The organism is Arsenicicoccus piscis (genome assembly GCF_022568835.1).
Lineage (GTDB): Bacteria > Actinomycetota > Actinomycetes > Actinomycetales > Dermatophilaceae > Arsenicicoccus > Arsenicicoccus piscis.
In genome coordinates this window covers 224,047-339,389 of sequence record NZ_JAKZHV010000001.1, presented here as the reverse complement: position 1 = coordinate 339,389, position 115,343 = coordinate 224,047, and the positions used below count along the sequence as shown (strand labels likewise).

Here is a 115,343-nt window from a genome sequence, read left to right as displayed (position 1 = left end):
GACCGCCGCACTAGGCCACTATGCGAGCCCTCCAGGTGCCGTCCAGCCTACCGGCGACGACCGGTGGCCGGGACGGGCGTCCCAGCAGGTCCCGGCCCACCTGCTGGTCAGCTCCGGCACGGTTGGTTCACCTGACGGCATAGGCTCGGGGGCCGATCGGTGATAACGTCGTGCGTGGTTGCAGTCAGCAGTTCCTCGCAAGACGATGAAGTGCCCGCGGCGCGGGCACTTTTTCTACTTCCGGGCATGTCCCGGAGCAGTGTGGGCTTCCGGCAGGCAATCGGGAGCCCACGATGGGTGGGCTCTCCCACGGCCAGCAAGGAAATGAGTTACACCCATGGCACAGGGCACCGTTAAGTGGTTCAACGCTGAGAAGGGCTTCGGATTCATCGCCCAGGACGGCGGCGGTCCGGACGTCTTCGTTCACTACTCCGCCATCCAGTCGAACGGCTACCGTTCGCTCGACGAGGCGCAGCGGGTCGAGTTCGAGGTCACCCAGGGCCCCAAGGGCCCGCAGGCTGACCAGGTCCGCCCCCTCTGATCTGATCCCGTCCCGATCACTGCATCAGGACTTTGCCAAGGGGCCGCGGCCCCAGGCAGGCAAGACCCCCGGCACCCACGGTGCCGGGGGTCTTGCGCATCCGCTCGCTACACTGCGTGGACACGCTGCGACCTGCACGATCGCGGGTGACGACGAGAGGGGACCGGCGCGGTGTCGGACAGTGAAGGCGCTACGGCGCCAGCGCAGGGGTCCGGCCCACGGCACCGCAGGGTCCGCACGCACCGGCACCCGCTGCTGCGGCGCACCACCTACGTCGTCGCCCTCCTGCTGGTCCTCGCGCTCGGCGCCACCTGGGGCGTCCTGCGCCGGCTCGACGGCAACATCACCGCCATCAGCTTCGACCAGGGCCTCGGCTCGCGGCCGACCAGCTCGGCGACCACCGACGCCGCGACCAACCTCGCGCCGATGAACCTGCTGGTCCTCGGCATCGACGACCGCTCCAAGCTCGGCACCGACAAGTACGGCAGCGCGGCCGACAGCGCCGGCGCCCGCTCCGACACCACGTTGCTGGTGCACCTGGCCGCCGACCGCAAGTCCGCCGTCATCGTCTCGATCCCGCGCGACACGATGATCCAGGCGCCGCGCAGCTGCAAGGACCTCACGGCCAGCCCCTCGACCTGGCACACGGTGCAGTTCAACTCGATCTTCGAGGCCGGTGGGGTCCCGTGCGTCGTCAAGGTGGTCGAGTCCGAGACCGGCATCCGCGTAGACCACGTGCTGACGCTGGACTTCAACGGCTTCAAGACGATGGTCAACGCCCTCGGGAGCGTGCCCGTCTGCGTCACCAAGGCCGTCGACGACAAGCTGAGCGGGCTCAAGCTCCCCGCCGGCACGACCCGGCTGAACGGCGAGCAGGCGCTGGCCTTCGTCCGCCTGCGGCACGTCGGTGACGGCAGCGACACCCAGCGGATGTCGCGTCAGCAGGCGTTCCTCGCCGCGATGATGCGCGAGGTCACCTCGACCAGTCTGCTGCTCAACCCCGCCAAGCTCTACAGCTTCCTCGACGCCGCGACGAAGTCGCTCTCGACTGATCGCGACCTGGCCAGCGTGACCGCCCTCGGTGGCCTCGCGAACGAGCTGCGCGGCCTGCAGCCGGGCTCGGTGCACATGCTGACCGCACCGTCGGGCCCGTGGCCGCAGGACCCCAACCGGACCGAGCTGCTGCCGGCGGCCGAGAAGGTGTGGTCGCTCATCGCGGCCGACCGCCCGTGGGGCAGCGGAGCGACGAGCAGCCCCACCCCGAGCCCGACGCCCACGACGGCCGCCCCGCTCACCGTCTCGCCCGCCACCATCGGCGTCGCCGTCGAGAACGCGGCCGGCCTCACGGGCTACGGCGGGCAGGTCGCGCAGGCGCTGCGGGTGCAGGGCTTCCAGGTCGGTGCGGTGACCAGCACGACGACCCACATCACCGGCGTCGTCGTCCACCACACCGCGGCGCAGCTGGAGGCGGCCCGGACGGTGGCGGCGGCGTTCCCGGGGGCGACGCTCAAGGCCGACGGGGCTGCGGGCAGCCCGATCCGCGTCACCGTCGGGCAGGGTGCGAAGGCGGTCGTGGCGGTGCCCAACCGCACCGGCACCGCGCCGCTGCCCGCCCAGCCGCTCACGGCACCGACACCGACGTCGAGCGCGACGATCTCCGCCAGCTCGGCGGACGAGGCCGTGTGCTCCGACACCGGCACGGGCTGAGGCTGCTTCGTTTGGTGACTCGTGACGCAGCCCGGTAGCCTTGCGCAGGTTGGTCTGCGCCGCCCTGCGCGCGCGACCGAGCACTGGAGGTGTCGCATAGTGGCCTAGTGCGCCCGCCTGCTAAGCGGGTTGAGGTTGAAAACCTCTCGCGGGTTCAAATCCCGCCACCTCCGCCGCCAGATGTCCTCGACATCACGAGGCCCGCACCGATCCGTCGGTGCGGGCCTCGGCTGTGTCCGCTGCGGTCCGTGTCGGGGCCGGTGTCAGGTCGGTGTCGGGGTCGGTGCTCACGCGGTGGCGGCTGTCACATACCCTCGGGGGGTGGATCTTGCGTACTCACCGACCCAGGCCCGACTGATCGAGGCGGCCCTCACCTTCGTCGAGGACGAGGTCATCCCCGCCGAGCCGGTCGCCCGCGACGAGGCGGCCGCGCGGCCGCCGGAGCATCAGTGGGACCGCCTGCCCGTCGTGGACCGGCTGCGCGACACCGCGCGCGAGCTGGGCCTCTGGGACCTGTGGGTGCCCGAGCCGTGGGGCCAGGGCCTCGGCGCCCTCGACGCGGCACCGGTCGCCGAGGCGTCGGGCCGGTCGCCCCACCTCGCGCCCACCGCGATGAACTCGATCGGCGCCGACGTCGGCACCATGCGCCTGCTCGCCGCGCACGGCACCCCGGAGCAGCAGGAGCAGTGGCTGCGGCCGCTCGCCGACGGCACGATCCGCTCGGCCATCGCGATGACCGAGCCGGGCGTCGCCTCGTCGGACGCCCACAACATCGCCACCCAGGTGCGCGAGGAGGGCGACGAGCTCGTCCTCACCGGTCACAAGTGGTGGACGACCGGGGCGATGGCCCCCGACTGCGCGTTCCTGCTCGTCATGGCGCAGAGCGCACCCCAGGCGATGCGGCACCGCCAGCACTCGCTCGTCATCGTGCCGCGGGACGCGCCCGGGCTGCGGATCAGCCGCAACCTCACCCTGCTCGGCCAGGCCGACCCGATCATCGGCGGGCACGCCGACATCGTGCTCGACGAGGTCCGGGTGCCCCGGGCCAACCTGGTCGGCGACTGGCACGGCGGCTACAGCCTCGCCCAGGAGCGGATGAACCCCTCTCGGCTGCTGCACGGTCTACGACTCGTGGGGGTGGCGGAGCGGGCGTTCGACCTGATGGCGGAGCGGGTCCAGCACCGCGTGTCCGGCGGCCGGGTCCTTGGCCAGCACGGCCTGGTGCAGGAGTGGATCGGCCGCTCCCGCATCGAGATCGACCAGGCCCGGATGCTCGCGCTGCGCGCCGCGTGGTTCATGGACCGCGACGACGAGCGCACCGCCACCGCCGTCTCCCAGCTCAAGGTCGTCGCACCGGCGATGGCCGGCGCGGTGGTCGACCGGTCGATGCAGGCCCTCGGCGCGCTCGGGGTGGGGCCGGACACGATGCTGCCCGAGCTCTACAGCTATGCGCGGATGCTGCGGCTGCAGGACGGGCCGGACGAGGTGCACCTGCTCGCCGTCGCTCGCCGCGAGCTGCGCCGCTACTCCTGAACCAGCGCGAGCCGCGTCGTCGGCTCGGAGACCGGGCCGGGCTCGGTCCGAGGCTGGTCGGCGGCGTCGATCACGAAGTAGCCGGCGTCGGTCTGCTCCCCGCCCATCCAGGCGCGGAGCGCGACGAACCGCACCAGGGTCGACACGACATTCATCACGGCGACGACCGCGGTCTCGACGGCGACCGGTGCGGTCGGAGCGAGCGCGTGCAGGGCGAGCAGCCCGAGAGACGTTGCGGCCCAAGTGATCCCGAAGATCGTCAGCCCTTGGAGCTGGTGCTTGAGGCGGTCCTGCGCGCCGCGCACCTCGAAGGTCCAGGCGCGGTTGGCCGCCGTGTTGGCGATCGTCGCGACGAGCAGGGCGACCAGGTTCGCGAGCATGGCGGAGCCGAGCGGCAGCCGCAGGGCGGCGAACAGGCCGAGGTGCAGGACGGTGGACCCGACCCCGATGGTGGCGAACCGGGCGAGCTGGGTGCCCAGGCGCGCACCGGGTCGCCGGCGGCCCATCGCGCGGTTGATGCGGGTGAGCTCGTCGCGAGTTGTGCTCTGCCGCAAGGACCGTCGCACGCGGCGGATCCCCGCGAGGTCGTCGGCCGCCGTGCGGACGATGTCGACGCGGCTGTCGGGGTCGTCGTACCAGTCGACGGGCACCTCGTGGATGCGCAGCCCGCACCGCTCGGCGAGGACGAGCAGCTCGGTGTCGAAGAACCAGCTGGTGTCCTCGACCAGGGGGAGCAGCTCGCGCGCCACGTCGGCCCGGATCGCCTTGAATCCGCACTGGGCGTCGGAGAACTCGGCGCCGAGACCCGCTCGCAGCAGCAGGTTGTAGGACCGGGAGATGAGCTCGCGCTTGGCCCCACGCTCTACCCGTGACTGGCGGGCGAGCCGGGTGCCGATCGCGACGTCGCTGTGCCCACTCATGAGCGCAGCGACGAGCGGCAGCAGGGCGTCGAGGTCGGTGGACAGGTCGACGTCCATGTAGGCGAGGACGGTGGCGGGGGAGGCCAGCCAGACGGACTTCAGCGCCCGGCCGCGACCCTTGGCGTCCAGGTGGACGGCGCGCACCGTCGGCAGCGTGGCCTCGAGCTCGCGCGCCACCGCCCAGGTCTCGTCGGTGGAGGCGTTGTCCGCGATGGTCACCTGGAACGGGTAGGCGAAGTGCACCTGCAGGTGGTCGACGAGTCGGCGCACGCAGGCCCGCAGCGTCACCTGCTCGTTGTAGACCGGGATCACGACGTCCAGGACGACGGGCGAAGGGGTCGGGGTGGTCATGGTGGGGCCTTCCGTGACGGGGTGTGCGGTGTGTCGTGGGCGTGAGGTCGGCGTGGTGCGTGGGGTGTCGTGGGGTCTGCGTGGTGCGTGGTGCGTGGTGCGTGGTGGAGGTGCTGGGCCGCCGGCCCGCGCCGAGAGTGCAGATGTCGGACACGACACGCCGTGAACGTGTCCGACATCTGCCGGTTCGGTGGCGCGGGCCGGGGCGCAGGCCGGTGGCGACCGCCGGTGAGCGGTGCCCGCCGGTCAGGAGGTGGCGGTCGAGCTCGCGGTCCCCGACGTCAACGGCTGCGTGAAGTCGTAGAACGTCTGGCTGCCGATGGTGACCTGCGTGTAGTTGGCCTTCGCCCAGGCGAGGATCTGGCTGGCCGTGCCCGAGCCGGACTGACCACCCGCGCCGGAGGAGGCCAGCAGGTAGTGGATCTGCCCGCTGGTCACGTAGGCCTGGAACTGCGCCAGCGTCGGGCTTGGGTCGGTGCCGTTGAACCCACCGATCGCCATGACGGCCTCGCCGGAGGACAGCTGCAGGCCCGCGGCGTTCTGCGAGCCGACCGCGGCGGCCGCCCAGGTGTAGCTCGAGGCGTTGGCCTGTAGGGCGGCGACGACGGCCGGGCTGGCCTCGGAGGCGTCGAGGAGGCCGCCCATGCCACCACCCGTCCCGCGGCCGGTGCCATCGGTCGTGCCGGTGCCAGTGGTGCCCGTGCCGCCGGTCGTGCCGGTGTTCCCGGTCGTGCCGGTGCCGGTGCCCGTGGTGCCGGTGCCCTGCTGGGGCGGGGTGCCCATCTGGCCACCCTGGCCGCCAGGACCACCCTGGCCACCCGGACCGCCCTGACCGCCAGGACCGCCGTTGGCGCCGGCGACGGTGGGGCCGGCGGTGACGATCGAGCCGGTGTGGCCGGTCGACACGGTCTGCAGCGAGTAGGCCGCGGGTCCGGCGAGCGAGGCCGCGAGGGCGGCGGCGACGACCGCGGGGACGGCCTTCGCGTGGATCTTGTCGATGACGAGGAGCAGCACGGCGGCGGTGAGGCCGACGACGATGACGAGCCACTTCAGCCACGGCACGAAATCGGCGCTGCGAGAAAGGAGCACGAAGGACCAGCACGCCGCGAGCCCGGTCGCTGCGGCGAGGGTTACCGAGCCGAGGAGACGGCTGCGGGCGTCCCAGGCCTCCTTGGCACCGATGGCGACGACGGCCGCGACGGCCGGGGCGAGGGCTACGGTGTAGTAGGCGTGGAAGATGCCGGCCATGAACGAGAAGGTCACCATGGTGACGAGCAGCCAGCCGCCCCAGATGATGTAGGCCGCGCGCCGACCGTCGGTGCGGGGGGCCTTGCCGCGCAACAGGACTCCCACCACGAGGAGCACGAGCGCGGACGGGATGAGCCACGAGATCTGACCGCCGATCTCGGCGTCGAACAGGCGGGTGATGCCGGTGCTGCCCCAGTTGCCGCCGGTGCCACCGCCACCACCGACCGACCCGGTCTCGTTGCCGGTGAGGCGTCCGAAACCGTTGTAGCCGAAGGTCAGCTCGAGGAACGAGTTCGTCTGCGAGCCACCGATGTAGGGCCGCATGGAGGCGGGCACCAGCTCAACGATCGCGACCCACCAGCCGGCCGAGACTACCATCGCGAGACCGGCGAGCAACAGGTGCTTGATGCGCTTCCCGAGCGTCGTGTCGGCCGCGTAGAGGTAGGCCGCGGCGAACGCCGGGAGCACGAGGAAGACCTGGAGGGTCTTGGTGAGGAAGCCGAAGCCGAGGAAGATGCCGGTCCAGACCAGCATGCGGGCGCGGCCCTCGGAGATCGCCTTGCCGGTGGCCCACGCGCCGAGCGTCATCAGCAGGGTGAGCAGCGCGTCCGGGTTGTTGAAGCGGAACATCAGCACCGCGACGGGCGTCAGGGCGAGCACGGCGCCCGCGAGGAGTCCGGCAGCGGCGCCGAACCAGCGCTTCACGGCTGCGTAGAGCACCCCGACCGACGCGATGCCCATGAGCACCTCGGGCAGCAGGATCGCGAACGAGTTGAGCCCGAGCAGCCGCACCGAGAGCGCCATCAGCCACAGCGAGGCGGGGGGCTTGTCGACGGTGATGGAGCTGCCCGCGTCGGAGGAGCCGTAGAAGAACGCCTCCCAGGACTGGCTGCCCGCCTGCACGGCCGCCGAGTAGAACGCGTTGGCGTAACCGCTCGCGGTGAGGTTGTAGAGGTAGAGCAGGGCGGTGGTGAACAGCAGCCCCAGCAGGGCCGGGCGGGCCCACGAGGGGTCCTGCTCCGGTCCGCGCCACAGCCGTTGGAGTCGTCCACGGGCGGGCGAGGAGCTCGCCCTGGTGTCGGGTGCCGGAGCGACGGGCGCAGGGCCGCTGGCCGTCCGGTCGAGGGTGATGGTGTCCATGGTGCAACCCTCGCCGCGGCGGCTATGCCGTTGCTGTGGAGGCGCTTTGGCGTGGCTTCGGGATCTGCCGGGGTGGGCAAGCGGTCACGCCCGGAAGGCGTCGCGGGTCACGCCCGGAAGGCGTGCCGGCTCACGCCGAGACGTCGTCGCGCGGCTCGGCCCAGGTCGGCCGCAGCGGCAGGGTGACGGTGAAGACCGTGGAGCCGGGTTCGCTCGCGACCGAGACCGTGCCGTGGTGCGCCTTGACGACGGCGTCGACGATCGACAGGCCGAGACCGGTCGAGCCGGCGGCGCGGTTGCGGGCGGTGTCGCCACGCGTGAAGCGGTGAAAAAGTTTGGGTAGCAAGTCGGCCGAGATGCCGGGACCGGTGTCGGCGACCGTGATGACGGCCTTGCCGCCGGCTGCCCGCAGCGACGTCGTGACGCTGGTGCCGGCGGGCGTGTAGTTGCGCGCGTTGGCCAGCAGGTTGACCAGGACCTGCTGCAGGCGGCCCCGGTCACCCACCGTCTCGACCGCCTCGTCGGGCAGCTCGAGCCGCCAGACGTGGTCGGGCCCGGCGGCCTGGATGTCGCCGACGGTCTCGAGGACCAGCAGGGACAGGTCGACCGGCTGGTGCTCGAGCGGGCGGCCGGCGTCGAGGCGCGCGAGCAGCAGCAGGTCCTCGACGAGCGTGGTCATCCGCTTGGCCTCGGACTCGATGCGGTCCAGGGCGTGTCGGACGGCCTGCGGCACGGGTGCCGGCTCGCGGCGGGACAGCTCGGCGTAGCCGCGGATGCTCGCGAGCGGGGTGCGCAGCTCGTGCGACGCGTCCGCGACGAACTGGCGCACCCGCATCTCTGACTGGTGGCGGGCGTTCAGCGCCTCACCGACGTTGTCGAGCAACGAGTTCAGGGCGTAGCCGACCTGCCCCACCTCGGTGCGGGTGTTGGTGTCTGCCTCCGGGACGCGCTCGGCGAGGGCGACCTCGCCCTCGGCCAGGTCCATGGCGGACACCTTGTTGGCTGTGGCGGCAACTCGCTTGAGCGGCAAAAGGTTTCGCCGGACCAGCCAGGTGCCGCCGAGACCGACGAGAAACAGGCCGCACAGGGAGGCCATGGTGATCGTCTTGAGCAGCTGGTCGGTCGCCTCGCGGGCCTGGGCCAGCGGCAGACCGGTGTAGATCGTCACGGTCTTGACCGTGCTCGAGCCGGTGGACGTGTCGGTCGCCAGCAGGCGAACGGTGTTGGCCTGCACCAGATATCGGCCGAGGTCGCCCCCGAGGTCGATGGCGCGGGGTTGGCCCGTGACGCCCGCACCGGTCAGCGTGGCGACCTGGTCGGCGTCGAGGCTGCTGACCGTGCGCTCCTTCAGGCTGTAGGCGGTGAGGATCTGGTCGCCGGTGACGCACAGCCGGACCACGCCGTCACCGGAGTTGGGCGGCAACGAGTTCGAGGTCGGCGCGCTGCACTCGTCGAAGCCGCGGCCGCCCCGACCGCTCCCGATGCCGTTGGCCTCGTCGCTGATACGCCGGGTCTGGCCCTGGAGCTGCTGGGCCACCTGGCCCTCGAGGACATGGTTCATCGTCACGACCGTCGCCCCGGCGATCGCCACGGTCACGGCGATGAACAGGGCGACGACCGAGGCGATGAGCTTGGTCGTGAGGGACCAGCTGCTTGGACTCATGGGCGCTCGCGAACGTATGGAGGGGTCTACCGAATGTCCTTGGGCGTCATCTCGACTCAGGCGCCGGCCGCGGGCTTGAGGACGTAGCCGACGCCGCGCATGGTGTGGATCATCGAATCGCGGCCGACGTCGATCTTCTTGCGGAGGTAGGAGATGTAGAGCTCGACGACGTTGGCCTGGCCACCGAAGTCGTAGTTCCACACGCGGTCCAGGATCTGGGCCTTGGAGAGCACCCGCTTGGGGTTGCGCATGAGGTAGCGCAGCAGCTCGAACTCCGTTGCGGTGAGGTTGATCTGGTCGCCGGCGCGAGTCACCTCGTGGCTGTCCTCGTCCATCGTGAGGTCACCGACGACGAGGAGGGAGTCGGACTCCTCGGTGGAGACGACGGTGCGGCGCATCAGCGCCCGCAGCCGCGCCACGACCTCCTCGAGCGAGAAGGGCTTGGTGACGTAGTCGTCCCCGCCGGCGGTGAGGCCGGCGACCCGGTCCTCGACGGCGTCCTTGGCGGTGAGGAACAGGACCGGGACGTTGGGGTTGTCGGCGCGCATGCGACGCAGCACCTCCATCCCGTCGAAGTCGGGGAGCATCATGTCGAGCGCGACGGCGTCGGGCTCGAACTCGCGGGCCGCCCGGACGGCGCCCATGCCGGTGCCGGCGGTCCTGACCTCCCAGCCCTCGTAGCGCAGCGCCATGCTGAGGAGCTCGGCGAGGTTGGCCTCGTCGTCGACGACGAGGACCCGGACGGGCGAGCCGTCGAGGCGGGTCAGGGCGGGAGCGGTGCCCGGGCGAGTAGTCATGTCCATTCCTCCACTCTTGGTGCACCGACTGTACGACTCGTAGGCCTTCCCTATGGGGAGCCTGTGAGCCGTCTCGGAGTGTGGTCGGCGCACCAGGCCTCAGCGGGCCGACACGTCCGGCACAGTCTCGCCACAGGCGCGGCCCGCAGCGTGGCAGCAACGATCCCTCGGCTCGAGGGAGCACCCGCACGCTGAAGGAGACGCGATGAACGACGACCGCCCGAGGTCGGACCAGACCACCCAGGGGCACACACCGGGGCAGTGGTACGAGAGCCCCGACCAGACCCAGCCGGTGCCGCAGAGCCCCGTCACGAAGCCGGTGGAGCACGTAGCCCCGGCCGGCTCGGTGGCCCCCGCCGTCGCCCCGCCGCGCTGGTCCGGCAAGAAGACCGCGGTCGTCGCGGCCATGGCGCTCGGCATCGGCGGCATCGGTGCGGGTGCCGTGGCGGCAGCTACCCCCGCCCTCAACGCCCAGTCCCAGCAGGACGGCCGGGGTCCTGGTGGTTTCGGTCATGGCGGTCGCGGCGGCCCGGGCGGCTTCGGCCCCGGCGGCCAGGGCGGTCCGGGTCAGCAGGGTCAGCTGCCGGGCGGTGTGCCGCAGCAGGGCCAGCAGGGCCAGCAGGGCCAGGACCCCAGCCTGGCAGTTCGCTGAACGCCGGAACCGGGCACGGCGGGCTACCCGTTCGACAGGTGTAGCAGCGGTGGACGCACCGCGGACCGAGATCCGACGACCAGCAGGAGGCGCCTCACGAACCCTGGCGGGAGGGCCGGTCCACGCCGGCCGCGAACGCAGATGCGAAGTCAGACACCAGCGGGCCCGTCCTCGAGCGATCGAGCGGCGGGCCCGCTGCCGTCACGAAACGGTCGGCCAACGTTCATCGCCGCCACACCCGGCGGCACCGGCCGAGGATCAGAGTGTCCAGCATGACGCACACCTCCCCCCGCCCCCGCACGTCCACCACCGGCAGCACCACCACCGGCAGCACCACCACGAGCCGCCGCGCCGGCTCGGCCTGGCCGCACTCGCCCTCACCGGAGCGGTCGCCGGCGCGACCGCCGTCGTCGGCCCGGTCGCCTCGGCCGCGGCGGACACCCCGCCCGGCCAGCAGAAGCCCGGCCACTACTCGTTCGCCGTGATCGGCGACGTGCCCTACGGCGCGGCCCAGATCGCGGCCTTCCCGACCTGGGTCGACGAGATCAACGCCGCCAAGCCGGCGGTGACCTTCCACGTCGGCGACATCAAGAACGGGTCGACCCGCTGCGACGACCCGTACTACGCCATGATCAAGACCCAGTTCAACCGCTTCACCAGCCCGTTCATCTACACCCCGGGCGACAACGAGTGGACCGACTGCCACCGGGCCAACAACGGCTCCTACAACCCGCTGGAGCGCCTCGCCTACGACCGCTCCGTGTTCTTCAGCAACCCGGGCACCACGCTGGGGGCGCCGATGAAGGTCGCCTCGCAGGCGAACGCCGGCTTCCCCGAGAACGTCAACCTGCGCAAGCAGGGCATCGACTTCGCGGTGATCCACGTGGTCGGGAGCAACGACGACCTGCAGCCGTGGACCGGCATCGGGCAGACGACCGCCACGCCCCAGCAGGCCGCCGAGGAGAAGGCCCGCATGGCGAACGCGATCCCGGTGGTGCACAATGCTTTTGCCGACGCCCGGCGGAAGAACGACCGCGCGGTGATGGTGCTGCTGCAGGCCGACATGTTCGACCCGAGCTACACGCCGACGTGGAACGACATCTCGGCGTTCAAGCCGCTCGTGCAGGCGCTGATCGACGAGTCCGCGACGTTCGACGGTCCGGTCTACCTCGTCAACGGCGACAGCCACGTCTACAACACCGACAAGCCGCTCGCCACCGGCTCGAGCTGGCTGACGACCTACGGGGTCTCGGGGTCGGCCGACAACCTGCAGCGGATCACCGTCGACGGCTCCAGCAACAACAAGGACTGGCTGAAGTTCACCGTCAACCGCCCCGGTGCGGCCGAGCCGCTCTCGTGGGAGCGGGTGCCCTACCAGCACCAGGCCGGCTGACCCATCGGCAGCGACTCGTCCTGATCACAGCAGCAGGCCCGCCCCGAGGGGGCGGGCCTGCTGCTCTGTGCCGTGCTGGTGCGCTGTCAAGCGCTGTGCGGGAAGGGGATCAGGCCTTGGCGCCGATCCGCTCGCGCAGGGTGTCCAGCTCGAGGTTGAGCTCGTTGGGGAGGCTGTCGCCGAACTTGGCGAACCACTCCTCGATCATCGGGAGCTCCTTCTCCCAGCCGGCCTCGTCGTACTCGACGGCGACGGCGACCTGCTCGGGGGTGAGGTCCAGGCCGTCGGTGTCGATGTCCTCTGGCTTGGGCAGGATGCCGATGGGGGAGTCGACGCCGTCGACCTTGCCCTCGAGGCGCTCGACGACCCACTTCAGCACGCGCGAGTTGTCGCCGAAGCCGGGCCACACGAACGCGCCGTTCTCGTCCTTGCGGAACCAGTTGACCTGGAAGATCTTCGGCAGCTTGTCGGCGTCCGCGGACTTGCCGATCTCGATCCAGTGGTTGACGTAGTCGCCGGCGTTGTAGCCGATGAACGGCAGCATCGCCATCGGGTCGCGGCGCACGACGCCCACGGCGCCGGCGGCGGCCGCGGTGGTCTCCGAGGAGAGGGTCGCGCCGAGGAAGGTGCCGTGGTTCCAGTCGCGGGACTGGTAGACCAGGGGGACCGTCGTCGCGCGCCGGCCACCGAAGAGGATCACGTCGATCGGGACGCCGTTGGGGCTGTCGTACTCCGGAGCCATCATCGGGCACTGCTTGGCCGGGGTGGTGAACCGGGCGTTGGGGTGGGCCGCCTTCTTGCCGTTGTCGGGGGTCCACTCCTCGCCGAGCCAGTCGATGAGCTCGGCGGGCTTCTCGACGGTCATGCCCTCCCACCACACGTCGCCGTCCTTGGTGCGGGCGACGTTGGTGAAGATCGAGTTGCCCTTGTCGATGGTCGCCATCGCGCTGGGGTTGGTCGACTCACCGGTGCCGGGGGCGACACCGAACAGACCGAACTCGGGGTTGACGGCGTAGAGCCGACCGTCCTCGCCGAAGCGCATCCAGGAGATGTCGTCACCGACCATCTCGGCCTTCCAGCCGGGGATGGTGGGCTCGAGCATCGCGAGGTTGGTCTTGCCGCAGGCCGACGGGAAGGCGCCGGCGACGTAGTAGGTCTTCCCCTCGGGGGAGGTGAGCTTGAGGATGAGCATGTGCTCGGCCATCCAGCCCTCGTCGCGGGCGATCGCCGAGGCGATGCGCAGGGCGTAGCACTTCTTGCCGAGCAGGGCGTTGCCGCCGTAGCCGGAGCCGTAGGACCAGATCGCTCGGGTCTCGGGGAAGTGCGAGATGTACTTGGTGTCGCTGCACGGCCACGGCACGTCCTGCTGGCCGGGCTCGAGCGGAGCGCCGACGGAGTGCAGGCACTGAACGAAGTCGGCGTCGGTCTCCTCCATCTTGCGCAGGACCTCGTCACCGATGCGGGCCATGATCTTCATGTTGACCACGACGTAGGGCGAGTCGGTGAGCTCTACGCCGAACATCGGCTGGTCCGCCTCGAGGTGACCCATGACGAAGGGGATGACGTACATGGTGCGGCCCTTCATGGAGCCGCGGTAGAGCTCGGTCATGGTCGCGCGCATCTCGTCCGGCGCCATCCAGTTGTTGGTAAAGCCGGCGTCCTCCTCCTTCTCGGAGCAGATGTAGGTGCGGTCCTCGACCCGGGCCACGTCGGTGGGGTCGGACGCGCACCAGTAGGAGTTCGGCTTCTTGGACTCGTCGAGCTTGATGAAGGTGCCCGCGTCGACCAGCTCCTGGTTGATCCGGTCGATCTCCTCGGTCGTGCCGGTGACCCAGTAGACCTCGTCGGGCTGGGTGAGTGCGGCGACCTCGTCGACCCAGGCGGCCAGCTTCGGGTGGGACGTGCGAGCGGTGTCGGACTGCGTGGTGGTCATGGTAGAGCCATCCCTTCGTTGCCGCTTCGCTGCGGCCATCGGCGGTGTGCAAGTCGCAACGGGCCCCTGGGGGCTGGGCGGCCCCGCGGCAGAAGCCCTAATCCATACCAATGACGGTAGCCGACCTCTACCACGGCGCGCCCGACAGGGTGCGCAGTTTAGGGCCAGGATCACAGCCGGTGTGACCTGGATCGCGTCGTGGTCCGTGGGCGAGAGCCGGGTGAGGGGATCCTGTGCGGGCTATTGAAACGAATCACTAGGATCGGCTCGGATCGCAGCAAGCGCAGATTGAACGTTTCATTTTGGTTGCTTGCAGCCAGGGCGTGCTCTACGCGCCGATCGAGGGGGTCACCCCCCGGGCCGAGGACCTGCAGCGGCGCGGCATCCCGGTGGTGCTGGTCGATCGGGCGGGCAAGTACACCAACTTCTGCTCGGTGTCCGTCGACGACGTGGAGGGCGGCCGGCTCGCCGCGAGCCACCTGCTCGACCTGGGGCACGAGCGGATCGCCGTCGTCGGCGGACCGAGCAGCCTGCAGCAGGTGCAGGACCGCCGCCTCGGCGCTGAGCTGGCGCTCGGGGCCCGCCGATCCGACGCCCTGCTGCTCCACGTCTCTACGGCCGCCCTCGACATCGCGTCCGGGGTAGCCGCCGCCGGCGAGCTCGCCGGGCTGCCCGACGCCGAACGGCCGACCGCCGTCTTCGCTCTCAACGACCTGCTCGCCATCGGTGTGCTGCAGGGGTGCGTGACACACGGTCTACGGGTGCCGGACGATGTCGCGATCGTCGGGTACGACGACATCCTGTTCGCCGCGGTCGCCGCCGTGCCGCTGTCGTCCGTGCGACAGCCCCGGGCGCGGCTGGGCCGGCGGGCGGCCGAGCTGCTCTTCGACGAGGTCGCCGCCCTGGACGAGGGCCGGCCGCACACCCACGAGCACGTGCAGTTCGCCCCCGAGCTGGTCGTCCGGCGCAGCTCGCAGCCAGACCACCCGGTGTAGTCCGTGCCGGTCCCGTCCCTGCCCAGCCGGGTCACCAGGTGAGGAGAGAGCCGAGAACCCTGCAGGTCCGCACCGGCGACGTCCTGGCGGTCCTGTGGATCGACTCCCACCCCGACATGGGCACCGGTGACTCGCCGTACCCGGGCTACCACGCCATGGTGGTGTCGGCGTTGACCGGGCACGGCGACCCCGAGCTGCTCGACCTGCTCCCCGCCACCATCCCCGCCGACCGGGTGGCCCTGGTCGGGATGCACGACTGGACCGACCCGGCCCTCCCGGCGATCGCGGACGAGTGGGGTCTGACGGTGATCGAGCCGGACGCGCTACGGTCCGACAGCACGGCGTTGCTCGACTGGCTCGCCTCGACCGGCGCGACGAAGGTGGCGATCCACTTCGACGTCGACACCATCGACGCCGACGAGGTCCGGTTGGGTCTGGGCGCCGATCTCGGGGGCCTCACCCGCGCCGAGGCGCGCCGCGTGGTCGCCGACGTCGACGCCGCGGTGGACGTGGTCGGCCTGACCATCGCCGAGTACATCCCTCGCCAGGTGATGCAGCTGCAGAAGCTCCTGGCCGGTTTCCCGTTGCTGGGCGCCCACCCCAGGCAGTGAGGGCATCGACCGATGCCGCTCGCTGAGCCGCACGTGCCGTGTCGGCGGTCAGCACCCCCTCGACCCCGGCGAGGCGTGCCGCATGTGCCGGGTCGGTCATGACGTCCGGACGCGACAGGGCTGGGGTGCCATCGAGACGGTAGATGTCGGACAGCTCTACGGCGTGTCGTGTCCGACATCTGCTGTCTCGATGCGCCACCGGGTCCGATAGGCCAGTTGGGGCCTGCCGCGCGTCGCCGAGACGGCGGTTGGGCACCGAGACGGCGGTTGGTCACGCCGGCACTGCCGTGACGACGCGTGGGGCTCAGCGTTGCTGCACGCGGGGCTGTCAGTGTCGCTGCGGGCGCACCGGCCGGGGCATGCGAAAGGCCCCGGCGAGCGTCTCCGCTGGCCAGGGCCTTTGCTTCTGTCTCAACACAGAGCGCACCCGAAGGGATTCGAACCCCTAACCTTCTGATCCGTAGTCAGATGCTCTATCCGTTGAGCTACGGGTGCTGGCGTGGCACCGCCGGAGCAGTGCGCAACGACTAGGAACTATACCGGGTGCGAGCACCGCAGCGGAAATCGGTGACGGGGCGGGAGGGCGGCCCTGCGGTGCGCCCCACGGGGTGAGCCCACCGTGAGAGGGTGTGCCCATGCGTCGTGCCGTGCTGGTCAGCCTGCCGTTGAGCGTCCTGCTGCTCGCCGCGTGCTCGGGCGGGGTCGGTGACCCGTCGCCCTCGACGAGCGAGGACCCGACGGTGGCGCTGGGCAAGACCCGCGACGCCTTCGTGGCGGCGAAGTCGGTGCACCTGGCCCTGACGAGCGAGGGGATCCCGACGACGGCCAACGGGGTGAGTGGCGCGACCGGCACGGGCGTGATCGACAAGGTCACGCCGAAGTTCGCCGGCACGGTGACCGGGCGGGTGCAGGGCACGAGCGCCACCATCGACGTCATCGCCATCGGCAGGGACACCTGGCTCAAGCTGTTCACCCCGACCTTCGAGAAGGCCGACCTGGCGAAGCTGGGCGCGCCCAACCCCGCGACCTTCTTCAACCCCGACACCGGGATCGCCTACCTGTTTGCCGGGACGACCGGCGTCAAGCAGGGTGAGCAGGTGCGCGACGGGCAGGACGTGCTCGATGTCTACACCGCGACGGTCCCGGGTGGGCAGGTGCGCAACCTGCTGCGGGTCGGGGACGCGACCAAGACCTACCAGGCGACCTTCGGGGTCGCCCCCGAGCACGAGCTGCGGACCGTGAGCCTCACCGGTGAGCTCTACCCCGGGACGACGTCGACCTACACCTTGCGCCTCGCCGACTATGGCCAGCCGGCGTCGATCACCGCGCCCTAGGCTGCTGCTCGCGCTCGCCTGCCTCGGTGTAGCCCTCGCGGCGGCCGACACCTACGTCGTCGTCCTCGCGCTGCCGGACATGATGGCCGGCGTCGGTCTCGGGATCGACCAGCTGCAGCGGGCCGCGCCGATCATCTCGGGATTCCTGCTCGGCTACGTCGCCACGCTGCCGCTCATCGGGCGGCTGGCCGACCTGGTGGATCGCGGCCGCGTCCTGCGCGCCTGCCTGCTGCTCTTCGTCCTCGGTCGTCACCGCCCTCGCCGTAGACCTCCCGGTCCTGGTCGCGGGTCGGGTCCTGCAAGGGGTCGGCGGGGGAGGTCTGGTGCCGGCCACGCTGGCCCTCGTGGCCGACCTGTGGCCGCCGCGTCGGCGCGGCCTGCCGCTCGGGGTGGTCGGTGCCGTGCAGGAGATGGGCAGCGTGCTCGGCCCGGTCCTCGGCGCGGCGGTGCTCGCCGTGGCGGACTGGCGGGCGATCTTCTGGTTCGGCGCCGTGGTCGGCCTGGCCCTCGCGGCGGCGCTCGCACTCGCGGCGGCGAGGTCGGGGGCGAAGCCGTCCAGGCCGGCGCCGAGACCAGGGTCGGCGCACCAGAGGACACCGGACCAGAGCACACCGGACCAGCGCCCGCCGCACCCGGGAGCCGGACCGCTGCACCAGGTCGGTTGGGCGGTCGCCCTGTTCGGCATCGGATGCGGGCTGCTGGCGCTCTGGGCACCCCGACGACTGGTCATGGACCTGACGCTCGGGACGCCGTTCGTCCCGTTGGGGTCCTCGCCGTCGCGCCTGGCGACGCCCCTCGGGGTGGCCGCCGCGGCCCTGCTGGTCGGCGGCCTGGCGCTCCTCGCGGTGACCGGCGGTCGGTGGTGGTGGGCGACGGTCCGGCGGGTCGATCTCCCCGGGGCGCTGCTGCTCGGGGGCGCGCTCGGCGCCCTGGTGCTGACCTTCGCGGCCTCCGATCCCGCGCGCGAGGTGGTGGGACCACCGGGGTGGGCCCTGCTGCCGGTGGCGGTGGTGAGCGCCGCGGGCTACGGATGGCGGCACCGCCGCGCGGCCGATCCGCTGGTGCCCCGGGGGACGCTCGGGCGCGGCGGCTGGCGGACCCTGGGGGCGAGCTGGTGCGTCGGCGCGGCGCTGGTCGCCGTGGTGGTCGACGTGCCGGTGCTCGCCCGGCTGACGCTGGGTGGGGACGAGGTGCGGGCCGCCGGCACGCGGCTGCGCTTCCTCGTCGCCGTCCCCGTCGGGGCGCTGCTCGGCGGACTCGCGCTGCGTCGCCTCGCGGCCGGCCGGGTCACGGCGGTCGGCCTGGTCCTGGCCGCGGCCGCTCTCGCCGTCATGGGGACCTGGGGGAGCGGGTCGCTGGAGCAGGGCGTCGCCACGCTGGTGCTGGCCGCCGCCGGGCTGGGGCTCGGGCTGACCCTCGCCCCGCTCAACGAGGCCGCGCTCGACGCAGCCCCCGAGCACGCGCACGGCACCGCGTCGTCCCTGGTCGTGGTCGCCCGGATGACCGGCATGGTCGTCGGCCTCGGGCTGCTCACCGCCGTCGGGCTGCACGCCTACTACGCCGCGGTGGCCGCGCTGCCCGACCGCACGGACACCCGCGCCCTGGTCACGGCCGGCATCGTCCAGGTGCAGTGGGTCCTGCGCGGTGGCGCGATCGCGGCACTGATCGGCGCCGGGCTGGGTCTCACGATGCCGGCCCGGGTGCCTAGGCTGGACGGGTGAACGCACCCCGCCCTGCTGCCTGCCCCCGTCCCGACGACCGGCTGGTCCCGCGGGCTCCCTCGCCGGGGCACGACCGGACCGCTCCGGTAGAGCTCGTGGCCGGCGTGTGGCACGTGCGCTCGGCGGCGGTGGCGCGCGAGCTGCTGCGCAGCCGGGGCACCCTGCAGGCGGGCTTCCAGGCCGACGCCGTGCGGACGGGCGTGACCGGGATGCGCTACCCCGTGCTCTACCTGGACGGTGACGAGCACCGCGCGGCCCGCACCTCGATCGGGCGCTACTTCGCCCCCACCACGGTGACCCGGCGCTATCGCGACCTGATGGAGCAGCGGGCGGACGAGCTGGTCGCCGAGATCGAGGCGGCGGGGGAGGCCGACCTCGCGGACGTCGCGCTGCGATACTCGGTCGACATCGCGGCGCAGGTCGTGGGGCTGACCGACTCGGACCGCGAGGGCATGACCCGGCGGCTCGAGGTCTTCTTCAGCGGGTCGCTCGGCGTGCTCTCGCCCACGTCCGGCTCGGGCGAGAAGCCGGAGGCGGCGGGACGGCTCGCCCGGCTGACGGCGGGGCTGACGGCGCTGCGCTCGCTGCTGCCGATGGGCCGGTTCTACCTGTCCGACGTGCGTCCTGCTGTCCGGGCCCGCAGGGCCAGGCGGCGCGACGACGTCATCTCGCACCTGATCGACCAGGGCCGCTCCGCCACCGAGATCCTCAGCGAGTGCCTGACCTACGCCGCGGCCGGGATGGTCACCACGCGGGAGTTCCTGTCGCTCGCCGCCTGGCACCTGCTGCGCGACGACGCCCTGCGGGAGCGCTACCTCGGCGGCGGCGACGACGAGCGGATGGCGATCCTGCTGGAGATCCTGCGGCTGGAGCCGATCATCGGCACGCTCTACCGCCGGCTCGCGGCACCCCTCGAGGTGGGCAGCGGCGAGCAGACCGTCGTCCTCCCGGCCGGGGCGCTGGTCGCGGTGCCCGTCCACGAGGTCGACCTCGACGAGCGCGTGGTGGGCGCGGGCCCGGCCGGCGAGGGGCCGGCGCAGCTGTGCCCGGGGCGCGAGCTGCCCCCCGGCTACAAGCCCGAGATGCTCGGCTTCGGTGACGGCGCGCACCGCTGCCCCGGGAACGCGCTAGCGCTGCAGGAGAGCGACGTCTTTCTGCAGCGGCTGCTGCGGCTGCCGCTCGTGATCGAGCGCGACCCCGAGATCGGCTGGGACGCCGTCGTCGAGGGGTTCGAGCTGCGCGACGTGCGGCTGCGCGTGCGTGCCGTCGCCCCGGAGCCGGCCCGGCGTTGACCCGGCGTCACCGCCGGGCGCCGACCCCGCTCTGACGCGGTCGTCCCGCGCAGCGACCGCACTCACTGCTGCCGGCTTGGGCGGATCTGTCCGATCCGAGGTGCGCCGTGATGCCGGACTTCTCCTGATCCTGGCAGGGCCGAACGGGTGAACTCACCCGTTCGGCGTGCTCAGCGTCCTCAGTTTATTCTCACTCAACGTGGCGGCCAGTATGCAGAGCGTTATATTGGCCGCGAAAGTGATCACACTGTGTGGTTGCTCGGGAACTGTCGGCGGGGGCCTGTGGGGCGAGTGTCCCCGCGGACGGCGGTCTGAGGGAGCGGGATGGGACGTACGGCTGGAGGCCCGAGCCTGCGCGGTCTCGCGCGCAGCCGGACGCTGCTCCCGACGTCCGTGGTCACGGTCCTCGCCGTCGTCTTCGCGTTCTTCGTCTCGATGCCCACCGCGTCCGGTGTGGTCGTCGACGGCATGGACTACTCGTTCAACCAGGTCGTCAACGGTGACTTCATCACCACCGGCAACGGCGTGCTCGGGTGCTCGGGGCAGACCAACTGCACGAACTTGAACAGCGCCAACCCGGGCGCCGTCTACAACGACGACCTCATCATGCGGTCCGTGGACATGGACTCGGTCGCCAGCACCTACAACTCCACCTCGGCATCGGTGACCGTGCCCAACGGCGCCAAGGTCGTCAAGGCGATGCTCTACTGGATGGGCAACACCGGCGCCACGACCGATGCCAACGGCGTCAACTGGGTCACCGGGACCTACGCCTTCTCCTGCAGCACGCGCTTCACCACCGGCACCCAGGCGTCCTTGGCGGCGAACCAGCCGTCCAGCCCGATCGGCCAGCCGGTCAAGCTCAGCGTCGGTGGTGCCGGTTACGTCGACGTGAACTACGAGTCGCTGGCCGCCGAGTCCCAGTCGCAGCTGGGTCCGAGACAGAGCCAGTACTACTCCGCCCAGGCCGACGTCACGAACGCCTTCTCGAGCCTCGCCACCGGCACCCCGCAGACCATCACGGTGGGCAACGTCTGGGCCCCGCAGGGCAACAACTGCGCGGGCGGCTGGGGCCTCACCCTCGTCTACGACTTCGGCAAGTCGACCTACGGCGCCACCAACACCTACGCCCGTCAGGTCGCCATCTACGACGGGCATCTGCGTCAGTTCCAGGGCGACGCGCCGGTCTACGCGCAGCTGCAGGCGACCGCCGTCTCGACCGGCGCCAAGGCGTCCTACATCCTGATGGAGGGTGACGGCGGCATCACCGGTGACGGCGCGATCTACCAGAGCGTCAGCACCACCGGTGCCTACGGGGCGGCACAGGGGATCACGGGCGCCTCGGGTGTGGCTGCGACATCCACCGGCACCGGGGCCGGCGCCGCCCCGAGCGGCGGCAACGTGGGCGTGTCCTTCGCCGACGGGGCGGCCCCCCTGACCAATATGACCAACGGGCAGTTCAGCAGCTCGAGCTCCGGAGCGGTGAGCGGCGCCCTCCCCACCACCCAGACGAGCGTCGCCGGCTCCTACAACGCCAGCATCGACGCCCACACGGTCGCGCTGCCGGCGGTGACGACCGGATCGACGGCCGTGCGGCTCGGGTTCAACTCGACCCAGGACAGCTATCTGTTCAAGGCGGCCGCCATCTCGGTGCCGGTGGCCAGCTTCACGATCACCAAGTCGGCCGCGAGCGGCAATGACGCCCAGACCGTCAACCAGGGTGACGCACCCTCGTTCACCATCACGGTCCGCAACGACAGCTCCGCCGACATGACCGGCGTGACCGTCGCCGACCAGCTGGCCCCCGCGTGCGCGCGGACCACCGCGTTCACCGTGCAACCGGGCAACCCGGTCACGTGGACGTGCTCGGGACCGAACGCGACCGACAGCTACACGAACTCCGCGACGGCGACCGGCAAGGACGGCGCCGGCAACACCCAGACGGTCACGGACACGACCCAGGTCACGGTCCTCACGCCCAAGCTGGACGCGTCCAAGTCCGGTGGCACGATCACCGGCCCGGACGCGAGCGGTAACTACACGGTCACCTACAACGTCACCCTGGCCAACACCGGCCAGGGCTACGCCGTCGTCGGCCCCCTCGTGGACACCCCCACGTTCGCCGGCAACCTGGCGATCCAGAGCACGGCCTGGACGGGCACCGGCGGTGGCGCGACGGGTGGCTCGGTCAGCGGCGCCGGCACGGCCAACCTGGTGCCGGCCGGCACCAAGATCAACGCCGGCACCACCATGACCTGGACGGTCACCTCGACGTTCAGGTTCACCGACCAGAACGCGGCGACGACCTGTAACGGACCCGGCACCGGGCTCTACAACAGCGTGAGCCTGCAGGGTGGCTCGGACACCGTGAGCACCAACAACGCGGCCTGCGTCAACCCGCCCGTGCGGACCCCGCAGATCGACGCCGTCAAGCGTGCCGGCACCGTGACCGGGCCGGCCGCCGACGGCTCCTACACGGCGACCTACACCGTGACCGTCACCAACTCCGGTCTCGTGGACGGTACGTACGGACCGCTCACCGACACCCCGGCCTTCTCCTCGAACCTGCAGGTCGACTCCGCGACCTGGACGGGGTCGGGTCCCGGAGCACCGGCCGGCTCCAACGCGGTCGGCGCAGGGCCTTACACCCTGGCGCCCGCCAGCACCTACCTGGCCGCCGGTGCGACGCACACCTACGCCATCACCGAGAAGTTCCACTTCAAGGACAACAACGTCGCGACCGCCTGCGATCTGGCGCTGCCGGGCACCGGTCTCTACAACTCGGTGTCGGTGACCGGTGACATCAAGACCAGCAACAACATGGCCTGCATCGAGCCGCCCACGCCGCCGACGGTGACGATCGCGCTCGACAAGCAGGCCGGCCCGATCCAGGACCTCAACGGCAGCGGCAAGCAGGACGCGGGCGACACCATCGCCTACAGCTTCGTCGTCACCAACACCTCCGCGGTCAACCTCGACACGGTCACGTTGTCGGACGCCAAGCTCGGCCTGACCAACGTGGCGTGCGGCACGGGCATCCTCGCCCCGGGCGCGTCCCGGACCTGCAGCACCGTCACCTACACCCTGACCCAGGCGGACGTCACCGCCGGTGGGGTGACCAACACCGCGACCGCCAGCGGCAAGTCACCGAACGGCACCGCCACCGCGACCGGCCAGGACTCCACGACCAGCTCGATCGTCGCCGGCCCGGGCATCTCGCTCAACAAGAGCGCCAGCGTCATCAACGACCTGGACGGCAACGGGCCGGACGCCGGCGACCAGGTGACCTACACGTTCAAGGTCACCAACACCGGAAACCTCAACATGACCGGTGTCCTGATCAACGACAGCAAGCTCGGGATCAGCAACCTCAACTGTGGGGCGGTCAACGTCGGCCAGTCGGTCACCTGCACGGCCCCGGCGCCCTACACCCTGACCCAGGTCGACGTGGACGCGGGCACGGTCGCCAACACCGCGAACGCGCAGGGCACCGACACCGCGGGCGGCAAGAGCTCGGCCACGAACACGGCGACGGTGACCATCCCGCCGAGCCCGTCGGTGCTGCTGGACAAGCAGGCCGGCGCCATCAGCGACGTCAACGGCAACGGCCGCATCGACGTGGGCGACACCATCGCCTTCTCGTTCCTGGTCAAGAACACCGGCACGGTGACGCTCAACCCGGTCACCGTGAGCGACCCCAGCCTCGGCATCTCCAACGCGACCTGTGGCACCGGCGGCCTCGCTCCCGGCGCGACGGTCAGCTGCCCGACCGCGTCGCACTCGATCACCCAGACCGACCTGGACTCCGGCTCGTACAACAACAACGCCACCGCCCAGGGCCGTAGCCCGTCCGGCACGGTCGTGCAGTCCACGGACGCCTCGTCCAACGTCGTGAGCGGCACCTCGCACATCACGCTGAAGAAGACCGCGGGCGCGGTCGTCGACGCGAACAACAACGGCCAGACGGACGCGGGCGACGCGATCACCTACAGCTTCCTGGTGACCAACGACGGCTCGGTCTCGGTGACCAACGTCCTGCTCAGCGACTCCACCCTCGGCCTCAACCGGGTCGCCTGCGGCACCGGATCGCTCGCGCCCAACACCAGCCGGTCGTGCGCCCAGGCGACCTATCGGCTCACCCAGTTCGACATCGACTCCGGCGCCGTCGCCAACACGGCCAACGCCTACGCCCAGCCCCCGACCGGCAACGAGGTCGGTGCGACCAGCAGCGCCTCGTCCTCGGTCGGCGCCACGTCCGCGCTGCAGCTCACCAAGACCGCCGGTGCCGTCACCGACACCAACGGCAACGGCGTGACCGACCCGGGCGACACGGTCGCCTACACCTTCGCCGTCAAGAACACCGGCGCGGTCACCTTGACCAACGTCTCGATCACCGACACGAAGCTGAGCGGCTCGGACATCGCCTGCGGGACCGGGCCACTCACCCCCGGCGCGACGCGCGACTGCGGGACCACCGTGAGCTACCGGCTCACCCAGGCCGACATCGACGCGGGCAAGGTCGACAACACGGCGCGCGCCCACGCCTACAACGCCTCCGGGGCGCTCATCGAAGGCGTGGCCACGGCGAGCAAGCCGGTGACCACCAGCCCGAAGGTGCTGCTGGACAAGCAGGTCGTCGCCTCCGGCAACGCCGGCACCACGCCCGTCACCGACGTGAACGGCAACGGCCGGGTCGACGTCGGCGACAAGATCACCTACCGCTTCGTCATCACGAACACGGGCAACGTCACGCTCAACCCGGTGCAGCTGGTCGACGCCAAGCTGAGCCAGAACTACTCGACCTGCCTGTCCTCGCCCCTCGCACCCGGTGCGACGGCGAACTGCCCGGACTACACCTACACGCTGACCCAGGCGGACGTGGACGCCGGGACGCTGGACAACACGGCGACCATCCACGCGCGCTCCCCGCAGAACGTCGACGTCGTCTCCACCGACTCGACCTCGACCACCCTGCCGCCGAAGGTGTCGCTCACGCTGGCCAAGACCGCGTCCTACACCGACACCAACGGCAACGGCACGCGCGACGCGGGTGACACCGCGACCTACAACTTCACCGTCGTCAACACCGGCAACGTGTCGCTGAAGTCGGTGCAGCTCACCGACGCCACGCTGGGCCTCGCGGGCGTCGCCTGCGACGCCACCGCCACCACCGTGCTCGAGCCGGGGCAGTCGCGACAGTGCACGCCGCGCGACCACACCCTGACCCAGGCCGACGTCGACGCGGGCAACGTCCACAACGACGCGTCCGTCCTCGGCACGGCCAACGACCCGGCCGGCACCGCCGCTGCCGCGACCGCGATGGCCGACGTGCCGATCACCCCGATCCCGAGCCTGACGGTCGACAAGGTGGACAGCGCGCCCGTCGACACCAACAACAGCGGCCGGGTCGACGCCGGTGACACGGTGACCTACACGTTCTCGATCACCAACACCGGCAACGTGTCGCTGTCCAACCTCACCCTGACCGACGGCAAGCTGGGGCTCGCGGGCGCCGCCTGCCTGAGCAGTGACACCACGCCGCTCGCGCCGAAGGCCACCCGGACCTGCACGGCCAAGGCGTACGTGATCACGACGACCGACATGGACGCCGGTGCGCTCAACAACACGGCCACGGCGTCCGGCCGCTCGCCCAAGGGCGTCACCGTGACCGGCAGCGACTCCACCTCGCGCCAGCTGGCCGCGGCCACCGGGCTCACCCTCGACAAGCAGCGCTCGGCGCTCTCCGACCCCGACAACAACGGCCCCGACGCCGGTGACACGATCACCTACACCTTCGTCGTCACCAACACCGGCACGGTCTCGCTCAACCCCGTGACCATCACCGACGCCAAGCTCGGCCTCAACGCCGTCGACTGTGGAGTCGGCGCGGTCCCGGCCGGTGCGACCCGGACCTGCACGGTGAGCCGCACCTACACCCTCACCCAGGCCGACAGCAACGCCGGCAAGGTGGTCAACACCGCCACCGCGATCGGCACCCCGCCGTCCGGCGCCCAGGTGTCCGGCACCGACACCGAGACGGCCGACTTCAGCACGACGATCGCCCCGCCGTCGGTCGGCGTCGACAAGACCGCGTCGCCGATCGCGGACGCCAACGCCAACGGCCGCCGCGATGCCGGTGACACCATCACGTTCACCTACACGATCATCAACACCGGCACCGTGACGCTGACCAACCCGAAGGTCACCGACGCCCAGCTCGGCCTCAACGGCGTCGCGTGCACCCCGGCGACCCCGCTCGACCCGGGCGTCTCGCGCGAGTGCTACCAGAAGGTCTACACGCTCACCCAGGCCGACGTGGACGCGGGCAGCTACGACAACTCGGCGACCGCGACCGCGGCCGGTCCGACCGGCACGGTGGCCACCTCCCCGGTGGACACGACGTCGACGTCGATCACCCAGACTCGTGGCCTGGCCCTCGACAAGACCGCCAACGCGGTGGTCGACGCCAACGGCAACGGCCGGACCGATGCGGGCGACACCATCACCTACCGGTTCTACGTGACCAACACCGGCACGGTGACGCTCACGAACCTGCAGCTCACCGACGCGAAGCTGGGCCTGAACCAGGTGACCTGTGGCACCGGCACGCTGGCGCCGGGCGCCTCGACCTACTGCTTCACCGGTGGGCACGTCTACACCGTCACCCAGGCCGACCTGAACGCCGCCCAGGTCGTCAACAATGCGTCCGTCTCGGGCACGCCGCCCACCGGCGCGGCGCTGATCGCGTCCGACTCGGTGACGACCCCGCTCATCACGCGGCCGTCCTACACCTTCAACAAGTCGGCCAACCCGGTCGTCGACGCCAACGCCTCGGGCAAGCAGGATGCCGGCGACACCGTCACCTACACCTTCACCGTCGTGAACACCGGCACCGTGTCGCTCTACCCGGTCACCATCACGGACAACATGCTCGGCATGGCCGCCGCGCCGTGCGGCACCGGGCCGCTGGCGCCGGGTGAGTCGCGCACCTGCACGTCGCCCGTCTACACCCTGACCCAGGCGGACATGAACGCCGGCTCGGTCAACAACACGGCGACCGCGAGCGCGACGACGCCCGACAACACGGTCGTCCCCGCCACCGACTCGGCGTCGGTGACGCTCACCCCGGCGACGACGATCACCCTGGACAAGCAGTCGGTCGTCAACCCGCAGACCGGCTCGGACATCAACGACGCGAACACCAGCGGCGTGCAGGACGCCGGCGACACGATCCAGTACCGCTTCCTCGTCAAGAACACCGGCACCGTCACGCTGAACGACGTGCGACTGACCGACCCCAAGGCCGGTCTCGCCAACGTGACCTGCGGCACCGGTGAGCTCCTGCCCGGCCAGACGCGCGAGTGCACCGCCGTGCTCTACGCGCTCACCACCGTCGACGTCGACGCGGGGAAGGCCGTCAACGTCGCCACCGTCTCGGCGAAGAACCAGTCCGGCACGGTCTACACCGCCACGGACGACGTGACCTCGCCGATCGAGGACAAGCCGGCGCTGCTGTTCGACAAGACCAACTCGCCGATCCGGGACACCAACGGGTCCGGTCGCCAGGACCCCGGCGACCAGCTGACCTACAGCTTCCGGGTGACCAACGTCGGCAACACGACCGTCGTCGACCCGCAGATCACCGACCCCACCTCTGGCTACTCCTACTCCTGCACGGGCGACCCGACCACCACGATCGCGCCCGGGGCCTACGTCAACTGCACGAGCTTCGTGTGGACGCTGACCCAGGCGAACTTCGACGCCGGCACGATGACGAACACCGCGTCCGTCTCGGCCACCTCGGTCCGCGGGACCAAGACCCCGCCGGCGACCGACGTCACGTCGATCCAGCTCAACGCCAACGGCGGGCTGGAGCTCACCAAGACCGCCTCGTCGCTCACCGACACCAACAACGACGGCAGGATCGGCGCCGGCGACACGATCACCTACACGTTCTTGGTCAAGAACACCGGCACGCTCACGCTGAGTGGCGTCACGGTGACCGACCCCAAGATCGGGGTCAACGACCCCTGTGGCACGGGCGACCTCGCCCCCGGTGACACGCGCTCGTGCGGCATCACCAAGGCCTATGTCGTGACCCAGGCGGACGCCAACGACGGCCGGGTGGCCAACAGCGCGACCGTGTCGGCGAAGACCCCGTCCGGGGACACCCAGACCAACGGCGCCACGACGACCACCCCCATCGCGGCCAAGCCCGACCTGACGTTCGACAAGAGCGTGTCCCCGGCGACCGTCACCGCCGTCGGCCAGACCGCGACCTACGCGTTCACGGTCACCAACACCGGCAACGTCACCCTCACCCCGGTCACCATCAGCGACGGCCGCCTCGGGCTGAACGCCCAGGCGTGCGGCGGTGCGCTCGCCCCGGGGGAGACGCGCAGCTGCAACCCGGTGACCTACCAGGCCACCCAGGCCGACGTCGACGCCGGCACCATCGACAACACCGCCTCGGCGACGGCGCAGCCGCCCACCGGCACGGCGCTCACCCGCAACGACACCGCCACGGTCACCGTCGTCGCGCCGACCAGCCTGGCCCTGGCCAAGACCGCGGCCAGCGTCGTCGACGCCAACTCGACCGGCCGCAACGACCTCGGCGACACCGTCGAGTACACCTTCAAGGTCACCAACACCGGCACGAAGACCCTCTCGAGCGTCGTCCTCAACGACGCCAAGCTCGGTCTCACCAACGTCGCCTGTGGGACCGGACCGCTCGCCCCCGGGGCGACGCGCACCTGCGACATCGGCACGCGGTCGGTCTACACCGTGACCGTGGCGGACGTGAACGCCGGCAGCGTCGTGAACAGCGCGACCTCCTCGGCGAAGGACCCGAGCGGTGCCACCGTCACCAGCCCGGCCTCGTCGGCGACCGTGACGGTCGCGCAGGCCCCGGCGCTCACGCTCGACAAGACCGCCGGCACGATCATGGACATCGACGGCAACGGCACGGATGTCGGCGACACGGTGACCTACCGGTTCACGATCACCAACAGCGGCAACGTCACCATCAGCGCGCCGACCCTCACCGATGCCACCGCCGGGCTGGCGGGCACCGCGTGCGGCGCGAACCCGCTGGCGCCGGGGGAGTCGCGGATCTGCTCCGCCGTCTCGCACACCCTCACCCAGGCCGAGGTCGACGCGGGCACCCTCGACAACAGCGCCACGGCGTCCGGCAAGGACCCGTCGGGTGCCACGGTGACCAGCCCGCCCGACACGACGTCGACCGACACCAGTGGCCAGTCGCGGATCACCCTCGCCAAGGCCGCGGGCACGGTCAACGACGCCAACGGCAACGGTCGCCAGGACGCGGGTGACACCATCGCCTACACGTTCACCGTGACCAACGCCGGCACCACCACCGTGCACGACGTCCTGGTGAGCGACCCCAAGCTCGGGATCACCAACCTGGCCTGTGCCACGACCCTCGCGCCGGGTGGTGTCGCGACCTGCCAGGCGACCGCGCCCTACGTCGTCACCCAGGCGGACATGAACGTCGGCACGGTCGTCAACACCGCCTCCGCCACCGCGCTCGACCCCACGAACGCGCTCATCAGCGCCACCGCCCGAGCCACCGTGCCGCTCGCCACCACGTCCGCCCTGGCGCTGGACAAGGTCGCCGGGGTGCCCACCGACGCGAACAACGACGGCGTGCCCGCCGCCGGGGACTCGATCACCTACACCTTCACGGTCACCAACACCGGCACCTCGACCCTGACCAACGTCACGGTGACCGACCCCAGCCTGAACGTCACCGGTGCGCCCTGTGCCGCCACCCTGCAGCCCGGCGAGTCGGCCAGCTGCCCGGCGCGCACCTACGTGATCACCCAGACGGACGCCAACGCGGGCACCAAGGACAACTCGGCGACCAGCACGGGCACCAACCCGTCCGGCGCCACGATCGTGGGCACGGACACGGCCTCGACGCCCATCGCCGCGCGCACGTCCATCGCGCTGACCAAGACGGCCGCGCCGGTCCAGGACACCAACGCCAACGGGCTGAACGCCGGTGACCCCATGGTCTACTCGTTCCGGGTGACGAACACCGGCACGGTGTCGATCAAGACCGTCACCCTGACCGACAACAAGCTCGGCCTGTCGAACGTCACCTGTGGCGCGGGCCAGCTCGACCCGGGCACGTTCGTGGACTGCACCGCCGTCAGCTACACGACGACCCAGGCCGACTGGGACGCCGGCAAGGTCGTCAACTCGGCCACCGCCACCGGTACGCCGATCAACGGTGCGGCGGTCACCTCGATCGCCAACGTCACGACGAACCTGCCGGTCTCGACCTCGGCCACCCTCAACAAGGTCGACGGCCCGGTGTCGGACATCGACGGCAACGGCGTCGACGTGGGCGACCAGATCGCCTACTCGTTCACGGTGACCAACACCGGCAGCGTCTCGCTCGACCCGGTGACCATCACCGACACCAAGCTGGCCCTCTCGGGGGCGGCCTGCGGCACCACACCGCTCGCCCCGGGTGAGGTCCGGCGCTGCCCGGCCAAGGTCTACACGCTGACGCAGGCCGACATCGACTCGGGCACCATCGACAACTCGGCGACGGCCACCTTGACCCGCCCCGACGGCACGACGTTCGCCTCCACCGACACGACGTCCAAGGTGCTCGTCCGCGCCAACTCGCTCGACCTGGTCAAGACGGCCTCGGCCATCCAGGACGGCAACGGCAACGGGGTCACCGACGCCGGTGACTGGGTGCCCTACACGTTCGCGGTCACCAACACCGGCACGACGACCCTCACCAACGTCAGCATCGCCGACCCCACGGTCTTTGCGGGCGACCTCGCCTGCGCGAAGACCACGCTGGCCCCCGGCGAGCGGGTGGTGTGTGCCACCAAGGCCTATGTGCTGACCCAGGCCGACGTGGACGCCGGCACGCACACCAACAACGCCTCCGCCGCGGGCACCGCGCCCGACGGCTCCCTGGCCACGGACACCGCCTCGGTGACCACCCCCATCGACCGCACCTCGACCCTGTTCTTCGACAAGACGGTCGTCGCCCTCGGGGACACGAACTCCAACGACGCGGACGACCCCGGTGACACGATCACCTACAGCTTCACGGTGACCAACACCGGCAACACCACGATGACCAACCTGCGCATCAGCGACTCCAAGCTGGGTCCGACGCCGGTGGTCTGCGGCACCGGCGACTTCCTCCCCGGCGAGACGCGGACCTGCCAGGTCACGACGACGAACCGCTACACGATCACCCAGGCCGACATCGACGCCGGCGCGGTCAACAACACGGCCACGGCGAGCGCGACCATCATCGGTGGTGCCACCCGCTCGGTGACCGACTCGACGTCGACGCCGATGCGCCAGAACGTCGGTCTGACGCTGAAGAAGACCGGTGTGTGGGTGGACGTCAACAACGACGGCGTGATGAACGTCGGCGACCGGATCGACTACACGCTGGTCGGCAAGAACACCGGCAACGTCACGTTGACGGACGTGCGCAAGAACGACCCGGCGATCAACATCAACAACGCGTTGTGCGGCAACGGGATCCTGGCTCCGGGTGAGGAGCGCACCTGCTACCCGTCGGACTACAGCACGACGGGCCGGCTGCGCTACCACGACCTGACTCAGGCGGACATCGACGCCGGCTCCTACCGCAACGACGCGACGCTGACCGGCACCAAGCCGGACGGCACCAAGATCGTCGCGCCGTCGACCTTCATCGAGCCGATCACGCGCTCGAGCAGCTTCACCTTCGACAAGGTCGCCGGCTCGGTCATCGACGTGGACGGCAACGGTCCCGACGCGGGTGACACCATCACCTACACCTTCTCGGTGACCAACACCGGCAACACCTCGCTCAACCCCGTCACCTTCACCGACACCAAGCTCGGGATCAACGCCCAGGCATGCGGTGGCACCGCCCTGCTGCCCAAGGAGGTCAGGGCCTGCCCGGCCAAGACCTACACGCTCACCCAGGCCGACATCGACGCCGGCTCGGTCAACAACCTGGCCACGGTCGTCGCCACCGACCCCACCGGGCAGGTCCTCAGCCAGACCGACAACACCTCGACCACCACGTCCGGCCAGACAGCGATGTCGGTGGTCAAGACCGCCGGCGCCGTCACCGACCTCGACGGCAACGGCACCGACGCCGGTGACACCGTGAGCTACACCATCGTGGTCACCAACATCGGCACCGAGTCGCTGAGCGCGGTCACCATCACCGACGCCAAGCTGGGCGTGACGGCCGAGGCGTGCGGCTCGGGCACCCTCGCGCCGCAGCAGTCGGTGACCTGCCAGACGCACGTCTACACCCTCACCCAGGCCGACATCGACGCGGGCCGGGTCGACAACACCGCGAGCGCGACCGCTTCCGGGCCCCAACCCGGGTCCACCGTCACGGCCCCGTCCGGCCTGGTCTCCAAGCCGCTCACCCAGACCGCCACGGTCACCGTCGACAAGCAGGCCGGTGCGCTCGTCGACACCGACGGCAACGGCCCGGACGCGGGCGACACGGTGACCTACACCTTCGTGGTGAAGAACACCGGCAACGTCACCTTGAACCCGGTCGGCGTGACCGACGCCCGCATCGGCCTGTCGGCCGACTGCGGAACCCTGCTGCCCGGTGAGGTGAAGACCTGCTCCACCACGGTCTATGCCCTGACCCAGGCCGACGTGAACAGCGGCGTCATCGACAACGTCGCGACCGTCTCCGGGCAGCCGCCGCTCGGCAACCCGGTCACCTCCACTGACACCACCTCCACCGCCATCACCTCGGCCCCGAAGCTGTCGATGACCAAGGCAGCCGGCACCCCCAACGACGTCAACGGCAACGGCATGATCGACGCCGGCGACACGGTGACCTACACCTTCTCGGTCACCAACACGGGCAACGTCTCGCTGACCAATGTCAACGTCTCCGACGCCAAGGTGGGGCTCGTGGGGCAGGCCTGCGGCTCGGCCACCGTGGCCCTGAACCCCGGCGACACCCGCACCGGGTGCATCAGCAAGACCTATGTGCTCAAGCAGGCCGACATCGACGCCCGCCAGGTGCTCAACACCGCCACCGCGTCCGGCACCCCGCCGAGCGGCGCGGACGTCAACGCGCCCGCCTCCGCGACCGTCACCCTCGCCGAGAAGCCGCTGCTCGAGCTGGACAAGCGCGCCGGCACGGTGGTCGACGCCAACAGCAGCGGCGTCGTCGACGCAGGCGACACCGTGCTCTACACCTTCGTCGTCACCAACACCGGCAACGTGACCCTCGGGTCGGTCACCTACGACGACCCGGTCGCCGGCATCAGCAACCTCGCCTGCGGCTCCGGACCGCTCGCCCCCGGCGAGTCGCGCTCGTGCGCCTCGCGCACCGTGACGCTCACCCAGGCCATGCTCGACAAGGGCTCCCTGGACAACGCCGCGACGGCCCGCGCCACCGCCCCCAGCGGTGCGACGACGACCGGCTCGGACACCACGTCCACCACCCTGGTCGCGGCGCCCGGCATCACGCTCACCAAGCGGGCCGGCTCGATCGCCGACTCCAACGGCACCGGGCGGACCGACGCCGGTGACCGGGTGGTCTACACCTTCACGGTGCGCAACTCCGGCAACGTGACCCTCGCCCCGGTGACCTACGACGACCCGATCCTCGGGATCACCGGCGCGGCCTGCGTCGCATCCCTGGCGCCCGGCGCCACCGCGACCTGCCCGGCCAAGACCTACACGCTGACCCAGGCCGACCTGGACGCCAACCAGGTCAGCAACACGGCGTCGGTGACCGGCACCGCTCCCGACGGGACCAAGCCGGCCAACACCTCGACCCAGCTGCTGACCGTGCCCGAGGCCCGCAGCGTGGCCCTGGACAAGGTCGCGGGCACCGTCGTCGACGTCAACAACAACGGGCGGCGCGACGTGGGTGACACCATCACCTACACCCTGAGCGCCACCAACTCCGGCACCGTCACGCTCGCCTCGGTGACGGTCAGCGACCCGCGCCTCGGGCTCAGCAACGTGGCCTGCGGCGGCACCGCCCTCGCCCCCGGCGAGACCCGGCTGTGCTCGACCCGGACCTACGCCCTGACCCAGGCCGACGTGGACGCCGGCACCGTCGACAACCTCGCCACCGCGGTCGGCACCGACACCCAGGGCGACACCACCACGCCGGCGACCGACACCACGTCGACGACCCTGGCCCAGGTGCCGCAGGTGACGCTGACCAAGACGGCCGGCACCCCCAACGACGTCAACGGCAACGGCCTGGTCGACGCCGGTGACACCGTCACCTACTCCTTCCAGGTGGTCAACACGGGCTCGGTCACGATGACGAACGTCGTCGTCTCCGACGCCAAGCTCGGCCTCACCACCGTCGCCTGCGGCAGCGGGCCGCTGGCGCCGGGTGGCACCCGCGCCTGCCCGGACGCGTCCTACACGATCACCCAGGCCGACGTGGACGCCGGCAAGGTCGTCAACAACGCGGTCGCCTCGGCCACGCCGCCCAACGGGATCGCCGTGACCTCGCCGTCCTCGGTGACCATCACGCCGAACGTCGTCAAGACGATGAGCTTCGTCAAGACCGCGTCGACCGTCAACGACACCGACGGCAACGGACCCGACGCCGGTGACTCCGTGGTCTACACCTTCACCGTGCGCAACACCGGCTCGGTGACCCTGGACCCGATCACCCTCAGCGACCCCTTGCTGCGGTTCGTCAACCAGCCGTGCGGCACCACCCCGCTGGCGCCCGGTGACAGCCGGGTGTGCGCGACGCCGACCTATCAGCTGACCCAGGCCGACGTCGACAAGGGGTCGGTCGTCAACACCGCGTCCACCACGGCGAGGACCCCCGACGGCTCGACGATCACCCAGACCTCCGGTGTCACCGTCTCGACCCCGGGCAGCGCCTCGATCGCCCTGGACAAGGCGGCCAGCCAGATCGCCGACAGCAACACCAACCAGCGCGTCGACGTCGGCGACACGATCACCTACACCTTCCAGGTCACCAACACGGGGACCGAGACGCTGAACCTGCTCACGCTGAGCGACGCCAAGCTCGGCCTCGACGCGACCAGCTGCGGCACCGGGACCCTCGCCCCGGGCGCCAGCCGGTCCTGCACGTCCTCGGCCTACCGGTTGACGCAGGCCGATCTGAACGCCGGCACCGTCAACAACGCCGCCACGATCCACGCGACCGACCCGCACGGCGGCGACGTGTCGAGCCCCGACTCGACGTCGACGCCGGTCCCCGAGGCCCCGGCGCTGGTCCTCACCAAGACCGCCGGGTCGATCAAGGACGTCAACGGCAACGGCGTGCAGGACGTCGGCGACACCATCGACTACACCTTCTCGGTGCGCAACAGCGGCACGGTGAGCCTGTCGCCGGTGACCTACGTCGACCCGCTGTTCTCCTCGACGCCGGTGGCCTGCGGCACCACGCCGCTCGACCCCGGTGGGGTCCGCAGCTGCGGCACGCGGACCTATGCCCTGACGCTGGCCGACCTCAACGCCAATGGCGTCACCAACACGGCGACCGCGAGCGGCACCTCGCCCGCGGGCACCACGGTCACCTCGCCGTCGCAGACCTACACGCCGATCAGCGCGGTGCGCACCATCGCCATGGACAAGACCTCGGGCGCCATCCAGGACACCAGCGGGGACGGCGTCGTCGGCAACGCGGGCGACACCATCACCTATCGCTTCGTGGTGACCAACACCGGCAACCTGACCCTGCACGACGTGCGCTACAGCGACGCGCGGCTCGGCATCATCGACGCCCTGTGCGGCACCGACGTGCTGGACCCGGGCCAGACCCGCGAGTGCGACCCGCTCACCTACACCCTCACCCAGTCCGACCTGGACACCGTGGTGACCCGGGGTGACGGCAGCAAGGGCGCGGCGGTCATCAACACCGCCGTGGCCAGCGGCCTGACGCCGCGCGACATCAAGGTCACCGGCTCGGACACGGTCGAGAACAAGCTCACCGAGCGGCCCCTCATGTCCTTCGACAAGGTCGCGGGTGCGGTCTTCGACACCGACAGCTCGGGCGGCCCGAGCGTCGGGGACACCATCCGGTACACCTTCTCGGTGACCAACACCGGCAACGTGACGATCAACAACCTCACGCTCACCGACACCAAGCTCTCACTGGTCAACGTCGCCTGCTCGGCCGCCCCGCTGGCGCCCGGCGCCACCGTCGCCTGCCAGCCGGTCACCTACACGCTCAAGCAGACCGACATCGACGCGGGCGTGGTCAACAACTCCGCCACGGTCGCCGGCACGAGCGCCCTCGGCACGGCCATGACCGCCGGCGACGGCACCTCCACCCCGATCGTGCAGAAGCCGGGCGTGGACCTGACCAAGGCCATCGGCTCGGTCGCCGACAACGGGGACGGCATCGTCGGCGCCGGTGACGTGGTGACCTACACCTTCCACGTGGTCAACACGGGCAACGTCACGCTGAACCCCCTGACCTACACCGACGCACGGCTCGGCCTCACCAACGTCGCGTGCGGGGGCGCCCTGGCGCCCGGCGAGGCGCGGGACTGCACGTCCAAGAGCTACGTCCGCACCCAGGCCGACGTGGACGCCGGCACCATCGTCAACACGGCCACCGCGACGGGCACCTACGGCTCGGGCCAGACCGTGACCGACAGCTCCACCGTCACCCTCAACGCCCGCGCCACGATCGTCCTGGACAAGGTCGCCGGCACCCTGCAGGACGTCGACGGCAACGGTCCGGACGCCGGTGACCAGGTGCTCTACAGCTTCACCGTGCGCAACACCGGCACCGTGACGCTGACCTCGGTCAGCATGAACGACGCCAAGCTCGGCCTCGCGGGCGTGCCCTGCTCGCCGATGCCGCTCGCACCGGGCGCGACCGCCTCGTGCCCCGACAAGCTCTACACGCTGACCCAGGCCGACGCGAACGCCGGCGCCGTCAACAACACCGCCTCGGCGCAGGGCATCGCGAACCTCAACGGCGCCCGCACGCCGATCGTCTACGACTCGACGACCACCGACGTGCCGCGGACCCCGTCGATCGCGCTGGACAAGGTCGCCTCGGTCGTCTCGGACACCAACGCCAGCAACCGCAAGGACGCCGGCGACCGCGTGACCTACAGCTTCGTGGTCACCAACACCGGCAACACCAGCCTCACCACGGTCACCCTCACCGACCCGACGCTCGGCCTCACCGTGGCCTGCGGCACGAGCGCGCTCGAGCCGGGCCAGACCCGGTCGTGCACGCCGGTGACCCACGTCATCACGCAGGCCGAGATGGACGCCGGTGCGCTGGACAACCTCGCGACCATCACCGGCACCGACCCGACGGGCGCCAAGGTCACCGGCACCGACGGCACCAGCACGCTGCTGGAGGAGGGCCCGGCCCTCACCCTGGACAAGAAGGCCTCGACCATCGCCGACACCAACGGCAACGGGCTGCAGGACGTTGGCGACACGATCACCTACACCTTCACCATCACCAACCCCGGGTCGGTGACGATGTCCGGCGTCGCCCTCACCGACGCCAAGGTCGGCATCGACCACGTCACCTGCCAGACCGCCACGCTCGCGCCCGGCGCGACCGCGACCTGCACCCGGACCTACCGGCTGACCCTCGCGGACCTCAACGCCAACGCGGTGCGCAACACCGCCACGGTCGCGGGCTCCTCCCCGGCGGGCACCGTGCTGACCTCGACCGCCTCGACCGTCTCGACCATCACCCCCGTGCGGGCCATGACGCTCACCAAGACGGCCGGCCCGGTGCGCGACACCGGTGGTGACGGCATCGTGGGCAACGCGGGCGACACCATCGACTACGGCTTCGTCGTCAAGAACACCGGCAACCTGTCGCTCAGCAGCGTGACCCTCACCGACGCCCGGCTCGGCCTGTCGGCGGTCGCCTGCGACGACGCCAACGACTCCAACGCCACGCTGGACCCGGGCGCGAGCCGGACCTGCGCCTCGCACACCTACACGCTCACCCAGGCCGACGTGGACCAGCAGGTCACCCGCGGCGACAGCACCGTGGGCCCGGCCGTGCTCAACACGGCCCGCGCCACCGCGGTGACCCCGGGCGGTGCCGCCGTCAACGCCACCAGCTCGACCGAGACCAAGCTGGCACCGACCAGCAGCCTGGTGCTCGACAAGAGCAGCGGCGGCGTGGTCGACGCCGACGGCAACGGCCCGGACGCCGGTGACACCATCACCTTCACCTTCAAGGTCACCAACACCGGCACCTACAGCCTCTACCCGGTCACCATCTCCGACCCCAAGACCGGCATGGTCGCCGCCTCGTGCGGGATCGAGCCGCTGGCGCCGGGAGCGACGGTGACCTGCCCGGCCCGCACCATCACCCTGACCCAGGCCGACATCGACTCGGGCACCTACAACAACACGGCCACGGCCACCGGCACCGACCCCGCCAACAAGAAGGTGACCTCTACCGACAGCACGTCCAACGTGGTCGAGGGCACCGTCAGCATCGCGATGGTCAAGACCGGCTCGACCCTGGTGGACACCAACCGCGACGGCCGCGTCGGTGCGGGTGACTCGATGACCTACACCTTCACCGTCACCAACACCGGCACGACCTCGGTGAACAACGTCACGATCACCGACGCCAAGCTCAAGCTGACCAACGCGGCCTGCGGCCTGGCCACCGACGTGCTGGCGCCCGGGGCGACCCGCACCTGCCCGGTGACGACCTACCTGGCCACCCAGGCCGACGCGGACGCCGGACAGATCGTCAACGACGCCACCGCCGCGGCGATCGGGCTCAACGGGGCCAGGACGCGGGTCAACGCGCAGTCCCGGTTCGTCCGCGCCATCACCTCGGCGCCGTCGATCGCGCTGGACAAGGTCGGCAGCACGCCGACCGACACCAACGGCAACGGCATCGCCGGCGACGCGGGCCACGCCGCCCAGAGCACGCCGGTCGCCGTTCCCGCCCTCGCGCCGGACCGCATCACCTACACCTTCACGGTGACCAACACCGGCAACGTCACGCTCAGCACCGTGCAGCTGACCGACGCGCACGTCGGCACCGGCCCGATGACCTGCGCCAAGACGACGCTGGCCCCGGGGCAGTCCGCCACCTGCACCCGTGACGGCCAGGTCGAGCAGGCCGACGTGGACGCCCAGGTGCTCGTCAACCGGGCGACCGTGGCCGGCACCGCCCCGGACGGCACCGTGGTGGACGCCGCCGACTCGGTGACCACGCCGCTGGTCGCCAAGGCCGCCCTCACCCTGGTGAAGTCGCACGACGGCGCCACCTCGGCCAACCCGACGGCCACCCGCACGGTCGACGTCAACAACAGCGGTGCGGTCGACGCCGGGGACACCCTGCAGTACACCTTCCTCGTCACCAACACCGGTAGCGCGTCGCTCACCACGGTCTACTTCAGCGACCCGCGGATCGGCATCAACAACGCGATCTGCGGCACCACGGCACTGCTGCCGGGCGAGGCGCGCTACTGCACCACGCCGCCCTACACCATCACCCAGAACGACATCTCGTTCGGCCACATCGACAACACGGCGACCGCCGACGCGGCCGTGCCGCCGGGCGTCACCGCGCCGGACCAGGTGTCCTCGACCGACCAGGCGGTCATCGCCGGCACGCCCAACGCCTCGCTGGCGAAGACGGAGAACTGGAACGACCTGGACGCCGACGGCCATGTCGACCCGGGCGAGACGATCACCTACGCCTTCACCATCACCAACACCGGCAACGTGCCGCTGACCAGCCTGACCATCACCGACCCGAAGCTGGGCATGAACGGTGACGCCTGCCTGCTCGGCACCGAGACCCCGATCCTGATGCCGGCCCGCAGCCAGATCTGCTCGCCGCGCACCTACACCATCACGGCGCAGGACATCCTCACCGCGGAGCTGGACGGCACCCAGGTCATCCCGAACGATGCCACCGCCGTGGTGGGCTCGGCCTTCGGCCCGGCCACCTCGCCGAACGCCCACGCGGAGACCAAGGCCGAGGCCTACTCGCGGCTGGTGCTCGACAAGACGGTCACGGTCACGGACGTCAACGGCAACGGCCAGGTCGACCCCGGCGACATCGCGACCTACGGCTTCACCATGACCAACGACGGCAACCTGCGGGTCGACAACCCGGCCATCAGTGACCCGATGCTGTCGAGCGAGCCCATCGCGTGCCTCAACGGCGCGGAGACCAAGGCGCTCGCCCCGCACGAGAAGCGCGTCTGCGGCATGTTGCGTCCGGACGGCACCACCGGCCTCACCATGCCCTACGTCCTCACCCAGGCCGACATCCTCGCGGGCACCGTGACCAACACGGCCACCACGATGGGCGCCCTGCCCGAGGGCGTCACCACCGTCGCGCTGACGCCGGTCAGCGACACCGCCGACCTGGCGACCAGGCCGACCGCGACGCTGACCGTCGACAAGAGCGCGAGCGACGTGCTGGACGTCATCCGCAACGGCAAGCAGGACCCGGGCGACACGATCCGCTACACCTTCGTGGTCACCAACACCGGCAACGTCCCGCTGACCGATGTGAGCGTCACCGACGCCGTCGCGGGCTACCCGGCCGACGCACCGCTGGCCTGCCCCGACGCGAGCGACCCGACCCGCGCCCTGGCCCCCGGCCAGTCGCGCACCTGCCCGGTGGCGACCAAGGTGCTCGCCGAGTCCGACTTCGCCAACGGCACCGTCGAGAACGTCGCCGAGGCGACCGCGACGCCGCCCGACGGCTCCGGGCTGGACGCCCCCGCCGACACCGACTCCACGTCCACGGCGCTCAACGGCACGCCGCGGGTCGCGATCGACAAGATCGCGGGCCCGGTGGTCGACGCCAACAGGAACGGCCAGAAGGACGCCGGCGACCGGATCACGTTCACCTTCCGGGTGACCAACACCGGCGCGGTGGCCCTGGACCCGATCGTGGTCGAGGACCCCTACCTCGGTCTCTCCGGCACCAAGGCGCTGACCTGCGGCCAGGGCCCGCTGCAGCCGAGCCAGAGCCGCAGCTGCTCGACGACCTACACGATCACCCTCGGTGACCAGGCGGCCGGCTCGATCGACAACTTTGCGACCGTCAAGGGCGTCGGCCAGGTGGCGGGCGGCGGCGACGCCGTCGTCCGCGCCGAGGACCAGACCTCGACCGCGATCACCAAGATCACCTCGGTGGCCCGCCCCGGCCTGCCCGGTGGCGTCGTCACCGGCCCGGGCAACCCCGGCCTGGTCGGCCTGCCGCAGCTGCCCCCGGGCTACACCTGGATCGGCGTCCCGCCGGGCGTCCACGGCGGTCCGATCTACGTCCTCGGTCCGGACGGCAAGCTGGTGCGGGTCGACCCACGCACCGGCATGATCCTCGCCCACACCGGCGCGGACGTGTGGACCACGCTGCTGGCCGGCCTCGGCCTGCTCGCCGCGGGTCTGGCCCTGGTGATCCTCGCCGCGCGGCGCAGACGCGGACAGACCGCCTGATCTCCTACCAACTCCCTACGCAACGTAGTAGCGTGATTACGCACAGTGCGCAGCGCTGGCTCGAGTCTCCGGAAGGAAGCAGGACTGACATGCTCGTTCGACGCCCGGCGTGGATCTACGCGGGAGCTGCCCTGACCGCAGCGGTCGCCCTCAGCGGGTGCTCGGGCTCCGGCGGAGACGCCGCACCCAGCACCGCCGCCTCGGCGAAGGTCACCATCAACGACGCCGGGATCTCCCCGAAGGACCTCGCGACCCCGCCCGCGCTCAAGGACGTCGAGGGGGCCCGCAAGGACTTGACGATGGACGGGCAGTGCGACACCAAGCTGGGCGACCAGAAGGTCACGGGGACGCTGAAGTCCTCGGCCAAGGAGGCCCGCGACTACGTCATCGTCATCAACTGGGTGCACGGCTCGGACGTCATGGGTCGCGCGGTCAAGCTGCTCGAGAAGGTGCAGCCCGGTCAGGAGGTCAAGGTCGAGCTGACCACCAAGCTCACCAAGGCCGCCGACGGCTGCACGGTCAACGTCACCCGCGGTCAGAAGGCGTGACGGTAGACCGTCCGCCCGCCAGGCGGGTCACCTCGTCCGCCAGCGCGCGCACCTGGTCGGCGTAGAACCGCAGCGGCCGCTCGTCGTGGGCGAAGCCGCTCAGCATGACGCCGACGCTGGAGCGCCCGTCGGCGTCGAAGGTCGGCGCCCACACGCTGATGACGTCCGGCAGCGCAGCCGTCGGCTGGTCCAGCGTGTCCTCGGTCGGGACGTACTCGCGCGGGTCGGCAGCGAGCTGCTGCCACGCCTGCCGCTCGACGGAGGTGAGGCTCTCGCCCGACACCGGGCGGGAGGCCAGCAACCCCTCGGTGTGCGGGACGGGCTGACGCAGCCCGAGACCGAAGCCTGCCGCCCGGATGGCGGCCAGAGCGGCCCGGAAGTCGGCGCGCTCGAAGTCGGCGACCTGCGCCAGCCAGCGCTCCTGGTCGGCCTCCGACCCGAACGCCACCCACCAGGCGCCGAGCGGGGCCTGGAGCGGCACCACCTCGCCGATGGCCCGGGTGGGGACGCGCGGGTCGGCGGGGGAGCCGGCCCCGGCGAGCATGGTGAGCCCGTCCCACCCGACGCGGGCGGCGACCACCTGGCAGCCGCTGGCCTCGGCGACCTGCTCGATGCGGGTGCGGGCCTGGTCGATGAGCCGCTGCTCGGGACGCGTCTGCAGGTCGGTGACCATCATGTGCGGTGAGAACCGCCCGAAGCCGCCCTGAAAGAACAGCAGCGGCACGCCGGGCTCCTGGACGTCCAGGTCGCGCACCCGGCCGATGGCGATGTGGTGGTCGCCCGCCTCGTGCACGGTCTCGAGGTCGCAGTCGATCCAGGCGACCGCGCCGTCGATGATGGGGGACCCGGTCTCCGCCGGGTGCCAGGCCACGCCCGCGAACTTGTCGGCGGAGCGAGACGCGAGGGCCCGGCAGGTGGACTCCTGGTTCGCGGACAGCACGTTGATGCAGAAGTGGCCGCTGGACCGGATCCGGGCCCAGCTGTAGGACGTCGTCGCGGGCAGGAAGGCGACCAGTGGGGGGTCGAGCGACACCGACGTGAAGGTGCCGACGACCATGCCGACCGGCTCGCCGTCGACCAGACCGGTGACGGCGCACACGCCGGTGGGGTAGAGGCCGAGCACCTGGCGGAACCAGGCCGGGTCGTGCGCGCGCGAGGCGTCGACGGTCATCCGCTGCGGTCCTTTCCGGAGGTAGACCTCTCCAACCTAGCGCCGGTCCGTCGCCTCGGGTCGACGGTTGCGACGGGTGGACACGCGGGCGGCTTCGCGTGCGGTCCGGCCGGGGCGCGACCGGCCGGGGCGCGGCCGGCCGACGCGCGGCCGGCCGACGCGCACGGTGAGGGCGCGGGTGAGCACCGAGAGGTCCAGCCGCGGCACCGCGGCGAAGGCGTCGCCGTCCAGCTGTACCGGCATCGGCCGGTCGGGGACGACCTCGAGCCGCGCCGCGCGCTCGTAGTGCAGTCCGCTCAGCGGCTCGGGCACGGCTCGGTGCGACAGCCCGGTCGCGGCCACCCCGACCCACCGGTGTGGCAGCATGGGTTGCACGGTCAGCACGTCGAGCACGCCGTCGTCGTAGCGCGCGTCGGGAAACACCGTGGCGCCCAAGGGAATCCGGCCGCAGTTGCCGGCGAGGACGCTCCACGCCCGCACCGAGACCGGCGGTCGGCCACCGATCTGCAGGGTCATCGGCACGCCCCGACGGCCCAGCCGGCGCAGCCCCGACGCGAAGTAGGCCCCCCAGCCGATCCGCTGCTTCAGCTCCGGGCGGGTGGCCAGCACCGTCTCGGCGTCCCACCCGATGCCGGCGACGACGAGGAACAGGTGCCGCTCGGTGGGCTCCCCGAACCGGGCGACCCCGACGTCGACGGCCGTCGTCGCGCCGTCGAGCGCGACCTGGATCGCGTGCTCCACCTGCCGGCGTCGCCCGCCCCGGGACATGGCCCGGTGGGGGATGGCCAGGGACAGGTTGCGCGCGAAGAGGTTGGCCGTGCCGAGCGGCACGATGCCGAGCGGCACCCGGCGGGGCGAGTCCACGAGGGCGTGCACCACTTCGCGCACGGTGCCGTCGCCGCCCACGACCACGATCGCCGTGCAGTCGCCCTGCAGCGCCTCGCGCGCCTGCGTCGCCCCCGGCTCCGCCACGGTCGTGAGGTGCACCACCGGCTCGAACCCCCGGGCCCGCACGGCCGCCTCGACCAGGCCTCGGGCCTCGGCGGCGCCGGGCTTGGACGGGTTGAGGACGATGGCCACCCGCTCGTCGGTCGTCGGTCTCGCGGGCTCGTCCATGCGCCCATCTTGCCGTGCCCCCTCTGGCCGCGCGGGGTCTACCGCGGAGCGTGGGCGTCCGGTCGCGGCCCCGGGTAACCGTGTGATCCGTGTCCCACCCCCGCGAGCGTCCTTGCCGACCGCGGACGGCCCTCCTAGGGTGGCGGCACCTGCTCCTTGCTGGGATCGACCCGCCGCGCACCCTGCGGCACCAGGTCGCGACCTCGAGCCGTAGATCCACCGGCCGCCTCCAGCGCTGCACCACCCGAGCGCCCCTCGAGCCCCGCTCGAGAGCCGCCCTGCCGAAGGATCACACCATGTGCGCGCAGCCCGCCTGCACCCTCCCCGACCACACCCAGCCCGATCACCTGCAGCCCGACGCCATGCAGCCCGACGCCATGCAGCCCGACGCCATGCAGCCCGCGTTCGACCCGACCGACCCGGTCTTCGCCCTGCACCTCGGCGGCAAGCTTGAGACGAACCTGCGCGTGCCGCTACGGGACACCACGGACCTGTCGATGGCCTACAGCCCGGGGGTCGCCCGGGTGTGCGAGGCGATCGCGCAGGACCAGTCGCTGGTGCGCAGCTACACCCGGGTGGGACGCACCATCGCGGTGGTGAGCGACGGCACCGCCGTGCTCGGTCTCGGCAACATCGGCCCGGAGGCCGCGATGCCGGTGATGGAGGGCAAGGCGATGCTCTTCAAGCACTTCGCGGGCATCGACTCGGTGCCGATCTGCCTGGACACGACTGACGTCGACCAGATCGTGGAGACGGTGGCGGCGCTCGCACCGAGCTTCGGCGGGATCAACCTCGAGGACATCAGCGCGCCGCGGTGCTTCGAGGTGGAGCGACGGCTGCAGGAACGCCTGGACATCCCGGTCTTCCACGACGACCAGCACGGCACGGCCATCGTCACGCTGGCAGCCCTCACCAACGCGGCCAAGGCGCTCGGGCGTGACCTCGCGGGGCTGCGCGTCGTGGTGCAGGGCGCGGGCGCTGCCGGCGTGGCCATCGCCGAGGCGCTGCTGCACGCGGGGGTCGAGGACCTGATCGTGTGCAACCGCAAGGGCATCATCGGGTTCGAGCAGCAGCCCGGTCTGCCGGACCACCTGACCGACATCGCCCGGCGCGCGAACCCACGCAACGTGTTCGGCGACCTCGCCGCAGCCCTGGTCGACGCCGAGGTGTTCATCGGCGTCTCCGGGGGCCAGGTGCCCGAGGAGTGGGTGGCGCGGATGGCTCCGGACGCGGTGATCTTCGGGCTGGCCAACCCCAACCCCGAGGTGCCCATCGAGGTGGCGCACCGGCACGCCGCCATCGTCGCGACCGGGCGCAGCGACTACCCCAACCAGGTCAACAACGTGCTCGCCTTCCCAGGCATCTTCAAGGGTGCCCTCGACTGCGGGGCGGCGCAGATCTCCGCGGGGATGAAGCTCGCCGCCGCGCAGGCCATCGCGGACTGCGTGCCCGACCCGACGCCGGAGCGGATCATCCCCGGGCCGTTCGAGCCCGGTGTCGTGGCTGCCGTGTCGTCGGCCGTGGCGGCGGCGGCTCGCGCCGAGGGCGTCGCTCGTCACTGAGCGTCAATGACGCTTATCCGAATGCACTCAGATGAGAAATGGGTGGCAATTTTGGCGGGATATGATCGCTTTCTGTAGGATGTGAATGGCAATCCGTTGAACGTCGTACCCGAACGGGTGGCGCTGAATCTCGATGAAGCCTAAACAACCACACGCCCCGTGAGGGTCATGCCAGCCTGGGTGCTGCGGAGCAGGACGGTCAGGGGGCCGAGGTCGACAGGCAAGGACGAGATGAGCATTTCCACGCGGGGCCGCCGCGCTGCAGCACGCCATCGGGCCGGCAGGCGAGCCAAGGGTGAGGCTCCCCGTCGCTCCGTAGACCTCCTCCCCGCAGGCCGGCACGAGCCGGACCCGGACCGCCTCAGCTGGTCACTCTTTCGGGGGGTCCCCCAGCTGACCGTTGCCTCCGACGTGCTGGCGTGCCTGCTCTCCTTCCTGTTCTGGCGGCCCGACTGGGCCGTGGGCCTGGGCACCACCGTGTGCCTGCTGCTCCTCTTCGGCAGCAGCAAGCTCTACCGCTCGCGACTGAACCTGTCGGTGCTGGAGGACCTCCCCGGCATCCTCGGCCGGGTCATCATCGCGTCCGCGTTCACCGGCCTGATCGTCTCGATCGCGCGCAAGGAGGGGGTGTGGTCGTCCTCGACCAGCAACCACCCGCTGACGTTCGCCGCGACGGTCTTCCTGCTCGTCATGGTCGGTCGGCTGATCGCCTACACCCTGATCCGGTGGGCCCGCGCCCGGCGCCGCGTGGGGCACCGCACGCTCGTCCTCGGGGCGGGCTTCGTCGGCCGCGAGATCGCGAAGATCCTGATGGACCACCCGGCCTACGGGCTCAATCCGGTGGGCTACCTCGACGCCGACCCTCGCGTGCTCGAGGTGCACCCGACGGTCGACACCTCGCTGCCGGTCCTCGGCACGGCCGACAGCCTCGAGGAGATGATGATCGAGCACCACGCGCACGTCCTGATCGTCGCCTTCTCGTCGGTCAAGGAGCACCAGATGGTCGACATGATCCGGACCTGCGACAAGCTGGACGCCGAGCTGTTCGTCGTGCCACGGCTCTACGAGCTGCACCACGTCGAGGGCGACATGGACACCGTCTGGGGCGTCCCCCTGGTGCGGCTGCGCCGGGCGGCGCACCGGTCCTGGACCTGGCGGATCAAGCGCCTGCTCGACGTGCTGCTGTCGGGCTTCGCGGTGCTCGTCCTCAGCCCCCTCATGGGTCTGCTCGCGCTGGGCTGCCGGCTCGACGGCGGGCCCGGCATCATCTTCGAGCAGGACCGGGTCGGCGTCGACGGCGAGCCCGTGCGGGTCATGAAGTTCCGCTCCATGCGTCCGGTCAACGACGCGGAGTCCCAGACCAACTGGAACATCGCCAACGACAAGCGGCTGTCGGCGTGGGGCAAGTTCATCCGCAAGACCTCGCTCGACGAGCTGCCGCAGCTGTTCAACATTCTGCGCGGCGACATGAGCGTCGTCGGTCCGCGACCCGAGCGGCCCTACTTCGTCCAGCAGTTCGGGGAGCTCTACCCCTCCTACCACGCACGCCACCGCGTGCCGTGCGGGCTGACCGGCTGGGCCGCCGTCAACGGGCTGCGTGGCGACACCTCCATCGAGGAGCGCGCCCGGTTCGACAACTACTACATCCAGAACTGGTCGCTGTGGCTGGACGCCAAGATCATCCTGCGCACCGTCGGCGCCGTCATCACCGGGGCGGGTGGCTGATGCGGGTCCTGCACGTCAGCCAGCCCACCGAGGCCGGCGTCCCGAACGTCGCCCTGGCCCTGGTGGCCGACCAGGTCGCGCGGGGCTTCGAGGTGACCGTCGCCTGCCCGACCGACGAGGGCTACCTCGCCGCGCGCGCCGCCGAGGCGGGTGCCACCGTGCGGCACTGGGCAGCGACCCGCTCGCCCGGCCCGTCGTCCCTGGCCGAGGCGCGCTCGCTCGCGGCGATCGTCGCCGACGTCGACCCCGACGTCGTGCACCTGCACGCCTCTAAGGCCGGACTCGCCGGTCGCCTCGCGGTGCGCGGTCGCCGGCCCACGATCTTCATGCCGCACGCCTGGTCGTTCGAGGCCGTCACGGGCCCGGTAGCCCGTGCCTCGGCCCTCTGGGAGCGGCTCGCCACGCGCTGGACCGACCTCACGCTCTGCGTGAGCGAGCAGGAACGGCGGACCGGAGCCGCCGCCCGTTGCCTCGCCCGACGCACCGTGGTCGTCCCGAACGGCGTCGACACCGACCGCTGGGTGCCGCGCGACCGTGAGACGGCCCGCGCCGAGCTGGGCATCGGGCCCGTCCCGCTGGCCGTCGTCGTCGGTCGACTCGCCCGCCAGAAGGGTCAGGACGTCGCCATCGCCGCCTGGCCCGCCGTCCTCGAGCACCTGCCCGGCGCCCAGCTGGTCCTCGTCGGCGACGGTCCGGACCGGCCCGCGCTCGCTGCTCAGGTCGGGATGGCCGGTCTCGACGACTCGGTGCGGCTGGTGCCGGGCGGCGACCCCACCCCGTGGTTCGCCGCCGCCGACGTCGTCGTCCTGCCGTCCCGCTGGGAGGGCATGCCGCTGGTCGTTCTCGAGGCCATGGCCGGCGGGCGCAGCGTCGTGTGCAGCGACGTCGCCGGCATGTCCGAGGCGCTCGGCGCCAGCACCCCCGTCGTCACCCCCGACGACCCCGCTGCCCTCGCCGACGCCCTGGTCGTGCGCCTCACCGACCCCGGCCTCGCCGCCCTCGAGGGCGAGCGCAACCGCGCCCGGGCCGTCGAGCGCTTCGACGTGCGCGCCGCCAACGCCCGCGTCGCCGAGGTCGTGGCTGAGCTGGCGTAGGCGTCTGGCTGTCGGCGGCTGCCGCCGTCGCTGGTCGCGTCGGGTGCCTCGCGTGCTCTACCGGGGCGCGGGGCCTGGGAATCCGCGCAGGTTGGCGTGAGGTGCGGGGGTTTGCGTGAGGTGCGGGGGTCCGGGAGGGCGGCGTGTCACGGGTTCGTGCGCGTAGTCCCGGTGGGCACGTGTGCCGCACTGGCCGAGGGGTCTGCCGGGGCGCGCATCAGCACCCAGGTACCACCCGGAGGACGGACCAGGGTCAGCCGGCCTTCTTGGCGGGGGCCTTCTTGGTCGTCTTGGCCGCGGTCGTCTTGGCTGCGCTCGACTTGGCGGCCGCCTTCTTGGTCGTCGCCTTCTTGGCTGCGGACTTCTTGGCGGGCTTGGCGCCCGAGCCGTCAGCGCCGTCAGAACCGTCAGCGTCGTCCGAGTCGTCGGCGCCAGCCTTCGCGGCCTGACCGGACCCGGATCCGGCGCCCGACCCGCCCTCGCCGCGAGAGGCCTTGGCCCGGTCTACCGAGCGCTGGAGGGCGGCGAGCAGGTCGACGACCTCGCCGCTGGACTCGGGGGCCTCGGGGCTGGGGGCCTCGACCGCGTCGCCGCCGGCGAGCTTGGACTTGACCAGTCCCTCGATGGCCGCGCGGTAGTCGTCCTCGTAGTCGTCGGCGTCGTAGTCGCCCACCATCGTGTCGATGAGCAGCTCGGCCATCTTGCGCTCCTGGTCGGTCGGCTCCGGGATGTCGTCGAGGACGCCGAAGTCGGGGGAGCGGATCTCGTCGGGCCACAGCATGGTCTGCAGGACGATGACGCCGTCGCGGACGCGCAGCACGGCGGTCGTGAGCCGCTGGCGCACCGAGATCGTGACGATGGCCATCCGGCTGGTGCTCTCGAGGGCCTCGCGCAGCAGGGCGTAGGGCTTGACCGCGGCCGGGTCCGGCTCGAGGTAGTAGGACTTGTCGAGCAGCATCGGGTCGATCTCGTCGGCGGGCACGAACTTGTCGACCGCGATCTCGCGCGAGCTCTTGAAGCCGAGGGAGGCGATCTCCTCGTCGGTGATCACGACCATGCGCCCGTCGGGGGCCTCGAAGCCCTTGGCGATCTCGCTGTAGGGCACCTCCTCGCCGTCGGCCTGCGCGATCCGCTTGTAGCGGATGCGGGACCCGTCGGACTTGCGCACCTGGTTGAAGGAGACGTCCTTGTTCTCCGTCGCCGAGTAGAGCTTGACGGGCACGCTGACCAGCCCGAACGAGATCGCGCCCTTCCAGATGGCCCGCATGTCCACTCCTTCGTCCGTCGGCCGGTTCCTGCCCAGGTGGGAAGCCTCTCATAGGTCAGGATGAGGCATGCGCCCGATGCTCGCCAGCCCCGGCCGGTCCATCCCCACCGGCCCCGCGTGGGTCCACGAGGTCAAGTGGGACGGCATGCGGGTGCTCGCCGACGTGCGCCCCGACCGGGTGCGTCTCTCTGCGCGGTCCGGTGCGGACGCGACCGTCCGCTTCCCGGAGCTGTGCGGCCCCGGGGGTCTGGAGGGGGTCTACGAGGACCTGCTGCTGGACGGCGAGGTCGTCGCACTGCGCGACGGTCGTCCGTCGTTCGGAGCGCTCGCCGAGCGCATGCACGTCAGTGATCCTTCGGTAGCCCGTGCGCTCGCCGCCACGCTGCCCGTCACCTACGTCGTGTTCGACGTCGTGCGGGTCCTCGGTCAGGACGTGACCGGCCTGCCGCTGCGCGACCGCCGCGCGCTGCTGGAGCAGCTCGACCTGGCCGGACCACACGTGCAGGTGCCGCCGACCTACCCCGACGGTGGTGCGCTGCACGCGGCGACCCTCGACCAAGGGCTCGAGGGGATCGTGTCGAAGGCGTTGGACAGCCCCTACCGGCCGGGCACCCGGAGCAGCGAGTGGCTGAAGTTCCCTCACCGACAACAGCGTTCGGTCGTGGTGGGTGGCTGGCGCACGGAGACGGGCTCGGCCAGCCGCCTCGGTGCCGTGCTCGTCGGCGCGCCGGTCGAGGGTGGGCTGGCCTACCTCGGTCGCGTCGGCAGCGGCCTGGCGGGTCGGGCCGGCGAGACGTTGCTCGCCGATCTCAGCGGACTGGTCTGCGACACAAGCAGCTTCGTCGACGAGGTGCCTCGTGAGGACGCCGCCGGTGCGCGTTGGGTGCGCCCCGAGCTCGTCATCGAGGTCCGCTCGCTCGGGCTGGGTGCCGGCGGCCGGTTGCGCCAGTCCTCTTATGTAGGAACGCGACTCGACCTGGCGCCCGGCGACCTCGAGCCGTAGCGACAGGGGCGGGCCACGGCCTCAGCGCACCCGCAGCAGCCGGGGCAGCAGGGTGCAGGCGGTGGCGCGAAGGGTGGTGAGCGCATCGGGCACGCCGCTCAGGTGGCGCAGCAGAGCCTGCTCGAACACGCCGTCGAGCATGGGGTAGGCGACGGCGACCGGCACTGCGAGAGAACGACCGTCGAGCTCGGCGTAGCGCTCCAGCACCCGCGCCACCATGTCCTGCAGCGTGGCGTCGATGGCGAGCGCGTCGGGCCGCAGCGCGGGGTCGAACATCGCCTGGGTGCGGAGGTCGTACCAGAGGCGGTGCATGGGCGCCTCCTGCTCGATCGTCTCGACGAGCTCGTCGGCGAACCGCTCGACCAGCTCTGCGGCAGTGGCCGACTCGCTCACCACTGTGTCGTAGCGCGTGACGCACTGGCGCTTGTAGTGGCGCACGCAGTAGGTGATCAGCTCGGTCTTGTCGGCGAAGTAGTAGTGCACGAACCCGTGGCTGAAGGGGGAGTTCTGGGCGATCTCGCGCAGCGAGGTGCGGGCGTAGCCGAGCTGGCCGAGGGTGACCAGCGCGGACTCGGCCAGCTGGTCGCGGCGCTCGCGAGACTTGCTCTCGCGTCCGCGCGTCGCGGACGCTGCAGTCACTGTCCCCATGCGGCCAGCGTTGCCCCGCGCCGGCAACGCGTCTTGACGATAGGTCGTGACGACTGTCAAGAGTTGGGCCAGCCTGGGGCCACGACGGGTCCAGCGGAGGGCCTGTGACGGCAAAGGAGCCAGCCCATGACGTCCTACGACCTCGCCGGCCGGGTCGCCCTCGTGAGCGGCGCCGCCCAGGGCCTCGGTGAAGGGATGGCCAAGGCGCTGGCCGCCGCCGGCGCCCGCGTGATGATCGCCGACGTGCAGGAGGCGGGAGCGGACACCGCCCGAGCGCTCGGCGAGGGCCATGGCTACGTGCACCTCGACGTCACCGACGACGCGAGCTGGGCGGCCGCGGAGGCCGCGACCGTCGACCAGCTGGGCGGTCTCGACCTGGTGGTCAACAACGCCGGCATCGAGATCACCAGCCTGATCACCGAGCTCGACCCCGAGCAGGTGCGCCGCCAGCTCGACGTCAACGTGCTCGGCACCGCCCTCGGCATCAAGCACGGGCTGCTCGCCATGCGCTCGGACGGCATTGCGGGACAAGGGGGTTCGATCGTCAACATCTCGTCGGTCTCGGCGACGATCGCGTTCCCCGGCATCGCGGCCTACAGCGCGACGAAGTCCGCCGTAGACCGTCTCACCCGCGTCACTGCCGCCGAGAGCGGGGCGCTCGGCTACGGCGTGCGCGTCAACTGTGTCTACCCCGGGCTGGTCCCCACCGCGATGGGTCAGGGATTCGCCCACGACGTCGCCGCGATCGGGCTGTTCGACAGCCCCGAGACCGCCGTCGGCGCCGTCGTCGGGCTCACCCCGAGCGGTCGCCTCGGCACGGTGGAGGACATGGCCGACGCGGTCGTCTTCCTCGCCTCCGACGCGGCCCGGTTCATCAACGGCGCGGGGCTGCCCGTCGACGGCGGCATGGGCATGTAGCCCGACCACGGACCGCCCGGCAGCACATCCTGAATCCCCGACCCGAGGAGCACCCATGAGCACCAGCAAGCCCGTCATCGTCTACGGCGCCTCCGGCTACACCGGCCGGCTCGTCTGCGAGTCCCTGCGTCAGTACAACGTCCCGTTCGACACCGTCGGGCCGGTCAGCAAGTACGGCCCCGAGGTCGTCCAGGCCGCTCTCGCGGCGGGGCTGCACTACACCGACACGACGGGAGAGCAGGACTGGCTGGTGCGCTGCGACGACGAGTGGGGCGAGGAGTTCGCCGCGAAGGGGCTGCTGCTGTCGCCCGGCATCGCGCACATGTACACCGTCGGGGAGATCGCTGCCCAGATCGCGCTCGAGAAGCCGGGTCTGGACACCCTCGACATCGCCGTGTTCTGGGGCGGCAGCCCGACCATCGCCTCCACCCAGACCATCCTTGTCAACGCGGCGACCGCGAAGGCGTACTACCTGCAGCAGAACGAGCTCGTCGAGTTCGACCCCGACCAGGGCCTCGTGCCGCTGGTGGTGCCCGGTCAGCACGAGCTCGCCCTGTCGCTGCCCTGGGGTGGCACGAGCCACCCGATCTGGTTCCGCCGCGACCCTCGGGTCGCGAGCTGCAAGGCGCAGGGCGGGGTGTTCAACGCCGCGCTGATGCACGGCGTGCCGCAGATCGTCGCCGGCGCGCTCGAGGCGACCAAGGACATGAGCCCCGAGGACCGTGACGCGGCGCTCACCGCGACGGCCGCCCAGGTCATGAATGTCATGCCCCCGCGCGAGAACCCGCGGATCAACAAGTCGCTGGACTCGGTCCACGCGTCCGGTCCGCTCGGTCGGCGGCACGTCGTGATCCACGGCAACAGCAACTACAAGCAGACCGGTCTGCTGCAGGCCTACGCCGCCTACTCCCTGCTCCAGCAGCCGCCGCGCCGCGTCGGATTCGCCTCGGGCTGCCAGGCTTTCGGCCACCGCGAGCTGCTCGGCGTCCTGCGCGGGTTCGGTCTCGTCAGCGAGCCCGTCGTCACCACGGCGGACAGAGGCGCGCGATGCGGGTCGTCGACTTCCTCCACAAGGTGCGTCCCTCGGGCCGGACCAGCCGTGCCTGACCACCGACGGCGAGAGCCTGAGCTACGGCCAGGTGCAACAGATCTCGCGCAACGAGGCCGGCGAGAACCGCGAGCTGCTGGCGCTGTTCGACGCCCAGGTGGTGCTCTTCCAGGAGTCGTTCGCGCCCCTGGTGGCCAAGATCTGCGCCGATCTGCCCACGGCGCACACGTGGGTCTGTCTGGATGCTGACGTGAGCAGCGTTGTGCCGCAGTCGATCACGTGGGAGTCCTTCCTGCAGCGCGGCGCCGAGCACGCCGACCACCCCGACCACCCCGACCGGGCCAACCGCGTCGACCACGCCAACCGCGTCGACCGCCAAGCCGTGGACGATCTGGCCATGCTGGTGGGCACGGGCGGCACGACCGGGCGGCCCAAGGGCGTCATGCTGACGGGCGCCAACGTCGAGACGATGAGCGCGATCACGCTGATGTGCCACCCGTTCTCGGGGCGGCCGGTCTACCTCGCCCTGGCGCCGCTGACGCACGCCGCCGGGGTGCTCTGCTTCCCGGTGCTGTGTGCGGGCGGCGAGATCGTGATCATGCGCACGCCCGACGTGGGCGGGTTCCTCGACCTGGTCGAGCGGCACGGGGTGACGCACACCTTCCTGCCGCCCACGCTGATCTACATGGTGCTCGGCCACGAACGCCTCGACTCGACGAATCTGGCGTCGCTGCAATGCTTCTGGTATGGCGCGGCCCCGATGTCGGTGGCCCGCCTCGAGGAGGCGCTGACCCGGATCGGACCGGTGATGGCGCAGCTGTTCGGGCAGACGGAGGCGCCCATGATGATCTCGGCGCTGCCGCCGGCCGAGCACTTCGACCCGGACACCGGCGCGGTCGCCACCGGGCGGCTGGCGTCCGCCGGTCGCCCGACCCCGCTCGTCACGGTGGCGATCATGCGCGAGGACGGCAGTCTCGCCGACCCGGGCGGGTTCAACGTCTACTCCACCGAGGTCGAGCAGGCCGTCATGGAGCACCCCGACGTCCGCGACTGCGCGGTCGTGGGCCTGCCGGACGACAAGTGGGACGAGCGGGTCGTCGCGGTGGTCCAGCCGCAGCCCGGCGCCGACGTGGACCCGGGCGCCCTGGTCGACTTCGTCAAGGAGCGGATCGGCAGCCTCAAGGCGCCCAAGCAGGTGCACGTGTGGGACGACCTGCCCCGGTCCAAGGTCGGCAAGGTGCTCAAGACGGACATCGCCGCAACCCTGAAGGGCGACGGCTAGGCTCGGCCCATGCCGGACCCGCGCCACCCCGTGACCGTCGAGGTCGACGGCCGCACGCTGCGGCTGACCAGCCTCGACAAGGTGCTCTACCCCGCGACCGGCACGACCAAGGCGGAGGTCATCACCTACCTCACGCAGGTGTCCGGGCCGCTGCTGCACCAGCTGCACGACCGCCCGCTGACCCGGCTGCGCTGGCCGCACGGCGTCTCGGGGGAGTCCTTCTTCGAGAAGAACGTCCCCAAGGGCGCCCCCGGCTGGATCCGCACCGTCACCGTCGACTCGCCCGGCTCGACCCGCGGGCACGAGCGCGTGGTCTACCCGCTCGTGGACGACGTCGCCGGCCTGACCTGGCTCGGGCAGGTCGGTGCGCTCGAGCTGCACACCCCCCAGTGGACCGTAGACCTCTCCGCCGACAGCCCCAGCGAGGTCTCCCGCGGGGCCGACCGGATGGTGATCGACCTCGACCCCGGGCCGGGTGCCGGGCTGCACGCCTGCGCCCAGGTGGCGCTGCTCGTGCGCGAGCGCCTGAGCGCCGTCGGCCTCACCACGCTGCGCCCGGTGACCAGCGGCTCCAAAGGCTTGCAGCTCTACGCCGAGCTGCCCGACCGCTGGCCGTCCGACCAGGTGCGCGAGGCGGCGCGGCTGCTGGCCGAGGGGCTCGCGAGCGAGCACGCCGACCTGGTCGTCTCCTCGATGGCGAAGGTGCTGCGCCCCGGCAAGGTCCTGCTCGACTGGTCGCAGAACGTCGCCGCCAAGACCACCATCACGCCCTACTCGCTGCGCGGGAAGCAGCCCGCGCCGTTCGTCGCCGCCCCGCGCACCTGGGCCGAGGTGGAGCGCGGCGCGGACGGCGAGCGCTTCGAGCAGCTCGGACCGGCGGACGTGGTCCGTCGCCTCGACGAGCTCGGCGACCTGATGGTCGGCTGACGCCTCGCAGGTCACCCCCTGACGCCCCTCGCAGGACGCCCCTCGCGCGGCACGGGTGAGGTCGGTCTCACCCGTCGCCCGCGACTTGCTCTGGTGAGGCAGGCCTCACTAACTTAGGGCTACCTAACGTCCCAGGAGGCTGTCCGTGTTCGCCAACTACCTCATCGGTCTGCGTGAAGGGCTCGAGGCGTCGCTGGTCGTCGTCATCCTCGTCGCCTACCTCGTCAAGACCGGGCGCACCCACCTGCTCGGACGCATCTGGGCCGGCGTCGCTGCGGCCATCGCCATCTCGCTCGCGTTCGGCGCCCTGCTGACGTACGGCCCGCGCGGGCTGACCTTCGAGGCGCAGGAAGCCATCGGGGGTGGGCTGTCGATCCTCGCGGTCGGTTTCGTCACCTGGATGATCTTCTGGATGGCGCGCTCGGCACGCACCCTCTCCGGCGAGCTCAAGGGCGCGCTCGACAAGGCCGCCGAGGGCAGCCGCTCGGCGCTCGTCGTCGTCGCGATGCTGGCCGTCGGCCGCGAAGGCCTCGAGACGGCGCTCTTCCTCTGGGCCGCCACCCAGGCCGCGTCCCGCGACAACGCCTCCACCACCGCCCCGCTCGTCGGGGCGCTGCTCGGCCTGCTGACCGCCGTCGCGCTCGCCTTCGCGGTCTACAAGGGCGCGCTGCGCCTCGACCTCGGCCGGTTCTTCGCCTGGACCGGCGGCTTCCTCGTGCTCGTCGCGGCCGGCGTCCTCTCCTACGGCGTGCACGACCTGCAGGAGGCCGGCATCCTCCCCGGCCTGCACACCCTCGCCTTCGACGTCAGCCACGTCATCGAGCCGTCCTCGTGGTTCGCCACGCTGATCAAGGGCACGCTCAACCTTGCCCCGGCCATGACCGTGCTCGAGGTCCTCGTCTGGGTCGCCTACGTCGTCCCCGTCCTCACGCTGTTCATCCGCGCCATCCGTAGACCGTCCCCACAGCCCCAGCCCGCGGCCGCGGCCGGCAGCTCCACCGCGACCGCCGGCTCCACCGCGACCGCCGGCTCCACCGCGACCGCCGGCTCCACCCCCACCCCCACCACCTCCAGCACCCCCTCGAAGGAGTCCGTCCGGTGAACCTCTCGACCCGCAGCCGCCTCTCCAGCGCTGTCCTGGCTGCCGGCCTGATGTGCACGGCCACGGCCTGCACGACCAACAACCCGGGCGGGGTGACCGGCGGTGGCACCCAGGCGGCCGGTGGATCGGGCGCGCTCACGGTGTCCTCCACCGACACCGAGTGCAAGGTCAGCGCGGCCACGGCGCCGTCGGGCAACATCGTCTTCTCGGTCACCAACGACGGCTCGAAGGTCACCGAGTTCTACCTGCTCGCCGACGACGGCCTGCGCATCGTCGGCGAGGTCGAGAACATCGGTCCGGGGCTCAAGCGCGACCTGGTCGTCAAGGCTGCCCCGGGCAAGTACTTCACCGCCTGCAAGCCCGGCATGATCGGCGACGGCATCCGCGCCCCGTTCACGGTCACCGACTCCGGCGCGGACCTCGCCGCGACCGGCGCCGACAAGGAGCTCGTCGACACGGCCAACCAGCAGTACGCCTCCTACGTCAAGGACCAGACCGAGCAGCTGTCCGCCAAGACGGCGCAGTTCGTGGCGGCCTACCGGGCGGGCGACGACGCCAAGGCCCGCTCGCTCTACGCCGTGGCGCGCACGCACTGGGAGCGTATCGAGCCGGTGGCCGAGTCGTTCGGTGACCTCGACCCCAAGATGGACCTGCGCGAGGCCGACCTCGAGCCGGGCCAGAAGTGGACCGGCTGGCACGTCATGGAGAAGGACCTGTGGCCGCCGAAGACGGGCTACCAGGCGCTCACCACCGCGCAGCGGGCCGCCATGGCGGACCAGCTGACCGCCGACACCAAGACGCTTTACGACCGCACCCGCTCGATGACGTTCACGGTCGACCAGATCGGCAACGGCGCCAAGTCGCTGCTCGACGAGGTCGCGACCGGCAAGGTCACCGGCGAGGAGGAGGCCTGGTCGCACACCGACCTGTGGGACTTCCAGGCCAACGTCGACGGCGCGCGGGTCGCGTGGGAGGGCCTGCGCCCGATCCTGAAGAAGAAGGACGCCGCCCTCGACGCGTCGATCGCGCTGAAGTTCTCGGCGCTGCAGAAGCTGCTCGACCAGCACAAGCAGGGCGACGGCTTCGTCACCTACGACAAGCTCACGAAGGCGCAGGTCAAGGACCTGTCCGACGCCGTCAACGCGCTGTCCGAGCCGCTGTCGAAGCTCGCCGGCGCGGTCACGTTGTGAGCGAGCGGGAGGTCTCGCGGCGCGGTCTGATCGGCTTCGCCGGTGCGACCGTGGCGGTCGGTGCTGCCGGCTTCGCCGGCGGGCGGGCGTCAGCGGCCGAGGCGAGCGACGGCGCGGACGGCTCCGGCAACGGCGCCACCGCCACCGGCCCGACCCAGCAGAACGCACCGGCCAGCCACCCGTTCTACGGCACGCACCAGTCGGGCATCGTCACCCCGGCGCAGGACCGGCTGCACTTCGCAGCGTTCGACGTCACCTCGACCTCGCGCGACGACCTCGTGGCCCTGCTGACCGCGTGGACGGCGGCCGCCGCCGAGCTGACCGCCGGCCGGCCCGTCGGCGGCGACCCCACGTCCTACGACTCGCCGCCCAACGACACGGGGGAGGCCGAGGGGCTGAGCGCCGCGCGCCTCACGCTGACGTTCGGCTTCGGCCCCAGCCTGTTTCGGGACGCGGCGGGCAAGGACCGCTTCGGCCTCGCCGCCCGGCAGCCGGTGCTGCTGAAGCGGCTGCCGCACTTCCCGGCCGACGCCCTGGACCCCCAGCGCAGCGACGGCGACCTGTGCGTCCAGGCCTGTGCCGACGACCCCCAGGTCGCCGTGCACGCCATCCGCAACCTGTCCCGCATCGCGATGGGCACCGCCGCGCTGCGCTGGTCGCAGCTCGGCTTCGGGCGCACCTCCTCGACGTCCACGACCCAGCAGACCCCGCGAAACCTGTTCGGGTTCAAGGACGGCACGGCCAACCTCAAGGCCGAGGACCCGGCCATGCTCGACCAGCACGTGTGGGTCGGCGCGGGTGACGACCCGAAGGCCGACTGGCTGGCTGGCGGGTCCTACCTCGTCGCCCGCCGGATCGCCATGCACATCGAGACGTGGGACCGCGCCTCGCTGCGCGAGCAGGAGAACCTCGTCGGTCGGGACCGGCCGGCGGGTGCGCCGCTGTCGGGCGGCACCGAGTTCAGCGAGCCGAACTTCGCGACCAAGGGGCGCGAGGACAAGCCGCTGATGGCGATGAACTCCCATGTGCGGATGGCACATCCGACGCAGAACGGCGGTGTGCGCATGCTGCGCCGCGGCTACAACTACACCGACGGCAACGACGCGCTGGGCCGTCTCGACGCCGGCCTGTTCTTCCTCGCCTACGTCCGCGACCCGGCCAAGCAGTACATCCCGATGCAGACCAAGATGTCCCGCCAGGACGGGCTGATGGAGTATCTCCAGCACCGCGCCTCGGCGCTGTTCGCGATCCCGCCCGGGGCCGCGCAGGGTGAGCACATCGGTCAGGCGCTGTTCAGCTGAGCGCGGTGTCTCAGGTCAGTGTCGACGCTGACATCGCCCGCACCAGTAGAGATTTCGCCCGGCGACGACCTGGGAGCGCACCTTCGAGCCACAGACGAGACACGGCTCGCCGGTGCGCTTGTAGAGCCAGAAGCGGCGCTCGAAGTGCTCGCCGAGCCGACGCCCGGTGAGCTCGGTCTGCACGGTGTCGGCGTCGCCGGCGGCGATCAACGCCTCGGCCTCGTCGATCTGGTCGTCCATCGTCAGGATCTGGTTGTAGGTCAACCCGATCCGCAGCAGCCGCACCAGATCGGCCCACATCGCGTCGAAGGTCTTGCGCTTGAGGGCGTTGCCGGGGGTGAACGGGTCGACGCGGTGCCGGTAGAGCACCTCGCAGCGATAGACGTTGCCCACACCGGCCAGCACGGCCTGGTCCATCAGCAGCTCGCCGATCCCCTTGCGGGAGCGCTGGATCCGCGTCCGCGCGCGCTCCGGGTCGGCGTCCTCGCGCAGCGGGTCGGGGCCGAGCCGGGCGAGGATGGCGTCCTGCTGCTCGGGGGTGATGAGAGCGCACACGTTGGGGCCACGCAGGTCGGCCGTCGCGAGCTCGCCCGCGATCCGCAGCCGCACCTGACCCGTGACGGGGTTGAGAGCGGCGGGGCCGGGGTGCACGACCCACGAGCCGATCAGGCCGAGGTGGACGTTGACGACGGCGTCCCCGGTGAACTCGACGTCAGGTGCTTGCCCGCTGCGCTGGCCGACACCAGCTCGCGGCCCTGCAGCAGCGCGGCCGACTCGGCGAATCGCCCCTGAGGGCTGGACACCTCGGGCCGGGTGCCGCCGAAGGCGTGCTCGATCCGACCGGCGATGGCGTGGATGGTGTGACCCTCGGGCATGCCGCCGACCCTACCGTCCACCCGCAGCCGGCCCGCAGGCCACGAGGTGGGCCCGCGCACGGCGGACCCACCTCGTGGGGCGAGCGGACGGTCTACTGGAGGGTGGTGAACAGCGGGTGGTCCGCCGCGCAGGTGCGGTCGCCCGACGGCAGCGCACCCGTGAGCAGGTAGGTGTTGCGGATCTTCGCGGCGCAGGTGCTGCCGGTGAAGGCGCTGTGACCCCAGTTCTTCACGGTCACGAGCCGGCTGCCCGGCGAGAGGGCGCGCAGCGCCTGGGCTCCCGACAGCGGGGTCGCGGGGTCGTGGGTGGTGCTGAGGACCAGCAGCCCCTTGGCCGGCTTGGTCGTGAACGGGCCGTAGTAGGCGCTGCGCGACTGGCCCGGCCATCCGGGGCACGCCACCGACGCCCAGCCCCACGCGGAGCCGAATCCCGGTGCGACAGAGTCCATCCGCTTGGTCGCGCCGATCCAGGTGCGCGCGTTCTGCGGGTTGAGGGAGTCGGAGCACAGGACGCCCTCGAACGCCACCATGGCGCCATACTGCGGCTCGTCCGCGTCGGGCCCGTCAGCCCACATCCCGATGCCGCGGGCCTTGGTCTGCTTCGCCAGCGCCTGCACGCGCTGGTAGGACGTGGTCGCGACCTTGCGGGCGGTGGCGCTCGCGGCGCGGGCCTGGGCCGGCGTCTGCTTGCGCGTCGTCGCGGGGTCGGGCAGCACGCTGACCCGCAGGTCGTGGATCGCCGTGATCAGCTCCGGCACGCTGTCGGCGTCGTAGAGCGCACCGAGGATGGTGTTGATGAACGAGTCGTAGGTGAGCGGCCAGGTGTTCTCACCCTCGCCCATCATGACGGGGCCGGCCTTGAGCCGCTTCTGCAGCGCGGCGTAGTCGGCGCGGATCGTCTGGTGCTCCGGGCACCGGGCCGCCCGGACCCGCTCGCACTCGGTGAACGCCGCCGTCAGCGCCTCCTGCGCGCCGATGTGGGAGCGGATCCGCTCGGTCACTGGGACGGTGGACCCCTGGTTGTTGCGGCCGGTCGACCACGCGACTGGGTCGAGGACGCCGTCGACAGCGACCGCGCGCACCTTCGACGGGAACAGGTTGGCGTAGGTCGCCCCGAGGTAGCTCCCGTAGGACACGCCGTAGTAGGTCATCGACGGCTGCCCGATCGCCCGGCGCACCAGGTCCAGGTCGCGCGCGGAGTCGGCCGTGGACATGTGGTCCAGGATCCGCGGCTCGGGCGAGCTGCACGTCTTGCGCAGCCAGCTGGCGTAGGCCAGGGCCTGCTCCTGCTCCGCAGCGGTCACGGGGAACGAGAACGTAGGCATCGGAGGCTCGGTCTTGCTGGTGCAGATCGCGGGGTCGGCCTGTGTGAGCCCCCGAGGCTCCACAGCGAGCAGGTCGAGGCGGGCCCGCACGTCGGCGCCCATCTGCTGGGCGAACATCGGCAGCGCGTAGACCGCTGACCCGCCGGGACCGCCGGGGTTGGTGAAGACCGCCCCCACCTTCTGCGACTGCTTGTCGGCGGGGCGCCGCGCGAGGTCGATCGTGATGGTGCCGAGGCTGTAGTCCGCGTAGTCGAGCGGGGCCTCGATGGAGCCGCACTGGTAGCCGGTCATGCAGCGCTTCCAGACGATCTTCGGGGTGGTGGCGGCGGCCTTGGCGCGGGCGATGCGGGCGGTGCGGCCGGGGTCGTCCTTCGCCGGCACTGCATCGGAAGCACTTGCCACGGGTGGCGCGAGGCCGACGGCCAGACTGGCCAGGACGGTGCCGGTGAGGCCGGTGAGCAGGACGCGCGAGGGGCGTCGGACGGATCTGAACATGCGAGTCTCCCTCTGCTTCGTCGACCCGAGGTGTCGCGCGGCGGTCCGCACTGAGCCGACGTGGTCACGACGGCCGATGGGTACCAGCTCCGGTTCCCCCGCCCGAGTGATGGACCTAGTGTGGAAGGGTCATCGGGCGCGTGCAATAGGTAGCGCTACTCACCCTTTCGACGCAGCGATAGACCCCGCCTCCACGCTTCCTCAGGAAGCGGGCGACGGGGTCTACAGCTGGTGGAGGGAGGGGCGGTTACCAGTCTCCGCCGACGGCGGGCTGGCCGTGCACCTGCCCGGTCTCCTCCGGGTGCTTCTCGAGGCGGCTGTTGCGCTGGGAGTAGAGGAAGTAGATGAGGAAGCCGAGGGCCATCCAGATCACGAACCGCATCCAGGTCTCGAGCGACAGGTTCAGCATCAGGTAGACCGCGGCGAGCGCGGCGAGCCATGGCACGAACGGGCTCCCCGGCACCTTGAAGGCGCGCTTGAGGTCGGGGCGGCGCTTGCGCAGGATCGGGACTGCGAGCGACACCAGCGTGAAGGCGGCGAGGGTGCCGATGTTGACCATCTCCTCGAGCTTGCCGATCGGCGTCAGGGAGGCCACCAGCGCGACGAGCGTGCCGATGATGAGCGTGATGCGCACCGGGGTGCCGGTCTTGGCGCTGGTGTGGCTCAGCCACGGCGGCAGCAACCAGTCGCGGGACATGGCGAAGACGACGCGGGTGGCGCCGATCATCAAGGTCATGACCACGGTGCAGAGGCCGGCCACCGCGCCGGCGGAGATCACGGCGGCGGCCCAGTTCTGCCCGTGGTCCTCGAAGGCGGTCGCGAGCGCCGCCTTGGGGTTGAGGTGGTCGTAGGACACCATGCCGGTGACGACGAGCGCGACCGAGATGTAGAGGACGGTGCAGATGACCAGCGAGGCGATGATGCCGATCGGCAGGTCACGCTGGGGGTTGCGGGCCTCCTCGGCCGTGGTGGCGACCACGTCGAAGCCGATGTAGGCGAAGAACACGAGCGCCGCGCCGGCGAAGATGCCACCCCAGCCGTAGGTCGTCGGGTTGATCCCGAAGAGGGTCTGGACGAGCGGCTCGTGCAGCACGCCGGCGCTGCCCGAGGCCGGCGTCTGCGCCGGCGGGATGAACGGGCTGTAGTTGGCGAGGTCGACGAACCGCAGGCCCATCACGATGACGAACAGCACGATGAACAGCTTGAGCGCCACGAGCACGAGGTTGACCCGCATCGACTCCTTGATGCCGATGGCGATCAGGATCGTGAGCGCTGCGACCAGCACGAACGCCGCCAGGTCGAAGCGCGAGCCGGGCGCCACGGCTGCCGGGAGCGAGATGTTCGCGTGGCCGAGGAGCACCTCGAAGTACTGCGACCAGCCCTGGGCCACCACGCTGGCACCGAGCATGAGCTCGAGCAGCAGGTCCCAGCCGATGATCCAGGCGACCAGCTCGCCCAAGGTGGCGTAGGAGAACGTGTAGGCCGAGCCGGCGACGGGCACCGTCGAGGCGAACTCGGCGTAGCACAGGGCTGCCAGGCCGCAGGCGAGGGCGGCGACCGCGAACGAGATGACGATGGCCGGACCGGCGTAGTCGGCCGCCGCGCGTCCCGTCAGGGTGAAGATGCCGGCGCCGATGATGACGCCGATGCCGAAGACCGTGAGGTCGAGGGCGGAGAGGTTCTTCTTCAGCTGGTGCTCGGACTCGGTCGTCTCGGCGATGGACGCCTCGATCGACTTGGTCCTCATGATGCGGCTCATCGGCCGGCTCCCGTCTGTCGTGCTGCTGTCCCCCATACAGTGCCCCCCCGACCGGCCGTCGCGGAAGACGCGGGAGCGTTCTCGACCCGATCGGATATCAGATCGTGAGCAGGCGCCGCCCGCAGCGAATCCTTGTTGCAAACGATTGGCAGCAAGCGAGTAGGGTTTGGCTCATGCACCTTCCTGACGGATTTCTCGACGCGCCCACGTCGATCGCGACCGGAGTGCTCGCCGCCGGTGCGGTGGCGATCAGCCTGCGCAAGGCCGAGCGGGGCCTCGGGGCGGCGGGTCCGGCGCTCGCCGGGCTGGTGGCCTGCTTCGTCTTCGCGGCGCAGATGGTCAACTTCCCGGTCGGGGCCGGCACGTCCGGGCACCTGCTCGGCGGGGCGCTCGCGGCCGTGCTGGTCGGTCCGTGGGCGGGCACGTTGATCCTCGCGGTCGTGCTCCTGGTGCAGGGCGTCTTCTTCGCCGACGGCGGGCTGACCGCGCTCGGCTCCAACATCACCTTGATGGGGATCGTCGGCGTGTGGAGTGGCTACCTCGTCACCCGGGCGGTCCTCGCCGTGCTGCCCAAGCGGGTGACGTCGATCGTGCCCGCCGCCGCGATCGGTGCATTCCTCTCCGTCCCGCTCGCTGCTCTCGCGTTCGTGGCTCTGTATGCCATCGGCGGCGCCGCGCCCATCCCGCTCGGTGCGCTCGCCTCGGCCATGCTCGGCTGGCACCTGCTGATCGGGGTGGGGGAGGCGCTGATCACGGCGGCCGTCCTCACCGCCGTCGTCGCGAGCCGGCCCGATCTGGTCTACCTCGCTCGTGGGCTGCGGCCCGACCTCGTCGTGGTCGGGGCAGACGGCGTAGAGCGTCGGGTCCCGGCCGAGACCGCGTCCGCCGGCGGCGGGCGTCGGCTCGGCTCCCGCGCCATCGCGCTCAGCCTCGCCGTCACGCTGCTGATCGGCGGTGGCCTGAGCCTGCTGGCGAGCGCCAGCCCGGACGGGCTCGAGCACGTGGCCGCGACCCTGGGGTTCGAGCACCTGGCCACCGAGCACGCTACGGCGACAGGGCCGTTCGCCGACTACGACATCCCGGGGCTCGGGGCGCTCGGCCCGGTGGCGGCCGGCATCGTGGGCGTCCTGCTCACCCTCGGCCTCGCCCTGGCGGTCGGCTGGGTCGCCTCGCGGCGCAGCCGGTCCACGCTCGGCTCCGGGTCCACCGGGGCAGGCACCGGCAGCACCGGTGCCGGCAGCAGCAGCGCACCGTCCGAGACGAGCACCTCCGACACCACCACGGGCCGTCGATGACGCTCGTGGTCGGTCCGCCCAGCCACGCCGGCGCTCAGGGGGGCGCCGGCGAGGGCTCGGGCACCCTCGCGAGCGGCCACCTCCCCGGTCACGCGCACGGCCACGTCGGCCTGGGCGCGCCCGAGGAGGGGCTGCTCGTCATCCGCGACACCGTGGTCCACCGGCTGCCGGCCCAGGTGAAGCTCGTCGCCGTCGTCGCCTTCGTCCTGGTCGTGGTGGCCACCCCGACCGGACGCTGGGGCGCCTTCGCGGTCTACGCGCTGCTGCTGGCGGGCGTGGTCGCGGTGGCGCACGTGCCCGCCCGTCTGGTGCTGCGCCGGATGCTGATCGAGGTGCCGTTCGTGGTGTTCGCCGCCGTGCTGCCGTTCGTGGCGAGCGGGCCCCGCGTCGAGGTCCTCGGGGTGTCGGTGTCCGCCACCGGGCTGGTCGCCGGCGCCACCATGCTGCTCAAGGCGACCCTCGGTGTCGTCGCGGCGATCGTCCTCGCGGCCACCACCGCGCCGCGCGAGATGCTCGCCGGGCTGGAACGCCTGCGCCTGCCGGCCCTGCTGGTGGCCATGCTGTCCTTCATGATCCGCTACCTCGCCGTCGTCACCGGCGACCTGCACCGGATGCGCGTCGCGCGCGAGTCGCGCGGCGACACCGGCGGTCGGGTCGGTCAGGCGGCCGCCGTGGCCGGGACCGCCGGCTCGCTGTTCGTGCGCAGCTACGAGCGCGGTGAGCGGGTCCACCAGGCCATGCTCGCCCGCGGTTACGCCGGTCACCTCCCGGCGCTCGTCTCCGGTCGAGCGGCCCGCGCCCGCGAGTGGGCGCTCGCCGCCTCGCTCCCTGTCGCCACCCTGGTCACCCTCGTCCTCTTCGTCAGCGTGGTGCCCCGGTGAGCGGTGCCCCTGCGGGCGGTGCCTCTCCGAGTGGCGCCTCCGCGAGCAGCCCCGCGCTCGCCGTCGACGGCCTGGCCTTCGCCTACCCCGACGGCCGCCAGGTGCTCTACGGGGTAGACCTCGAGGTCGCCCAGGGCGAGCGGGTCGCCCTCCTCGGCCCCAACGGAGCCGGCAAGACCACCCTGCTGCTGCACCTCAACGGCATCCTCGGCGCCGTCTCGGGGGGCACGGGCGCGGGCTCGATCCAGGTGTCCGGGCTGCCGCTGCGCAAGGACACCGTGGGGGAGATCCGGCGCCGCGTCGGCATCGTCTTCCAGGACCCCGACGACCAGCTGTTCATGCCCACGGTGGCCGACGACGTGGCGTTCGGCCCCGCCAACCTCGGGTTGCGCGGCAGCGAGCTCGCCGACCGCGTGCACCACGCCCTGAGCCAGGTGGGCATGGCCGACCAGGCCGACCGGCCGCCGCACCACCTGTCCTTCGGGCAGCGACGCCGGGTCGCCGTCGCCACCGTGCTCGCCATGGAGCCGGAGATCCTCGTGCTCGACGAGCCGTCCTCCAACCTCGACCCCGCCTCGCGCCGCGAGCTCGCCGACATCCTGCAGTCCCTCGACGTGGCGGTGCTCATGGTCACGCACGACCTGCCCTACGCGCTGCAGCTCTGCTCGCGGTCGCTGCTGCTCGACGGCGGCCGGATCGTGGCCTCCGGCGCCACCCGCGACCTGCTTGCCGACGACGCGCTCATGCGCGCCCACCGCCTCGAGCTGCCCTACGGCTTCGACCCGCTCTCGGTGCCCGCCGCCCCCGCCGTCGAGCGCTGAGCCCGGCCGCGTCCGACCCGTCGAGCGCTCCCCGGGGTGCCCGTGCGGACGCGGCGTCGGGGCAGGCTACGGTGGGTGCCAGCCCAACCAGGAGGATCCAACGATGCTCATCGGAGTGCCCGCCGAGAGTCAGGACGGCGAGCGCCGTGTCGCCGCGACGCCCAAGAGCGTGGCGGCCCTCGTCCAGCTCGGTTACACCGTCGTCGTCCAGCGGGCCGCGGGCCGACGCGCGAGCTACGCCGACGCGGCCTACGCCGAGGCCGGCGCCACCATCAGCGAGGTCCGCACGGTCTGGGGGGACAGCGACGTCATCATCAAGGTGAACCCGCCCAACGACGCCGAGCTCGCCGCGATGAAGCCCGGCGCCACGCTGATCAGCCTGCTCGCCCCCGGCATCAACCTCGACCGCGTGGAGTCGCTCGCCGCCCGACCGATCACCGCGCTCGCGATGGACGCCGTCCCGCGCATCTCCCGCGCGCAGGCCCTGGACGTGCTCTCCTCGATGGCCAACATCGCGGGCTACCGCGCGGTCGTCGAGGCGGCCAACGAGTTCGGCTCGTTCTTCACCGGCCAGGTCACGGCCGCGGGCAAGGTGCCCCCGGCCAAGGTCCTGGTGGTCGGCGCCGGCGTCGCGGGTCTGGCCGCGATCGGCACCGCCCGCTCGCTCGGCGCCATCGTCCGGGCCACCGACGCGCGGCCCGAGGTCGCCGAGCAGGTCGAGTCCATGGGCGCGGAGTTCCTGCCCGTAGACATCTCCGACCAGCAGGTCTCCACCGACGGCTACGCGCGCGAGACGTCCGCGGACTACGACGCAGCCGCCGCCCGGCTCTACGCCGAGCAGTGCCGCGACGTGGACATCATCATCACCACCGCACTGATCCCGGGCCGGCCCGCGCCGCGCCTGATCACCGCCGAGATGGTCGCCTCGATGAAGCCCGGCTCGGTGATCGTCGACCTGGCCGCCGCCAACGGCGGCAACGTCGAGGGGTCGGTCGCCGACGAGCTCGTCACCACGCCCGGTGGCGTCACGATCATCGGCTACACCGACCTGGCGGGTCGGTTGCCCACCCAGGCCTCCCAGCTCTACGCCACCAACGTCGTCAACCTGCTCAAGCTGATGACCCCCGGCAAGGACGGCCGGCTGGTGCTCGACCTCGACGACGTCGTCGTCCGCGGCATGACGGTCCAGCACGACGGTGAGACGCTCTGGCCGCCACCGCCCATCCAGGTCTCGGCGGCCCCGGTCGCTGCCACGGGGTCTACCGGATCGACGGGCCCGTCGGGGTCCACGGGCTCGACAGGGGCCGCGGGGTCGGCGGACTCCGCCGTGGCCACGAAGCCCTCGACCACCCGGCGCCCGCTGCTCATCGGGCTGGCCGCGCTTGCGTTCCTCGCCATCGCCGCGGTGTCGCCCGAGCCGTTCCTCGGGCACTTCATGGTGTTCATGCTGTCGGTCGTCATCGGCTACTACGTGATCGGCAACGTGCACCACGCGCTGCACACCCCGCTCATGTCGGTGACCAACGCCATCAGCGGCATCATCGTCGTCGGCGCGCTGCTTCAGGTCGGCCACACGGGGTGGGCGGTCACGGCGCTGGCGTTCGTCGGGATCCTGCTGGCCAGCATCAACGTCTTCGGCGGGTTCACCGTCACCCAGCGCATGCTGGGCATGTTCACCAGGGGTGGCAAGGCATGACGCTCGCACTCACCGCGCTGCAAGGCGCCTACATCGTCGCGGGCCTGCTGTTCATCCTCAGCCTCGCCGGCCTGTCCAAGCACGAGACCGCCAAACGCGGCAACCTCTTCGGCATCGTCGGCATGACGATCGCGCTCATCATCACCATCCTCGCCGCGGTCGGTGGCGTCGACGCCGTGGGGACCGCCGGTGACCGCCCCGGTGCCGGTGGGGTCGGGCTGGCGCTCATCCTCGTCGCCATGGTCATCGGTGGCACGATCGGCGTGCGGCTCGCGCGCACGGTGGCGATGACCGGCATGCCCGAGCTCATCGCGCTGCTGCACAGCTTCGTCGGGCTCACCGCTGTGCTCGTCGGGTGGAACTCGTTCTACGAGGCGCCCGGCGCCTACCCCGGGATCCACTACGGCGAGGTCTACGTCGGGATCTTCATCGGTGCCGTGACGTTCACCGGCTCGATCGTCGCGTACCTCAAGCTGTCCGGGCGGATGAAGTCGGCGCCGCTGATGCTGCCCGCCCGGCACCTGATCAACCTCGGCGCGCTGGTGGCGGTCGTCGTGCTGATGGTCGCGTTCCTCGGCCAGCAGCACCACCTCGCGGTCGCCGCCGGGCTGCTCGGGCTGATGACGCTCGTCGCGCTGCTGCTCGGCTGGCACCTGGTCGCCTCGATCGGCGGCGGCGACATGCCGGTCGTCGTGTCGATGCTCAACTCCTACAGCGGGTGGGCGGCGGCGGCCGCGGGCTTCATGCTCAACAACGACCTGCTCATCATCACCGGCGCCCTCGTCGGCTCCTCCGGTGCCTACCTGTCCTACATCATGTGCCAGGCGATGAACCGTTCCTTCATCTCCGTCATCGCCGGTGGGTTCGGCTCCGACGGCGCGGTCGTGGCCGGCGGCGAGCACGACCAGGGCGAGCACCACGAGATCAGCGCCGTCGAGGTGGCGGACCTGCTCAAGAACGCCTCGTCGGTGGTCATCACTCCGGGCTACGGCATGGCGGTCGCCCAGGCGCAGTACCCCGTCGCCGACCTCACCAGCAAGCTGCGCGCCCAAGGGGTCGACGTCCGGTTCGGGATCCACCCGGTCGCCGGCCGCCTGCCCGGGCACATGAACGTGCTGCTCGCCGAGGCCAAGGTGCCCTACGACATCGTCCTGGAGATGGACGAGATCAACGACGACCTCGCCGACACCGACGTGGTCCTGGTCATCGGGGCCAACGACACGGTCAACCCCGCCGCCCTCGACGACCCCGGCTCCCCGATCGCCGGCATGCCCGTCCTCGAGGTCTGGAAGGCCGACCAGGTCGTGGTGTTCAAGCGCTCGATGAACACGGGGTACGCCGGCGTGCAGAACCCGCTGTTCTTCAAGGACAACACCTCGATGCTGTTCGGCGACGCCAAGGAGCGGGTCGAGGACATCCTCAAGGCGCTGTAGCGCGTGCGACCGGCTCTGCTGGTCGGCTCTGCTGATCGGGGCGGCTCAGCCGTCGTAGCCGCGGGTGGGGTCGCGCCGATCGTCGTCGTCGTCGCCGCTGCGATAGATGGAGCGGCCCGAGCCGTAGCGGTCGGCGAACCGGTCGTTCCAGGCGGCGAGCAGCTCGGCGTCGGTGGGCTCCTCGGGCTCGCCCCGCCGGCCGCGGCCACGGTCGTCGTCGCCCCGGCCACGCTGGTAGCCGCGCTCGTAGTCGCGGGCGACGTGCTCCGGGACGACCGGGAGGTCGTCGCGGGTGGGGTGCTCGTAGCCCACCTGGTAGGCGGCGTCGTCGTCGGCGGAGGAGGACGAGCCGCGCTGGGAGGCGGCGCCCGAGCTGGCCGCACGCTCCTGGTCTACCTTGGCCTGGCCTGCGGTCTTGTCGTGGCCGAAGCCGAAGATCTCGTCACCGAGGCGCCGGTAGTTGTCCTCGGGCTGGGGGACGAACGGGATCCGCGAGAGGGCCTGGTCCTGACCGGCGTTCTCCATGACGAAGGTGCCGTAGCCGAGAACCCGGCCGGGGATGCTGCGCTCGAACTTCATGTCCGTGACCTTGCCGAGCGGCATCATCCCGACGCGCCGCACGATGAAACCGTCGGCCGACAGCATCCGCTTGTTGGTGGCGATGAACCAGCGCTCGCGCCAGTCGATGTACTGCCACACGCCCCAGCCGACGACCCCGAGGAACACCCACCAGAGGAAGCCCACGAAGGACCGGCTCCCGGCGGGCACGTTGAGGTCGAGGTAGACCACGAGCACGAGCGCGAGCAGGACGATGCCGAGGGGTTTGGCCAGGACGATGATGTGCTGGCGGGTGGCCATGACGACGTCCTCGCCCGAGAGGATCACGCGGGCGCGCACCCGGGGCGGGAGGTAGACGTCGGGACGGTCCATGGCGCCCTACGGGTCAGCGACTGAGCAGCGTGTTGAAGAACCGGCCGAGGCTGGCGACGGCCTGCACGAGGATGTCCCAGATGGTCCGCACGACCTCGGCGGCGCGGTCCGGCTGGGTGAACACCGCGTAGATCAAGAACGCGATGAAGATCCACCACAGGACCTTCTTTACCTTGCTCACCAGTCGTCCTCCTTCACCAGGGCACCATCAGTCACGGGAGCGACCCTCAGTGTCGCAGGTCCGAACGGGTGGTCCCGTAAGGCTGCGGCAGTGCCCTGGTGAGGATTTCATAACGGTAGGTCCGGCTCGCGGCGCCGGTCAGACCACGCCGTAGAGCCGATCGCCCGCGTCGCCGAGACCCGGGACGATGTAGCCCTTGTCGTTGAGCTTCTCGTCGATCGAGCCGAGCACCAGCCGCACCGGGATCCCGATGTCGGCGACCGCCTCCTCGACGGTGGCGATGCCCTCGGGGGCGCCGAGCAGGCAGACGGCCGTGATGTCGTCGGCGCCGAGGTCGCGCAGGAACTCGAACGCCATGATCAGCGTGTGCCCGGTCGCGAGCATCGGGTCGATGACGAAGACCTGGCGCCCGTGCAGGCTCTCGGGGAGGCGGTTGGCGTAGGCGCTGACCTCGAGCGTCTCCTCGTCGCGCACCATCCCGAGGAAGCCGACCTCGGCGCTCGGCAGCAGCCGCACCATGCCCTCGAGCATGCCGAGACCCGCGCGCAGGATGGGGACGATCACCGGCTTGGGGTTGGCCAGCTTGATGCCCGTCGTGGCCGCCACCGGCGTCTCGATCGGGAACGGCTCGGTGCGCACCTCGCGGGTGGCTTCGTAGGCGAGCAGGGTCACCAGCTCCTCGGCGAGCCGCCGGAAGGTCGGGCTGTCCGTGCGCTTGTCGCGCAGATAGGTCAGCTTGTGCTGGATGAGCGGGTGATCGGCGACGTGGACCTGCATGGGGGAAACTTATCCCGTGACGGACGTCGGTGCAGGCCAGGTGGGCAGGCGTTCTGCGATGGGCAGTGCCGCTTCGGTTGGTGCTGGCGTTGCGTCGGAGGGTGTCTCGTCTGAAGGTGTCGCGGCCGATGGTGTAGCGAGCGATGGGGTGGCCAGCGATGGCTTCGCGGTCGACTTCCGAGCCGAGGACTGGATGACCCGAGCGATCGAGCTGGCGGGGCGGTGCGTGGCCTCCGACGACGTGCCCGTCGGGGCGCTCGTCGTCGACGGGGCGGGAGACATCGTCGGGGAGGGGTGGAACGAGCGCGAGGCCAGCCATGACCCGACCGCCCACGCCGAGGTGCTCGCTCTACGCCGGGCGGCGGAGCGGCTGGGGCGCTGGCGGCTCGACGACTGCACCCTCGTGGTGACCCTCGAGCCGTGCGCCATGTGCGCCGGCGCGCTGGTCGCCGCCCGCGTCGGCACCGTGGTGTTCGGCGCGTTCGACCCGAAGGCCGGCGCCTGCGGCTCCGTGTGGGACCTGGTGCGCGACCACCGCGCCAACCACGAGCTCACGGTGGTCCCCGGCGTGCGCGAGCAGGCGGCCCGTGACCTGCTCCTCGATTTCTTCGCCGCCCGCCGGGTCCGGTAAGGTTCTGCGCGGTGGCGTGTCCGAGCGGCCGAAGGAGCACGCCTCGAAAGCGTGTGAGGGGGCAACTCCTCCGTGGGTTCAAATCCCACCGCCACCGCCACGTGATGTCTCAGGACATCCGCAAGGTCCGAGCCCACCACCGTGGGTTCGGACCTTCTTCGTTGTCGGCTGTCTGCGCGGCCCCCCGCCCGACCGACTGGCCTGGTTGGGCAACGCCCTCCGCGTACCGTTCGGACGGATTCACGGCTCAACACGACGATTTTGAACGATCTAACCCCGATGGATCAGTCCGAACGGCACGCCACGCCGCCGCAGACCACTGATCCGAGGCCCGCCGACCCCGCCCCGGTCCGCGCCGACCACCATCTGGCAGCCTGCACGCAGTCGCACCCGACCAGTAGACAGCCCCGCTCACCGACAGCCTCGACCATCGACAGCCCTGACCGCACCCAGTCGAACGGCCACGCCTATGCTGCGGGGATGACTGCCGCGGACTGCCCGTTCTGTGCCATCGCGAGGGGTGAGCTCTCGGCCGAGGTGGTGCTCGAGACCGACGAGCTGATCGGATTCCTCGACGTGCGACCGGTGTTCAAGGGGCACACGCTGATCGTGCCCAGGACGCACGTGGCCACCCTGACCGAGCTGCCCACCGAGCTGATGACACCACTGCTGGAGGCAGGGCAGCGCATGGCCCGGGCGGTGGTGGAGGCGCTCGGTGCGCAGGGGTCGTTCGTCGCGATGAACAACGTTGTCAGCCAGTCGGTCCCGCACCTGCACCTGCACGTGGTCCCGCGGACCAAGGGCGACGGGCTACGCGGATTCTTCTGGCCGCGAACGAAGTACGTCGACGACGCCGAGCGTGCGGACTACGCCGAGCGCCTCCGCGCAGTGCTCTAGCTACGCTCACCCGGCTTGAGGACCACCTTGATGCATCCGTCCTCCTTCTTCTGGAAGGTCTCGTAGGCGCTGGGGGCGTCCTCGAGCGGGAGGTGATGGGTGGCGAGCGACTCGGCGCCGAGCACGTCGTCGTCCTCCTCCAGGATGGCGAGCAGCTCGTCGGTCCACTGCCGCACGTTGGCCTGGCCCATCCGGATGGTGAGGTTCTTGTCGAACATCAGCATCATGTTCATCGGGTCGGCCGCACCGCCGTAGACCCCGACGACGGACACGGTGCCGCCGCGCCGGACGGCATCGAAGCACGCGTGCAGCGCGGCCAGCTGGTCGAAGCCGATGTTCTCGGTCATGGCCCGGGCCAACGGTTTTGGCAGCTTGTTGACCACCGCGAAGGCGGTCTCGGCGACGGGGGAGCCGTGCGCCTCCATGCCGACCGCCTCGATGACGGAGTCGGCGCCACGGCCGCCGGTCATGTCCTTGATGGCGGCGGCGGGGTCCTTGACCTCGCGCAGATCGATGGTCTCGATTCCGAACGAGCGAGCCAGCGCCAGTCGCTCGTCGACCCGGTCTACGGCAATGACTCGTCCTGCCCCTTGACGCAGGGCGGAGCGCGTCGCGAACTGGCCGACCGGCCCCAGGCCGAAGACGGCGACGGTCGAGTCCGGTTGGATGTCAGCGTATTTCGCGGCCTGCCAGCCGGTGGGCAGGATGTCCGACAGATAGAGGTAGCGCTCGTCGGCGCCGTGCTCGGGGACCTTCACCGGGCCGTACTGCGCCTGCGGGACCCGGACCAGCTCGGCCTGACCGCCGGGCACCGCGCCGTAGAGGGAGGTGAAGCCGAACAGCGACGCACCCATGCCCTTTGACCTGACCTGCGTCGTCTCGCACTGCGACTGCTTGCCGATCGTGCACATGAAGCAGTGACCGCACGAGATGTTGAACGGCACCACCACGCGATCGCCGACGCGCAGGTCGCCGGCCTCCGGGCCGACCTCGGTGACCACGCCCATGAACTCGTGCCCCAGGACGTCGCCGGGCTGCAGGTAGGGCCCGAGCACCTTGTAGAGGTGCAGGTCCGAGCCGCAGATCGCCGTCGACGTGACCTGGACGATCGCGTCGTTCGCCGCCTCGATCCGTGGGTCCGGCACGTCCTCGATCGAGACCTTCTCCGTGCCCTGCCAGGTCAGTGCTCTCATGATGTGCTCCTTCGGTGGGTTGCCCGTGGCCATACCCCGACCCAGGTGGTCCAACCGAGGGGGCTACGGGTGCCTACCCAGCACCTGCTCGTAGACCCGGGCGTGCGTCGCGCGGACCTGCGCGAGCTGCGCGCGCCGTGCCTCGCCACGCACGACCGCGTCGCCCCAAGGACACTCGGACCCGGCGACCGAGCGGGCCTCGAGCAGTGCCGCGAGGGCCGCGTCCACGTCCGCGGCGCCGCTGAACGATCGGCGGAACGTGTCGTCGCGATGCTGGTCGGCGATCGCCCCCACACCGGGGACCAGGACGCTCGTGCCGAGGTCCCAGCACATCTCCAACCACCCCGAGTGCGTGCCCGCACGGTAGGGGAGCACCGCCACGTCGAGCCCCGCGACGAACGTGTGGAGCTCGTCGTCGCCCTGGCGTGGACCGACCTGCAGCTCGATCGACCCGTCGGCGGCCAGCTCCTGCACGACCCCCAGCACTCGACGGCGATGGTCGTCGGTGGCGCTCAGCACCTCGTCGTTGAGGCGCACGACGACCTCGCCGTCCAGGTCTGCGCCGGCGGCCGCGAGCGCCGCGAGCCATGGTGTCGGGTCTGTGCCGGCGCGAATCGCCCCGAGGTGCAACCCGATTCGCGGTCGATGCCGGCCGGGCTCTCGCTGCGCCCGGAGAGCATCAGCCCGGGCGAACCACGCCGTCGGCACCACCTGCGGGTGCGGCACGACCTCCGCCTGCACCCCCCAGCTCTGCGCGACGACGTCGGCCGCGGTGTCGGTGAGCGTGAGCACCGCCGCGGCGCGTGGCACCAGCAGGTCAAGCGCGCGGCGGTGGGGTTCCTGGTCCTGCAGGTGCGGGTTCTCCAGGTCGTGCACCGTCTGCACGAGCGGCAGGCCGGCGGCGTCGAGCGCGCCCAACCAGGCCGACAGGTGCTCGGTGGAGAACGACTCGAAGCCGAAGTGCAGGTGCACCAGGTCGATCTCGCTCGCGTGACGGGTGATCCAGTCCGCGTCGACCACGACCGGCGGCCACCAGACGCCGTCGCCCGGCGTCTGCCCCGGCGGCGTCGGGTCAGGCAGCCGCACCTCGTCGGGCAGGATCGCCTCGACGTAGGGGTGACCACTCGGCACGCTCGCTATCCGCATGCTGCCCGACCGTACAGTGGGTGCGTGCCCACACCCGAACCCAGCCCGCGCCACCGCCACTACGGGGCGTTCTACGGGCTGGACCCGCTGCCCGAGGACGACCGCCCGTTCGTCACGGTCATGGGCAACTGCCAGGCCGAGTCGTTGCGCCTGCTGCTGGAGTCCTCGGGCGCGATCCGGTCGGTCCGCGTGCCGCCTGTCTTCGAGATCGAGGCCGACGAGCTGCCCTTGCTGCAGCGGCTGCTCGACCGCACGGACGTCCTGCTGACCCAGCCCGTCCGCGACGGCTACCGCGACCTGCCGCTGGGGTCGGCGGAGCTCGCGGCTCGGGTGGCGCCTGGCGCTCGGACCGTGCACTTCCCGACCATCCGCTACGCCGGGCTGCACCCCTGGCAGGTGGTGCTGCGCGTCCCCGGTGAGGTCGACCCGCCTCCGGTGCCCTACCACGACCTGCGCACCCTGGCCCTGGCCGCCGGCCACGAGGTTCACCAAGGAGCGTTGTCGCGCAAGGGGATCCGCGAGGTCCGCGACAGCTCGGTAGCCATCCTCGCCGAGCGCGAGGAGCGCAGCGACGCCGTCCCGGTGTCCGACCTGCTCGTGCCGGCGGGGGCGGACGCGGCGCACGTCATCAACCACCCGGGCAACCCGGTCCTGGTCGGGCTCGCCCGCCGCGTCGCCGAGCGGTTGGGCCTCGACGCCGAGATCCCCGAGCCCACCGGCACCCTGCTGGACGAGGTGCACGCCCCGCTCCTGCCCGAGGTGCTGGAGGCCCTCGGTCTCGCCGTAGACCCCGTGGCCCACTGGGTCTACCGCGGCGCCGTCCTGCCCGACGAGCAGGTGCGTGAGGTGCAGCTCGACTGGCTGCGCGAGCGGCCGCACGTCGTCGAGTTCGGGCTCGACCGGCACCGCGAGACGGCGCGCCTGCTCGGGATCCGCCCATGACGCCCGCCCTGCTGGTCGCCGGGCCGGCCGAGCACGGGGTGACCCGCTTCGGGCTCGAGCTCGCGGCCACCCCGCCGCTGGACCAGCTGGCGCTGCTGCGTGTGGCGGACGGCGTCGGGGACGACCTGCGGTCGATGGTGCGCTCCGGACCGGGCGGCGAGGAGCCCGCGCTGGTGCACGTGCAGGTGACCGACCGCCTCTTCGGCGACGACGCGGGCACCACCGCCGCCCGTCTCGTAGACCTCGCTCGGCACGTCCCGCTCTCGGTCACCCTGCACGACCTGCCCCAGGAGTCCGACGGCCCAACGGGATTCGCGGCCCGATCAGACGCCTACGCGGCCATCGTGGGAGCGACCCGAGGGGTGGTGGTCAGCAGCGACCATGAGCGCGCCCTGCTCGATGAGGTGCTCGCGCGGCGCGTGGACGACCAGCCGGAGGTGGTGGTCATCCCGCTGCCGATCACCCAGACTGACGCGACCGGGCGCCGCCCGGCACCCCACCCGGCACCTCGCCCCGCACCGACCGACCGCGACCTGGTGCTGCTCGGCTTCGTCTACCCCGGGAAGGGGCACGAGGAGGCCATCGACGCGCTCGAGGCCCTGCCGCCGGACGTGGGGGTGGTCAACCTGGGCCGCGCGTCGGACGGGCACGAGGACCTGGTGGCGCAGCTGACCACGCGGGCCGCGGGACTGGGCCGCCGCTTCGAGGTCACCGGCTACCTGCCGGACGACGAGCTGGTGGGCCGGTTGCGCGCTGCTGCCGTGCCGGTCGCGGCGCACCGGCACCTGTCGGCGTCCGGCTCGATCAACAGCTGGCTCGCCGCCGGTCGCCGTCCGCTGGTGCCCCGAGGGCGCTACACCGAGGAGCTCGAGTCCCGTTGTCCCGGAAGCCTGCTGCTCTACGACGACCTCGCGCTCGCGGCTCGTCGGGCACTGGAGGACCCTGAGTCGACCTGGCTGGACCCAGCCGTGCAGCTCGGTCCGAGCCTTGCCGAGGTGGCGGCGGCCTACGCCGAGGTGCTGGCCCGATGGGCGCGGCCGTGACCGTCTCGGCCGTGGCCGTCTCGGTCGTCGTTGCGCACTACGAGCAGCACGACCTGCTCGCGCTGGTCCTCGACGCGCTGGAGGACCAGGTCGATCTCGACGGCCGACCGGTCGAGCTCGAGGTCGTCGTGGCCGACGATGGATCGGCGCAGCCGCCCGATCCTGGGCATCGTCCCTACGCGGTGCGGGTCGTCAGCCAGGCCGACGAGGGCTTCCGGGCCGCGTCCGTGCGCAACCTCGGGCTGAGCGCGACGACCGGGGGAACCGTGGTGTTCCTCGACGCCGACACGGTGCCTGAGCGAGAGCTCGTCGCGCGTCTGGCGGCCGTGGTCGACGACGGCCCGGTCGGCACCCTCGCGGTCGGTCGGCGCCGGCACGCGGACCTCGAGGCCCACACCCGCGACGAGATCCGCGACTGGCTCGCAGGTCGCGGCCCCGCGCCCCGAGTCCTGGACGAACCGCGTTGGCTGGCAGACGGATACACGCAGACGCGCAACCTGCGCGACGCCGACGAACGGTCCTACCGGTTCGTCATCAGTGCGGTCCTCGCGGCCCCCAGGTCGCTGCTGGACCGCATCGGCGGGTTCGACGCGACCATGTCGGGCTACGGCGGAGAGGACTGGGACCTCGCCAACCGGGCCTGGCTCGCCGGCGCCGACCTGCGCCACGTCCCGGAGGCCGTGGCCTGGCACGCCGGACCGGACGTCGAGGGGCGCGGGGAGCCGGACGCGGTCGCGCGCAAGAACGCCGAGTCCCTCGCCCTCGCGCTGCGGATCGCCGACCCGCTGGCCCGACCGCTCGGCCCGGCCTGGCCGTTCCCGCGGCTGGTGGCGCTGGTCGAGGCGGCCGGGGTGCCGGCACCGCTCCTGCTGGCGACGGTGGCCTCGGTGCTGGCCGGGCGCGACGCCGCGGTCTACCTGCAGGGGCTGGAGCCGAGCGACCAGAGCAACCCCCGCGACGAGCTCCCCGAGCCAGTGCGCACCGACCCGCGCGTCCACCTCGGTGCGGTGCCGGACCAGGTCCGGGCCCGCTGCCACCAGGTGCTGCGGCTGGTGCAGCCCGCAGTCCTGGCGGCGTGGCCGCAGGCCGACGACCTGGGCGCCGTCACGGTGCCCGGGCTGCTCACGCTCACGACGACCCGCGGCCAGGCTCGCGCCACCGAGCGCCCGGAGGCGACGACCGCGGCTGCCCTCGGGGTGCGGCCCCTTGGACCCGACAGCGCGCTCGAAGGGATCTGGGGCGGCTGGGCCTGATCCGCACCGAGTGGGATCGAGCCGCGTCGAGAGAGTTGAACCGAGCCGAGCAGGCTCGAACCGGCTCGACCGGTAGCCACCAGGGTCTACGAGGTGGCGGTCCAGGGCATGGGGACGGGACGCGGCGGAAGGAGAACGCACGTGAGCACGCCACCGACCACCCCTGGCGGCCGGCCATGAGCGCGGACACCGACGTCGAGGGCACCCCCGTGCGGGGGTCCCGCGTGACGGGCGGCCAGGTCGCCGACGCCGACTTCGAGTCGGTCTACCGCGCCGACCCCGACCCGTTCCGGGTGGGCACGAGCGCCTACGAGCAACGCAAGCAGCGGATCGTGCTGGCCTCGCTGGCGCGGGAGCGCTACACCTCGGTGTGGGACGCTGCGAGCGGCACGGGTCACCTGGCCCGGCAGCTGGCGCGCCGCTCGACGCGGCTGCTCGCCACCGACGCGGCCCCGACCGCTGTCCGCCTCACCAAGCAGCTGCTGCTCGAGACGTCGGGTCAGCCGGACCATCACGGCGCCGAGAGCCGCACGGCGGTGCTGCGGCTGCCGGCGCAACCGGACGGCATGTTCGACCTGGTCGTGCTGGCCGAGGTCCTCTACTACCTGCCGGACGCCGACCGCCAGGCGACGCTGGCTGCGGCCAGCGAGGTAGCGGCGCCGGACGCCGAGGTCGTCGTGGTGCACTGGCGGCACCATCCGCACGACGCGCACGTCTCGGGGGCGGACGCCACGATGGAGGCCGTAGCCTCCCTGATCGCCATGGGCTGGCGTCCCTCCTGCCAGCACCAGGACACCGACTTCGTCACAGCGCACCTCGTGCGCGGGGAGCTGGCCGTGCCGCGGCCGGTCACCGCGTGACGGGCCGCCTCACGTCGGTCGTCGCCTGGCCCGTGCCGCTGGCGACCGTCGGGCCGGCTCCGGACCGTCCGGCCCTGCTGCGCGAGCTCGCCCACCGTCCCTGGGCCGAGCTCGACTGGCCAGACCTGCTCGACGAGCTCCGCGCGCTCGGGCGCACCGACGTCCCGCTCGGCCGCCTCGTCGAGGGGCACGCCGACGCGCTGCGCATCCTGGCCCAGGCCGGGCGCACGCCGGTGGGCGATGCGGTCTACGGCGTGTGGGCGTCCCGCTCGCACGCGACGGGTGTGCGTGCCGAGCCCGTAGACCAGAGCTGGCACCTCACGGGCACCCTGCGGTTCGCCTCGGGCGTGGGCCTGATCGACCGCGCCCTCGTGCCCGTCTGGCTCGACGAGCAGCGCCACCAGCTGCTGGATCTCGACGTCGGCGACTGGGCCGGCGACCCGGACTCCTGGCGGACGCGGGCGATGGTCGACTCGCTCAGCCTCACCGTCGCCGTGGACGCGACGGCACCGCGATCGGCAGCGGTGGCAGACACCGGGTTCTATCTCGACCGGCCCGGTTTCTTCCCCGGTGGCGTCGGAGTGGCGGCGGTCTGGGCCGGCGGCGCGGCTCGGGTCGTAGATCTCGCGCTCGCCTCCTGCGCGGGGCCGCACGACGGGCCGGTGCGGCTGGCCCGTTGGGGGCGTATCCGAGTCGAGCTGGCCTGTGCTGCCGCACTTCTCGACGCGGCGGGGCGGGAGCTGGCACAGCGGGAGCTGTTGGAGCGGGAGCTGACGGACTCGTCGGCCGACCCGTCGACCGACCCCACCGGGCAGGCGCTCTCGACCGAGGTGCGCGCCGGCGTGGCGCGGTCCGTGCGCGCGGTGCTGGACGAGGTGCGCGCCCTCGCCGGGCCGGCCGGACTGGCCTACGACGAGCAGCTGACACGGGCCGTCGACGACCTGGGCCTGTATGTCGCACAACAGAATCGTGACTCCGACGAGCCCTGGCTGGGTGGCGGTCTCGCTGGCGAGCGCGACTCAGGCACGAGAACCACCAGACCAGCCACCAAACCTGGCGGCCGACCATGAGGATCGCCCTGGTCGCGCACGGCCACCACCCGATCGTGGAGCCGTACGCCGGGGGACTCGAGAGCTTCACCGGCCACCTGAGCCAGGGGCTGCGGTCGCGGGGGCATCACGTCGTGCTCTACGCGGCCGAGGGCACGAGCCACGCCCTGGCCGACGAGCTGGTGACGTTCGAGCGCTCGCCGGCCCACCTCGGTGAGCGGCTGCCGCTGCGCGTGCCCGGCGCGCCCGACCTGGTCGACCGGTCCGAGACGCTGGCCTATCTCGGCGTCGTCTCCGACATCGCGGACCGCGGTCGCGGGATCGACGTCGTCGTCAACCACACCCTGCAGCCCACGGTCCTGGCCCTGAGCCGAGGCCTGGGGCCGGGCATGGTCGTCGGCCTGCACACGCCCGCCCTGCACCCGGTGCTCGCCGCGGCTGCGCTCGCGGACCCGCGCACGGTCTACACCGCGGTGTCGGCAGCGACGGCGCAGGCCTGGGCGACGCTGCCCTCGCCGCCGCGGGTGATCCGCAACGGCGTCGACCCGGCGCTGTTCCGGGCGGGGCCGGGTGGGGACCGGCTGGTCTGGGTCGGTCGGATGACCCCCGAGAAGGGGCCGGAGCTGGCGATCGCCGCCGCCCGGCGAGCGGGTCTGCCCCTGGACCTGATCGGCCCGATCAGCGCACCGGGCTGGTTCGCGCGGGTGATCGCGCCGCGCCTCGGCCCCGACGTGCGGCACCTCGGGCCGCTCGACCAGCAGTCCGCGGCCAAGGTCGTCGGCGCGAGCTCGGTGTGCCTGGTGACGCCGCGCTGGGAGGAGCCGTTCGGGCTGGTGGCCGCCGAGGCGCTGATGTGCGGCACTCCCGTCGTGACGCTCGATCGCGGCGGTGTGGGCGAGGTCGTCGGACTCTCCGGCGTGCGCGTCCCGTGCTCCGACGCCGCGGACCACTCCGGAGCCGAGGCCGAGGTGGCGGCTGCGCTCGCGCGGGCCATCCCGGCGGCCGCTCGGATGGATCGGTCGGGGGTGCGCGCCGACGCGCTACGACGGCTGTCGCTGGACCGGATGCTCGACCAGCACGAGGAGCTCTACGCCGAGGTGGCCGGCAGGCGCCAGCGGCCGTCGGTGTGGACGACCAGCCCCTCGCGCTCGAAGGCGGCCAGCCAGCCCTCCATCGGCCACACGCCCCAGCGCTGATGAAACACCGTCGCGTTGCGGACGATGTCCGCGACGTGCTCGCGCGGCGGGTCCGAGACGGGGTGGTGCTGGTGGTAGGCGTCCGCGCCGCCGACCCAGACGAGGTCGATCCCGCGCTCGCGCGCCGTGAAGCCGAGGTCCGTGTCCTCGCCCCCATAGCCCGTGTAGTCCTCGCAGAAGCCTCCGAGGCGCCGCCAGGTCCGTGGGGTGACGGCGAACGACAACGACCAGAACAGCCGCGGGTCGCCGCCGGTCTCGACGGTCCCGTCCGGCGGGGCCGGCCGCGCCGGATGCGGTGAGCGCCAGGCCTCGAGGTCCGCGGGGTCCGGCCGGCCCGCGTCCGGCGGCAGGTAGGTGACCGGTCCGCACAGCAGGCTGTCCGGATGGGTGCGCGCCGCCTGCTCGTAGCGCTCGAGCAGCCGCGCCCCCGGCAGACAGTCGACGTCGAGCAGCACGACCAGGTCCGCGCCGCCGTCGATCGCCGCGGCGACCCCGGCGTTGCGTGCCGCGGCGAGGGGGAGGGCCGCACCCTCGGGCACGTCGAGGTAGATCGTGGCGTCGATCTGCGGGTCGCCCATCGACACGATGACGTGCCGGGTCCCGGGCCGGACGTGCTCGAGGTGTCGGCGCTGGGCGCTCAGGTGGTCGTGCCGACCCGCCACGACGGTGACCACGGTGGTGCTGGTCACCGGCCCACCGCCTCGATCGCTCGGGCCGCTCGCGCGGTGGCCCCGTCGGCGCGCAACAGGTCCCACCGATCCTCGCGAGCCGCGGCCTCCTCGAGGACGGCACCCCAGTCGGTGGGCCAGCTGCGGCGGACCGTGGCGATGCCTCGGCGCTCGAGCACGTCTGCCGTGGCGTGCTGCTCGTCGTGCGGTCTCGACTGCGGCAGCACGACGGCCGGCCGGTGCGCGGCGGCCACGTCGGCGATCGCGTTCTGCCCGGCGTGCGTGACCACGACGTCCGCGGCCAGCAGCTCGGGCCACAGGTCCTCGACCCAGACGCCGTCGCCGCCGACGGTCTTCCACTCCCAGCCGGGTGTGCTGCGCCGGGCGTTGTCGATGTCGTCCTGCGTCACCTCGGTGCCGCCGGCTCCCATGACCAGCAACACCTTTCGTCTTGGTGTCGCTGAACCCTGGCTTTCGGCAGGCGCTCTCACTGAGTCTGGCGGCTGACCGGTCGACGGTTGGGCGCTGGCGCGGCGCTCGTAGGAGCTGACCACGCCGACGAAATCGGTTCTGTCACTGTGGGGTTCGAGCCAGGCCGGGACACAGAGCTCCTCCGGCCAGAAGGCGAGCAGCCTGGTGGACAGGCTCATCCCCAGCTGGTGCGGCGCGTCGGTGCGATCGCCCGGCATCACCACGCTGCACACCGGGACGCCGAGCAGTCGCACCAGCGCGGTGACCTCGACCGACACGTCGACCACCACGACGCGCGGCCTGGCCTCGCGGACCCACGCCGCGATCATCGCCATCCGTTCGGAGTAGCCCGCACTGTCCAGCGGCGCCCAGTGCAGGCTGCCGGTCGCCCGGGGGTCTCGGCCGGGCGCCACGTCGTCGTCGCGGGGGAGCAGCAGGCGCTGGGTGCCGGTGTCGGGGCCGGGCAGGGAGGACAGGATGACGACGTCGTCGTGCAGCTCGGTCGCCAGGCTCTCGGCCCGGCGAGAGTGCCCGCTGCCATGGTGATGCGCGTAGTAGCCGATCATGAAGCCGCCCTTCGGGCCGCAGCCCAGTCGCCACCGATCGCGACAGGAGGGACCGGGTCGACGGCTTACCTACCCGCACAAGGGCCCGGCGAGACGGGTGGGTGCCGTCTCGCCGGGCCCGTGGTTCGGCGGGTGCCGGACATTCAGGTCAGCGGTTGCGGCCGAACAGCCGCTTGAAGAAGCCGCCGCGCTCCTCGTCCTGCCCGCGCTGCTCCTCGCCCTGCCCGCGCTGCTCCTCGTGGCGCTCCTCCTCGGGAGCCGGCGGGGCGGGCGTGGGTGCGGGAGCCGGGGTGGGTGTGGGTGCGGGCGCTGGGGTGGGCACCGGTGCCGGGACCGGCTCGCCGACATGCTCCTCGGTCACGTCCTCGTCTGTCACGTCCTCGTCGATCGTCGGGGGCTGGTCCTGCGGCTCGGCCGTCGCCGGCTGCAGGCTCGGCGCCGCCGGGACAAGCTCGTCGGCGCTGTGCACCTCGGCTCCGTCGTCGTGGGGCGTCGGCCGGTAGACCTCCTCCTCGACATCGACCACCGCGTCGGCGGCGAAGTCTTCGGCCGGCTGCTCAGTCTCGGCCACCGGCTCAGGCGCGACGCCGAAGTCGTCGGTGGGCTGGTCGGCGTGGGCAGCGGGCTCGGGGGCGACACCGAAGTCGTCGGTGGGCCGCTCGTCCTGAGCCGGCACCGGCTCGGGGGCGACACCGAAGTCGTCGTCGGTGTGGAGCTCGTCCGGCTGCGGCGCGACGCCGAAGTCCTCCGCGGGCTGGTCGATCCGACCGACCGGCTCGGGCGCTGTGCCCAGGTCGCCCGGGTCCGCCTCGGTGGAGGCCGCGACCGGCTCGTCCACCCGTTCTACGGGCTGAGGCTCGGCGACAGGCGCCGCGGACGTCTCGTCCTGCGTCACGGCGGGCGCAGCGGGCTGGGCCAGGTCCTCCTCGGTCAGGTCGACCGGACGGGCGAGCTCACTGTGCAGGCCGTCGCCGTAGTCGATGCCGACGAAGCGCTTCGCCTCCTCGGAGAACGCCCATACGCCCTCGATCGCGGTGAGGGACTGGGCGATACGCAGCGCCTCGGTGCGGTGGGAGCCGTCCGGGTCCGCTGCGCCGGACATGTCGATCATGGTGGTGGCCCCGGCGAGGCGACGGCGGCGCACCATCTCGGGCAGGTAGTTGGCGTAGCGCTCTCCCAGCCCCTCGGCGTCCTCGAACCAGAAGGTGTAGGGGTAGCCCGCCACCGTGTAGGTCAGCTTCAGCGCCGTCTGCTCCGACTGGGTCTGCGTCCCGTCGAAGAGCTGGTCGAGGTGCCCGGTCAACCAGTCCTTGGTCAGCCCGGCCGACTCGACGGCGAACACCATGTGCGGATACGCGTTGCCTGCCATGGGTCCATTGTCCCCGGTCCGGCCGACCGATGCCCAATGGAGCCAGCGGGTAGACCGGTCGCACGGCTCGCGCACGTCCCGCACGCCTTGCGCACACCTCGGCACGACTCCACCTCGATGCTCCACGACCTGGTGCTCCACGACGATGAGACGACAGACGCATTGTTGTCGCACTCCGTGTCGATTCACCCGTTGGCCCTGCTGATCGGGTGAAGGTGCGGGGCGCTCTTCGCGGTCCGGCTTCTGGGGAACGTCCAAAGGTCAGACTGACTACAAAACGTTCCCTTATCTCTACCGAGAGTGACATTGCCATGCTGAAGTCGACGAGGCGCCACGTCCTGCCCGCTGCCGTCGCTGCCGTCGCTGCCGCCAGAGTCCTCGGTGGCGCGCACGTCCCCGTGGCCGGAGCGTCCACCCCGCTCGGTGCCCTGGCTGCTTCCGGTCGTCGACTCCGGCATCCAGGCCAACCACCCCGACCTCGCGGGGCACCTGGTCCCGGGGGTCGACCTGATCAACCCGGCCACCGGAGCGCGCTACGACGGCTACGGCCACGGCACCCACGTCGCCGGGATCATCGCGGCGGCCACCAACAACGCCCGAGGCGTCTCCGGCATCGCGCCGGACGCGCGGCTCATGTCGGTGCGGGTCCTGGACTCCACCGGCGCCGGCTGGTCCTCGACGGTCGCCCAGGGCATCGTCTGGGCCGTCGACCACGGGGCCCGTGTCATCAACGTGTCCCTGGGCGGCGGCTACAGCGCCAGCACCTCGACCGCAGTCTCTTACGCGCGGTCCAAGGGCGCCCTCGTCGTCGCGGCCGCCGGCAACGAGCGGCAGACCGGCAACGCGACCACCTACCCCGCGGCCTACCCGAGCGTGCTCGCGGTGGCGGCGTCCGACAGCTCGGACCGCAGCGCGTCGTTCTCCAACACCGGGAGCTACGTCGACGTGGCCGCGCCCGGCGTCGACATCGTCTCGACCTATCTCGACAGCGGCTACGCGATGATGTCGGGCACCAGCATGGCCGCGCCGTTCGTCTCCGGCGAGGCCGCGGTCCTGCTCGGCGCCCGCCCCAGCCTCACCGTCGACCAGGTCACGGCGGCCCTCACCCGCACCGCGGTAGACCGTGGCACGGTAGGCCGGGACGACCAGTTCGGCGCGGGCATCGTCTCGCCGACCCGCGCGGTGTGCAGCGTGACCAGCTGTCCGAGCACCTCGCGGTGGACCTCCGTCCCGAGCACCGCCCGCAAGGCCAGCACGATCACCGTCCAGGGGCGGGTCGTCAACGCTACCACCGGCGCTGCGGTCGGCGGCGCGAAGGTGCAGATCTGCACCCGCAAGGTCGGCACCACGCCGTGGGTCTGCCGCCCGTTCACGGCGACCTCCACCGGGGTCGTGACCTGGCGCCTGTTGCTGCTCGCGAGCGTCGACTTCCAGCTGCGCACGCTCGCTGCGGCAGGCGTCCGGGCGTCGGTCTCGCCGATCTCAGCGCACCACGGTGCGCTGAGCCGGCTGCGGCCGGCCGCGGACGGTCGCCTCTCCGGCGCGGCCGGTCTGCCGTCGGTTGCGGTGGGTCTGCGGCACAATGTGCGGTGACGCACGGTAGCCAACGCTGCCCGTCGTCGTGACCGTCTGCCGCCCTCAGGAGCACCCGATGTCGACCCCGCGCCTCGCCCCCCGCACCACCCGCACGGTCACCGCCGCGTCCTGCCTCGCGCTCGCGTCGAGCGTGCTCGCCGGATGCTCGGGGGAGCCCGACGTCGAGGCGTCCCAGGTGGCGGCCTCGCGGGCGGCGGCTGCCGTGACCAGTGCGCCGGACGGGAGCGTCGGCGGCCGCAAGGACCTCACGGCAGATCGGTGCACGGCCGACGCCAAGGGCGCCTGGTCCTACACCGCGACGCTCACCAACCACCAGACGACCGCTCAGACCTACGCCATCACGGTGAGCATCGTCGACGGCAAGACCAGCACGGTCTACGGGACGAAGGCGTTGACCGCGACCGTGCAGCCGAAGAAGAGCACCCCGATCAAGGCAGAACGCTTCTACACCAAGCGGATCGAGGGTGCCCTGTGCGTCACGCGGGTCACCCGCAAGGCGGCCTGACGGCTCGCTGCGGACCCCTGCGGCTCACCCGAGGCTCCTGCGGCTCACCCGAGGATCCCTGCGGCGCCCTGCGGCGCCCTGCGGCCCCGGCTCACCCGCCGTCCGGCGCGCGACCGACCAGCTCGAGCAGCTGACTCCACGCCTCGACCTTGGTCCGGGAGCGGCCGGCCCGCCCGCCGCGCTCGATCTCGGCAGCGTCGATCGCCTGCCAGTCCTCGAAGGTCGTGGCGACGATGCCGCGCTCGGCGAGCAGCGCGGTGAGCTGCTCGCGCGACGCCGACGGCGGCGGCAGCACGCCGGAGGCCAGGTCCTCGAGCAGGTGCCGCACGGTCTGCGACGCGTCGGACTTGTTGGTGCCGATGACGCCGATCGGACCGCGCTTGATCCAGCCGACGACGTACTCGCCGGGACGGGCGCTCCCGTCCAGCGCCGTGACCCGGCCCTCGGCGCTCGGGACGATGCCGCGACGCTCGTCGAACGGCACGCCGGGCAGCGGCACCGAGCGGTAGCCGATCGCGCGCAGGACCAGCTGGACGTCGAGCGAATCCGTTGCGCCCGTGCCGATCACGGCGCCATCCTCGTCAAGAGCGGTGTGCTCCAGCACGATTCGCTCGACGGCACCGTCCCCCTCGAGGCGCACGGGACGACGCCAGAAGAGGAAGTGCAGGTGCGCCCGAGGGTCGTCGATCGGCGGCCGCGCCGCAACCTCTTGCAGGAGAGCGACATTCGCCTTGGTGCGCCGGTCGAGCTCGTGCTCGTCGATGCCGTCGAAGGCGCCCTCGCTGACACTGACCTCGAGCCCGGGGGTGTTGAGCAGCTCGCGCAGCTCGACGGTGGTGAAGCTGGCGTGGTGCGGCCCGCGGCGGCCGACGACCCAGACGTCCTTGACCTCGTGGCGATGCAGCTCGTCGAGCACCGGCTGGGGCATGTCGGTCGAGTCCAGCAGCGTGGGGTCCTTGGCGAGGACGCGGGCCACGTCGACGGCCACGTTGCCGACGCCGACGGTGGCGACGCTGTCCACACCCTCGAGCGACTGCTGGCGGGCGTCCGGGTGCCCGCCGTACCAGGCGACGAACTCGCGAGCCGATCGCGACCCGGGCAGCAGCTCACCGGGGACGCCCAGCTGCAGGTCCTCGCTCGCACCGACGGCGTAGATCACCGCGTCGTACGCCGTGAGCAGCTCGGCGTGGGTGACGTCCCGACCGAGCTCGACCATGCCGCGGAAGGACACCTGCGGCGACTCGAACGTGCGGGCGAGCGCGGTGGCCACCGACTTGATGGAGGTGTGGTCCGGTGCCACGCCGTAGCGCAGCAGGCCGTAGGGGGTGGGCAGCCGGTCGTAGACGTCCACGGTGACCGGCTGCTCGGACTGGGCCACCAGCGCCTGCGCTGCGAACAACCCTGAGGGGCCGGCCCCCACGACGGCGACGGCCGGGACACGATCGACAGCGGGGCTGCTGAGGTCGGTCATGGCTCAGGCCATCGGGTGGAGCTCGGGGTCGACCTCGACACCGTCGCCTTCCGCCAGCAGGAGCAGGTAGGACCAGGGCTCCATGGTCAGCTCGTGCCCGTCGTCCAGGGTCACCGTCTCCCCGGTGGTGAAGTCGGTGTAGCGACCAGGAAACAGGCTCTCCTGCAACGTCCCCGACACGGTCTCTGGCGTGAGGTTGAACGCCGCGAAGACCTTGGTGGCCTCGTCCTGACGGACGAAGACGAGCAGCGAGTCGTTGTCGGTGCTCGGCACGTTGACCATCGGTGCGCCGTGCTTGCCGCTCCAGAGCGCGGTGGTCCGGGTGCGCAGGTCGATGAGCCGGCGGTAGAAGTCCCCCATCGGGTGGGCCTGCCACTCGATCGGGTCCTTGTCGAAGAACTTGAGTCGCTTGTCCAGACCGGCCTCCTGGCCGTTGTGGACCAGCGGCATGCCCTTGCTGACCACCGACAGCACGATCGCGGCGTCCAGCGCGGGGCCGAACTGCTCGTACTCCGTGCCCTCCCAAGCGTTCTTGTCGTGGTTGGAGACGAACAGCATGCGGATCGAGTCGCGCTGGTAGGCCTTGGCGTCCCAGGCGTAGTAGACCCGGAGCGCATCGACACCCGCCTTGCCGTGCGCGATCTTGTGGAGGGTGTCGTTCCAGCTCCAGGCGTAGGTCATGTCGAAGGCCGCCTCGTGCAGGTCGCGCGCCTCCCACTCGGCCAGCATGAAGACCGGCTTGACCGTGTCCAGCTCGGCGCGGACCTGGTCCCAGAAGTCGGTGGGCACGAATCCCGCGACATCGCAACGGAACCCGTCGACGTCTACGTCCTCGACCCAGTAGCGCATGGCCCGGGTCATGTACTCGCGCAGGTCGCGGCTGCTGTAGTCGAGGTCGATGATGTCGTCCCAGTCCCACCACGGGGTCGGGCTGAAGTCACCCTTGTAGTCCCTGGCGTACCACTCGGGGTGCTCGGTCACGAGCACGTTGTCCCACGCGGTGTGGTTGGCCACCCAGTCGAGGATGACCTTGAAGCCCTGCTCGTGAGCGGCGTCGACGAAGGCCTTGAGGTCCTCGAGCGTGCCGAACTCCTCGTTGACCCCGTAGTAGTCGCGCACGGCGTAGGGGGAGCCCAGCCCGCCCTTGCGGTTCTCGACGCCGATGGGGTGGATCGGCATGAGCCACAGGATCGTGACGCCGAGGTCCTTGAGCCTAGGCAGGTGCTCGGTCGCGGCGCGGAACGTCCCCTCGGGGGTGAACTGACGCGTGTTGATCTGGTAGATAGTCGCGTTGACCGACCACTCGGGGTGCTCGATGCGAGTCTCTGGGGCGGGGGCGTAGGCGTCTGGCTTCACGGGCCCCAGCCTGGCATCTCGACGGCGGGACGTGCCACCGGGCGCGAGCGCCGGGGTGCAGATCAGCCGCTGGATCACGCGGTAGATCACCCGCGCGAGCCGCGGATCGTCCTACGATCGGGGACGTGACCGACGCAGCGAAGCAGCTCGAGCAGATCAAGGCCGGCTACACCGTCTCCGGGCCCACCCTGGACCTCGGGGCCGCAGTCATCGACGGCACCGCGCATCCCGACGTGCAGGTGGGCATCCCGCTCGCGGTGCTCAACCGCCACGGGCTCGTCGCCGGTGCCACCGGCACGGGCAAGACCAAGACGTTGCAGCTGATGGCCGAGCAGCTGTCGGCAGCCGGCGTGCCGACCTTCCTCGCCGACATCAAGGGCGACCTGTCCGGCATCGCCTCGCCCGGGCAGCCGAGCGACCGCACAACGGCACGGGCCACCGACGTCGGCCAGCAGTGGACGCCCACCTCGTGCCCGACCCAGGTCCTGTCGCTCGGCGGCCTCGGCAAGGGCTCCCCGGTCCGGGCGAGATCACCAGCTTCGGCCCCACGCTGCTGTCCAAGGTGCTCGGGCTCAACGACACCCAGGAGTCCAGCCTCGGACTGGTCTTCCACTACGCGGACTCCAAGGGCTTGGACCTGATCGACCTGAAGGACCTGCGCGCCGTCATCACCTACCTCACCTCCGACGAGGGCAAGGCCGAGCTGAAGTCGATCGGCGGCCTGTCCAGCCAGACGGCCGGGGTCATCCTGCGCGAGCTGGTGACCTTCGAGAACGAGGGCGCCTCGGTGTTCTTCGGCGAGCCGGAGTTCGACACCAACGACCTGCTCACCGTGGGCTCCGACGGTCGCGGCATCGTCTCGGTGCTCGAGCTGCCCGCCGTGCAGGACCGCCCCAAGCTGTTCTCGACCTTCCTCATGTGGCTGCTCGCCGACCTCTTCCACGACCTGCCCGAGGTCGGCGACGTCGACAAGCCCAAGCTGGTCTTCTTCTTCGACGAGGCGCACCTGCTCTTCGACGACGCCAGCAAGGACTTCCTCGACTCGATCGAGCAGACCGTCCGGCTGATCCGCTCCAAGGGCGTCGGCGTGTTCTTCGTGACCCAGTCCCCGAAGGACGTGCCCGCCGGCGTGCTCGCCCAGCTCGGCAACCGGGTCCAGCACGCGCTGCGCGCGTTCACCCCGGACGACGCCAAGGCGCTCAAGGCGGCCGTGTCGACCTACCCCAAGACCGACTACGACCTGCAGGCGCTGCTCACCTCCCTCGGCACCGGCGAGGCCGTGGTGACCGTGCTGTCCGACCGTGGCGTCCCGACCCCCGTCGCGTGGACCCGCATGCGCGCCCCGCAGTCGCTGATGGCCCCCACCCCGGACGCACAGCTCGACCAGATCATCGCGACCCAGCCGATCGCCGCCAAGTACGCCGCCGCCGTAGACCGTGAGTCGGCCTACGAGAAGCTCACCGCCCAGCAGGCGGCTGCGGCGCAGGCATCCGCCCAGGGAGGCGCGCAGCCGCCCGCCGGGGGAACCGACGGCGGTCTCGCCGCGGGCGCCGGTGTGGAGGCCGAGGCCCCCATCGAGGTCAAGGCACCCAAGGAGGAACCCGGGATCGTCTCCCAGGTCATGGGGTCGGCCGCGTTCCGCTCCATGATGCGTTCCGCCGGCACCCAGATAGGCCGGGAGATCACCCGGTCGATCTTCGGCACCGCCCGGCGCCGCTGATCGGAGCAACCTAGGAGGACCCATGTACTACGTGGTCGAGGCGGAGGCCCGCCTCTCGCTCACCGACGCTCTCATCGACGACCTCATGTCGAGTCTGCAGGACGTCTCGCCCAGCCTCGGGGCAACGCCGTCGGACAGCACGGCGATCACCGTGACCCTGCAGGCGGACAACCTTCCGCAGGCCCTCGCCACGGGCTACGACGTGGTCGGATCGGCCTGCGCACCGGCGCCGCTGATCGGTCTGTCGGCTCTGCCGGAGGGCGTGCGCGACGCCCGCGAGGGGTTGACGAGTCTGTCGGGCCACCGCGCAGGGCGCTCACGGGTCGTCCGCTGAGCTGACCCTCTACACCACCCGCATCTGCCAACCCCAAGCCCGGTAAACAACAAGGCCCGAACCCCCTCATAGGGGTTCGGGCCTTGCAGATGTCCTGAGACATCACACGGCGGAGGATGGGGGATTTGAACCCCCGAGGGTTTTATCCCAACACGATTTCCAATCGTGCGCACTAGGCCACTATGCGAATCCTCCGTCGACGAGGGTAGCGGATCCCCGGCCCCCGCTCCCAATCGGTGCGGCCCCGACGGGTGGGCCCGTCACGAGGGGGCGAAGCGCCGGCCGAGGGCGAGGGCGGCCGTGCGCACCGCCAGACCCGACCGGTCGAGCAGCCGCGCGCTGATGCCCGACACGGAGATCGCCCCGACCACGTGGCCGCCACCGTCCAGGACCGGGGCGGCCGCGCAGAGCAGACCCACGGTCGACTCCTCCCGGTCGAGCGCCACGCCGCGCTCGCGGATGGAGCTCAGCTCTCGGGCGAGCAGCCCGGGCGTCACGATGGTGCGTGGTGTCAGGGCCGGCAGACCGGCGGCGACCCGGGCGGCCACCACCTCGGCGGGGGAGTAGGCGAGCATCGCCTTGCCCAGGCCGGTGGCGTGGGCGGGAGTCGGCCGCCGATGCGCGACGGGAGCCTGGGACCGCCAGGCGTCCGCAGGATCTGCAGGTAGACCACCTCGACCCCTTCCAGCACGCCGAGGTGCACCGTCGCGCCTGTCGCCGCCCGCAGGTCCTCCATGTAGGGCAGCGCCGTCTCCCGCAGGCCGCGCTGTCGCGGGACCAGCTCGCCGAGCTCGAAGAGCCGCAGCCCGAGCCGGTAGCCGCCGTCCACGCGCTCGAGCAGACCCAGCTCGACCAGCTCGGCACACATCCCGTGCGTGGTCGAGCGGGGCAGGCCGGTGGTCCGGGACAGGTCGGCGAGGGACCGGACCGGGTGGCCGGCGTCGAGGGCCGACAGGATGTCGCTCGCTCGACGCAGCACGGAGGGCGGAGTGTCCCGCTGAGTGGGATGCACGGGTTGATTGTGCTGGCAGCGCTGGGGAAGAGTCCAGGTCGAGACGGCAGCTCGGGACGTGTGCCAGGGCGCGCCGTCCCGTCCACCGCGCAGGTCGCCTCCGACCTGGACCGGCCCAACCGAAGGGAGCACCATGGACTCCTTCGCGCGCGAGAGCGCCGCGCAGGCCCTGCTCGAGGCGTACGAGACCAAGATCCCGATCGCGCCGCTCACCGACACCCACGAGGGGATGTCGCTGGACGACGCGTATGCGATCCAAGAGCTGCAGACGCGTCGACGCCTGGAGGAGGGGCGAGTCCTCAAGGGGCACAAGGTCTGTCTGACCAGCGCGGCCACGCAGCGCCAGCTTGGCGTGGACCAGCCCGACCACGGCGTGCTCTTCGACGACATGTTCTTCCTGGAGCACGCGCCGATCGAGGCGGGCCACTACCTCGCGCCCAAGGTCGAGCCCGAGATCGCGTTCGTCCTGCGGTCACCGCTCGCCGGCCCCGGGGTGACCGTCGTCGACGCCATCGGCGCCGTGGACTACGTGCTGCTGGCGCTGGAGATCATCGACAGCCGGATCCGTGACTGGAGGATCACCATCCTCGACACCGTCGCCGACAACGCCAGCTCGGGCGGCTTGGTCCTCGGCTCCACCCCCACCCGGCTGGGGGACGTCGACCTGCGTCTCGTCGGAGTGAACCTGCACCGCAACGGCCAGCTCGTCGCCACCGGCGCCGGCGGGGCCGTCCTCGGCTCGCCCATCAACGCGCTCGTGTGGCTCGCCAACACGCTCGGCCCGCGCGGCGTGACGCTGGAGGCGGGTGCCGTCGTGCTCCCCGGGTCGATCACCGCCGCTCAGGCAGTCGACCCAGGAGACACCGTCACCGCCACGTTCTCCGGGCTCGGTTCGGTGACAGCGCAATTCGCGCCAGCGCCCTCGACCTCGGAGGTCCGCTGAGATGTCCGTAGACCGTCCGCAGGCCTGGGACGTCGAGTCCGTCGCCGCCGAGCTGCTCGCCTGCGAGGATGAAGTGCGCGACCGCTCGCCGTTCACGGATGACTGGCGAGAGCTCGACGTCGCCACGGGCTACCGCATCCAGGACCGCACCCTGGAGCAGCGACTGGCCCGCGGCGAGACGCTCGTCGGTATGAAGCTCGGGCTCACCTCCCGCGCCAAGCAGCGTCGCATGGGCGTGGACACGCCGTTCGTCGCATGGCTCACCGACGCGATGGTGTTGCCCGCCGGGGACCCGGTGCCGCAGGGCCGGCTCATCCATCCCCGCATCGAGCCCGAGATCGTCTTCGTCATGGGACGTCGGTTGCAGGGTCCGGGGGTGACGGTGGCCCAGGCCATGGCGTCCGTCGACCAGGTGCTCGGGGGTGCCGAGATCATCGACTCGCGCTACCGCGACTTCGCGTTCACCGCGGGCGACGTCATCGCCGACAACGCGTCGTCCGGCGCGTTCGTCACCGGGCCGATCGCCTTGTCTCCCTGCAACATCGACCTCTCGACCGAGGGTGTGCTCGTCGAGGTGGACGGTGCCGTCGTCGACTCGGCGACCGCGGCGGCGGTGCAGGGTCACCCGGCTGAGGCGCTGGCGCTCGCGGCCAACGAGCTCGCCTCGCGGGGCCGGGCGATCGAGGCCGGCTGGATCGTCCTCACCGGAGGTATCACCGACGCCGTCGTCGCCCGGCCGGGGTCCACCGTGTGGACGCACTTCGCGACGCTGGGGTCGATCTACCTCAGCGGTGGCGGGGAGGCGACCTCCTAGCGCCCGGTCCCTCTTTCTGTTCTGACCTGCCTGTACTACTATCACTAGTACAGAAGGAGGGAGGGTGGCCGATGGACATCGAGGTGGACCCGCTGTCGCCGGTGCCGATCTACCAACAGATCCGTGACCGGATCGTCGAGGGCATCGGTGCCGGCCACCTGCACCGTGGCGACGCGCTGACGTCGGTCCGTGCGCTGGCCTCGGCCTTCGCCATCAACCCCGCCACCGTGGCCAAGGCCTACGAGTTGCTGCGGTCCGAGGGGTTGGTCGCCACCAACGCCAAGTCGGGCACCTTCGTGGCCCGGGACCGCACCGGCGAGCCCCCGTCGCCGCAGTTCGTCGAGGACTGGACCGGGCGGGCCTACACCCTCCTTGCCGAAGGGCGCGCTCGAGGCCTGTCGACCTCGTCCATCCTGGAGGTCGTGGAGCAGCTCAGCGCTCGCGTCGATGCGGGCGCGTCGTCAACCGTGTTGCAGGAGTGAGGGTCTCGCTATGGACTGGCTTCTTGTCGCTCTCGCGCTGTACCTCGGCGCGATGCTGCACCTGATCCCACGGATCTCTCGGCCCACCGTGCCTCTCGGGGTGTCCGTGCCGAGCGATCGCCTCGACGACCCGGCCGTCACCGGCGCCCTGACGCGTTATCGACACCTCGTCGTCGATGTCACCGTGCTCTGCCTCGTTTTGGGGCTGGTCCTCGCCCGAGTCCGGGTCGACCTGGCGTTCCTGATCGTGCCGCTCGTCCAGCTCGTGCTCGGCGCAGTCGCCTACGTCCGGACGCGCCGGTCGATCATCGAGGCCAAGCACCGACACGGTTGGTACGTCGGCGTGCCTGTGCGCGTAGCGGCCAGCGTCACCGAGACGTCCTCCGGCCAGGTCCGCTGGGGGTGGTATGCGCTGGCGCTGGCCATCGGGTTCGCCGGCCTCGGCTACGGCATCAGCGTGTATGGGAGGCAGCCCGATCCCTATCCCACGCACACCGGACCCCGGGGTGTGCCCGACGCCTGGGGCCCCAAGACCTATTGGAACGTCCTCGGACCGCAGGGCATCGCGATCGCGATGGTCCTGCTGTTCGCCCTGCTCGCCTGGGCGGTGTCGATCGCCCCGGTGCGCGTCCTGCCCGACGGCGACGTCGCCGCCGGGACCAGACGCGCCCGGAGCACCCGGGCCATCACGCAGTGGATGCTCAGCACCCTTGTTGTCGTCATCGCGGCAGGGATCACGATCTTCGAGGTCCAGACCTGGAACGGCATCACGGGCACGCCGAGCGTGGTCGCGATGGTCGCCTTCCTCGGCGTGACTCTCGGGGTCTGCGGTGTGGGGGTGTGGAAGTCCGTCGTCCTGTCCACCGAGCAGGGTCAAGCGCAGCACGAAGCAGCCACGGCGGCTCGCGCGCAGGGTCGACGACCCGCGCCGCAGTCGCCGGACGACGACCGGTTCTGGAAGGGCGGGCTGCTCTATGACAACCCCGACGACCCCAGCGTCTTCGTGCCCAAACGCGCTGGTGTCGGCTACACCGTCAACGTCGGCAGCCTCTGGGGCAAGGTCTTCCTGCTCGCGCTGGCGCTCCTGGTCCTCGGCAGCCTCCTGCTCCCGCTGCTCGTCCACTGAAGGATTGGCCCGTAGCGCGGCCGCTCACCTACACTGGCACCCGGACCCCTCGTGCGGTGGTACCTCACCCAACTCCCCCAGGGCAGGAATGCAGCAAGGGCAAGTGAGCTCTTCCAGGTGTGCGAGGGGTTCTTCGCTGCCCCGACCAGGTGGATCGCCGCGCGCGTGAGAGTGCACGAGCGGGAGCGCCTGTGAGTTCTGGAGGGGGCCTGTCAGTGGGGGCGGCTAGTGTCTGATCCGTGACCACCGCGCTCTACCGCCGCTACCGACCCGAGACGTTCGCCGACGTCATCGGGCAAGAGCACGTGACCGAGCCGCTGATGCAGGCGCTGCGCACCGGGCGGGTCAATCACGCCTACCTGTTCAGCGGCCCGCGCGGCTGCGGCAAGACGACCTCGGCGCGCATCCTGGCGCGCTGCCTCAACTGCGAGCAGGGCCCGACCGACACCCCCTGCGGCACCTGCGAGTCCTGCGTGGCGCTGGCGCGTGGCGGGCCCGGCTCGATCGACGTCATCGAGATCGACGCGGCGTCGCACGGTGGCGTGGACGACGCTCGTGACCTGCGCGAGAAGGCGTCCTACGGGCCGGCTCGCTCGCGCTACAAGATCTACATCATCGACGAGGCGCACATGGTGACGCCGCAGGGCTTCAACGCGCTGCTCAAGATCGTCGAGGAGCCGCCCGAGCACGTGAAGTTCGTCTTCGCGACCACGGAGCCCGAGAAGGTCATCGGCACGATCCGCTCGCGCACCCACCACTACCCGTTCCGGCTCGTCCCGCCGGCACGCCTGCACGACTACCTCCAGCAGCTGTGCGACGCCGAGGGCGTGTCCGTAGCCCCTGGCGTGCTGTCGTTCGTCGTGCGCGCCGGCGGTGGCTCGGTCCGTGACTCGCTGTCCGTCCTGGATCAGCTCATGGCGGGTGCCGGTGACGACGGGCTCACCTACGAGCGGGCGGCCGCCCTGCTCGGCTTCACCGACGTCGAGCTGCTCGACGCGACGGTCGAGGCCCTCGCGGCGGGCGACGGCGCCAGCGTGTTCCAGCAGGTCGACCGGGTCATCGAGTCAGGTCAGGACCCACGTCGCTTCGTCGAGGACTTGCTCGAGCGGTTGCGCGACCTGATCATCATCCTGGCCGTCGACGACGGCGCCGCCGCCGTGCTGCGCGCGGTGCCCGAGGACCAGCTGGAGCGGATGCGTCAGCAGGCCGCGTCGTTCGGGGCGGCGGCGCTGTCGCGGGCGGCCGACGTGGTCAACGCCGGGCTCACCGAGATGACCGGCGCCACCTCGCCACGCCTCCAGCTGGAGCTCATCTGCGCCCGGGTGCTGCTGCCCGGGGCGGTGGGTGAGCAGGGCTACGCCGCCCGCCTCGACCGGCTCGAGCGGCGCGTCGAGCTCGGGGCTGTGGCTCCGGCCGGCCCGTCCGGCGCTGCGGGTGCTGATCGGTCGATCTCCTCGCCGGGGCTCCGCTCGGTCGAGGGTGGTGCCGGGCCTGGCGCTCAGGGTCACAGCCAGGACCAGGTGCCCGCGCCGGCAGACGCCCCGGGGCCCACGCACGGTCAGGGCCGAGACGGTCAGGGGCAGGGCGGTCGGGATCAGGGCGGTCATGGTCAGGGCGGCGAGGGCCAGGGGATCGGCCAGAGCCAGGGCGGCCAGGGGGCCGGCCAGGCACCTGGTCAGCGTCAGGCACCCGGAGCAGAGCGGAGCCAAGGGCAGGAGCCGAGGCAGGCGCAGGAGCCCAGCCAGGCGCAGGGCGCAGGAGCCGGGCAGGCTCCAGCCGGCGCTCGATCGGGCGCCGCGGGCGGTGGTGCTGGTGCGGGCGGCGCTGCTGCGGGTGCGGGCGGTGGCCGACAGGTCGACACCGCCATGCTGCGCCGGGTGTGGCCGGATGTGCTGGCCAAGGTCTTCAGCATGCGGCGGGCGACCTGGACGATGCTGTCCGAGCACGCCCAGGTGATCGACTACGACGGCCAGCGCGTGCTGCTCGGCATCTCGACGCCGGGCATCGCCAACGCCTTCCGCACCAACCGTAACCACGCCGAGCTGGTCCGCCAGGCCCTCATCGAGGTCATCATGGTCGACGCTCGCGTCGAGGCGGCGCCGATGTCGGAGCTGGGCAACCAGCACGCCCAGGGTGGTGGCAGCCCGGCTGTCGGCGGACCGGGCGTGCCCGCCGAAGGGCGGGCCTCCGGCGGAGCTCCCACCGGCGGCGCCCCGACCGGCGGCAACGCCTCGGGCCGCGGGGCTGGGCCGGGGGCGCCCGCGACCCGGACACCAGCACCGGCGGGTATCCCCGGTGAGGGAGTCGACATCGGTGGCGGCCGCGGCTGGTCGACCGGTGGCCAGGCTGCGCCCGACTGGGCTGGTGCTGGCCGGCCCGGTGCATCGACGGGGCCAGCAGCATCGCGCGCTCCAGCTGCACCGGGGGCCCCAGGTGCTCACGCCGACCCGGACCCCGAGGACGACGAGCCCGAGGGGGCCTGGCTGCCGCCTGAGGAGGCAGGCGCACGGGCAGGCGCGCCGGGGGCCGGCGGCGACTCCGGTGACTCTGCCGGCGCCCAGGCCGGAGACTCGGCCAACGACGACGGCGAGTTCGCCAACGACAACCGCGAGTCCGCCAACGGCGCCGAGCACTCCGTCGACCACGCTGACGGCTCAGATGACGACTCAGACGACGATTCCGACGACGACGACTCCGACGACTCCGACGAGGCGCCCGGTGGACCCGGCGCACCGACGGGGGTCGGCGCCCCGCCGGGCAGCCCGGCGCAGAGCGCACCCACCGAGTCAGCCAGCCCGCAGCAGCGGCGCGCCTGGGACCGGGTGCAGGCGCAGGCGCGCACAGCCCGCGAGCGGCTCACCACGCCCGTCGTGGACGACACGGCGGTCAGCGACGACGACGAGAGCATCGCCGACGTCGACGCCGGGCCGCGGGTCATCACCAGCGTCCTCGGCGGCACGATCCTGCACGACGAGCAGACCGACAGCTGAGCGGGGGCACGGGCCGAGCAGCCCCGGCAGCAGCCCAGGGCGCTGCCCCCAGCGCCACCCGCCCTGCCGCGAGCCGTGCGGTCTGCGACATGGGGCCTGGAGCCCTGTCGGGCCTACACGCCGTCCCGGGACTACGCTCACCCACGAGACTGGAGTTGCCGCCACGGCACCCACGCACCAGAGCCAGTGAGGTCGTTATGTTCTACGAGGTCGTCCACGGCGTCCTGAAGCCGCTGACGCACGCGATCTACCGACCGACCGTCACCGGCCTCGACAACGTGCCCCGCACCGGCGCGGTGATCCTGGCCAGCAACCACCTGTCCTTCATCGACAGCTTTGTCATCCCGCTGGCGGCGCCGCGCCAGGTGCACTTCCTCGCGAAGGCGGAGTACTGGGCCGGCACGACCCGTGCCGACCGGATGCGAGCCGCCTGGTTCGAGGCGGTGGGCGCCGTGCCGGTCGACCGCGACTCGGCCCGCGCGGCCCAGGACAGCCTCGACACCGGACTGCAGATCCTGCGTGAGGGCAAGGCGTTCGCGCTCTATCCCGAGGGCACCCGCTCGCGCGACGGGCGGCTCTACCGCGGGCGCACCGGGGTGGCCTGGCTGGCGCTCACCGCCGGCTGCCCGGTCGTGCCGGTCGGCCTGCTCGGCACCCAGGACATCCAGCCGATCGGGTCCCGGCTCCCGCGCCTGGCGAAGGTCACCGTGCGGTTCGGCAAGCCGATCCAGGTCGCGGGCCGCTACGACTCCATGCCGCAGGGCCGGGCCCGCCGCGAGCTGACGGACGAGGTGATGGAGGGCATCCACCACCTCACCGGTCAGGTGCTCGCCGGGTCCTACAACGAGCGTCCCCCGGGTTCGTAGCGCCAGGGAGCGGGGGACTGTCGGCTCGGGGGACTAGGGTGGTCCTCGTGTACGAAGGAGCGGTCCAGGACCTCATCGACGAGCTCGGGCATCTGCCCGGGATCGGGCCCAAGAGCGCCCAGCGGATCGCGTTCCACCTGCTCGCTGCCGAGGAGGGCGAGGTGCAGCGCCTCGTGGAGGTGCTGTCGGTGGTCAAGTCGCGGGTGCGCTTCTGCACCGTGTGCGGCAACGTTACCGAGGCCGAGCTGTGCCGCATCTGCGCCGACCCCCGCCGCGACCAGGGCCTGATCTGCGTCGTCGAGGAGCCCAAGGACGTCGTGGCGATCGAGCGCACCCGCGAGTTCGCCGGCCGCTACCACGTGCTGGGCGGAGCGATCTCACCGATCGACGGCATCGGCCCGGGCGACCTGCGCATCACCGAGCTGATGGCCCGGCTCTCCGAGACGGCCATCACCGAGATCATCATCGCGACCGACCCGAACCTCGAGGGCGAGGCGACCGCGAGCTATCTGGCTCGCCAGCTCGCGCCGTTCGGGTTGCGGGTGTCGCGGCTGGCCTCCGGCCTCCCGGTCGGTGGCGACTTGGAGTACGCCGACGAGGTGACCCTCGGACGGGCGTTCGAGGGAAGGAGAATGCTCAGTGCCTGACACCAGCCTGGCCGACGACCCGACCGTCACGATCATGCAGGACCTGCGTGCGGTCGCCGACACCACGTCCGTCGAAGCCCGCCACTTCCTGGAGGCCGTCACCGAGGTCGCCTCGGGCGCGTCCCCGGACACCGCGATCCCGGTGCTGCTGCTCGGCGTCTCGCAGGTGCTGGTCGCCGGCGCCCGCCTCGGCGCGATCGAGGACGTCGTCCCCACCGAGCGCTTCGAGCCCGACGCCGGGGCCGACCCCGACATCGACCCCCTGCGCGACGGGCTCGCCATGGTCTTCGAGGGCCTCGACGACTATGTCGACCTGGTCGATCCGGTCACCTCCCAGGAGCTCACCCAGGGCTCGCTCTCCAACGACCTCGCCGACATCTGCACCGACCTGCTCCACGGTCAGCGGCACTACGAGAGCGGCCAGGTCGTCGAGGCGCTCTGGTGGTGGCAGTTCAGCTACCTGTCCTCGTGGGGCGAGCGAGCGGCCGCGTGCCTGCGCGTGCTGCAGGCGATCGTCGCCCACATCCGGCTGGACGCCGACGAGGACATCGTCGCCGAGGCCGAGTTCGACGCGCTGCACCCCTGATCCGCTGAGCTCGACGCGACTGATCCCGTGAGCCGCTGAAGCCAAGCACCCTGCAACCGTGAGCCGCCAGCGGTAGCGATTCACCCAAGAGGCGCAACGGCCTGCCGCGTGCCACGATGACGAATCGATTCGTCGTGGATGCCAGGGAGGTCACATGCGTGCGCCGACTATCCGTGACGTCGCCGCGATGGCGGGGGTCGCGGCCTCCACGGTGAGCGTCGTGCTCAACGAGGTCCCCGGCGCTCGCGTCAGCACCGACACCCGCCGCCGGATCCATGAGGCCGCCGCAGTCCTCGGCTACACCGCCAACCCGCACGCGCGCAGCCTCCGCTCGGCCAGCTCGCGGTCGAGCGTGGCGCTGATCAACGACCGGATCGCCTACGAGCCCTACGGGGGCGACCTGATCCGCGGCGCCCAGGAGGCCTGCCAGCGGCTCGGCGCCACGCTGCTCGTCCTCAGCACGACCGGTGACCCGCAGCGCGAGCAGGAGGCGCTCGACTATGCGCGCGCCCAGCGCTACACCGCCGTGGTACTTGCGTCCCTCACCCACGTCGAGCGTGAGCTGCCCACGAGCGTCGGGTCCGGCCGCGGCCGCCGCGGGCTGAACCTCGTGCTCGCCAACGCCCGCCCGTCCGGCGACAGCGCAGACAGCGCGAGCGGACCGCACATCCCCTACGTGGTCCCCGACGAGCGCAGCGCCGGTCGGGCGGCGGCCACCGAGCTGCTCGCTGCGGGCCACCGGCAGATCGGCGCCCTCATGGTCGGTCCCTGCCTTCCTGGCGTAGAACGACTGGCCGGGTTCGCCGAGGCCCTCGCCCACGCGGGGCTCAGCCTCGACCCCGAGCTCGTGGTCACCCTGGACGAGATGGAGGCGACGGCGCACGGGGGCTACGCTGTCGCGAGCCGGCTGCTCGACCGCCCCGGCCACTCGCGGCCCACCGCGCTGTTCTGCTTCAACGACCGGATGGCGATGGGGGCCTACCGGGCGGCGGCCGAGCGTGGGCTGCGCATCCCCGACGACCTGTCGGTGGTGGGCTACGACAACCTCGAGCCCATCGCCGACTCGCTCTACCCCGGCCTGACGACGATCGCCCTGCCCTACTGCGAGATCGGCGAGCAGGCGGTCGAGATCGCCCTCGACCGCGAGCACCCGGCGCACACCCCCGGGTCCAGCGCCGTCGTGCTGGACTGCCCGCTGGTGTGCCGCGAGTCGGTCGCACCGGCTCCCATGGCACACGCCCAACCGTCCTCCCGAAACCCATTGACGCTCAAGGAGACTCCATGACCGACCAGCCCACCCCCGACGGCATCGTCCACCTCCGCACGGACGACGTCTCGGTGCTCATCGACCTGCGCGAGGGCCGGCTCCCGGCGATCGTGCACTGGGGGGCCGCGATCGGTGACCTCGACGAGCAGCTGGCCGCCGGGCTCAGCGACGCGAACGTCCCGCTCATCGGCCCCAACACCGTTGACGAGCCGATCCGGCTGGCGATCCTCCCCGAGCACCACACGGGCTACATCGGTCGTCCCGGGATCAGTGGCTCGCGGGACGGAGCGGCCTGGTCACCCAAGCTGGTGACGACGTCGGCGACCGTTGACGGGGCGGACATCGGGTCGTTCCACCAGAGTGGTCCGGGGGTCCTCACCGTCGAGTCGGTGGACCAGGCGCAGCAGCTCGCGGTCACCCTCACCCTCGAGCTGCTGCCGAGCGGGTTGCTGCGCACCCGCGCGGCGCTGCGCAACGACGGCGAGCGCTACACCCTCGACGACCTCGTCATCGCCTACCCCGTGCCCGCGCAGGCCACCGAGCTGCTCGACCTCGCCGGCCGCTGGGGTCGCGAGCGGGTGCCGCAGCGCTCGCCGTTCGTCGTCGGCACGCACCTGCGCCATGGGCGCAAGGGACGCACCGGCGCCGACGCCGCCACCGTGCTGCACGCCGGCACAGCAGGATTCGACTTCGCGGGCGGTGACGTGTGGGCGGTGCACACCGCCTGGAGCGGCAACCACACGCACTACGCCGAGCTGACCTTCGACGAGCACCGCGTCATCGGCGGTGGCGAGCTGCTGCTGCCCGGCGAGGTGCGTCTCGAGTCGGGGGAGAGCTACGAATCCCCTTGGGTCTACGGCAGCTTCGGCGTCGGGCTGGACGCCGTGGCGCACCGGTTCCACCGCTACCTGCGCTCGCGCGAGCACCACGTGGACGCCGACCGACCCATCACGCTCAACGTGTGGGAGGCGGTCTACTTCGACCACGACGCGGACCGGTTGATCGACCTGGCCGAGCGCGCCGCGGCCATCGGGGTCGAGCGCTACGTGCTCGACGACGGCTGGTTCGGCTCGCGCCGCGACGACCACTCCGGCCTCGGTGACTGGGTGGTGAGCAAGGACGTGTGGCCCGACGGCCTGCACCCTCTCGTCAACCGGGTGCGCGAGCTCGGCATGCAGTTCGGGCTCTGGTTCGAGCCGGAGATGGTCAACCCCGACAGCGACCTCGCGCGCGAGCACCCCGACTGGATCATGTCCGCCCGCGAGGAGTGGCCGGTCCTGTCGCGCTTCCAGCAGGTCGCGAACCTCTCGATCCCCGAGTGCTACGCCCAGATCCGCGACCAGATCTCGGCCCTGGTGGCCGAGTACGCCATCGACTACATCAAGTGGGACCACAACCGTGACCTGATCGAGGCGGGCAACCAGCAGTCCGGTGGCACCCCCGCCGTGCACGCCCAGACCCAGGCGGTCTACCGGCTGATGGGCGAGCTGAAGGCCGCCCACCCCGGTCTCGAGATCGAGTCCTGCTCGTCGGGTGGCGCCCGCGTCGACCTCGGCATCCTCGAGCAGACCGACCGCGTGTGGGTCTCGGACTGCATCGACCCGCTGGAGCGCCAGCAGATGCTCCGCTGGACCAGCCAGCTCCTCGCTCCGGAGCTGATGGGCTCGCACATCGCGTCGGGTCGCTCGCACACCACCAACCGCAATCACGACCTCAACTTCCGTGCTGCCACAGCGGTTTTCGGCCACCTCGGCATCGAGTGGGACCTCGCCGACGCGTCCGAGCGCGCACTCAGCGAGCTGCGGGCCTGGCTGGACTTCTACAAGCAGCACCGCGGGTTGCTGCTCGGCGGTGACCTGGTGCGGATGGACGAGCCGGGCGACGGGGTCTTCGTGCACGGCGTCGTCGCCCCGGACCGCAGCGCGGCCATCATGGCGTTCGTCCTCGTGTCCTTCCCGCTCGCGGACCCCGCGCCGCGGCTGCGCTTCCGGGGGCTGGACCCGCAGCGCCGCTACCGGATCCGGCCGTGCCTCGTCGGCGCCGCCCCGGCGGGCTTCGTGGCGCCGCTGTGGTTCGGGGGCGAGGCGCTGGCCGAGCCCGAGCCGGTCGACCCGGCCCACCCCTACCCGGCGCTGCAGGAGGCCGCGAGCTACCCCGGCATGGTCATCACCGGCGCCGCACTCGAGGCCGTGGGGGTGCAGCCCCCACGCATGAGCCCCGACCAGGTCACCCTCTTCACCATCGAAGCCGAGCACGAGTAGGAGGAACGTCATGGCACTCGACAACGCCGTCGAACGCCACCCTGACCCAGGGCGAGACGCAAGCATGGCCGCGGGAGGTGACGCGAGGGCGGGGCGGCGCAAGGACGACACCGGCCTCGCGGTGCTGTTCATCCTCCCGGCGCTGATCGGCTTCCTCGCCTTCCTGGTGTGGCCGACGCTGCGGGGGATCTACCTGTCGTTCACGACGTTCAACCTGCTGACGCCACCGAGGTGGGTCGGGCTCGACAACTACGTCCGGATGGTCAACGACCCGATCTTCTGGAACGCCATGAAGGTCACGCTCTACTACGTCGTCGTCAACATCTTCTTCCAGACCGTGCTCGCGCTCGTCATCGCCGTGATGATGCAGCGCCTCACCAAGAAGACCTGGCTGCGCGCCATCGTCCTCACGCCCTACCTCGTGTCGAACGTGGTCGCCGCGATGATCTTCCTTTGGATCCTCGACTTCCAGCTGGGCATCGGCAACCACCTGCTCACCCTGGTCGGTCTGGACCGGATCCCGTTCCTCACCAGCGACACCTGGGTCATCCCGACGATCGCCGGCATCAACGTATGGCGGCACGTGGGTTACACCGCGCTGCTCATCTTCGCCGGGCTGCAGACCATCCCCGAGACGGTCTACGAGGCCGGCCGGGTCGACGGTGCGAGCGAGAACCGCATGTTCTTCTCGATCACCTTGCCGCTGCTGCGGCCGATCCTCGCGCTGGTGCTCATCATCACCATCGTCGGGTCGTTCCAGGTCTTCGACACCGTAGCCATCGCCACCGCGGGCGGGCCCGTCAACGCCTCGCGCGTGCTCCAGTTCTACATCTATGACCTGGCCTTCGGTCGCTTCCAGTTCGGTTATGCCTCAGCGCTTTCGGTAGCCCTCCTGGTCGTCCTGGTGGTCATCTCGTTCGTCCAGTACAAGGTCAGCAACGCCGACTCCACGGATCTCGGCTGAGGAGCGCACCATGTCATCGACGACAGCCTCGAACCAGCCCCCGGCCGTGGGGGCAGCCCGCACCGAGCCCGACGAGACCGCTTCGCCCCGACCGGGGTTCAGCGTCGGGCGTGCCCTCGCCTGGACGTTCATGATCCTCGTGATCATCGGCAGCCTCTTCCCGTTCTACTGGATGCTGCGCACCGCCCTGTCGAGCAACAACGCGCTCTACGCGGGGTCGAACTCCGTGCTGCCCGTGCAGTTCTCGTGGGGCGGCTTCCAACGCGTCTTCGGCCTGCAGACCGGTCAGGAGGCGATCGACGCAGGCGGAGCGGGCCAGCCGATCAACTTCTGGCGCTACCTGCTGAACTCCATCGTCGTGTCGACGATCGTCACGGTGCTGCAGGTGCTCTTCGCAGCGATGGCGGCCTACGCGTTCGCGCGGCTCCAGTGGCGTTGGCGCGAGCCGGTGTTCATGTTCTTCCTGACGGGCCTGATGATCCCGGCGATCTTCACCTTCCTGCCGAACTTCGTGCTGATCAAGCAGCTCGGCCTGGTCGACACGCTGCCCGGGGTGGCGCTGCCGATGGTGTTCATGACGCTGCCGTTCGCGATCTTCTTCCTGCGCCAGTTCTTCATGGGCATCGCCAAGGAGGTCGAGGAGGCGGCGCTGATCGACGGTGCGTCCAAGGTGATGGTCTTCTTCCGACTGATCATCCCCATGTCGACGGCACCGATCACGACGCTCGCGATCCTCACCTACATGGCGTCGTGGAACGACTACTTCTGGCCGCTGATGGTGTCCTACACCGACAAGTCCCGGGTGCTCACGGTGGCCCTCGGCGTCTTCAAATCCCAGACGCCGCAGACCGGTCCGGACTGGGCCGGCCTGATGGCGGCCACCTTGGTGGCTGCCCTCCCGATGCTGCTGCTGTTTGCCCTGTCGGCGCGGCGCATCGTCAACTCCATCGGCTTCAGCGGGATCAAGTGAGGGGCGACCAGTGCGAATCGTGATGACTACCAAGCGCCGTCGGCGCTCGATCGGCCTCCTCACCGTCGCCACCCTGGCCACCGCACCGGTCCTGGCCGCCTGCGGCAGCGACTCCGAGGGCGGGTCGGGCAGCACCATCTCCTACTGGCTGTGGGACTCCGCCCAGCAGCCGGGCTACCAGAAGTGCGCCGACGCCTTCCACGCGGCGAATCCCTCTCTCACCGTGCAGATCACGCAGTACGGCTGGAACGACTACTGGTCCAAGCTCACCGCCGGCTTCATCGCCGACACGGCGCCGGACGTGTTCACCAACCACCTCAACTACTTCGCGCAGTTCGCGGACCTCAAGGTGCTGCGGCCGCTCGACCAGCTGGGTCCGACCAAGGACATCAAGAACACGGACTACCAGCCGGGTCTCGCCGAGCTCTGGTTCGGTCAGGACGGGCACCGCTACGGCGCACCGAAGGACTGGGACACCATCTCGATCTTCTACAACAAGAAGGCGATTGCCGACGCGGGGATGACCGAACAGCAGCTCGCGTCTCTGACCTGGAACCCCGACGACGGGGGCACCTTCGAGAAGGCCGTCGCGCACCTCACCGTCGACGTCAACGGTCGGCGCGGCGACCAGCCGGGCTTCGACAAGGCCCGCGTCAAGACCTATGGCTGGGCGTCCGACGGCGGCGGTGGCGGCGGGTGGGGCCAGACCCAGTGGTCGCCGTTCACCGGCTCCGTCGGCGGCTGGACGGTCACCGACAAGAACCCGTGGGGCACGACGTTCCATCTCGACGATCCCCGGTTCCAGAAGACGATCGGGTGGTTCTTCGACCTGCAGCGCAAGGGCTACATGCCGAGCTACCAGACGATCGGCGGGTCCAGCTCGACGGTCGGCCCGGACAAGCAGATGCAGATGGGCACGGCCGCGATGGGCTTCAACGGCTCGTGGATGATCTCGACCTTCGCGAAGCTCACCGACGCCGACGGCAAGAAGATCGAGATCGGCATCGTCCCCACCCCGGTCGGTCCGTCCGGCAAGCGCGCGTCGATGTTCAACGGGCTCGCGGACTCGATCACCACCCAGGCCAAGAATCCCCAGGCAGCGGCGAAGTGGGTGAGCTTCCTTGCCGGCCAGCAGTGCCAGGACCTCATCGGCGGTTCCGGCGTCGTCTTCCCGGCGCGGCCGAGCGGCACCGAGCTGGCCGTCCGGTTCAACAAGGACAAGCGCGGGCTCGACGTCACGCCGTTCACCGACCAGGTCAAGGACAAGACCACCTTCTTGTTCCCCGTCACCGGTCACGCCGCCGACATCACCGCGCTGCTCAAGCCGGCGTTCGACGGGATCTACATCGGCAGCGCCGAGCCCAGCTCGCTGACGGAGGTGAACCGACAGATCGAGGACCTGTTCAAGGTCGGCAGCTGAGCGGCTCCGTGCTCGACCCAGCGTCCGACCCTGCCCGACCGCCAGGTCGACCCACGGCCCGGCCGACGCGGGGTCTCGCGATGCGTGCATGCGGGCACGGCCCCTGCCCGGTCGGTAAACTCGGTGGTTGACCCAGGTCCCCAGCAAGGAGCCCCCGTGAGCCTCGTCGTCATGAAGTTCGGCGGTTCGTCCGTTGCCGACGCCGACAGCGTCAAGCGCGTCGCCCGCCGGATCGTCGACAACAAGAAGGCCGGCCACGACGTGTGCGTGGTCGTGTCGGCGATGGGGGACACCACCGACGATCTCGTCGACCTCGCCGGCGAGATCAGCCCGGTCCCGCCCGCGCGCGAGCTGGACATGCTCCTCACGGCGGGCGAGCGGATCTCGATGGCGGTGATGGCGATGGCCATCGCCAACCTCGGCTTCTCGGCGAAGTCCTTCACCGGCAGCCAGGCCGGCATCATCACCGACGGCGACCACGGCAAGGCCCGCATCCTCGACGTCACGCCGCGGCGGGTCCGCAAGGCCATGGACGAGGGCCACATCGCGATCGTGGCCGGGTTCCAGGGCGTCTCGCAGGACACGAAGGAGATCACGACGCTGGGCCGTGGTGGCTCGGACACCACCGCCGTGGCGCTCGCGGCCGCGCTGGACGCCGACGTGTGCGAGATCTACTCCGACGTCGACGGCGTGTTCACCGCCGACCCGCGCATCGTGCCCTCGGCCCGCAAACTCGACCGCATCTCCAGCGAGGAGATGCTAGAGATGGCCGCCAACGGCGCGAAGATCCTGATGCTGCGGTGCGTCGAGTACGCCCGGCGCCAGCAGCTCCCCATCCACGTGCGCTCCTCCTTCTCCAGCAAGGAGGGGACGCTCGTCATCGATCCACCCGAAGGAGAAGACGTGGAAGCCAGCCTGATCTCCGGCGTCGCCCACGACCGCAGCCAGGCGAAGATCACGATCGTCGGCGTCCCGGACCACCCGGGCAAGGCCGCCGAGATCTTCGAGGCGCTGTCCCAGGCCGGCGTCAACATCGACATGATCGTGCAGAACGTGTCCGCCGTGGACACCGGGCTGACCGACATCTCCTTCACGCTGCCCAAGGTCGAGGCGCGCCAGGCGGCGCAGTTCCTCGACCGGGTCCAGGACAAGGTCGGCTTCCGGTCGATGCTGTTCGACGACCAGATCGGCAAGCTGTCCCTCATCGGCGCCGGCATGAAGTCCAACCCCGGCGTCTCCGCCACCTTCTTCAACGCGCTCGGCAGCGCCGGCGTCAACATCGAGATGATCTCGACGTCCGAGATCCGCATCTCGGTCATCTGCCGCGACGACCAGCTCGACGAGGCGGTCCGGTCGGTGCACACGGCCTTCGGGCTGGACACCGTGAGCGGCGAGGCCGTGGTCTACGGCGGGACGGGGCGCTGAGATGACGAACCAGCCAGTGAACCTCGGCATCGTCGGCGCGACCGGCCAGGTCGGCACCGTGATGCTGCGCCTGCTCGAGGAGCGGGACTTCCCGATCGCTCAGCTGCGGCTGTTCGCCTCGCCGCGCTCGGCGGGCAAGACGCTCACCTACCGGGGCCAGGACATCGTCATCGAGGACGCGACGACCGCCGACCCGACCGGGCTCGACATCGCGCTGTTCTCCGCCGGGGCGACGACGTCCAAGGCGCAGGCCCCGCGCTTCGCCGAGGCCGGCGTCGTCGTGGTCGACAACTCCTCCGGCTGGCGCAAGGATCCCGAGGTGCCGCTCGTCGTCTCCGAGGTGAACCCGCACGCGCTGGCCGACCGCCCCCGTGGCATCATCGCGAACCCGAACTGCACCACGATGGCGGCCATGCCCGTCCTCAAGCCGCTGGCCGACGAGGCCGGGCTGGTGCGGCTGTTCGTCTCGTCCTACCAGGCCGTGTCCGGCTCCGGGCTCGCCGGGGTCGAGGAGCTCGCGGGCCAGGTCCGCGCGGGCGTCGAGGCGGGCGAGGGCAAGATCGAGCAGCTCACCCACGACGGGCACGCCGTAGACCTCCCCGAGCCCACCAAGTACGTCGCACCGATCGCCTACAACGTGATCGCGCTCGCGGGCTCGATCGTCGACGACGGCAGCAACGAGACCGACGAGGAGCAGAAGCTCCGCAACGAGTCCCGCAAGATCCTCGAGCTGCCCGACCTGCGGGTCTCCGGCACCTGCGTGCGGGTCCCGGTCTTCACCGGTCACTCGCTGTCGATCCACGCGGAGTTCGAGCGTCCGCTGACGCCCGAGCGCGCCACCGAGCTGCTCTCGAAGGCTCCCGGTGTCGTCGTGGTCGACGTGCCCACGCCGCTGGAGGCCGCCGGTCAGGACCCGTCCTACGTCGGCCGGATCCGCCAGGACCAGGCCGTGCCGGACGACAAGGGCCTGGTGCTCTTCGTGTCCAACGACAACCTGCGCAAGGGCGCCGCGCTCAACACGATCCAGATCGCCGAGCTGCTGGTCGCGGAGCTCAGCAAGCGCTGAGTGGGTTGGCTGGGCTGAGCCGGCTGGGGCCGGTTTGCTCAGCCGGCTGGCTCAGCCGACTGGGCTGAGGCCGGCTGGCTCGGCCGGCGTGGCGAAGGACACAGGCGCCGGGGGTGACCCCGGCGCCGTCGTCTTCCTAGGGTGGGGCTCATGCCGCTGCCCACCGCTCTCGAAGGACGCCTGCGCCTGCCGGTCGTCGCCGCCCCGATGTTCCTCGCCTCCGGGCCCGACCTGGTGGTCGGCGCCTGCCGAGCCGGCGTGCTCGGCACCTTCCCGGCGCTGAACCAGCGCACCGCCGAGGGCTTCGAGCAGTGGCTGGACCAGATCGAGGCGGCTCTGACGCCGCAGGACGCGCCCTACGGCGTCAACCTGATCGTCCACTCGTCCAACCGCCGGCTGCGCGAGGACCTCGCCACGATCGTCCGGCACCAGGTGCCGGTGGTGATCACGTCGCTCGGTGCGGCCGCCGAGGTCGTCGAGGCGGTGCACTCCTACGGCGGGCTGGTCTTCCACGACGTCACCAACGCGCGGTTCGCGGCCAAGGCGGCAGCCGCCGGCGTGGACGGGATCATCGCCGTGTCGGCGGGGGCCGGCGGGCACGCCGGTGACCGCAACCCGTTCGCGCTGGTCGCCGAGATCCGCTCGGTGTGGGACGGGCCGCTGCTGCTCTCGGGATGCCTGTCCACCGGTGCGGACGTGCTGGGGGCGCTCGCGATGGGCGCCGACCTCGCCTACCTCGGCACCCGCTTCCTCGCGACGGCCGAGGCGATCGCGCCCGCCGAGCACAAGGCGATGGTGGTGGCGTCCGGAGCCGGCGACGTGGTCTACACGCCGTCGATCTCGAGCGTGCCGGCCAACTTCCTGCGCCGCTCGATCAGCGACGCGGGCCTGGACCCGGACAACCTGCCGCTGCCCGACCGGGTGGACCTGGACCACCTGACCGACCCGTCGGCTGCCAAGGCGTGGAAGGACGTCTTCTCCGCCGGCCAGGGCGTGCAGGCGATCCACGACGTGCCGCCGGTCGCCGAGCTGGTGGACCGGCTGGAGCGGGAGTACCAGGACGCGCTCGACCGGCTGCCGGTGCCCGCGCAGCTCTGAGCGCGAATCAGGCTGTGCGAGAGGGCTACTCCTGCGTGTAGTCCTGCAGGAAGTCGCCGATCCGCTCGATCGCGCGCTCGAGCATGGCCTCCGGCGGCAGGATCACGATCCGGAAGTGGTCGGGCGTCGGCCAGTTGAACCCGGTGCCCTGGGTGATCAGGATCTTCTCCTCCTCGAGCAGGTCCAGCGCGAACTGCCGGTCGTCCTTGATCGGGTAGCGCTCGGGGTCGAGCTTGGCGAACGCGTAGAGCGCCCCCATCGGCTCGACGACCGACACGCCGGGGATGGCGCGCAGCCCCGCGACCGTCGCCTGGCGCTGCTCGTAGAGCCGGCCGCCGGGCGTGACGAGCTCTTCGATGGACTGGTAGCCGCCCAGCGCCACCTGGATCGCGTGCTGGGCCGGGACGTTGGGGCACAGGCGGGTCGACGCGAGCAACTCGAGCCCCTCGAGGAACCCGGCCGCGTGGTGGCGCGGCCCGGTGATGACGACCCAGCCGGCCCGGAAGCCCGCCACCCGGTAGGTCTTCGACAGCCCGTTGAAGGTCATGACCAGCAGGTCCGGCGCCAGCGTCGCGATCGACGTGTGCACCGCCCCGTCGTAGAGGATCCGGTCGTAGATCTCGTCGGCAAGGATCAGCAGCGAGTGCTCGCGCGCGATGTCGACGATCCCCTGGAGCACCTCGCGCGAGTAGACCGCGCCGGTCGGGTTGTTGGGGTTGATCACGACGATCGCCTTGGTGCGCTCGGTCACCTTGGCGCGGATGTCCTCCAGCGAGGGGTTCCAGTCGTTGTCCTCGTCGCAGCGGTAGTGCACCGGGGTGCCGCCGGCGAGCGACGTCGCCGCCGTCCACAGCGGGTAGTCCGGCGTCGGGATCAGCACCTCGTCACCGTTGTCGAGCAGCGCCTGCGTGGTCATGCTGATCAGCTCGGAGACGCCGTTGCCGAGGTAGATGTCGTCGACGTCGCACTCGGGGAAGTCCGGGATGACCTCGTAGCGTCCGAAGATCGCCCGCCGTGCCGACAAGATGCCCTTGGAGTCGCTGTAGCCCTGCGCAGATGGCAGGTTGGCGATCATGTCCTGCAGGATCACGTCGGGAGCCTCGAAGCCGAACGGCGCCGGGTTGCCGATGTTGAGCTTGAGGATGCGGTGGCCCTCGGCCTCGAGCTGGTTGGCGCGGGCGAGCACCGGGCCGCGGATCTCGTAGAGGACGTTCTGCAGCTTGGTGCTCTGGTCGAGGCGGCGCAGCGGGCGACCGCTCGGGGCTTTGCGTCGAGGCATGAGGCCCATCCTCGCATCGCGCCCCGGACGATGTCCGCCGACTTGTCGACAGGTGGGATCGGCTGGGGTGGATCTCACAGGCTCAGCCCCGGTCGCGTGTGGACCCGGTGTGGACCCGCAACTCACTGGTTGGTACGTTGCTGGGCATGGGGAGCACAGTGGCTCGTGGCAGGAGCAGGCGTGGCTGAGGCAGCGCAAGGAGCGGCGCCGCGGACGTCGGGATCGGTGCCGCGCGCGTCGGGATCGTCGCCCCGCGCGCGGGTGCGTGACGCCGAGCGCACGCGGGGCGAGCTTCTCGCAGTAGCCATCGACGAGTTCACCCGGCACGGTCTGGCGGGTGCACGGGTGGACGAGATCGCGGCCCGGACCCGCACGACCAAGCGGATGATCTACTACTACTTCGGCAGCAAGGAAGGCCTCTACACGGCCGCTCTGGAGGAGGTCTATGCCGGCATCCGGGCGTACGAGCGCTCCCTCGATCTCACCGGTCTCGAGCCGGCCGCGGCGCTGCGCGAGCTCGCCGGCTCCAGCTTCGACTACCACGTGGCGCACCCCGAGCTGGCCCGGCTGGTCGGTCAGGAGAACCTCATGGGGGCGGTCTACCTGCACGGGTCCGAGCGTCAGGCCCACCTCAACCGGCCGATCCTCGCCATCATCACCGACCTGCTGGAGCGCGGTCGGGCCGCGGGGGTGGTGCGCCGCCCCGTCAGCGCGATCGAGGTTCACCTGTTCATCAGCTCCTGGGTGCTCTTCCAGGTCGTCAACGTCTCGACCATCCGCGCGACGTTCGGCTACGACATGACCGACGACGCCGTGCGTGCGCGGCACCGCGAGCTGATCGGTGACGCTCTGCTGGACTGGCTGGGCGGCGGCGGGTAGCTCTGTCACTTTTGGTGATCTTTAGTTACGGTGGGTAGCCAAGGGGGATGTTCACCATGGGACGCACCAGGAAGCCCGGCACCCAGATCCGTGCCGCCTCGTTCGCTGGTCGCAGCGCTGCCGGTCGTGGCCGGGGTCGGGTTGTCGGCCTCACCCTTGGCTGTGGCGTCGGCCGTGGCGGACGAGCCCGGGCCCGCCGGCAGCGGCACGTCGGGCCCCAGTACGTCGGCCAGTGAGTCCGCGCACGAGTCAGCCAGTGCGCCCGCGCACGAGTCGGCCAGTGCGCCCGCGCACGAGTCGGCCAGTGCGCCCGCGCACGAGTCGGCCAGTGCGCCCGCGCACGATGTGGCGGACGACCCATCGCCCGCGCCCAGCCCCACGGGCACCCGCGGTGCGGCACCCACGCCGTCGTCGCACGCGACCACCACGCCGGCCGGCGCCCCGGTGCGCATCACGGCGGCACTGCAGTGCGCGGTCCTGTGCCCGTCACCTACCGCCTTCGTCGCAGAGCACGGCCGGTTCCAGATCACCGGGTCCGTGCAGGGCCTCGCTGCCGGCAGCGGGCTGTCGATCCTCGCCGTGGGACCCACCGGCGTCACGACCCGCACCCCGGTGGCCGTTGCCGCGGACGGACGCTTCGAGTGGTCGGGCCCGGTTGCCGGCTCGGGCAGCCACACGTTCTACGTCACGACCAACCGCAGCTCGGTCGGCTCTGCCACCGGAGGCTCTGTCGGGGGAGGGGCGGCCACTGGCGCCCTCGTCGCGCACGTCGCGCCGCTCGCGGTCTCCGTGACCAGCGGTCTCGCCCCGCGCAGCTACACGCTCGCCAATCCTGTTGCCACTGGCCGCATCTCGGCCGGGGTCGCCGGGCGGATGGTCTGGACCGAAGCGCTGCTGCAGGGCCGCTGGACGCGCATCTCCACGGCGACGACAGGTGCGGGCGGCGCCTACTCGATCCCGCTCGCCTGGGGCGCAGGCAAGCTGAACGCCGTGTCCTACCGCGTCGGCTATACCGGCGCGAACCACCCCCGTACGGTCTACGGCCCGCAGATCCGGTTGACGCGCTTCCCCGAGCTTCGGGCTACCGTCCGCGCAGCGAAGGCCTCCGACGTGCCGCTGTCCTACCGCGCCGGCTGTCCGGTCGGCCCGGCGCAGCTCACGCGGATCGACCTCAACTACGTGGGCTTCGACGGCAACCAGCACCGCGGTTTCCTCATCGTGCGCAGCACTCGCGCAGCGAAGTTCATCGACGTCTTCACCAAGGCGCTCAACTCGCGCTTCCCGATGCGGGTCATGCAGGACCCGAGCGCGTACGGTAACGACGACTA

The 115,343-nt window shown here is 71.3% G+C and carries 82 protein-coding genes, 5 tRNA genes, 1 other RNA gene and 3 pseudogenes (2 of these 91 only partly in view); 61 read left to right on the top strand and 30 right to left on the bottom strand.

Features of this window, described 5'->3' with window-relative positions; all coding sequences use genetic code 11:
* Window positions 1–33 (bottom strand) — tRNA-Ser (locus tag MM440_RS01580); it reaches 56 nt to the left of the window's first position.
* Between the two features lie 304 nt (window positions 34–337).
* Between MM440_RS01580 and MM440_RS01575 the strand changes: the two genes are divergently transcribed.
* From MM440_RS01575 to MM440_RS01560, 4 genes are all read left to right on the top strand, one after another.
* On the top strand, window positions 338–541 hold the full coding sequence (locus MM440_RS01575) for a cold-shock protein (protein ID WP_241441441.1): 204 nt from the start codon (window positions 338–340) through the stop codon (window positions 539–541).
* A gap of 171 nt (window positions 542–712) precedes the next feature.
* Window positions 713–2,248, top strand: coding sequence for an LCP family protein (locus MM440_RS01570; protein WP_241441440.1), 1,536 nt, complete (start codon window positions 713–715; stop codon window positions 2,246–2,248).
* 85 nt (window positions 2,249–2,333) lie between these two features.
* Window positions 2,334–2,421: transfer RNA gene (locus MM440_RS01565), tRNA-Ser, on the top strand.
* A 148-nt stretch (window positions 2,422–2,569) separates the two neighbouring features.
* Window positions 2,570–3,781, top strand: coding sequence for an acyl-CoA dehydrogenase family protein (locus tag MM440_RS01560; protein ID WP_241441439.1), 1,212 nt, complete (start codon window positions 2,570–2,572; stop codon window positions 3,779–3,781).
* On the opposite strand, the gene MM440_RS01555 is transcribed toward MM440_RS01560, so the two are convergent.
* The 4 genes from MM440_RS01555 to MM440_RS01540 form a co-directional block, all read right to left on the bottom strand.
* On the bottom strand, window positions 3,772–5,052 hold the full coding sequence (locus MM440_RS01555; RefSeq protein WP_241441438.1) for a bifunctional glycosyltransferase family 2/GtrA family protein: 1,281 nt from the start codon (window positions 5,050–5,052) through the stop codon (window positions 3,772–3,774). The genes MM440_RS01560 and MM440_RS01555 overlap by 10 nt on opposite strands.
* 246 nt (window positions 5,053–5,298) lie before the next feature.
* Window positions 5,299–7,440, bottom strand: a complete 2,142-nt coding sequence (locus MM440_RS01550; protein ID WP_241441437.1) for an ArnT family glycosyltransferase — start codon at window positions 7,438–7,440, stop codon at window positions 5,299–5,301.
* 130 nt (window positions 7,441–7,570) lie between these two features.
* The gene (locus MM440_RS01545) at window positions 7,571–9,103 is read right to left on the bottom strand and encodes a sensor histidine kinase (protein WP_241441436.1); all 1,533 of its coding nucleotides are present in this window, start codon (window positions 9,101–9,103) and stop codon (window positions 7,571–7,573) included.
* A gap of 56 nt (window positions 9,104–9,159) precedes the next feature.
* Window positions 9,160–9,900: a response regulator transcription factor gene (locus tag MM440_RS01540; RefSeq protein WP_277626174.1), complete on the bottom strand. Its 741-nt coding sequence runs from the start codon at window positions 9,898–9,900 to the stop codon at window positions 9,160–9,162.
* Between the two features lie 205 nt (window positions 9,901–10,105).
* Between MM440_RS01540 and MM440_RS01535 the strand changes: the two genes are divergently transcribed.
* Window positions 10,106–10,552, top strand: coding sequence for a hypothetical protein (locus MM440_RS01535; protein WP_241441435.1), 447 nt, complete (start codon window positions 10,106–10,108; stop codon window positions 10,550–10,552).
* Window positions 10,553–10,775: 223 nt separating this feature from the next.
* Here MM440_RS01535 and MM440_RS01530 read toward each other — a convergent pair whose 3' ends face one another.
* Window positions 10,776–11,021, bottom strand: coding sequence for a hypothetical protein (locus tag MM440_RS01530; RefSeq protein ID WP_241441434.1), 246 nt, complete (start codon window positions 11,019–11,021; stop codon window positions 10,776–10,778).
* 12 nt (window positions 11,022–11,033) lie between these two features.
* Here MM440_RS01530 and MM440_RS01525 point away from each other — a divergent pair, with 12 nt between their 5' ends.
* Complete coding sequence (locus MM440_RS01525; protein WP_241441433.1) at window positions 11,034–11,945, top strand: hypothetical protein; 912 nt, start codon at window positions 11,034–11,036, stop codon at window positions 11,943–11,945.
* Between the two features lie 109 nt (window positions 11,946–12,054).
* Here the strand turns inward: MM440_RS01525 and MM440_RS01520 are convergent, their stop codons facing one another.
* Window positions 12,055–13,878 carry a phosphoenolpyruvate carboxykinase (GTP) gene (locus tag MM440_RS01520; protein WP_241441432.1) on the bottom strand — a complete coding sequence of 608 codons (1,824 nt, stop codon included), beginning with the start codon at window positions 13,876–13,878 and terminating at the stop codon, window positions 12,055–12,057.
* 284 nt (window positions 13,879–14,162) lie between these two features.
* On the opposite strand from MM440_RS01520, the pseudogene MM440_RS01515 reads away from it, so the two are divergent.
* Window positions 14,163–14,873: pseudogene (locus tag MM440_RS01515) on the top strand (substrate-binding domain-containing protein); the annotation flags it as partial.
* A gap of 38 nt (window positions 14,874–14,911) precedes the next feature.
* On the top strand, window positions 14,912–15,484 hold the full coding sequence (locus tag MM440_RS01510) for an arginase family protein (protein WP_241441430.1): 573 nt from the start codon (window positions 14,912–14,914) through the stop codon (window positions 15,482–15,484).
* Between the two features lie 422 nt (window positions 15,485–15,906).
* On the opposite strand, the gene MM440_RS01505 is transcribed toward MM440_RS01510, so the two are convergent.
* A tRNA-Arg gene (locus MM440_RS01505) sits at window positions 15,907–15,979 on the bottom strand.
* Window positions 15,980–16,119: 140 nt separating this feature from the next.
* Between MM440_RS01505 and MM440_RS01500 the strand changes: the two genes are divergently transcribed.
* On the top strand, window positions 16,120–16,818 hold the full coding sequence (locus MM440_RS01500) for an LppX_LprAFG lipoprotein (RefSeq protein ID WP_241441429.1): 699 nt from the start codon (window positions 16,120–16,122) through the stop codon (window positions 16,816–16,818).
* Here MM440_RS01500 and MM440_RS01495 read toward each other — a convergent pair.
* On the bottom strand, window positions 16,805–17,071 hold the full coding sequence (locus tag MM440_RS01495) for a hypothetical protein (RefSeq protein ID WP_241441428.1): 267 nt from the start codon (window positions 17,069–17,071) through the stop codon (window positions 16,805–16,807). The two genes, MM440_RS01500 and MM440_RS01495, sit on opposite strands and share 14 nt — an antisense overlap.
* On the opposite strand from MM440_RS01495, the gene MM440_RS01490 reads away from it, so the two are divergent.
* The 4 genes from MM440_RS01490 to MM440_RS01475 all read left to right on the top strand — a co-directional run bounded on the left by MM440_RS01490 (window position 17,019) and on the right by MM440_RS01475 (window position 41,832).
* Complete coding sequence (locus MM440_RS01490) at window positions 17,019–18,539, top strand: MFS transporter (RefSeq protein ID WP_338155599.1); 1,521 nt, start codon at window positions 17,019–17,021, stop codon at window positions 18,537–18,539. The genes MM440_RS01495 and MM440_RS01490 overlap by 53 nt on opposite strands.
* A complete protein-coding gene (locus MM440_RS17175) occupies window positions 18,536–19,831 on the top strand; it encodes a cytochrome P450 (RefSeq protein ID WP_241441427.1) in 1,296 nt (431 codons plus the stop codon). Before MM440_RS01490 ends, MM440_RS17175 begins: the two co-directional genes overlap by 4 nt.
* Window positions 19,832–20,155: 324 nt before the next feature.
* The gene (locus MM440_RS01480; protein WP_241441426.1) at window positions 20,156–41,284 is read left to right on the top strand and encodes a DUF7507 domain-containing protein; all 21,129 of its coding nucleotides are present in this window, start codon (window positions 20,156–20,158) and stop codon (window positions 41,282–41,284) included.
* An 89-nt stretch (window positions 41,285–41,373) separates the two neighbouring features.
* Window positions 41,374–41,832, top strand: a complete 459-nt coding sequence (locus MM440_RS01475) for a hypothetical protein (protein ID WP_241441425.1) — start codon at window positions 41,374–41,376, stop codon at window positions 41,830–41,832.
* Here the strand turns inward: MM440_RS01475 and MM440_RS01470 are convergent.
* Window positions 41,810–43,003, bottom strand: a complete 1,194-nt coding sequence (locus tag MM440_RS01470; protein ID WP_241441424.1) for a flavin reductase family protein — start codon at window positions 43,001–43,003, stop codon at window positions 41,810–41,812. The two genes, MM440_RS01475 and MM440_RS01470, sit on opposite strands and share 23 nt — an antisense overlap.
* A 36-nt stretch (window positions 43,004–43,039) precedes the next feature.
* A complete protein-coding gene (locus MM440_RS01465; protein WP_241441423.1) occupies window positions 43,040–44,119 on the bottom strand; it encodes a diacylglycerol/lipid kinase family protein in 1,080 nt (359 codons plus the stop codon).
* Window positions 44,120–44,415: 296 nt separating this feature from the next.
* Between MM440_RS01465 and MM440_RS01460 the strand changes: the two genes are divergently transcribed.
* From MM440_RS01460 to MM440_RS01450, 3 genes are all read left to right on the top strand, one after another.
* Window positions 44,416–45,681, top strand: a complete 1,266-nt coding sequence (locus MM440_RS01460) for an NAD(P)-dependent malic enzyme (protein WP_420914116.1) — start codon at window positions 44,416–44,418, stop codon at window positions 45,679–45,681.
* 231 nt (window positions 45,682–45,912) lie between these two features.
* A complete protein-coding gene (locus MM440_RS01455; protein WP_241441422.1) occupies window positions 45,913–47,406 on the top strand; it encodes an exopolysaccharide biosynthesis polyprenyl glycosylphosphotransferase in 1,494 nt (497 codons plus the stop codon).
* A complete protein-coding gene (locus tag MM440_RS01450) occupies window positions 47,406–48,500 on the top strand; it encodes a glycosyltransferase (RefSeq protein ID WP_241441421.1) in 1,095 nt (364 codons plus the stop codon). The genes MM440_RS01455 and MM440_RS01450 overlap by 1 nt, the downstream gene beginning before the upstream one ends.
* A gap of 253 nt (window positions 48,501–48,753) precedes the next feature.
* Here MM440_RS01450 and ku read toward each other — a convergent pair whose 3' ends face one another.
* Complete coding sequence (ku, locus tag MM440_RS01445; RefSeq protein ID WP_241441420.1) at window positions 48,754–49,767, bottom strand: non-homologous end joining protein Ku; 1,014 nt, start codon at window positions 49,765–49,767, stop codon at window positions 48,754–48,756.
* Window positions 49,768–49,834: 67 nt separating this feature from the next.
* Between ku and MM440_RS01440 the strand changes: the two genes are divergently transcribed.
* Window positions 49,835–50,770 (top strand): ATP-dependent DNA ligase, encoded by a 936-nt coding sequence (locus MM440_RS01440; RefSeq protein ID WP_241441419.1) that lies wholly within the window; start codon window positions 49,835–49,837, stop codon window positions 50,768–50,770.
* A gap of 21 nt (window positions 50,771–50,791) precedes the next feature.
* Here the strand turns inward: MM440_RS01440 and MM440_RS01435 are convergent, their stop codons facing one another.
* Window positions 50,792–51,418 carry a TetR/AcrR family transcriptional regulator gene (locus tag MM440_RS01435; RefSeq protein ID WP_241441418.1) on the bottom strand — a complete coding sequence of 209 codons (627 nt, stop codon included), beginning with the start codon at window positions 51,416–51,418 and terminating at the stop codon, window positions 50,792–50,794.
* 126 nt (window positions 51,419–51,544) lie between these two features.
* Between MM440_RS01435 and MM440_RS01430 the strand changes: the two genes are divergently transcribed.
* The 7 genes from MM440_RS01430 to efeB all read left to right on the top strand — a co-directional run bounded on the left by MM440_RS01430 (window position 51,545) and on the right by efeB (window position 59,186).
* Window positions 51,545–52,336, top strand: coding sequence for an SDR family NAD(P)-dependent oxidoreductase (locus tag MM440_RS01430; RefSeq protein ID WP_241441417.1), 792 nt, complete (start codon window positions 51,545–51,547; stop codon window positions 52,334–52,336).
* A gap of 55 nt (window positions 52,337–52,391) precedes the next feature.
* On the top strand, window positions 52,392–53,633 hold the full coding sequence (locus MM440_RS01425) for a DUF5938 domain-containing protein (protein WP_241441416.1): 1,242 nt from the start codon (window positions 52,392–52,394) through the stop codon (window positions 53,631–53,633).
* A complete protein-coding gene (locus MM440_RS01420) occupies window positions 53,542–54,666 on the top strand; it encodes an AMP-binding protein (RefSeq protein WP_420914123.1) in 1,125 nt (374 codons plus the stop codon). The genes MM440_RS01425 and MM440_RS01420 overlap by 92 nt, the downstream gene beginning before the upstream one ends.
* Before the next feature lie 9 nt (window positions 54,667–54,675).
* A complete protein-coding gene (gene ligD, locus MM440_RS01415) occupies window positions 54,676–55,593 on the top strand; it encodes a non-homologous end-joining DNA ligase (RefSeq protein WP_241441415.1) in 918 nt (305 codons plus the stop codon).
* Between the two features lie 145 nt (window positions 55,594–55,738).
* On the top strand, window positions 55,739–56,695 hold the full coding sequence (gene efeU, locus MM440_RS01410) for an iron uptake transporter permease EfeU (protein ID WP_241441414.1): 957 nt from the start codon (window positions 55,739–55,741) through the stop codon (window positions 56,693–56,695).
* Window positions 56,696–56,745: 50 nt separating this feature from the next.
* Window positions 56,746–57,885, top strand: coding sequence for an iron uptake system protein EfeO (gene efeO, locus MM440_RS01405; protein WP_277626220.1), 1,140 nt, complete (start codon window positions 56,746–56,748; stop codon window positions 57,883–57,885).
* The gene (gene efeB, locus MM440_RS01400) at window positions 57,882–59,186 is read left to right on the top strand and encodes an iron uptake transporter deferrochelatase/peroxidase subunit (protein ID WP_241441412.1); all 1,305 of its coding nucleotides are present in this window, start codon (window positions 57,882–57,884) and stop codon (window positions 59,184–59,186) included. Before efeO ends, efeB begins: the two co-directional genes overlap by 4 nt.
* A gap of 15 nt (window positions 59,187–59,201) precedes the next feature.
* Here the strand turns inward: efeB and MM440_RS01395 are convergent, their stop codons facing one another.
* The 4 genes from MM440_RS01395 to MM440_RS01385 form a co-directional block, all read right to left on the bottom strand.
* Window positions 59,202–59,837, bottom strand: a complete 636-nt coding sequence (locus tag MM440_RS01395) for an Fpg/Nei family DNA glycosylase (protein ID WP_338155587.1) — start codon at window positions 59,835–59,837, stop codon at window positions 59,202–59,204.
* 14 nt (window positions 59,838–59,851) lie between these two features.
* Window positions 59,852–60,061 (bottom strand): hypothetical protein, encoded by a 210-nt coding sequence (locus MM440_RS17170; protein ID WP_338155586.1) that lies wholly within the window; start codon window positions 60,059–60,061, stop codon window positions 59,852–59,854.
* 92 nt (window positions 60,062–60,153) lie between these two features.
* On the bottom strand, window positions 60,154–61,881 hold the full coding sequence (locus MM440_RS01390; protein ID WP_241441411.1) for an alpha/beta hydrolase: 1,728 nt from the start codon (window positions 61,879–61,881) through the stop codon (window positions 60,154–60,156).
* Between the two features lie 247 nt (window positions 61,882–62,128).
* Window positions 62,129–63,628, bottom strand: a complete 1,500-nt coding sequence (locus tag MM440_RS01385) for an amino acid permease (RefSeq protein WP_241441410.1) — start codon at window positions 63,626–63,628, stop codon at window positions 62,129–62,131.
* A gap of 185 nt (window positions 63,629–63,813) precedes the next feature.
* Here MM440_RS01385 and MM440_RS01380 point away from each other — a divergent pair, with 185 nt between their 5' ends.
* The 5 genes from MM440_RS01380 (at window position 63,814) to pntB (ending at window position 69,766) form a co-directional block, all read left to right on the top strand.
* Window positions 63,814–64,935, top strand: coding sequence for an energy-coupling factor ABC transporter permease (locus MM440_RS01380; protein WP_241441409.1), 1,122 nt, complete (start codon window positions 63,814–63,816; stop codon window positions 64,933–64,935).
* Window positions 64,932–65,816 (top strand): cobalt ECF transporter T component CbiQ, encoded by an 885-nt coding sequence (gene cbiQ, locus MM440_RS01375; RefSeq protein ID WP_241441408.1) that lies wholly within the window; start codon window positions 64,932–64,934, stop codon window positions 65,814–65,816. Before MM440_RS01380 ends, cbiQ begins: the two co-directional genes overlap by 4 nt.
* The gene (locus MM440_RS01370) at window positions 65,813–66,637 is read left to right on the top strand and encodes an energy-coupling factor ABC transporter ATP-binding protein (protein ID WP_241441407.1); all 825 of its coding nucleotides are present in this window, start codon (window positions 65,813–65,815) and stop codon (window positions 66,635–66,637) included. The genes cbiQ and MM440_RS01370 overlap by 4 nt, the downstream gene beginning before the upstream one ends.
* A gap of 103 nt (window positions 66,638–66,740) precedes the next feature.
* Window positions 66,741–68,333, top strand: coding sequence for a Re/Si-specific NAD(P)(+) transhydrogenase subunit alpha (locus MM440_RS01365; RefSeq protein ID WP_241441406.1), 1,593 nt, complete (start codon window positions 66,741–66,743; stop codon window positions 68,331–68,333).
* Window positions 68,330–69,766 carry a Re/Si-specific NAD(P)(+) transhydrogenase subunit beta gene (gene pntB, locus MM440_RS01360; RefSeq protein ID WP_241441405.1) on the top strand — a complete coding sequence of 479 codons (1,437 nt, stop codon included), beginning with the start codon at window positions 68,330–68,332 and terminating at the stop codon, window positions 69,764–69,766. The genes MM440_RS01365 and pntB overlap by 4 nt, the downstream gene beginning before the upstream one ends.
* Window positions 69,767–69,811: 45 nt before the next feature.
* On the opposite strand, the gene MM440_RS01355 is transcribed toward pntB, so the two are convergent.
* From MM440_RS01355 to upp, 3 genes are all read right to left on the bottom strand, one after another.
* On the bottom strand, window positions 69,812–70,696 hold the full coding sequence (locus MM440_RS01355) for a PH domain-containing protein (RefSeq protein WP_241441404.1): 885 nt from the start codon (window positions 70,694–70,696) through the stop codon (window positions 69,812–69,814).
* Between the two features lie 13 nt (window positions 70,697–70,709).
* Complete coding sequence (locus MM440_RS01350; protein WP_241441403.1) at window positions 70,710–70,877, bottom strand: hypothetical protein; 168 nt, start codon at window positions 70,875–70,877, stop codon at window positions 70,710–70,712.
* 138 nt (window positions 70,878–71,015) lie between these two features.
* The gene (upp, locus tag MM440_RS01345; protein ID WP_241441402.1) at window positions 71,016–71,654 is read right to left on the bottom strand and encodes a uracil phosphoribosyltransferase; all 639 of its coding nucleotides are present in this window, start codon (window positions 71,652–71,654) and stop codon (window positions 71,016–71,018) included.
* A gap of 148 nt (window positions 71,655–71,802) precedes the next feature.
* Between upp and tadA the strand changes: the two genes are divergently transcribed.
* The 3 genes from tadA (at window position 71,803) to MM440_RS01330 (ending at window position 73,182) form a co-directional block, all read left to right on the top strand.
* Window positions 71,803–72,285, top strand: a complete 483-nt coding sequence (gene tadA / locus MM440_RS01340; RefSeq protein ID WP_284284779.1) for a tRNA adenosine(34) deaminase TadA — start codon at window positions 71,803–71,805, stop codon at window positions 72,283–72,285.
* A gap of 10 nt (window positions 72,286–72,295) precedes the next feature.
* Window positions 72,296–72,385: transfer RNA gene (locus MM440_RS01335), tRNA-Ser, on the top strand.
* Window positions 72,386–72,765: 380 nt separating this feature from the next.
* Window positions 72,766–73,182 (top strand): HIT family protein, encoded by a 417-nt coding sequence (locus MM440_RS01330; RefSeq protein ID WP_241441400.1) that lies wholly within the window; start codon window positions 72,766–72,768, stop codon window positions 73,180–73,182.
* On the opposite strand, the gene MM440_RS01325 is transcribed toward MM440_RS01330, so the two are convergent.
* Together MM440_RS01325 and MM440_RS01320 are read right to left on the bottom strand one after the other, a co-directional pair.
* Window positions 73,179–74,375, bottom strand: a complete 1,197-nt coding sequence (locus MM440_RS01325) for a zinc-dependent alcohol dehydrogenase (protein ID WP_241441399.1) — start codon at window positions 74,373–74,375, stop codon at window positions 73,179–73,181. The two genes, MM440_RS01330 and MM440_RS01325, sit on opposite strands and share 4 nt — an antisense overlap.
* Before the next feature lie 63 nt (window positions 74,376–74,438).
* Window positions 74,439–75,521 (bottom strand): glycosyltransferase, encoded by a 1,083-nt coding sequence (locus MM440_RS01320; RefSeq protein WP_241441398.1) that lies wholly within the window; start codon window positions 75,519–75,521, stop codon window positions 74,439–74,441.
* A 24-nt stretch (window positions 75,522–75,545) separates the two neighbouring features.
* On the opposite strand from MM440_RS01320, the gene MM440_RS01315 reads away from it, so the two are divergent.
* The 6 genes from MM440_RS01315 to MM440_RS01290 all read left to right on the top strand — a co-directional run bounded on the left by MM440_RS01315 (window position 75,546) and on the right by MM440_RS01290 (window position 81,864).
* The gene (locus MM440_RS01315; protein ID WP_241441397.1) at window positions 75,546–76,463 is read left to right on the top strand and encodes a WcbI family polysaccharide biosynthesis putative acetyltransferase; all 918 of its coding nucleotides are present in this window, start codon (window positions 75,546–75,548) and stop codon (window positions 76,461–76,463) included.
* Complete coding sequence (locus MM440_RS01310) at window positions 76,460–77,506, top strand: glycosyltransferase family protein (RefSeq protein WP_241441396.1); 1,047 nt, start codon at window positions 76,460–76,462, stop codon at window positions 77,504–77,506. The genes MM440_RS01315 and MM440_RS01310 overlap by 4 nt, the downstream gene beginning before the upstream one ends.
* Window positions 77,491–78,759 (top strand): glycosyltransferase, encoded by a 1,269-nt coding sequence (locus tag MM440_RS01305; RefSeq protein ID WP_241441395.1) that lies wholly within the window; start codon window positions 77,491–77,493, stop codon window positions 78,757–78,759. Before MM440_RS01310 ends, MM440_RS01305 begins: the two co-directional genes overlap by 16 nt.
* Window positions 78,760–78,935: 176 nt before the next feature.
* On the top strand, window positions 78,936–79,619 hold the full coding sequence (locus tag MM440_RS01300) for a class I SAM-dependent methyltransferase (RefSeq protein ID WP_241441394.1): 684 nt from the start codon (window positions 78,936–78,938) through the stop codon (window positions 79,617–79,619).
* Window positions 79,616–80,689, top strand: coding sequence for a hypothetical protein (locus MM440_RS01295; RefSeq protein ID WP_241441393.1), 1,074 nt, complete (start codon window positions 79,616–79,618; stop codon window positions 80,687–80,689). Before MM440_RS01300 ends, MM440_RS01295 begins: the two co-directional genes overlap by 4 nt.
* A complete protein-coding gene (locus MM440_RS01290; protein ID WP_241441392.1) occupies window positions 80,686–81,864 on the top strand; it encodes a glycosyltransferase in 1,179 nt (392 codons plus the stop codon). The genes MM440_RS01295 and MM440_RS01290 overlap by 4 nt, the downstream gene beginning before the upstream one ends.
* Here the strand turns inward: MM440_RS01290 and MM440_RS01285 are convergent.
* The 3 genes from MM440_RS01285 to MM440_RS01275 form a co-directional block, all read right to left on the bottom strand.
* Window positions 81,756–82,553, bottom strand: a complete 798-nt coding sequence (locus MM440_RS01285; protein WP_241441391.1) for a glycosyltransferase family 2 protein — start codon at window positions 82,551–82,553, stop codon at window positions 81,756–81,758. The genes MM440_RS01290 and MM440_RS01285 overlap by 109 nt on opposite strands.
* A complete protein-coding gene (locus MM440_RS01280) occupies window positions 82,550–83,569 on the bottom strand; it encodes a glycosyltransferase (RefSeq protein WP_241441390.1) in 1,020 nt (339 codons plus the stop codon). Before MM440_RS01280 ends, MM440_RS01285 begins: the two co-directional genes overlap by 4 nt.
* A 148-nt stretch (window positions 83,570–83,717) precedes the next feature.
* A complete protein-coding gene (locus MM440_RS01275) occupies window positions 83,718–84,938 on the bottom strand; it encodes a hypothetical protein (RefSeq protein WP_241441389.1) in 1,221 nt (406 codons plus the stop codon).
* A 423-nt stretch (window positions 84,939–85,361) separates the two neighbouring features.
* Here MM440_RS01275 and MM440_RS01270 point away from each other — a divergent pair, with 423 nt between their 5' ends.
* Complete coding sequence (locus MM440_RS01270; protein ID WP_241441388.1) at window positions 85,362–86,531, top strand: S8 family peptidase; 1,170 nt, start codon at window positions 85,362–85,364, stop codon at window positions 86,529–86,531.
* Between the two features lie 58 nt (window positions 86,532–86,589).
* Entirely contained in the window at window positions 86,590–87,039 is a 450-nt protein-coding gene (locus MM440_RS01265) for a hypothetical protein (protein ID WP_241441387.1), read from the top strand.
* Window positions 87,040–87,130: 91 nt separating this feature from the next.
* Here the strand turns inward: MM440_RS01265 and MM440_RS01260 are convergent, their stop codons facing one another.
* On the bottom strand, window positions 87,131–88,510 hold the full coding sequence (locus MM440_RS01260) for an FAD-dependent oxidoreductase (RefSeq protein ID WP_241441386.1): 1,380 nt from the start codon (window positions 88,508–88,510) through the stop codon (window positions 87,131–87,133).
* Between the two features lie 3 nt (window positions 88,511–88,513).
* On the bottom strand, window positions 88,514–89,866 hold the full coding sequence (locus MM440_RS01255) for an alpha-amylase family glycosyl hydrolase (protein WP_241441385.1): 1,353 nt from the start codon (window positions 89,864–89,866) through the stop codon (window positions 88,514–88,516).
* Window positions 89,867–89,982: 116 nt separating this feature from the next.
* On the opposite strand from MM440_RS01255, the pseudogene MM440_RS01250 reads away from it, so the two are divergent.
* Both MM440_RS01250 and MM440_RS01245 read left to right on the top strand, forming a co-directional pair.
* Window positions 89,983–91,586: pseudogene (locus MM440_RS01250) on the top strand (helicase HerA-like domain-containing protein).
* A 22-nt stretch (window positions 91,587–91,608) separates the two neighbouring features.
* Window positions 91,609–91,920 carry a hypothetical protein gene (locus MM440_RS01245; RefSeq protein ID WP_241441384.1) on the top strand — a complete coding sequence of 104 codons (312 nt, stop codon included), beginning with the start codon at window positions 91,609–91,611 and terminating at the stop codon, window positions 91,918–91,920.
* A gap of 110 nt (window positions 91,921–92,030) precedes the next feature.
* Here MM440_RS01245 and MM440_RS01240 read toward each other — a convergent pair.
* Both MM440_RS01240 and MM440_RS17540 read right to left on the bottom strand, forming a co-directional pair.
* Window positions 92,031–92,115 (bottom strand) — tRNA-Ser (locus MM440_RS01240).
* Between the two features lie 65 nt (window positions 92,116–92,180).
* A pseudogene (locus tag MM440_RS17540) lies at window positions 92,181–93,067 on the bottom strand (IclR family transcriptional regulator).
* Between MM440_RS17540 and MM440_RS01225 the strand changes: the two are divergent.
* The 17 genes from MM440_RS01225 (at window position 93,066) to MM440_RS01145 (ending at window position 111,857) form a co-directional block, all read left to right on the top strand.
* On the top strand, window positions 93,066–93,875 hold the full coding sequence (locus MM440_RS01225; protein WP_241441381.1) for a 2-keto-4-pentenoate hydratase: 810 nt from the start codon (window positions 93,066–93,068) through the stop codon (window positions 93,873–93,875). The pseudogene MM440_RS17540 and the gene MM440_RS01225 sit on opposite strands and share 2 nt — an antisense overlap.
* Before the next feature lies 1 nt (window position 93,876).
* The gene (locus tag MM440_RS01220) at window positions 93,877–94,689 is read left to right on the top strand and encodes a 2-keto-4-pentenoate hydratase (RefSeq protein ID WP_241441380.1); all 813 of its coding nucleotides are present in this window, start codon (window positions 93,877–93,879) and stop codon (window positions 94,687–94,689) included.
* Window positions 94,690–94,760: 71 nt separating this feature from the next.
* Window positions 94,761–95,171 (top strand): GntR family transcriptional regulator, encoded by a 411-nt coding sequence (locus tag MM440_RS01215; RefSeq protein ID WP_241441379.1) that lies wholly within the window; start codon window positions 94,761–94,763, stop codon window positions 95,169–95,171.
* A 10-nt stretch (window positions 95,172–95,181) separates the two neighbouring features.
* The gene (locus MM440_RS01210) at window positions 95,182–96,297 is read left to right on the top strand and encodes a DUF1648 domain-containing protein (RefSeq protein WP_241441378.1); all 1,116 of its coding nucleotides are present in this window, start codon (window positions 95,182–95,184) and stop codon (window positions 96,295–96,297) included.
* 39 nt (window positions 96,298–96,336) lie between these two features.
* Window positions 96,337–96,435, top strand: an RNA gene (gene ffs / locus MM440_RS01205) — signal recognition particle sRNA small type.
* Window positions 96,436–96,536: 101 nt separating this feature from the next.
* On the top strand, window positions 96,537–99,287 hold the full coding sequence (locus MM440_RS01200; RefSeq protein ID WP_241441377.1) for a DNA polymerase III subunit gamma and tau: 2,751 nt from the start codon (window positions 96,537–96,539) through the stop codon (window positions 99,285–99,287).
* Window positions 99,288–99,484: 197 nt separating this feature from the next.
* A complete protein-coding gene (locus MM440_RS01195) occupies window positions 99,485–100,153 on the top strand; it encodes a lysophospholipid acyltransferase family protein (protein WP_241441376.1) in 669 nt (222 codons plus the stop codon).
* A gap of 47 nt (window positions 100,154–100,200) precedes the next feature.
* On the top strand, window positions 100,201–100,800 hold the full coding sequence (gene recR / locus MM440_RS01190; RefSeq protein ID WP_241441375.1) for a recombination mediator RecR: 600 nt from the start codon (window positions 100,201–100,203) through the stop codon (window positions 100,798–100,800).
* Window positions 100,793–101,386, top strand: coding sequence for a DUF5063 domain-containing protein (locus MM440_RS01185; RefSeq protein WP_420914115.1), 594 nt, complete (start codon window positions 100,793–100,795; stop codon window positions 101,384–101,386). The genes recR and MM440_RS01185 overlap by 8 nt, the downstream gene beginning before the upstream one ends.
* Window positions 101,387–101,540: 154 nt before the next feature.
* On the top strand, window positions 101,541–102,671 hold the full coding sequence (locus MM440_RS01180) for a LacI family DNA-binding transcriptional regulator (protein ID WP_241441374.1): 1,131 nt from the start codon (window positions 101,541–101,543) through the stop codon (window positions 102,669–102,671).
* Window positions 102,668–104,914, top strand: coding sequence for an alpha-galactosidase (locus MM440_RS01175; RefSeq protein WP_241441373.1), 2,247 nt, complete (start codon window positions 102,668–102,670; stop codon window positions 104,912–104,914). The genes MM440_RS01180 and MM440_RS01175 overlap by 4 nt, the downstream gene beginning before the upstream one ends.
* 10 nt (window positions 104,915–104,924) lie before the next feature.
* Window positions 104,925–105,878 carry a carbohydrate ABC transporter permease gene (locus MM440_RS01170; RefSeq protein WP_338155585.1) on the top strand — a complete coding sequence of 318 codons (954 nt, stop codon included), beginning with the start codon at window positions 104,925–104,927 and terminating at the stop codon, window positions 105,876–105,878.
* A 10-nt stretch (window positions 105,879–105,888) separates the two neighbouring features.
* Complete coding sequence (locus tag MM440_RS01165; RefSeq protein ID WP_420914114.1) at window positions 105,889–106,848, top strand: carbohydrate ABC transporter permease; 960 nt, start codon at window positions 105,889–105,891, stop codon at window positions 106,846–106,848.
* 22 nt (window positions 106,849–106,870) lie between these two features.
* Entirely contained in the window at window positions 106,871–108,268 is a 1,398-nt protein-coding gene (locus MM440_RS01160; protein WP_241441372.1) for an ABC transporter substrate-binding protein, read from the top strand.
* A 156-nt stretch (window positions 108,269–108,424) separates the two neighbouring features.
* Complete coding sequence (locus MM440_RS01155; RefSeq protein WP_241441371.1) at window positions 108,425–109,693, top strand: aspartate kinase; 1,269 nt, start codon at window positions 108,425–108,427, stop codon at window positions 109,691–109,693.
* A gap of 1 nt (window position 109,694) precedes the next feature.
* Window positions 109,695–110,759 carry an aspartate-semialdehyde dehydrogenase gene (locus MM440_RS01150; RefSeq protein WP_241441370.1) on the top strand — a complete coding sequence of 355 codons (1,065 nt, stop codon included), beginning with the start codon at window positions 109,695–109,697 and terminating at the stop codon, window positions 110,757–110,759.
* Window positions 110,760–110,909: 150 nt separating this feature from the next.
* Window positions 110,910–111,857: an NAD(P)H-dependent flavin oxidoreductase gene (locus MM440_RS01145; RefSeq protein ID WP_241441369.1), complete on the top strand. Its 948-nt coding sequence runs from the start codon at window positions 110,910–110,912 to the stop codon at window positions 111,855–111,857.
* A gap of 25 nt (window positions 111,858–111,882) precedes the next feature.
* On the opposite strand, the gene MM440_RS01140 is transcribed toward MM440_RS01145, so the two are convergent.
* Window positions 111,883–113,136 carry a pyridoxal phosphate-dependent aminotransferase gene (locus tag MM440_RS01140; protein ID WP_277626172.1) on the bottom strand — a complete coding sequence of 418 codons (1,254 nt, stop codon included), beginning with the start codon at window positions 113,134–113,136 and terminating at the stop codon, window positions 111,883–111,885.
* 180 nt (window positions 113,137–113,316) lie between these two features.
* On the opposite strand from MM440_RS01140, the gene MM440_RS01135 reads away from it, so the two are divergent.
* Both MM440_RS01135 and MM440_RS17165 read left to right on the top strand, forming a co-directional pair.
* Window positions 113,317–114,015 (top strand): TetR/AcrR family transcriptional regulator, encoded by a 699-nt coding sequence (locus MM440_RS01135; protein ID WP_241441368.1) that lies wholly within the window; start codon window positions 113,317–113,319, stop codon window positions 114,013–114,015.
* 345 nt (window positions 114,016–114,360) lie between these two features.
* Window positions 114,361–115,343, top strand: the 5' portion of a protein-coding gene (locus MM440_RS17165) for a M15 family metallopeptidase (RefSeq protein ID WP_241441367.1). The gene runs 289 nt beyond the window's last position; the window shows 983 of its 1,272 coding nt (coding positions 1–983); its start codon is at window positions 114,361–114,363; its stop codon lies beyond the right edge, outside the window.

What these genes read in the sequence shown, in the direction of transcription:
- cbiQ (WP_241441408.1), top strand. Translation starts at nt 64,932, where the DNA reads ATGACGCTCGTGGTCGGTCCGCCCAGCCACGCCGGCGCTCAGGGGGGC.
- MM440_RS01460 (WP_420914116.1), top strand. Translation starts at nt 44,416, where the DNA reads ATGTGCGCGCAGCCCGCCTGCACCCTCCCCGACCACACCCAGCCCGAT.
- MM440_RS01520 (WP_241441432.1), bottom strand. Translation starts at nt 13,878, where the DNA reads ATGACCACCACGCAGTCCGACACCGCTCGCACGTCCCACCCGAAGCTG.
- MM440_RS01455 (WP_241441422.1), top strand. Translation starts at nt 45,913, where the DNA reads ATGAGCATTTCCACGCGGGGCCGCCGCGCTGCAGCACGCCATCGGGCC.
- MM440_RS01170 (WP_338155585.1), top strand. Translation starts at nt 104,925, where the DNA reads ATGGCACTCGACAACGCCGTCGAACGCCACCCTGACCCAGGGCGAGAC.
- ku (WP_241441420.1), bottom strand. Translation starts at nt 49,767, where the DNA reads ATGCGGGCCATCTGGAAGGGCGCGATCTCGTTCGGGCTGGTCAGCGTG.
- MM440_RS01320 (WP_241441398.1), bottom strand. Translation starts at nt 75,521, where the DNA reads ATGCGGATAGCGAGCGTGCCGAGTGGTCACCCCTACGTCGAGGCGATC.
- MM440_RS01260 (WP_241441386.1), bottom strand. Translation starts at nt 88,510, where the DNA reads ATGACCGACCTCAGCAGCCCCGCTGTCGATCGTGTCCCGGCCGTCGCC.
- MM440_RS01550 (WP_241441437.1), bottom strand. Translation starts at nt 7,440, where the DNA reads ATGGACACCATCACCCTCGACCGGACGGCCAGCGGCCCTGCGCCCGTC.
- efeO (WP_277626220.1), top strand. Translation starts at nt 56,746, where the DNA reads ATGTGCACGGCCACGGCCTGCACGACCAACAACCCGGGCGGGGTGACC.
- MM440_RS01450 (WP_241441421.1), top strand. Translation starts at nt 47,406, where the DNA reads ATGCGGGTCCTGCACGTCAGCCAGCCCACCGAGGCCGGCGTCCCGAAC.
- MM440_RS01280 (WP_241441390.1), bottom strand. Translation starts at nt 83,569, where the DNA reads ATGATCGGCTACTACGCGCATCACCATGGCAGCGGGCACTCTCGCCGG.
- MM440_RS01430 (WP_241441417.1), top strand. Translation starts at nt 51,545, where the DNA reads ATGACGTCCTACGACCTCGCCGGCCGGGTCGCCCTCGTGAGCGGCGCC.
- ligD (WP_241441415.1), top strand. Translation starts at nt 54,676, where the DNA reads ATGCCGGACCCGCGCCACCCCGTGACCGTCGAGGTCGACGGCCGCACG.
- MM440_RS01385 (WP_241441410.1), bottom strand. Translation starts at nt 63,628, where the DNA reads ATGAGGACCAAGTCGATCGAGGCGTCCATCGCCGAGACGACCGAGTCC.
- pntB (WP_241441405.1), top strand. Translation starts at nt 68,330, where the DNA reads ATGACGCTCGCACTCACCGCGCTGCAAGGCGCCTACATCGTCGCGGGC.
- MM440_RS01425 (WP_241441416.1), top strand. Translation starts at nt 52,392, where the DNA reads ATGAGCACCAGCAAGCCCGTCATCGTCTACGGCGCCTCCGGCTACACC.
- MM440_RS01160 (WP_241441372.1), top strand. Translation starts at nt 106,871, where the DNA reads ATGACTACCAAGCGCCGTCGGCGCTCGATCGGCCTCCTCACCGTCGCC.
- MM440_RS01355 (WP_241441404.1), bottom strand. Translation starts at nt 70,696, where the DNA reads ATGGACCGTCCCGACGTCTACCTCCCGCCCCGGGTGCGCGCCCGCGTG.
- MM440_RS01140 (WP_277626172.1), bottom strand. Translation starts at nt 113,136, where the DNA reads ATGCCTCGACGCAAAGCCCCGAGCGGTCGCCCGCTGCGCCGCCTCGAC.
- MM440_RS01545 (WP_241441436.1), bottom strand. Translation starts at nt 9,103, where the DNA reads ATGAGTCCAAGCAGCTGGTCCCTCACGACCAAGCTCATCGCCTCGGTC.
- MM440_RS01180 (WP_241441374.1), top strand. Translation starts at nt 101,541, where the DNA reads ATGCGTGCGCCGACTATCCGTGACGTCGCCGCGATGGCGGGGGTCGCG.
- MM440_RS01555 (WP_241441438.1), bottom strand. Translation starts at nt 5,052, where the DNA reads ATGACCACCCCGACCCCTTCGCCCGTCGTCCTGGACGTCGTGATCCCG.
- MM440_RS01145 (WP_241441369.1), top strand. Translation starts at nt 110,910, where the DNA reads ATGCCGCTGCCCACCGCTCTCGAAGGACGCCTGCGCCTGCCGGTCGTC.
- MM440_RS01210 (WP_241441378.1), top strand. Translation starts at nt 95,182, where the DNA reads ATGGACTGGCTTCTTGTCGCTCTCGCGCTGTACCTCGGCGCGATGCTG.
- MM440_RS17170 (WP_338155586.1), bottom strand. Translation starts at nt 60,061, where the DNA reads ATGCCCGAGGGTCACACCATCCACGCCATCGCCGGTCGGATCGAGCAC.
- MM440_RS01150 (WP_241441370.1), top strand. Translation starts at nt 109,695, where the DNA reads ATGACGAACCAGCCAGTGAACCTCGGCATCGTCGGCGCGACCGGCCAG.
- MM440_RS01435 (WP_241441418.1), bottom strand. Translation starts at nt 51,418, where the DNA reads ATGGGGACAGTGACTGCAGCGTCCGCGACGCGCGGACGCGAGAGCAAG.
- MM440_RS01245 (WP_241441384.1), top strand. Translation starts at nt 91,609, where the DNA reads ATGTACTACGTGGTCGAGGCGGAGGCCCGCCTCTCGCTCACCGACGCT.
- MM440_RS01265 (WP_241441387.1), top strand. Translation starts at nt 86,590, where the DNA reads ATGTCGACCCCGCGCCTCGCCCCCCGCACCACCCGCACGGTCACCGCC.
- MM440_RS01275 (WP_241441389.1), bottom strand. Translation starts at nt 84,938, where the DNA reads ATGGCAGGCAACGCGTATCCGCACATGGTGTTCGCCGTCGAGTCGGCC.
- upp (WP_241441402.1), bottom strand. Translation starts at nt 71,654, where the DNA reads ATGCAGGTCCACGTCGCCGATCACCCGCTCATCCAGCACAAGCTGACC.
- MM440_RS01225 (WP_241441381.1), top strand. Translation starts at nt 93,066, where the DNA reads ATGGACTCCTTCGCGCGCGAGAGCGCCGCGCAGGCCCTGCTCGAGGCG.
- MM440_RS01310 (WP_241441396.1), top strand. Translation starts at nt 76,460, where the DNA reads ATGACGCCCGCCCTGCTGGTCGCCGGGCCGGCCGAGCACGGGGTGACC.
- MM440_RS01480 (WP_241441426.1), top strand. Translation starts at nt 20,156, where the DNA reads ATGGGACGTACGGCTGGAGGCCCGAGCCTGCGCGGTCTCGCGCGCAGC.
- MM440_RS01220 (WP_241441380.1), top strand. Translation starts at nt 93,877, where the DNA reads ATGTCCGTAGACCGTCCGCAGGCCTGGGACGTCGAGTCCGTCGCCGCC.
- MM440_RS01305 (WP_241441395.1), top strand. Translation starts at nt 77,491, where the DNA reads ATGGGCGCGGCCGTGACCGTCTCGGCCGTGGCCGTCTCGGTCGTCGTT.
- MM440_RS01195 (WP_241441376.1), top strand. Translation starts at nt 99,485, where the DNA reads ATGTTCTACGAGGTCGTCCACGGCGTCCTGAAGCCGCTGACGCACGCG.
- MM440_RS01465 (WP_241441423.1), bottom strand. Translation starts at nt 44,119, where the DNA reads ATGGACGAGCCCGCGAGACCGACGACCGACGAGCGGGTGGCCATCGTC.
- MM440_RS01380 (WP_241441409.1), top strand. Translation starts at nt 63,814, where the DNA reads ATGCACCTTCCTGACGGATTTCTCGACGCGCCCACGTCGATCGCGACC.
- MM440_RS01535 (WP_241441435.1), top strand. Translation starts at nt 10,106, where the DNA reads ATGAACGACGACCGCCCGAGGTCGGACCAGACCACCCAGGGGCACACA.
- MM440_RS01175 (WP_241441373.1), top strand. Translation starts at nt 102,668, where the DNA reads ATGACCGACCAGCCCACCCCCGACGGCATCGTCCACCTCCGCACGGAC.
- MM440_RS01330 (WP_241441400.1), top strand. Translation starts at nt 72,766, where the DNA reads ATGACTGCCGCGGACTGCCCGTTCTGTGCCATCGCGAGGGGTGAGCTC.
- MM440_RS01290 (WP_241441392.1), top strand. Translation starts at nt 80,686, where the DNA reads ATGAGGATCGCCCTGGTCGCGCACGGCCACCACCCGATCGTGGAGCCG.
- MM440_RS01390 (WP_241441411.1), bottom strand. Translation starts at nt 61,881, where the DNA reads ATGTTCAGATCCGTCCGACGCCCCTCGCGCGTCCTGCTCACCGGCCTC.
- MM440_RS01325 (WP_241441399.1), bottom strand. Translation starts at nt 74,375, where the DNA reads ATGAGAGCACTGACCTGGCAGGGCACGGAGAAGGTCTCGATCGAGGAC.
- MM440_RS01165 (WP_420914114.1), top strand. Translation starts at nt 105,889, where the DNA reads ATGTCATCGACGACAGCCTCGAACCAGCCCCCGGCCGTGGGGGCAGCC.
- MM440_RS01540 (WP_277626174.1), bottom strand. Translation starts at nt 9,900, where the DNA reads ATGACTACTCGCCCGGGCACCGCTCCCGCCCTGACCCGCCTCGACGGC.
- MM440_RS01575 (WP_241441441.1), top strand. Translation starts at nt 338, where the DNA reads ATGGCACAGGGCACCGTTAAGTGGTTCAACGCTGAGAAGGGCTTCGGA.
- MM440_RS01440 (WP_241441419.1), top strand. Translation starts at nt 49,835, where the DNA reads ATGCGCCCGATGCTCGCCAGCCCCGGCCGGTCCATCCCCACCGGCCCC.
- MM440_RS01215 (WP_241441379.1), top strand. Translation starts at nt 94,761, where the DNA reads ATGGACATCGAGGTGGACCCGCTGTCGCCGGTGCCGATCTACCAACAG.
- MM440_RS01470 (WP_241441424.1), bottom strand. Translation starts at nt 43,003, where the DNA reads ATGACCGTCGACGCCTCGCGCGCGCACGACCCGGCCTGGTTCCGCCAG.
- MM440_RS01500 (WP_241441429.1), top strand. Translation starts at nt 16,120, where the DNA reads ATGCGTCGTGCCGTGCTGGTCAGCCTGCCGTTGAGCGTCCTGCTGCTC.
- MM440_RS01365 (WP_241441406.1), top strand. Translation starts at nt 66,741, where the DNA reads ATGCTCATCGGAGTGCCCGCCGAGAGTCAGGACGGCGAGCGCCGTGTC.
- MM440_RS01475 (WP_241441425.1), top strand. Translation starts at nt 41,374, where the DNA reads ATGCTCGTTCGACGCCCGGCGTGGATCTACGCGGGAGCTGCCCTGACC.
- MM440_RS01300 (WP_241441394.1), top strand. Translation starts at nt 78,936, where the DNA reads ATGAGCGCGGACACCGACGTCGAGGGCACCCCCGTGCGGGGGTCCCGC.